The 115,343-nt window shown below is 45.3% G+C and carries 89 protein-coding genes, 1 tRNA gene, 1 pseudogene and 1 riboswitch (2 of these 92 cut by a window edge); of the genes and pseudogenes, 32 read left to right on the top strand and 59 right to left on the bottom strand.

All coding sequences use genetic code 11. The features are described from left to right. From srmB to SVI_RS03430, 4 genes are all read left to right on the top strand, one after another. Positions 1 to 647 carry the 3' portion of an ATP-dependent RNA helicase SrmB gene (gene srmB, locus SVI_RS03445; RefSeq protein WP_013050010.1) on the top strand. It extends 580 nt beyond the left edge of the window, so 647 of the gene's 1,227 nt are visible here — the last part of the coding sequence; the start codon falls outside the window, past its left edge; the stop codon is at positions 645 to 647. 352 nt (positions 648 to 999) lie between these two features. Further along, entirely contained in the window at positions 1,000 to 2,217 is a 1,218-nt protein-coding gene (locus SVI_RS03440) for an efflux RND transporter periplasmic adaptor subunit (RefSeq protein WP_013050009.1), read from the top strand. Beyond that, positions 2,217 to 5,381 carry an efflux RND transporter permease subunit gene (locus tag SVI_RS03435; protein ID WP_013050008.1) on the top strand — a complete coding sequence of 1,055 codons (3,165 nt, stop codon included), beginning with the start codon at positions 2,217 to 2,219 and terminating at the stop codon, positions 5,379 to 5,381. Before SVI_RS03440 ends, SVI_RS03435 begins: the two co-directional genes overlap by 1 nt. Positions 5,382 to 5,652: 271 nt before the next feature. Then, on the top strand, positions 5,653 to 7,863 hold the full coding sequence (locus tag SVI_RS03430) for a PAS domain-containing protein (protein ID WP_013050006.1): 2,211 nt from the start codon (positions 5,653 to 5,655) through the stop codon (positions 7,861 to 7,863). A 42-nt stretch (positions 7,864 to 7,905) separates the two neighbouring features. On the opposite strand, the gene SVI_RS03425 is transcribed toward SVI_RS03430, so the two are convergent. The 8 genes from SVI_RS03425 to tkt form a co-directional block, all read right to left on the bottom strand. After that, entirely contained in the window at positions 7,906 to 9,291 is a 1,386-nt protein-coding gene (locus SVI_RS03425) for a hypothetical protein (RefSeq protein WP_013050005.1), read from the bottom strand. Between the two features lie 253 nt (positions 9,292 to 9,544). Further along, positions 9,545 to 10,072, bottom strand: a complete 528-nt coding sequence (locus tag SVI_RS03420; RefSeq protein WP_013050004.1) for a hypothetical protein — start codon at positions 10,070 to 10,072, stop codon at positions 9,545 to 9,547. After that, positions 10,059 to 10,802, bottom strand: coding sequence for a helix-turn-helix domain-containing protein (locus tag SVI_RS03415; protein ID WP_013050003.1), 744 nt, complete (start codon positions 10,800 to 10,802; stop codon positions 10,059 to 10,061). Before SVI_RS03415 ends, SVI_RS03420 begins: the two co-directional genes overlap by 14 nt. Positions 10,803 to 11,044: 242 nt before the next feature. Continuing rightward, positions 11,045 to 11,785, bottom strand: a complete 741-nt coding sequence (locus SVI_RS03410) for a DUF481 domain-containing protein (protein ID WP_041419636.1) — start codon at positions 11,783 to 11,785, stop codon at positions 11,045 to 11,047. Positions 11,786 to 11,994: 209 nt separating this feature from the next. After that, positions 11,995 to 13,059, bottom strand: a complete 1,065-nt coding sequence (fba, locus tag SVI_RS03405; protein WP_013050001.1) for a class II fructose-bisphosphate aldolase — start codon at positions 13,057 to 13,059, stop codon at positions 11,995 to 11,997. A 230-nt stretch (positions 13,060 to 13,289) separates the two neighbouring features. Continuing rightward, on the bottom strand, positions 13,290 to 14,465 hold the full coding sequence (locus SVI_RS03400) for a phosphoglycerate kinase (protein WP_013050000.1): 1,176 nt from the start codon (positions 14,463 to 14,465) through the stop codon (positions 13,290 to 13,292). Between the two features lie 154 nt (positions 14,466 to 14,619). Then, a complete protein-coding gene (epd, locus tag SVI_RS03395; RefSeq protein WP_041419635.1) occupies positions 14,620 to 15,645 on the bottom strand; it encodes an erythrose-4-phosphate dehydrogenase in 1,026 nt (341 codons plus the stop codon). A gap of 327 nt (positions 15,646 to 15,972) precedes the next feature. Continuing rightward, positions 15,973 to 17,967 (bottom strand): transketolase, encoded by a 1,995-nt coding sequence (tkt, locus tag SVI_RS03390; RefSeq protein ID WP_013049998.1) that lies wholly within the window; start codon positions 17,965 to 17,967, stop codon positions 15,973 to 15,975. Positions 17,968 to 18,407: 440 nt separating this feature from the next. On the opposite strand from tkt, the gene metK reads away from it, so the two are divergent. Further along, entirely contained in the window at positions 18,408 to 19,559 is a 1,152-nt protein-coding gene (gene metK, locus SVI_RS03385) for a methionine adenosyltransferase (protein ID WP_013049997.1), read from the top strand. Positions 19,560 to 19,677: 118 nt separating this feature from the next. Here metK and SVI_RS03380 read toward each other — a convergent pair whose 3' ends face one another. After that, positions 19,678 to 20,181: a hypothetical protein gene (locus SVI_RS03380; RefSeq protein ID WP_041420198.1), complete on the bottom strand. Its 504-nt coding sequence runs from the start codon at positions 20,179 to 20,181 to the stop codon at positions 19,678 to 19,680. A gap of 52 nt (positions 20,182 to 20,233) precedes the next feature. Further along, positions 20,234 to 20,800, bottom strand: coding sequence for a GNAT family N-acetyltransferase (locus SVI_RS03375; protein WP_013049995.1), 567 nt, complete (start codon positions 20,798 to 20,800; stop codon positions 20,234 to 20,236). Between the two features lie 175 nt (positions 20,801 to 20,975). Between SVI_RS03375 and SVI_RS03370 the strand changes: the two genes are divergently transcribed. The 3 genes from SVI_RS03370 to SVI_RS03360 all read left to right on the top strand — a co-directional run bounded on the left by SVI_RS03370 (position 20,976) and on the right by SVI_RS03360 (position 23,897). Next, positions 20,976 to 21,947: a nucleotidyl cyclase domain-containing protein gene (locus tag SVI_RS03370; RefSeq protein ID WP_013049994.1), complete on the top strand. Its 972-nt coding sequence runs from the start codon at positions 20,976 to 20,978 to the stop codon at positions 21,945 to 21,947. Between the two features lie 284 nt (positions 21,948 to 22,231). After that, the gene (locus SVI_RS03365; RefSeq protein WP_013049993.1) at positions 22,232 to 23,176 is read left to right on the top strand and encodes a GGDEF domain-containing protein; all 945 of its coding nucleotides are present in this window, start codon (positions 22,232 to 22,234) and stop codon (positions 23,174 to 23,176) included. Positions 23,177 to 23,483: 307 nt separating this feature from the next. Continuing rightward, positions 23,484 to 23,897, top strand: coding sequence for an META domain-containing protein (locus tag SVI_RS03360; protein WP_013049991.1), 414 nt, complete (start codon positions 23,484 to 23,486; stop codon positions 23,895 to 23,897). A 156-nt stretch (positions 23,898 to 24,053) separates the two neighbouring features. On the opposite strand, the gene SVI_RS21355 is transcribed toward SVI_RS03360, so the two are convergent. Continuing rightward, positions 24,054 to 24,362, bottom strand: coding sequence for a hypothetical protein (locus SVI_RS21355; protein ID WP_408005170.1), 309 nt, complete (start codon positions 24,360 to 24,362; stop codon positions 24,054 to 24,056). Between the two features lie 556 nt (positions 24,363 to 24,918). Between SVI_RS21355 and SVI_RS03350 the strand changes: the two genes are divergently transcribed. Next, positions 24,919 to 25,302: a GNAT family N-acetyltransferase gene (locus SVI_RS03350; protein WP_408005169.1), complete on the top strand. Its 384-nt coding sequence runs from the start codon at positions 24,919 to 24,921 to the stop codon at positions 25,300 to 25,302. A 177-nt stretch (positions 25,303 to 25,479) separates the two neighbouring features. Here the strand turns inward: SVI_RS03350 and SVI_RS21350 are convergent, their stop codons facing one another. The 3 genes from SVI_RS21350 to SVI_RS03340 all read right to left on the bottom strand — a co-directional run bounded on the left by SVI_RS21350 (position 25,480) and on the right by SVI_RS03340 (position 28,473). Beyond that, positions 25,480 to 25,635 carry a hypothetical protein gene (locus SVI_RS21350; RefSeq protein ID WP_157608649.1) on the bottom strand — a complete coding sequence of 52 codons (156 nt, stop codon included), beginning with the start codon at positions 25,633 to 25,635 and terminating at the stop codon, positions 25,480 to 25,482. Between the two features lie 57 nt (positions 25,636 to 25,692). Then, complete coding sequence (locus SVI_RS03345; protein ID WP_013049987.1) at positions 25,693 to 27,060, bottom strand: L-serine ammonia-lyase; 1,368 nt, start codon at positions 27,058 to 27,060, stop codon at positions 25,693 to 25,695. Between the two features lie 105 nt (positions 27,061 to 27,165). Next, on the bottom strand, positions 27,166 to 28,473 hold the full coding sequence (locus SVI_RS03340) for a serine/threonine transporter (protein WP_013049986.1): 1,308 nt from the start codon (positions 28,471 to 28,473) through the stop codon (positions 27,166 to 27,168). 610 nt (positions 28,474 to 29,083) lie between these two features. On the opposite strand from SVI_RS03340, the gene yjjX reads away from it, so the two are divergent. The 3 genes from yjjX (at position 29,084) to SVI_RS03325 (ending at position 32,117) form a co-directional block, all read left to right on the top strand. Continuing rightward, positions 29,084 to 29,671, top strand: a complete 588-nt coding sequence (gene yjjX / locus SVI_RS03335) for an inosine/xanthosine triphosphatase (protein WP_013049985.1) — start codon at positions 29,084 to 29,086, stop codon at positions 29,669 to 29,671. A 266-nt stretch (positions 29,672 to 29,937) separates the two neighbouring features. Beyond that, positions 29,938 to 30,918 (top strand): bifunctional helix-turn-helix transcriptional regulator/GNAT family N-acetyltransferase, encoded by a 981-nt coding sequence (locus tag SVI_RS20870; RefSeq protein ID WP_013049984.1) that lies wholly within the window; start codon positions 29,938 to 29,940, stop codon positions 30,916 to 30,918. Between the two features lie 155 nt (positions 30,919 to 31,073). Further along, positions 31,074 to 32,117 carry an NADP(H)-dependent aldo-keto reductase gene (locus SVI_RS03325; RefSeq protein WP_013049983.1) on the top strand — a complete coding sequence of 348 codons (1,044 nt, stop codon included), beginning with the start codon at positions 31,074 to 31,076 and terminating at the stop codon, positions 32,115 to 32,117. A 21-nt stretch (positions 32,118 to 32,138) separates the two neighbouring features. Here SVI_RS03325 and SVI_RS03320 read toward each other — a convergent pair whose 3' ends face one another. Next, positions 32,139 to 32,756, bottom strand: a complete 618-nt coding sequence (locus SVI_RS03320; RefSeq protein ID WP_013049982.1) for a class I SAM-dependent methyltransferase — start codon at positions 32,754 to 32,756, stop codon at positions 32,139 to 32,141. A gap of 192 nt (positions 32,757 to 32,948) precedes the next feature. Between SVI_RS03320 and SVI_RS03315 the strand changes: the two genes are divergently transcribed. The 3 genes and pseudogenes from SVI_RS03315 to SVI_RS03305 all read left to right on the top strand — a co-directional run. After that, positions 32,949 to 34,163 carry a cysteine desulfurase gene (locus tag SVI_RS03315; protein WP_013049980.1) on the top strand — a complete coding sequence of 405 codons (1,215 nt, stop codon included), beginning with the start codon at positions 32,949 to 32,951 and terminating at the stop codon, positions 34,161 to 34,163. A 123-nt stretch (positions 34,164 to 34,286) separates the two neighbouring features. After that, entirely contained in the window at positions 34,287 to 34,724 is a 438-nt protein-coding gene (locus SVI_RS03310; RefSeq protein ID WP_013049979.1) for a SufE family protein, read from the top strand. A gap of 530 nt (positions 34,725 to 35,254) precedes the next feature. After that, positions 35,255 to 35,458: pseudogene (locus tag SVI_RS03305) on the top strand (SufE family protein); the annotation flags it as partial. Positions 35,459 to 35,589: 131 nt separating this feature from the next. Here SVI_RS03305 and SVI_RS21675 read toward each other — a convergent pair. Continuing rightward, positions 35,590 to 35,730, bottom strand: a complete 141-nt coding sequence (locus SVI_RS21675; protein WP_013049977.1) for a hypothetical protein — start codon at positions 35,728 to 35,730, stop codon at positions 35,590 to 35,592. Between the two features lie 264 nt (positions 35,731 to 35,994). Between SVI_RS21675 and SVI_RS03300 the strand changes: the two genes are divergently transcribed. Then, positions 35,995 to 37,149: a methionine aminotransferase gene (locus SVI_RS03300; RefSeq protein WP_013049976.1), complete on the top strand. Its 1,155-nt coding sequence runs from the start codon at positions 35,995 to 35,997 to the stop codon at positions 37,147 to 37,149. A gap of 438 nt (positions 37,150 to 37,587) precedes the next feature. On the opposite strand, the gene SVI_RS03295 is transcribed toward SVI_RS03300, so the two are convergent. The 3 genes from SVI_RS03295 to SVI_RS03285 form a co-directional block, all read right to left on the bottom strand. Then, entirely contained in the window at positions 37,588 to 38,106 is a 519-nt protein-coding gene (locus SVI_RS03295; protein ID WP_172634428.1) for an AAA family ATPase, read from the bottom strand. Between the two features lie 146 nt (positions 38,107 to 38,252). After that, on the bottom strand, positions 38,253 to 40,229 hold the full coding sequence (locus SVI_RS03290) for a TRAP transporter permease (RefSeq protein ID WP_013049973.1): 1,977 nt from the start codon (positions 40,227 to 40,229) through the stop codon (positions 38,253 to 38,255). Between the two features lie 163 nt (positions 40,230 to 40,392). Then, on the bottom strand, positions 40,393 to 41,319 hold the full coding sequence (locus tag SVI_RS03285) for a TAXI family TRAP transporter solute-binding subunit (protein ID WP_041419634.1): 927 nt from the start codon (positions 41,317 to 41,319) through the stop codon (positions 40,393 to 40,395). A 468-nt stretch (positions 41,320 to 41,787) separates the two neighbouring features. Between SVI_RS03285 and SVI_RS03280 the strand changes: the two genes are divergently transcribed. Next, the gene (locus tag SVI_RS03280; RefSeq protein ID WP_013049971.1) at positions 41,788 to 42,579 is read left to right on the top strand and encodes a metallophosphoesterase family protein; all 792 of its coding nucleotides are present in this window, start codon (positions 41,788 to 41,790) and stop codon (positions 42,577 to 42,579) included. Between the two features lie 158 nt (positions 42,580 to 42,737). On the opposite strand, the gene SVI_RS03275 is transcribed toward SVI_RS03280, so the two are convergent. The 3 genes from SVI_RS03275 to norR all read right to left on the bottom strand — a co-directional run bounded on the left by SVI_RS03275 (position 42,738) and on the right by norR (position 45,600). Further along, a complete protein-coding gene (locus tag SVI_RS03275) occupies positions 42,738 to 43,112 on the bottom strand; it encodes a PH domain-containing protein (protein WP_013049970.1) in 375 nt (124 codons plus the stop codon). Between the two features lie 525 nt (positions 43,113 to 43,637). Further along, positions 43,638 to 43,898 (bottom strand): cupin domain-containing protein, encoded by a 261-nt coding sequence (locus SVI_RS21800; RefSeq protein ID WP_231847770.1) that lies wholly within the window; start codon positions 43,896 to 43,898, stop codon positions 43,638 to 43,640. 64 nt (positions 43,899 to 43,962) lie between these two features. Further along, positions 43,963 to 45,600, bottom strand: coding sequence for a nitric oxide reductase transcriptional regulator NorR (gene norR / locus SVI_RS03260; protein WP_013049967.1), 1,638 nt, complete (start codon positions 45,598 to 45,600; stop codon positions 43,963 to 43,965). 282 nt (positions 45,601 to 45,882) lie between these two features. On the opposite strand from norR, the gene SVI_RS03255 reads away from it, so the two are divergent. Both SVI_RS03255 and hmpA read left to right on the top strand, forming a co-directional pair. Further along, a complete protein-coding gene (locus tag SVI_RS03255) occupies positions 45,883 to 46,182 on the top strand; it encodes a hypothetical protein (protein WP_013049966.1) in 300 nt (99 codons plus the stop codon). Positions 46,183 to 46,356: 174 nt separating this feature from the next. After that, positions 46,357 to 47,604 (top strand): NO-inducible flavohemoprotein, encoded by a 1,248-nt coding sequence (hmpA, locus tag SVI_RS03250; protein ID WP_013049965.1) that lies wholly within the window; start codon positions 46,357 to 46,359, stop codon positions 47,602 to 47,604. 185 nt (positions 47,605 to 47,789) lie between these two features. On the opposite strand, the gene SVI_RS03245 is transcribed toward hmpA, so the two are convergent. Further along, complete coding sequence (locus tag SVI_RS03245; RefSeq protein ID WP_013049964.1) at positions 47,790 to 48,080, bottom strand: winged helix-turn-helix domain-containing protein; 291 nt, start codon at positions 48,078 to 48,080, stop codon at positions 47,790 to 47,792. 328 nt (positions 48,081 to 48,408) lie between these two features. Between SVI_RS03245 and SVI_RS03240 the strand changes: the two genes are divergently transcribed. From SVI_RS03240 to SVI_RS03230, 3 genes are all read left to right on the top strand, one after another. After that, entirely contained in the window at positions 48,409 to 49,341 is a 933-nt protein-coding gene (locus tag SVI_RS03240; protein ID WP_157608646.1) for a PH domain-containing protein, read from the top strand. A 1-nt stretch (position 49,342) separates the two neighbouring features. Further along, entirely contained in the window at positions 49,343 to 50,908 is a 1,566-nt protein-coding gene (locus SVI_RS03235; RefSeq protein ID WP_013049962.1) for a PH domain-containing protein, read from the top strand. 105 nt (positions 50,909 to 51,013) lie between these two features. After that, positions 51,014 to 51,553 carry a DUF924 family protein gene (locus SVI_RS03230; RefSeq protein ID WP_041419632.1) on the top strand — a complete coding sequence of 180 codons (540 nt, stop codon included), beginning with the start codon at positions 51,014 to 51,016 and terminating at the stop codon, positions 51,551 to 51,553. Positions 51,554 to 52,205: 652 nt separating this feature from the next. On the opposite strand, the gene SVI_RS03225 is transcribed toward SVI_RS03230, so the two are convergent. The 14 genes from SVI_RS03225 to SVI_RS03150 form a co-directional block, all read right to left on the bottom strand. Beyond that, positions 52,206 to 52,565 (bottom strand): VOC family protein, encoded by a 360-nt coding sequence (locus tag SVI_RS03225; RefSeq protein ID WP_013049960.1) that lies wholly within the window; start codon positions 52,563 to 52,565, stop codon positions 52,206 to 52,208. 576 nt (positions 52,566 to 53,141) lie between these two features. Beyond that, positions 53,142 to 53,774 carry a LysE family translocator gene (locus SVI_RS03215; RefSeq protein ID WP_041419630.1) on the bottom strand — a complete coding sequence of 211 codons (633 nt, stop codon included), beginning with the start codon at positions 53,772 to 53,774 and terminating at the stop codon, positions 53,142 to 53,144. A 71-nt stretch (positions 53,775 to 53,845) separates the two neighbouring features. Further along, positions 53,846 to 54,652 carry an AraC family transcriptional regulator gene (locus SVI_RS03210; protein WP_013049957.1) on the bottom strand — a complete coding sequence of 269 codons (807 nt, stop codon included), beginning with the start codon at positions 54,650 to 54,652 and terminating at the stop codon, positions 53,846 to 53,848. Positions 54,653 to 55,831: 1,179 nt separating this feature from the next. Then, the gene (locus SVI_RS03200) at positions 55,832 to 57,205 is read right to left on the bottom strand and encodes a sensor histidine kinase (RefSeq protein WP_231847769.1); all 1,374 of its coding nucleotides are present in this window, start codon (positions 57,203 to 57,205) and stop codon (positions 55,832 to 55,834) included. Positions 57,206 to 57,294: 89 nt separating this feature from the next. Next, positions 57,295 to 58,851, bottom strand: a complete 1,557-nt coding sequence (locus SVI_RS03195; protein ID WP_013049954.1) for a sigma-54-dependent transcriptional regulator — start codon at positions 58,849 to 58,851, stop codon at positions 57,295 to 57,297. Positions 58,852 to 59,126: 275 nt separating this feature from the next. After that, on the bottom strand, positions 59,127 to 60,338 hold the full coding sequence (locus tag SVI_RS03190; protein ID WP_013049953.1) for an FtsX-like permease family protein: 1,212 nt from the start codon (positions 60,336 to 60,338) through the stop codon (positions 59,127 to 59,129). 32 nt (positions 60,339 to 60,370) lie between these two features. After that, positions 60,371 to 61,672, bottom strand: coding sequence for an ABC transporter permease (locus tag SVI_RS03185; RefSeq protein ID WP_041419629.1), 1,302 nt, complete (start codon positions 61,670 to 61,672; stop codon positions 60,371 to 60,373). An 11-nt stretch (positions 61,673 to 61,683) separates the two neighbouring features. Beyond that, complete coding sequence (locus SVI_RS03180; protein WP_013049951.1) at positions 61,684 to 62,466, bottom strand: ABC transporter ATP-binding protein; 783 nt, start codon at positions 62,464 to 62,466, stop codon at positions 61,684 to 61,686. Positions 62,467 to 62,543: 77 nt separating this feature from the next. Continuing rightward, positions 62,544 to 63,041: a hypothetical protein gene (locus SVI_RS03175; RefSeq protein ID WP_013049950.1), complete on the bottom strand. Its 498-nt coding sequence runs from the start codon at positions 63,039 to 63,041 to the stop codon at positions 62,544 to 62,546. A 10-nt stretch (positions 63,042 to 63,051) separates the two neighbouring features. Then, positions 63,052 to 64,311 carry an efflux RND transporter periplasmic adaptor subunit gene (locus tag SVI_RS03170; protein ID WP_041419628.1) on the bottom strand — a complete coding sequence of 420 codons (1,260 nt, stop codon included), beginning with the start codon at positions 64,309 to 64,311 and terminating at the stop codon, positions 63,052 to 63,054. Between the two features lie 333 nt (positions 64,312 to 64,644). Next, positions 64,645 to 65,112 carry a DUF6691 family protein gene (locus SVI_RS03165; RefSeq protein ID WP_013049948.1) on the bottom strand — a complete coding sequence of 156 codons (468 nt, stop codon included), beginning with the start codon at positions 65,110 to 65,112 and terminating at the stop codon, positions 64,645 to 64,647. Positions 65,113 to 65,180: 68 nt separating this feature from the next. Next, the gene (locus SVI_RS03160; protein WP_013049947.1) at positions 65,181 to 65,615 is read right to left on the bottom strand and encodes a YeeE/YedE family protein; all 435 of its coding nucleotides are present in this window, start codon (positions 65,613 to 65,615) and stop codon (positions 65,181 to 65,183) included. Positions 65,616 to 66,149: 534 nt separating this feature from the next. Beyond that, the gene (locus SVI_RS03155; protein WP_013049946.1) at positions 66,150 to 66,533 is read right to left on the bottom strand and encodes an MAPEG family protein; all 384 of its coding nucleotides are present in this window, start codon (positions 66,531 to 66,533) and stop codon (positions 66,150 to 66,152) included. A gap of 199 nt (positions 66,534 to 66,732) precedes the next feature. Then, the gene (locus tag SVI_RS03150) at positions 66,733 to 67,557 is read right to left on the bottom strand and encodes a cobalamin-binding protein (protein ID WP_013049945.1); all 825 of its coding nucleotides are present in this window, start codon (positions 67,555 to 67,557) and stop codon (positions 66,733 to 66,735) included. A gap of 242 nt (positions 67,558 to 67,799) precedes the next feature. Here SVI_RS03150 and SVI_RS03145 point away from each other — a divergent pair. After that, positions 67,800 to 67,886, top strand: a tRNA-Leu gene (locus tag SVI_RS03145). A gap of 305 nt (positions 67,887 to 68,191) precedes the next feature. Here SVI_RS03145 and cobO read toward each other — a convergent pair. From cobO to SVI_RS03100, 9 genes are all read right to left on the bottom strand, one after another. After that, positions 68,192 to 68,845, bottom strand: coding sequence for a cob(I)yrinic acid a,c-diamide adenosyltransferase (cobO, locus tag SVI_RS03140; RefSeq protein WP_013049944.1), 654 nt, complete (start codon positions 68,843 to 68,845; stop codon positions 68,192 to 68,194). Positions 68,846 to 68,996: 151 nt separating this feature from the next. Then, positions 68,997 to 70,622, bottom strand: a complete 1,626-nt coding sequence (locus SVI_RS03135; RefSeq protein ID WP_041419627.1) for a cobyric acid synthase — start codon at positions 70,620 to 70,622, stop codon at positions 68,997 to 68,999. 99 nt (positions 70,623 to 70,721) lie between these two features. After that, on the bottom strand, positions 70,722 to 71,276 hold the full coding sequence (cobU, locus tag SVI_RS03130) for a bifunctional adenosylcobinamide kinase/adenosylcobinamide-phosphate guanylyltransferase (RefSeq protein WP_013049942.1): 555 nt from the start codon (positions 71,274 to 71,276) through the stop codon (positions 70,722 to 70,724). Between the two features lie 85 nt (positions 71,277 to 71,361). After that, positions 71,362 to 72,162, bottom strand: a complete 801-nt coding sequence (locus SVI_RS03125) for an adenosylcobinamide-GDP ribazoletransferase (protein ID WP_013049941.1) — start codon at positions 72,160 to 72,162, stop codon at positions 71,362 to 71,364. Positions 72,163 to 72,325: 163 nt separating this feature from the next. Then, on the bottom strand, positions 72,326 to 73,354 hold the full coding sequence (gene cobT, locus SVI_RS03120; RefSeq protein ID WP_013049940.1) for a nicotinate-nucleotide--dimethylbenzimidazole phosphoribosyltransferase: 1,029 nt from the start codon (positions 73,352 to 73,354) through the stop codon (positions 72,326 to 72,328). A gap of 55 nt (positions 73,355 to 73,409) precedes the next feature. Further along, the gene (locus tag SVI_RS03115; RefSeq protein WP_049791152.1) at positions 73,410 to 74,492 is read right to left on the bottom strand and encodes a FecCD family ABC transporter permease; all 1,083 of its coding nucleotides are present in this window, start codon (positions 74,490 to 74,492) and stop codon (positions 73,410 to 73,412) included. A gap of 67 nt (positions 74,493 to 74,559) precedes the next feature. Further along, on the bottom strand, positions 74,560 to 75,486 hold the full coding sequence (locus SVI_RS03110) for an ABC transporter ATP-binding protein (protein ID WP_013049938.1): 927 nt from the start codon (positions 75,484 to 75,486) through the stop codon (positions 74,560 to 74,562). A 38-nt stretch (positions 75,487 to 75,524) separates the two neighbouring features. Next, positions 75,525 to 75,760, bottom strand: a riboswitch (cobalamin riboswitch). Positions 75,761 to 75,969: 209 nt separating this feature from the next. Continuing rightward, positions 75,970 to 76,638, bottom strand: a complete 669-nt coding sequence (locus tag SVI_RS03105; RefSeq protein ID WP_049791024.1) for a histidine phosphatase family protein — start codon at positions 76,636 to 76,638, stop codon at positions 75,970 to 75,972. 91 nt (positions 76,639 to 76,729) lie between these two features. Next, positions 76,730 to 79,552, bottom strand: coding sequence for a sensor histidine kinase (locus SVI_RS03100; protein WP_013049936.1), 2,823 nt, complete (start codon positions 79,550 to 79,552; stop codon positions 76,730 to 76,732). A 1,037-nt stretch (positions 79,553 to 80,589) separates the two neighbouring features. Here SVI_RS03100 and metH point away from each other — a divergent pair. The 5 genes from metH to SVI_RS03075 all read left to right on the top strand — a co-directional run bounded on the left by metH (position 80,590) and on the right by SVI_RS03075 (position 92,979). Then, positions 80,590 to 84,360, top strand: a complete 3,771-nt coding sequence (gene metH / locus SVI_RS03095) for a methionine synthase (protein ID WP_013049934.1) — start codon at positions 80,590 to 80,592, stop codon at positions 84,358 to 84,360. Between the two features lie 636 nt (positions 84,361 to 84,996). Continuing rightward, positions 84,997 to 85,260: a YdcH family protein gene (locus SVI_RS03090; protein ID WP_013049933.1), complete on the top strand. Its 264-nt coding sequence runs from the start codon at positions 84,997 to 84,999 to the stop codon at positions 85,258 to 85,260. A 652-nt stretch (positions 85,261 to 85,912) separates the two neighbouring features. Further along, entirely contained in the window at positions 85,913 to 88,015 is a 2,103-nt protein-coding gene (locus tag SVI_RS03085) for a TonB-dependent receptor (RefSeq protein ID WP_013049932.1), read from the top strand. A 592-nt stretch (positions 88,016 to 88,607) separates the two neighbouring features. Next, a complete protein-coding gene (locus tag SVI_RS03080; protein WP_041419626.1) occupies positions 88,608 to 90,587 on the top strand; it encodes a methyl-accepting chemotaxis protein in 1,980 nt (659 codons plus the stop codon). Positions 90,588 to 91,353: 766 nt separating this feature from the next. Continuing rightward, entirely contained in the window at positions 91,354 to 92,979 is a 1,626-nt protein-coding gene (locus SVI_RS03075) for a methyl-accepting chemotaxis protein (RefSeq protein ID WP_041419625.1), read from the top strand. A gap of 114 nt (positions 92,980 to 93,093) precedes the next feature. Here the strand turns inward: SVI_RS03075 and glnD are convergent, their stop codons facing one another. The 4 genes from glnD to SVI_RS03055 all read right to left on the bottom strand — a co-directional run bounded on the left by glnD (position 93,094) and on the right by SVI_RS03055 (position 100,128). Next, the gene (gene glnD / locus SVI_RS03070; protein WP_013049929.1) at positions 93,094 to 95,700 is read right to left on the bottom strand and encodes a [protein-PII] uridylyltransferase; all 2,607 of its coding nucleotides are present in this window, start codon (positions 95,698 to 95,700) and stop codon (positions 93,094 to 93,096) included. 629 nt (positions 95,701 to 96,329) lie between these two features. Then, positions 96,330 to 97,511, bottom strand: a complete 1,182-nt coding sequence (locus tag SVI_RS03065; protein ID WP_013049927.1) for an NAD/NADP octopine/nopaline dehydrogenase family protein — start codon at positions 97,509 to 97,511, stop codon at positions 96,330 to 96,332. Positions 97,512 to 99,077: 1,566 nt separating this feature from the next. Next, positions 99,078 to 99,407: a DUF3332 family protein gene (locus tag SVI_RS03060; RefSeq protein WP_049791023.1), complete on the bottom strand. Its 330-nt coding sequence runs from the start codon at positions 99,405 to 99,407 to the stop codon at positions 99,078 to 99,080. A 514-nt stretch (positions 99,408 to 99,921) separates the two neighbouring features. Then, positions 99,922 to 100,128 (bottom strand): AbrB/MazE/SpoVT family DNA-binding domain-containing protein, encoded by a 207-nt coding sequence (locus SVI_RS03055; protein ID WP_041419624.1) that lies wholly within the window; start codon positions 100,126 to 100,128, stop codon positions 99,922 to 99,924. Between the two features lie 395 nt (positions 100,129 to 100,523). Between SVI_RS03055 and SVI_RS03050 the strand changes: the two genes are divergently transcribed. The 4 genes from SVI_RS03050 (at position 100,524) to SVI_RS03035 (ending at position 105,370) form a co-directional block, all read left to right on the top strand. Next, the gene (locus tag SVI_RS03050) at positions 100,524 to 102,434 is read left to right on the top strand and encodes a M4 family metallopeptidase (RefSeq protein WP_013049924.1); all 1,911 of its coding nucleotides are present in this window, start codon (positions 100,524 to 100,526) and stop codon (positions 102,432 to 102,434) included. A gap of 310 nt (positions 102,435 to 102,744) precedes the next feature. Further along, a complete protein-coding gene (locus SVI_RS03045; RefSeq protein ID WP_013049923.1) occupies positions 102,745 to 103,239 on the top strand; it encodes a hypothetical protein in 495 nt (164 codons plus the stop codon). A gap of 71 nt (positions 103,240 to 103,310) precedes the next feature. Continuing rightward, on the top strand, positions 103,311 to 104,246 hold the full coding sequence (locus SVI_RS03040; RefSeq protein WP_013049922.1) for a histone deacetylase family protein: 936 nt from the start codon (positions 103,311 to 103,313) through the stop codon (positions 104,244 to 104,246). A 260-nt stretch (positions 104,247 to 104,506) separates the two neighbouring features. Then, on the top strand, positions 104,507 to 105,370 hold the full coding sequence (locus SVI_RS03035; protein ID WP_013049921.1) for a delta-class carbonic anhydrase: 864 nt from the start codon (positions 104,507 to 104,509) through the stop codon (positions 105,368 to 105,370). A gap of 86 nt (positions 105,371 to 105,456) precedes the next feature. Here the strand turns inward: SVI_RS03035 and SVI_RS03030 are convergent, their stop codons facing one another. The 9 genes from SVI_RS03030 to SVI_RS02990 form a co-directional block, all read right to left on the bottom strand. Further along, positions 105,457 to 106,464, bottom strand: coding sequence for a LacI family DNA-binding transcriptional regulator (locus tag SVI_RS03030; protein ID WP_013049920.1), 1,008 nt, complete (start codon positions 106,462 to 106,464; stop codon positions 105,457 to 105,459). Between the two features lie 181 nt (positions 106,465 to 106,645). After that, a complete protein-coding gene (gene rbsK, locus SVI_RS03025) occupies positions 106,646 to 107,560 on the bottom strand; it encodes a ribokinase (RefSeq protein WP_013049919.1) in 915 nt (304 codons plus the stop codon). A gap of 192 nt (positions 107,561 to 107,752) precedes the next feature. Beyond that, the gene (gene rbsB / locus SVI_RS03020; RefSeq protein ID WP_013049918.1) at positions 107,753 to 108,631 is read right to left on the bottom strand and encodes a ribose ABC transporter substrate-binding protein RbsB; all 879 of its coding nucleotides are present in this window, start codon (positions 108,629 to 108,631) and stop codon (positions 107,753 to 107,755) included. A gap of 31 nt (positions 108,632 to 108,662) precedes the next feature. Continuing rightward, complete coding sequence (rbsC, locus tag SVI_RS03015; protein ID WP_013049917.1) at positions 108,663 to 109,634, bottom strand: ribose ABC transporter permease; 972 nt, start codon at positions 109,632 to 109,634, stop codon at positions 108,663 to 108,665. Positions 109,635 to 109,650: 16 nt separating this feature from the next. Then, the gene (gene rbsA, locus SVI_RS03010) at positions 109,651 to 111,135 is read right to left on the bottom strand and encodes a ribose ABC transporter ATP-binding protein RbsA (RefSeq protein ID WP_013049916.1); all 1,485 of its coding nucleotides are present in this window, start codon (positions 111,133 to 111,135) and stop codon (positions 109,651 to 109,653) included. Next, on the bottom strand, positions 111,132 to 111,554 hold the full coding sequence (gene rbsD / locus SVI_RS03005; RefSeq protein ID WP_013049915.1) for a D-ribose pyranase: 423 nt from the start codon (positions 111,552 to 111,554) through the stop codon (positions 111,132 to 111,134). The genes rbsA and rbsD overlap by 4 nt, the downstream gene beginning before the upstream one ends. Before the next feature lie 464 nt (positions 111,555 to 112,018). Then, complete coding sequence (locus tag SVI_RS03000) at positions 112,019 to 112,444, bottom strand: acyloxyacyl hydrolase (protein ID WP_041419622.1); 426 nt, start codon at positions 112,442 to 112,444, stop codon at positions 112,019 to 112,021. 301 nt (positions 112,445 to 112,745) lie between these two features. Then, entirely contained in the window at positions 112,746 to 113,948 is a 1,203-nt protein-coding gene (locus tag SVI_RS02995; RefSeq protein WP_013049912.1) for a capsule biosynthesis protein, read from the bottom strand. A 60-nt stretch (positions 113,949 to 114,008) separates the two neighbouring features. Continuing rightward, on the bottom strand, positions 114,009 to 115,343 hold the 3' portion of the coding sequence (locus SVI_RS02990) for a capsular polysaccharide biosynthesis protein (protein WP_013049911.1). The gene runs 927 nt beyond the window's last position; the window shows 1,335 of its 2,262 coding nt (coding positions 928-2,262); the start codon falls outside the window, past its right edge; the stop codon is at positions 114,009 to 114,011.

Raw genomic sequence — 115,343 nt, 5'->3', positions numbered from 1 at the left:
GACGTTTCTCACACCAGCTACTGACAAATCCAGTTAAGGTAGAGGCCGAAGCCCCGCGCAGCGAGAAAGCCAAAATCCATCAATGGATCCATATCGCCGACAATAAAGAACATAAGTTTGCCATGCTGTGCAACATCCTCAGACAGGAAGATGTGACGCGTACCATAGTATTTGTTAAGACCCGAGAAGGTGTCGCTAGCCTAGAAGGTTTGCTACAGAGAGAAGGGATAATATGTAGCTTTATGCGTGGCGACATGGAACAAAAACAGCGTTTCCAAGCATTAGGTCGCTTCACTAAAGGCGAAGTCAATGTCCTGTTGGCCACCGATGTCGCCGCTCGCGGCATCGACGTAGATGACATCAGTCATGTGATCAACTTCGATATGCCAAGATCTGCAGATACTTATGTACACCGCATCGGACGTACCGCCCGCGCAGGCGCTAAGGGCACGGCTATCTCTCTGGTCGAGGCTCACGATATTCGCGTTGTCGGCAAGATTGAACGTTACATAGACCAGGTCCTTAAACGCAGATTCATCAAGGATCTTCGCCCTAAGAACAAGGAAGCTAAGCCTCCAGGAAAGAACAAGGTTAAGCCAGGGCCTAAGACATTCAGCAAAAAAAGTAAGAAGAAAAAGAAGAAGTAGATCTTTCATCTACACACTTTATTCTTATTCATTAATAAAAGAAGAGTCGCTAACCGCGGCTCTTTTTTTTGCTCGTTGTTTGTAGGAGCTGCTTTAGCCCCTAGGTTAATAGGCTAATGGTTTCATTCTCTCCCGGCTAAAGCCGAGTTATCTAACCTAGGAACTAGGCCACTAGAAACGGCTTCTCTAGGAACTGCGCTTCTAATCCCCCCTTATCGCTCCTGAGCAAACTCAATATATCGGCTAAAAGTCAAACGACTAGATATGGATATTTTATAAAAAACATGTATCCCCCCGCCCGACTCTGGTAATTTATAACCAAGAAACATTTCAGCATGGATACGCGATAAAAATGATAAAAATAATATTAAGAAGATCCTCCCCTTTTCTCATACTTGCTTTCTTTATCGCAGGAGCGGCAATCCTTATCGGTACCAAGGAGTCTCCGGAGCAGAAAGAAAATGAAATCCCGGTTCCTATTATCGACGTGCTCAGCGTAGAGCAAAAAACGGTTTCCCTTAACCTGCCCTCATATGGTGTCGTGACCCCCAAGAATAAGACCCAACTGGTCACCGAAGTGCAGGGCCGAATGCAGTCTATTGCGCCTAACTTTGTCGCCGGAGGTGTAGTCAAGAAAGGTGATAAACTCGCTGTCATCGAGCCCTCCGACTATGAAGCCGACCTGATGCAAGCCCAAGCTTCATTGGCTCAGGCAGAAGCAGCCCTGGAAGAGGAAGTGGCCCGTGGTGAAGTGGCTAAAAATGACTGGAAAGGTTTCGACGGCGGCGTCCCGCCCAAACTGGGTCTGCGTCTACCGCAACTGAAGAAAGAACAAGCCAATGTAAAGTTTCAACAGGCGGCCCTTGCACGCGCACAGCGCAACTTAGAGAGGACCATAATCCGTGCTCCCTTCGACGGTATCATCAAGGCTAGAAATGTCGACTTAGGTCAATATGTCACCTTAGGCACCAATCTAGGTGAACTCTATGACACCCGCATCGCCGAGATACGCCTGCCATTGACCAATCAAGATCTCGCCTATCTGGAATCTGTAGACAAACCCGATACCCAGGTCACCCTTAGCGCCTCTCTCGCGGGTAAAACTGTCACTTGGATAGGTCAAATAGTACGTAGCGAAGGTGTTATCGATGCCGAGAATCGCATGGTATATCTGGTCGCCGAAATCAAGGACCCCTACCTCAGAGATGGCCGAAAAGAGGGACAGATGCCACTGAAATATGGCAGCTTCGTTACCGCAGTTATCAAGGGACGCACCGTAGAGGGAATCGTGAAACTGCCTCGCCATCTGGTGCGTAATGGTAGTGTGGCTGTGGTGTCTAAAGACAATGTCATCGAGATCCGTGAAGTCAATGTGGTCAGAACCGACCTGGATAGTGTCTATATCAAGGATAGTCTGGCCGATGGTGAGCGTATTTCCCTGACTAAGCTCAATCACATGTCTGCCGGTCAAGTGGTGAAGATCTTAGGCCAGGCTGATGACACAGATACTGGCGTCGACAATCCGCAATCTAGTAAAGAGCAGCGACTCGCTAACGCGGGTGACCAATAATGGAGTCACAGAAAGGATTAATTGCCTGGTTTGCTCGCAACAGTGTCGCGGCAAACCTGCTCATGTTTGTCTTGATCGTCGGCGGTCTATTCAGTGCCGTACTTATCAACAAGGAGATATTTCCCTCTTTTGAGCTTAACTATATACAGATCTCGGTAGCCTATCCGGGCGCCGCGCCTCAGGAGATTGAGGAGGGGATTAACATCAAGATTGAGGAGTCTCTCCAAGATATCAATGGCATCAAGAAGGTCACTTCGGTCGCCAGTGAGGGCATGGGTATGGTCACCATAGAGGTCGAGGACAGCCATGACCCTCAAGATATTCTCGACGAAGCCAAACTTAGGCTAGATGCCATCTCCACCTTCCCCGAGAATATCGAGAAACCCAATATTTTTCGTATCAAGCCAGAAAATAACGTCATCTGGGTCTCAGTGTATGGCGATATGAACCTCCATGAGATGAAGGAATTAGCTAAATCAATTCGCGAAGATATCACCAGCCTCCCCTCGGTGACTCGCGCCAAAGTTACCGGTGTCCGTGATTACGAGATCAGCATAGAAGTGTCGGAAAATAAGCTCAGAGAATATAACCTGAGTTTTTCCCAAGTTGCTCAGGCAGTACAGAAGTCATCTATAGATCTTCCCGGCGGCTCTATTCGCGCCCAAGATGGCGATATTCTACTGAGAACCAAGGGCCAGGCTTATACTGGCGAAGACTTTGCTAAAATCGTCATCAGTACTCGTCCCGATGGCAGTCGCATCATGCTGCCACAGGTTGCCACCATTAAGGATGACTTCGAGGAACGCCTCGAGTACACCCGCTTCAACGGCAAGCCTGCGGCCATCATAGAGGTCACCAGTGTCGATGATCAGAATGCTCTGGAGATCTCCGAGCAAGTAAAAAACTATATAGAAGATAGACGACTGACGCTGCCTGCCGGTGCTCAGCTAGATACTTGGGGCGACTTGACTTACTACCTCAAGGGCCGTTTGAACATGATGCTTTCCAACATGATCTACGGTGCCCTACTGGTATTTATCATACTCGCCATCTTCCTAGATCTAAAACTCGCTTTCTGGGTGATGATGGGACTGCCCGTGTGTTTCCTCGGTGCCATGCTAGTGATGCCAATAGAGCCCTTCTCCTTGTCTATCAACATGTTGACGCTATTCGCCTTCATTCTGGTGCTAGGGATAGTGGTGGATGATGCCATTGTCATCGGCGAGAGCGCCTATACCGAGATAGAGAAACACGGTCATTCTTTGGAAAATGTCGTCAGGGGGGCCAATAAAGTGGCCATGCCGGCGACATTTGGCGTACTCACCACCATAGCCGCATTTATGCCCATGTTGATGGTTTCCGGTCCCCAGGGGATTATCTGGAAATCCATCGGCATGGTGGTGGTCCTGTGCCTGATATTCTCATTGATCGAGTCTAAGCTTATTCTCCCGGCTCACCTGGCTCATATGAAACCGAGAAAGCCAAAATCTCAGCTCGGGCCATTGGGACGCCTCAAGCTTAAGCTCAATGAAAAGGTGCAATACTTCATCCACCATAAGTACCGCCATTTTCTCGAATCTTGCATCAAGCAGAGATATAACGTGGTGGCTATCTTCATAGGCGTGCTGATCCTATCCATAGCTCTGGTAGTCAGCGGCAAGGTACGTTGGGTATTTTTCCCCGATATCCCTTCTGATTTTATTCAGGTTCAGCTAGACATGGATCAGGGTAGCTCAGAGACCAACACTCTCAAGGTGGTCAAACAGATAGAAGATGCACTCTATGCCATGAATGACCAGATGGAGACTGATTATGGTTACCCTGTGGTCAAGCATAGCTTTATCGACATGAGCTCGCGCACTTCGGCATTTGTGTTCGCCGAATTGACCAAGGGTGAAGACCGTGAGGCCGATGGTGTCGCCATCGCGGCTGCCTGGCGTGCTCAGTTACCCGAGTTGATCGCGGTGAAGAAGATCAGCATCAATGCCAGCACCAATGAATCCGGTGGTGATATCGCCTTCAGACTGACCTCCAGCAACCTGGAGCAGTTATCTAAGGCATCGACTGAACTCAAGCAGAAGCTCAAGAGTTATGAAGGTGTCTATGATATCGCCGACACTTTCTCATCGGGTAGCCATGAGATCCGTTTAAAGATCAAACCCGAAGCCGAGGCTCAGGGGCTTACCCTGTCGGATCTGGCCAGCCAGGTGCGATATGCCTTCTATGGCTATGAGGCTCAGCGCATACTGCGTAACAAGGAGGAGGTGAAGGTAATGGTGCGCTATCCCTTGGATGAGAGACGCACTGTGGGCGATCTTGAAAACATGATGATCCGCACTCCCAAAGGGATCTCGGTTCCCTTCTCTACGGTTGCCGATATCGAGATGGGTGATTCTTATTCATCGATCACCCGGGTCGACGGACGCCGCGCCATCAGCATCACAGCCAATGCCGATAAGAACCTGGTCGAACCTTCTAAGGTAGTGGCTGAGTTTCAGGAGGACTTCCTCCCCTATCTGGAGGCCAAATACCCAAGCATATCCACGGCTCTGGACGGCGAGAGTGCCGATGAGCAGAGTACAATAGTCAGTCTGCTGCAAGGTTTCTTCTTCGCGCTCTTTACCATCTATGCCTTGATGGCGATTCCGCTTAAATCTTACAGTCAGCCACTGATCATCATGTCGGTTATTCCCTTCGGCATGATTGGTGCCCTATTTGGACACTATATGCTCGGGCTCTCCATGAGCATCCTCAGCCTCTGTGGTATCGTCGCCTTAGCTGGGGTCGTTGTGAATGACTCGTTGATCTTGGTGGATTTTGTCAATAAGGCCAGGGCTCAGGGTCAGTCCATCACTCAGGCCGCCATCGACTCTGGATGTTATCGATTCAGGGCGATAATCTTGACCTCGATGACCACCTTCGTCGGCCTAGTGCCCATCATAATGGAGAAGAGCCTACAAGCTAAGATAGTCATCCCCATGGCCACCTCGCTGGCCTTCGGTATCTTGTTCTCCACCTTAGTAACACTCATTCTGGTGCCACTTTTGTATATCATACTCGATGATGTCAGGCGCACTAGCCGCCGCTTCTACAACTGGTGGTGGCAGCCTAAAGCGCTATCCCCTATTGACCATGAAGTTGAGGATATGAATAGAAAGCTATAGGTATCTATTGCTTAAATTGGTTTTAAATTAGCTTTTCACTGTCCATAAATAAAATGTCACTGGGATTATCATCACTCCAGTGACATTTTTGTTTAATACACATAAGTAATAGCTAGCTTGCCTGACAAGTGGCTGGAGTTGAACCTGCGCCCTAGCCCCTATGGGTATTAAGGTAAACAAGACTGTGGCCCTATCCATATCACCGACAGTGCTCGAAAAAATGATTTATGCTAGTATGGAATCCCATAAAATTAATAATAAAATATCTTAGATGTTGACGCCAAAACTATCACCCCTTATCCCTGCCCAAGGTATTCATTGGTCAAATCAAAGACTATTATCGGTGGCAACACAGATCTTCATACTGATAATCAGCATGATATTTATCAGTAACGTCATCATCACCTTAGGCGAACGTAGACTACAGGAAGACTGGGCGACTCAGAGATACAGTGAGCTCCAGGCTGTAGGCACCTTGATCGCAGATAAGGTCTCATTTCAACAATTTCGTACCCAGATGTTTGCCAAGTCGGAATTGCTCAAAAATTACCTGGATGTGCCCAGCACCAAAAGGCAAGATAAGCTAGAGAGAAACTGGGCTGTGATAACCAGAAATATTCCCGAGCTATTAGATATCGCCTTGTTCGATCCTCAAGGTAATTTCAAGTTTGCTACCAGTGATGATTTTGGCCATGAACCTCTGCCCCCTTCCTTGCTCGGCGCCTCGAGAAACATGGGCGGCAATGAAATCTACATCTCTCCACTGGAATTTAGCCCGGTCAATGGCAAGCTAGAACCTTACCACTATCAACTTGCCTGGCTGGAAAATCCCGATCAGAGTATTCGAGGCTATTTAGTAACATATAACTCTATGTCTAAGATGCTAAAGACTATCAAGCCCGCCTATTCCAGCTCTCAATCACCACTATTGATGTTGGATACTCAGGGATTACTCTATGCAGGTGCAGATTCACGACCATCATTAAAACGTGTTCCCGATACCATGGGTGGCAGCCTGAAACAGAGCTATCCTGCGCTATGGCGTAAGATGGCTATGAGTAATTTCGGTCAGTTTCATGGTGATAACGCCACATTTGTCTATCTAAAAGTTGAGCTAACGACTCAGTACGAGACCCGCAGGGAATACTTCCTGGTCTCCTATGTACGTAATGCCGATATAGCAGCCAATTTCTCTCAGTGGCGCACTATTCTTATAGGCTGTGCCTTAATGCTGACTCTGTTGGCCTCAATTCTCATTTTTCTTAGTCATTTTTATCGCCTGGAGCAAAGGTCCAGACAGTTCAGCATAGAGCTATCGAGTCGCCTCTTCGATCGAGAGGTGGGCTGCATCATAGTCAATCACAATAATAGGGTGATCTCGGCCAATGAGTTGGCGGCGACTCAGCTATCTTTACCTCAAGATCAACTACTGGATCGTAACCTACAGAGGATTCTGCAACTTGATAACGATGACTATGACTATGCAGGCATCATTACTCAGATCCAGCAAGAGCAAGAATGGAAAGGTGAGCTGGATATGGGAACCGAAACACAGACCAAGTTAATCGCCCATATTAAAACCCAGGCTTCTAAAGATAAACAAAAGGGCTATCTGGTCATCACCTTCGAAGATGTCAGCCAGCTTAAGCAAGCCCGTCAAGATGCCTACCTAGGTACAGCCTTGAATGATAATGGGGTGCCTACGGCCCTGATTCAAACCGATGGCACCATTATTCGTGCTAACCCTGCATTTGAACAAGAGATGCGATTAGGCACTGACTGTGCCAATATCATCGACATTTTACCCAATGAGTTAGGCAATAATTGGCCGCAGATCTCTCAACTTATCTTACTTCAGGGAAGTTGGAAGGGTCAGGTATTATGTGGTGCTTCGAGCACTAATACCTGCTTGCAAGCCACACTCAAGAGCCATATAGATGCATCTGGTGAGCTAGATTATGTGGTCTGTACCTTCGAAAAGGCGATCTCCAAGAATAATCATGATGAGTCAGGTGTACTGGTGCCCCATCGCTCGACTATCTTGGTCAACTATAGAGATCTTGAAAGCTACTTCAACTCCTTAGAGCAGAGTAGTAAGGATCGATCCAGCCTACTCCTGTTAGACATAACATCTGAGAGTATGTTGAGTCATATGAGTGATGTAGGCCTACTGGAAAGCAGACAGAAAGAAGTTGAGATTTTTCTTCTCAGAGAACTGCCATCGAATTACCAAATGTCTCACTGGCAACTGGGTAAAATCATCTTCATCTTGCCGGATACAGATGCAGATCAGGCGCATCATTACGCCATAAAATCATTAGCTAGCCTTAATGATATGGGGCTAGGGAAAGGTATCTGTATGGGTATTGCTTCTTTTCATCCTGAGCTAAATCTAGAACAATACTTGAGTAATGCCGAGGTCGCACTGCAACGGGCTAAGCAGATTGGTGAGCATAATATCTGCCAGGCGTTTACGCGTTAAAGCTGACAAAATACTAGGTTCTAGCTTCTAGAACCTAGTCTCTTATACTATTGCTTCTATGCCTTCGGGAAGCTCACTCTGACTGATATCTATGATCATAGAGCGATTCATGGTGATCTTATAACGCGCGTACTGCACTTCATCCTTGCCATCTTTCACGGCTAAAATCAGATTGATCTGATAACGGCGCTCCACCGAGTCATTACTAATCTTGCCATCTTGTTCCTTATAAATCTTCGCCTTGCCTCGCTCCAAATGGCGGGCGAATGGCGCTAAGCTAAAGTTTACCTGTTCCTGTATCGACGTATAGCCAGCCAGAAACTCTTTTTGGGTCACTCGGGTATGAATACCATAATGCAGCACTTCGGCATCTAGCTTATTTTGTCTATGGCGCCGTTTAAGGATCTCAGCGACTTTATCCGGTAGCTCGGTAGTTTTCATAAAGTCTAACCAGACTAACTGTTTGGCAATGGGAGCCTGGCTATTGGTATCTCTGAGTATTCTGCTCCACTTGGGCCTGCCTTTCTGTATCAGGCGCCAGAGTGCATTTCGAATGTCTTCCTTAAAGATCTCACGAAAACCATAGATAACAGCCAGAGTTAACACTAGGGCTATGGTTAAGCCGCTAAATACCCCCTGAGCCTTGATAATAAGCGCCGACACTACCAACATCACCATAGCCGTGGCAAAACCGGTAGTCATCTTCTTAAGGCCTATGCCTAAGGTTTTCATCTCCTCTTTTAAAACAACACCTTGCTGTATTAAGCGTCGCAGCAGCAACATTTTATTGGAGATGCGGTTAGGATCGTCCTTAGTCTGTTGTGAGTTATACCGCTTAGTTTTTCTATGTTCGCTCTCAGCCCTACACAGGGCAATAGAGGCATCTAATACCTCACTGTACTCGCTACCTCTCGGCGCTCTGGATAAGAGTTTTAATAGGCGTTGTTCACAGAACCAGGAAAGATAATTATCGGCATTCTCAAAATAAGACTTCAATTTAGGATCGCTAGGCTCATTACGACGAAACTTCTTCAGCAATTGACTCACCAAGTCACACAGACCTTGCAGGGAATTGAAGAAGTTTTCTGGCTCCTCAATTTGTTCCAGCTCCTTGCTATCCGTCTCGATGGCAACTGAAAATTGATAGGCAAATAGGTTCAAATAGAGGCGAAACTCCTCTACCGTACGTTTCTTCTGGCTGGCAAAACGACTCTGAACCAAGGGAAGATGAAGTCCGCTGGAGTAATATGAACGACGCCCAGTAATCGCCGAATGATAATATTGCTCTTCATTCATGCTCTGAGGGCCGATTCCCATCTCTTTAGGCAAGAAAAAATACAGATCCAGACGTCGGTTATCCCCCACCTTCATCTGATGTATAAATTTGATAGAGAGCGACTCTTCCTGCTTGACTTTAATCTTAGACACTTAGCTCCTACAACTAACCAAAAACGAATGGGAGAACTTAAGGACATGATGTGAAATGAACGAAAGACTTAATAAAAATAGAGTTAAATATTAGTGGCTTCTAGATAAAGCTATTGAGCTAAGTCTAGCTCAATAATATCTGAATGAATCACCAGCTTAACAGAAAAATATCCTCAGCTTCACTTAGAATGTAAATTAAATCCGAATGTAAACTCTGAGGAATAAAGGTAAATAGCATTCAGTCTTATGCCATTTACTCGAGCTCACAAATCCAAATGCTATTTCCAGGGATAAATTGAATCGCGGTATAATTATTCGAAGTATCCATATCTAACACATGGATATCGAGTTTAACAGAATGGGAATTTGCCAGCGCATTAGAGGCCGAGTCGATAAATGATTCCATATAACTAGGCAATACTTTATGACCGAAATTGAGTCGAAAATCTCCCTCATCAATATTCAGCTTGTAGGTCATGCTAGCCACCTCTAGCTTATCTAACCTTCCTCTAAATTCCATACCACCAAGGTTTAGCCCCTTACTGATGAAGCTATAATTTAGGGTTACTTTTTTATCTTTACTCTTAACCTTAAGCTCCAGAGATAAATCATCAGCTGGGTTAGCAGCAAAAGCGTTACCACGGCAGGTAAGATTAATACCTGCGCTATTTAAGGCATAAGCATGCAGAAATAAAATCACCAATAATATGCCGAATAGCACTAGGGATATGTGCCAGATTCGAAACCTAGCTACTGGATAATGCTTGCTAAAATAATTCACAAATTCCTGCCCTATTCAACCAAGCTTTATCCATAAAACTGAAATTTGAGTCTTCAGAGAAGGCCTTCACATTCTTACTTTCTAATTCAGATGATTTGTTATTTTTAAGGATGATATTAACGATTTTTTTATCCTTAGAAACAGAATAAAACATCTCATCCCAAGGCCGTTTTTTACACTGACTTAAAAGCTCAGAAAAAGATTGTACTTGTCCCTCTATCTCTTGTTTCTGCTCTGGCGAACCATAGATAGGGTGATATATAATCAGGCCATCTGTGGTCATGATCTCTAGCTTATGACTAGGCTTGATTGTTACAGAGGGGTCAATCATCCAATAAATTAGCGGTAGTAATAAAAGAAGTTGAGCCATGAGGATGCCGTAATGCTTAGCCGACATGCTAAGGGAAGGGCCGGTCAGACTCTTCTTCAACGATGCCTTCATGCGGGTATGCAGTATGAAGCCCTCGCCATCTATGGCCTCAAGAAGCCGATCCGATGGTTCACCCATGAAGAATCTCACTCTCTCGACGGCTTGCTGTAACTTTACTTGTGTTCTTTGTTCTTCGGGAAGTTGTTGCAACAACTGCTCATTAGATAGCACCTGATCCCTGAAACGCACTAAGAGTTCGAGTACGGAAAACTCCACCAGGGGCATTTTCCAGCTGGTATCATTTGCCTGATTTGATAGCCTGGTTTGCTTTATATCAAACCAGCAGCAACCAATTTGCATAGTTAGCGGCTCAATTTATCTTAGGGTCGAGCATTGTATCGATTCCTATCACAGGAGTCAGCGCTCACAATAACCTATCTATAACCAATGAAAAGAAGCGTGACACAGTGCACACAAGCAATTAATAAGAGTAAACAAACATCAGATACAAGTTAACACACCTGTAAATACAGGGTTAATACAAATGCGTAAATAAATATATTAACAAGCGCCATGGTGACGCTTGTTAATATACAATATGATTAGAATGCGTAAAGCAAGGTCATATTGGTTTCAGTATCTGTACTTTCTTTATCATCTAAAGGAGAATCGTTGTAACGCACAACAATGGCAAATTTCATTGCTAAAGCACCAATAATATTGGCTGTGATTGAAGTTTCAGAACGACCTTCAAATGTCTCACCATAATCGGCAACAAACATCTGCTTAAACTTAGAACTCTCGGTTATTTCAGTTTCGTAGTTCATCACCCCGTGAGCAACCCAGCTATCTGAAGTTTCGTAACCCGCAAGTGCAGCACTCTCAGTGTCTAAGCGCTTATACTTATAACCTGGACCTGCTTCAACATTAAACAGAGTCTTGCCATCATCAATAAACTTATGACCATAACCGGAAGAAACCGTTGAGGTAGAGTCAAAACCAGTGAAAGGATCGATCTCATGGTTTGCGTTGACAAATATATAGCTAGTGCCGTCTAACTGATAGTTACCTTGGATCAGACCATAATAACGCTTACCAGTTACTTCACCTGTGTCCTCTGTATACAAGGCCTCTAACAGATACTGATTTTCCCAGTTACCCAGCTCGTGCTTCAGATCTAAACGACCTTTTAGGGAAGTTGTTTCCGTATTACCTGTGGTCAAGGTCGCACCCATCTCAGCCTCACCAGCCAATGTTTTATCACCCTCAACAAAATCAGCACCAGCTTGTGCAGCGAAAGGTGCTGCCATCAAAATAGCAGACGCTATCAGCAATTTTTTCATTTTTATTCTACTCCGAAAGATCATATGCCTTAAAATCCGCGCAATATTAACATCCGATAAACAGAATTGAAAATAATGATACATATTAATGAATTTAAACAAACATAATAAAGAGCAATCAAGCCCCTATATTTCTTACTGTCGGCAAAGCCCAGATACAAAAATGCCCGCTAGATGCGGGCATTTTTACATTATAACTTAACTAACTGTTACTTAATCTGTGGATCTAACTCACCAGACTGGTACGCCTTATACATGGCTTGCAGTGACTTAGGCTTAATTTTAGAGCCCATGCCAGCTGCGCCAAATGCTTCATAACGCGTGGTACAGATATCGGCCATGGCTTCCATAGAAGCTTTAAGAAATTTACGAGGATCGAATTCACTTGGATTCTCGGCCAAGAACTTACGTACCGCACCGGTAGATGCTAAACGAAGATCGGTATCGATATTGACCTTACGCACACCGTGCTTAATGCCTTCGACGATCTCTTCTAATGGCACACCATAGGTCTCAGGGATCTCTCCGCCATACTCGTTAATCACCTTAAGCCACTCTTGAGGCACAGATGAAGAACCGTGCATCACTAAGTGAGTGTTAGGGATACGGGCATGAATCTCCTTGATGCGATCGATACGCAGCACTTCGCCGGTAGGCTTACGGCTAAACTTATAAGCACCATGGCTAGTACCAATAGCGATAGCTAATGCATCGACATGGGTATCAGAGACGAAACGCGCAGCCTCTTCAGGCGTGGTTAGCATCTGATCCATGGTCAAGATGCCCGCAGCTCCAATACCATCTTCTTCACCGGCTTCACCTGTCTCCAGGCTACCAAGACAACCAATTTCACCTTCTACAGACACACCACAAGCATGTGCGAAAGCAACAGTCCTGCGAGTCACACCTACGTTGTAGTCATAAGAAGCTGGTGTCTTACCATCGGCCATCAAGGAACCATCCATCATCACTGATGACATGCCAAGTTGAATAGAACGCTGACAGATATCCGGATCTGTACCATGATCTTGATGAATACACACTGGGATATCAGGATACTGCTCAAGAGCTGCAGCCATCAGATACTTAAGGAACTGAGGACGTGCATATTTACGCGCACCAGCAGAAGCCTGAACAATCACTGGGCTATCTGTCGCTTCAGCAGCTTGCATAATTGCACGCATCTGCTCAAGGTTGTTTACGTTAAAAGCTGGTACACCATAGTCATGTTCAGCAGCATGATCTAACATTTGTCGTAGGGAAATTAAAGCCATTTTTTACTCCAATAATAGGGTAAGACTAGCACTTAAGTTTTATTACTTAAGTATTTGAATCACCGAGGTCACTATCGCTTGGATTGATTTTTATGTGCCTAGGTCAAAAACAATATTCAGACCTAAGTCTTAGCATCGAGCTTAACCAAAGCACGGTTTCTTTTACCGCTGATTTAAAGGTTATTTATAATTATAAGAGCGTTATTTCACTCTAAATCAGCTTATGTTTGTTATTTTCCGCGAGATTCTAACATAGCTACGGCCGGAAGTTCTTTTCCTTCGAGAAACTCAAGGAAAGCACCACCACCGGTAGAGATATATGAGATCTTGTCGGCAATGTTATATTTATCCACTGCCGCTAACGTATCACCGCCACCTGCGATAGAAAACGCCTTAGATTCGGCAATAGCCAAAGCGATATGCTTAGTGCCTTCACCGAATTGATCGAACTCGAACACGCCTACAGGACCGTTCCAGACTATGGTACCGGCACCTTGAATAATTTTGGCTAAGGCTCGCGCGCTATCGGGACCGATATCGAAAATCATATCGTCCTTGGTCACTTCGCTCACATCTTTGAGCGTCGCGCTGGCAGTGGGACTAAATTTGCTGGCAACAACCACATCGGTCGGTACTGGAATATCACCACCACGACTCTGGGCATTCGCTACCAGGCGCTTAGCCTCATCAATAAGATCAGCCTCATACAGAGACTTACCCACTTCATGTCCTGCTGCGGCAATGAAGGTGTTGGCGATACCACCACCGACCACGAGCTGGTCGACTATGCCCGACAGACTCTCTAATACCGTAAGCTTGGTCGATACTTTAGACCCACCTACGATAGCCACGAAGGGACGAGCTGGATTGTCTAACGCCTTACCTAAAGCGGCAAGTTCATTGGCAAGAAGAGGGCCGGCGCAAGCAATTGGTGCATGCATACCCACACCGTGAGTCGAAGCCTGAGCTCTGTGCGCGGTGCCAAAAGCATCCATCACATAGATATCACAAAGAGCCGCAAGCTTCTTCGCTAGGGCTTGATCATTTTTCTTTTCGCCAACATTGAAACGAACGTTTTCGAATACGACCACTTCGCCAACATTTGCTTCCACACCATCGAGATAATCATTAGCCAAACGCACAGGACAATCCAATGCCTTAGTCAGATAGTCGACTACAGGCTTGAGAGAAAATTCACTGTTGAATTCGCCTTCCGTTGGACGACCCAGATGAGACATCACCATCACGGCAGCGCCTTTCTCCAGCGCCAGCTTAATCGTCGGCAATGCAGCCCTAAGACGTGCATCACTGGTGACAACGCCTTCACTCACAGGTACGTTCAGATCTTCACGAATAAGCACACGCTTACCTTGTAGATCCAACGCTGACATATTAATAATCGCCATTTACGTTTCCTTAAAAGTTAAAAATTAAAAGATAAAATTAAAAAAGGGTAAATCAATTCGTCTCACTCTGACCGCCGGGACAAAACACCTGGCCATCAGATAAAATTGGATCAGTGCCTAGGTACTGAATCTATGAACTAGGAACTAAAAGCTTCTAAGCGCTTCTTCTCGCCTTAATCATCTCTAAACTGGTATCTAGCATTCGATTGGCAAAGCCCCACTCGTTATCGCACCAAAGCAGCAACTTAACCAGATGACCGGCACTCACTCGAGTCTGAGTACCGTCGACTATGCTAGATCTGGGGTCATGGTTGAAATCACAGGACACCAGAGGCTCATCAGTATAGCCCAATATCCCCTTATACAGGCCTTTGGCCGAATCACTAAGCACCTGATTTACACGTTCAATATCGACTTTAGAGGCTAAAGTTACCGATACATCAATGGCGGTGACATTTATCGTGGGAACCCGCACCGAGATAGCTTCAAACTTGTCTTTCATTTGCGGGAGTATTCGCTCTATGCCTCGAGCCAGCTTAGTGTCCACGGGAATGATCGATTGACCCGCGGCTCGTGTACGACGCAGATCGTCATGATAAGCATCGATCACCTGCTGATCGTTCATCGCCGAGTGTATGGTGGTGATTGCGCCACTTTTCACACTAAAGTGTTTATCTAACACTTCGATGACAGGCACAATACAGTTTGTGGTACAGGATGCATTAGATACGACAGTATGCTCAGCCCGTAGCAGTTCATGATTCACCCCATAAACAATAGTCGCATCCACATCACTGGATGAAGGATGGCTGATGAGTACTTGCTTGGCCCCCGCATGAATGTGAGCCTCACAGCTGGTTCTATCGGATAACACGCCAGTAGCTTCATAGACGATATCGATATCCAGCTCCGCCCAGGGCAGTTTGTTGGCATCCTTTTGATGGAGTAACTTGATGACATCATCACCTAGATGCAGGTAGTTTTCATCCGCACTCAATTCAACTTGAGACTGAAAACGTCCATGGGTAGTGTCATATTTGGTGAGATGAAGAATGGCTTCGGGTTTAGCCAGTTCATTGATGGCGACGATCTGGATCTGGTCACGCTTACCTGACTCATAAACGGCACGGAGAATTGAGCGACCGATACGGCCATAACCATTAATTGCGACTCTGATCATTAAGCGCTTATACCCTATAGGAAATATTGGAATCGACATCTCTAACTCAAGGGAAACCCCAGAAGACTAAGATAAAACTCAAGCCGAAATGTCAAATTGCTTATTTCAACATCCATGTGAAAAGACTATTTTAAAAACTGGTATTTATCAGAAATCACTAGCTGTATCTCAATGACCTTTGATAAATATCCTATCCCCTTAACAGACGAGACGTACTCTATCAGATGTAACAACGGCCTACCCCATTATTTGTCGCTTAAAGTAAGCCACATGAGATAAGCCGTTACCTAGCTAACAAGCTAGGGGATGCAATGCTACATGAACCGGTTAACCTAGCTCGTTCGCAGTCGCTACAACATTTTCAACAGTGAAACCAAAGTGCTTCAACAAGTCTGCGCCAGGAGCCGACTCACCGAAGGTACTCATGCCAACAACTGCGCCGCCGAATCCGACATACTTGTGCCAGAAATCAACATGGGCCGCTTCGATAGCAACACGCTTAGTGACAGACTTTGGCAATACTGACTCTTTATAAGCCACATCTTGCTTATCGAACTCGTTAGTAGAAGGCATAGAAACCACGCGCACCTTCTTACCTTGCTCTGTTAGTGCAGCAGCTGAATCGACAGCTAGTTGAACTTCAGAACCAGTAGCAATAAGGATAAGCTCAGGTGTACCAGCACAATCGATTAAGGTGTAACCGCCTTTAGCAACGTTAGCCAACTGCTCAGCAGTACGTGCTTGAGCCTTAAGACCCTGACGACTGAAGATTAGTGATGTTGGAGCATCGCGACGCTCAATAGCTGACTTCCACGAAACCGCAGTTTCAGCCGCATCACATGGACGCCAAACAGTCATGTTTGGAGTCATACGTAGGTTAGCGAGCTGCTCTACCGGCTGGTGAGTCGGACCATCTTCACCTTGACCGATTGAATCATGAGTATAAACCCAGACATTTTGGATACCCATAAGCGCAGACATACGTACCGCGTTACGTGCATATTCCATAAACATCATGAAGGTTGCGCCATAGTTGATGAAACCACCGTGAAGTGATGCACCATTCATGATACCGCTCATACCGAATTCACGTACACCATAGTAGATGTAGTTACCGGCTGGATCGTCTTGAATACCTTTAGAACCAGACCAAAGAGTCAGGTTAGAGCCTGCAAGGTCGGCAGAGCCACCCAACATTTCAGGTAACATAGCAGCGAATGTACCGATAGCATTTTGTGATGCTTTACGGCTGGCAATGCTTTCTGCTTTATCTTGACACTCTTGAACGAAAGCTTGTGCCTTCTCTTCAAAATCTGCAGGTAGGTCGCCAGTGATCACGCGGCGCTTATATTCGGCCGCTAGTTCAGGAAATGCAGCTTCATAGGCAGAAAACTTGTCATTCCAGCTTGCTTCGTTAGTCGCGCCAGCTTCTTTAGCATCCCAACCTGCGTAAACATTTTCAGGGATTTCAAAAGCACCGTGCTTCCAGCCTAGGAATTCACGAGTCGCCGCAATCTCAGCATCACCCAGTGGTGCGCCGTGACAGTTGTGAGTGCCTGACTTGTTAGGAGAACCAAAACCAATAACAGTCTTACAACAGATCATAGTCGGCTTGTCGGTAACCGATTTAGCTTCTGCGATAGCGGCACGAATAGCATCACTATCATGACCGTCTACGCCAGCAACCACATGCCAACCATAAGCCTCGAAGCGCTTTGGTGTGTCATCGGTGAACCAACCTTCGACGTGACCATCGATAGAGATACCGTTGTCATCCCAGAACATGATGAGCTTGCCTAGGCCTAAGGTTCCCGCTAGAGAACAGGCTTCGTGTGAGATGCCTTCCATCAAACAACCGTCACCCAAGAAACAATAGGTGAAGTGATCGACTATGTCGTGACCAGGTTGGTTGAACTGAGCCGCTAATGTCTTCTCAGCAATTGCCATACCTACGGCGTTACTGATACCAGCGCCTAGTGGACCTGTGGTAGTTTCAACACCTGGTGTGTAACCATATTCAGGGTGACCTGGTGTCTTAGAATGCAACTGACGGAACTGCTTAAGCTCTTCGATAGGCAGTGCATAACCTGACAGGTGTAGCAAAGAGTATATAAGCATAGAACCATGGCCGTTAGATAAGATAAAACGGTCACGATCAACCCACTCTGGGTTATTAGGGTTGTGCTTAAGGAAGTCATTCCAAAGCACTTCAGCGATATCCGCCATACCCATAGGTGCTCCAGGGTGACCGGAATTAGCTTTTTGAACGGCATCCATACTTAATGCGCGGATAGCGTTTGCGAGTTCTTTACGAGATGACATGCTCTCTCCTGCTTGTTTTTATGAGGTCTAAAAAACACCGAATACCATAGGCTCGGCACTTGTCCGTATCGATGTTTTGCTGCAAATTTTGGAGCCATATTTTCGCCCACATAGGAGATGGACGCAAACGTTAATTCACCAAACGGGCATATTTCCTCATAAATGGAATGACTAGTTTAGGATTTGATGAATAATCTATTTTTCCCCTTCATTTGTAAATGAAAAATATTCATCATGGCGGCAAACTTTACTTTCAGCCCTATCAAGCTGATAACTAAAGCTTAATAAACATAATCAAGTGTGAAATGCCACAGACTAGGCCATAAACTCAAGAATATTTCCTCATCAGGGGTGATAAGGAAACGAAATTGAATTAAAATAGCCATCTAGATGTAGATACTTCTACACATTCAAATTGTTTTAAAATGAGATTTATCACCATGGCACAGCACCTGTTTACCTCCGAGTCAGTCTCTGAGGGGCATCCCGATAAAATCGCCGATCAGATTTCTGATGCGGTATTGGACGCAATTCTGGAGCAAGATCCTAAGGCTAGAGTTGCCTGCGAAACTTATGTAAAGACCGGTATGGTTATGGTCGGTGGTGAAGTCACGACTTCAGCCTGGGTAGATATCGAAGAGATCACCCGTAAGACCGTACGTGAAATTGGTTATATCAATTCAGATATGGGCTTCGATGCCGACTCTTGCGCTGTATTGAATGTCATAGGTAAACAGTCTCCTGACATTAACCAAGGTGTTGACCGTGCCGATCCTAAAGAGCAAGGCGCCGGTGACCAAGGACTCATGTTTGGTTATGCCAGCAACGAGACTGACGTGCTTATGCCTGCACCAATTACCTATGCTCACGCTCTGGTAAAACGTCAATCTGAAATGCGTAAGAGTAAGACTCTGCCTTGGTTACGTCCCGATGCAAAGAGCCAAGTGACCTTCGCCTACGAAAACAACAAGATTGTCGGTATCGACGCAGTTGTTCTTTCTACTCAGCATTGCGACAGCGTCAATCAAGCAGATCTGATTGAAGGTGTGATGGAAACTATCATCAAGCCAGTACTACCGGCTAAATGGTTATCTAAAGACACTAAATACTTCATCAATCCTACAGGCCGTTTCGTTATCGGTGGTCCAGTAGGTGATTGTGGTCTTACGGGTCGTAAGATCATTGTTGATACCTACGGCGGAATGGCACGTCATGGTGGCGGGGCTTTCTCGGGTAAAGATCCTTCTAAGGTCGATCGCAGTGCGGCATACGCGGCACGTTATGTGGCTAAAAACATAGTTGCTGCGGGTCTTGCGGATCGTTGTGAACTACAAGTTTCCTACGCTATCGGTGTTGCAGAGCCTACTTCTATCAGTATTGAGACGTTCGGCACTAGCAAGGTATCTGAAGAGCTACTTATAGCCTTGGTACGTGAGCACTTCGACCTACGTCCATATGGACTGACTGAGATGCTAGACTTGGCTCGCCCAATCTATCAATCTACAGCGGCATACGGTCACTTCGGTCGTAATGAGTTCCCATGGGAACGTACCGATAAAGCCGAAGCACTGAAATCAGCTGCTAAGATATAAATTTGTTTAGCCAGTCTAGCGACTGTTAAACCCTAAAAACCGCCAAATGGCGGTTTTTTTATGTCCTGAATAAAGCTGTTGTCATTCTAGATTTCTTTGCCGAGCATCAGGAGGTCATCTAGCAATGGTCAAAATGTGCATACTCCATACACATAAATTCAATTTGTTGCAGGGATATCACAGCTAGATTCACTTCCCTCAAGCAAGATGCTTCTATATCGATAATACCCAGTGTACCTTCACCAATAGCATGCTCATTATTATCAGATAGGCCTGACTGTTTAATGGGCCGCAACTTGCCATCATGACTTAACAGCTGAATCGACGCGCTGTAATCATTAGTAAGGCCACAATGTATCCACAGACCTTGCCATTGCACACAGTAAAATGCTTGTTTGCTTTGATCCCCATCAGTTTCAGAATCATCCTCCCTATGCGGAGTTACTTCATAGGCAATGCTAGCTTGATGATTTACTGAATCGTCTGACCCACTCTTGCCATCTGCGGCTATAACGGCAACAACTAACTTCATATTGTCGAAAGCCGACAGAGACTCCCCGCCGTAGGGCGCGACTAATTTTTGCACTCGCTGTAATACTTGTTTGTCTGTTGTCGAATTCATAATGGCAAGCCCAATGGAGGTCAATTCAGCTGCTTGAGTTTTGCTCATAAGCTCAAGTAGACAAGGCCAACAGATAATAATCTCTGTCATCGAAGGTAAAAAAATCTAACACCTGCATCGATGCTTTATTGGTGTGTGCTGAGAATGAAGCCATATTATCTTCGGCGATAAAGGTAAGCATAAAGGGGAATTTAGCTTGAACATGAGTTCTAATCTCAGTGACCAGAGCCTCAAAAATTCCTTGGCCACGACACTCCTGCTTAATCCAGATAGGACCATATTGACATGAATTACTCTTAGTTAGCTTAATCCCGCCAAGACTAAATTCTTTTAATCTTTTGAGGATATGTCGATACACAGGCCATGATTCAAAAAATGACCAAGCACCGGCAATAACATAACCCACTATCTCGCCCTGGTGTCCATCGAGAGCGTCTGCCTCGCGCTCAGCAACACAGATCCAATGAGAGTCAATCAATTGCCTTAGCTCAGCCTCTCCAAAAGCTTGTCCATCTAACGCATGAGCTTGCGAGCCGTCACTAAGCTCATCATTGAGATGTAGTCGTTCAAGCTTTACCAACTGCTTGAGATCACCCATATGGGCTAGTCTGATTTTCATGATGCCTGTATCTTTCAATGATAAATAAACAAATTAGCCCGATTATATACTAATACCCCACTGTCCTAGGCTAATTATCCGCTGTCTGAAAATGCCCAAACACGTCATCCATTTGCATAATGACGTTCTGACTACCACAATTAACCCAATAACGAGATGACTTATCTAGGTTCCCATGCTCCCTGAAACTATCGATACCAGTATTAGCTTACTAGAAAGTGATAATACCCAGCTAAACTTAGTTCGCTGGATGCACCAGTGCGAATTAATGAAACGTTATTATGAAGCTAATGTGGTATTTATCATCCAAGAAACTGGCACCAGTTTTGAAGTTATCGTTAGCTCGATTAGCCAGTCCAGACAGTTTACTACCGGTACTAGCTTCGATAGAGGTCATAAAATTTTTCAACGCTTGATACGCTCACTGCCCGATGGTTTAAATATCGATTTAACCAATCATGATCACGTAGATCTACATGAAGAGTTCAATCAAGCCGAAAACTTATTGACCCGTCCTATTCTCTGGCCAGATGGCACACATTTCGGATGTATCTGCGTATTGAATGCCGAAAAATCCACAGCTGCATCGAATTCATTTATGTTGGAACCTTTTCAAGTATTACTTCAACAAGAGCTGACTCTATACTGCCAAACACAAAGAATAGAATCCTTATCTATGCGTGACAGAGAAACTGGCATGTTGAATCAATATGGCTTTATTATGATGGCGCCCAGACAACTTAGCTTAGGCCGACGTTTCGGTGCCCATGCAGGTATCATTTTTTTCGAACTCTACTCTGCCCACACCATAGAGCACATAGAAGAAAAGCATCATAGGTTATTGGGAAGCATCATTCAGGATACAATAAGAACAGCCGATATTGCGGCCCACTACGATGACAATCTGTTTGTGGTACTGGTATTTGTCGATTCAGAGAGAGATCTTCTCCACATAAGTAAGCGTGTCGACAAGTTAATTTTTCAACAAAACGATCAACTTAAAGTTGACTCAAGCTGCAACTATTTCACGCCTGACTCGACACTTAAACTCGCCCCAATGCTTGAAGCATCAAAACAAGGACTGAAATCTGAAAAAATTAAGTTGGCAGCCCAAGCAGCCAAACTTGAAGCCCCCGCTGAAACCTGAAAATGACACTCCCCATATAAGCGTAACAACTTACTTCTCAAACCGGATTGCCGACCTAAACACATAAGCATCTAGTTCTTGTCATAGTTATAGCGGAACACTCTGTTCTGAAAATAACACGCCCAGTTACATTCTATTAACCTTTGAAATTAAGTATGCTAACTAGCGTAAGAACAAACCAAACTCTGAGTAGTACTAATTTAATCACTCTCGTCACAGATAAGCATTATTTTAGATCAGATAAGAATCCCTTAACTCAGATAAAATTCTAAGAGAGAAGTCTCATGCTAGCCCAAAGCAATCATCACCGACTCTGGCTAAGAGAACAAGATCATCCAGCTATCAGCTTGCCAAGATGGCAGCAACAAATGGATCTATTAACCAGTTTCTATCGTTCACAAACGAGCCTGATATTGCAATTAGCCGAAAATAGCTTTCAAGTCGTTTGCACTCAGCAGAGCCAAGATTACGACCTTAGTGCAGGAACTACATTTTTCGATGCCCCATTATTAAAGCTGATTCAATCTCAGAGCGGTTATGGCCAATTTCATGTGGAAGGAAATGAATTTACTTCTAGCCTGTCACAGTTTCAACATCTGATATGTCAATTAATTTACTGGCCGGATGGTGAACTCTTTGGTTGTATATTGATCTGCGATCCTCATCAGAATAAATTTCAAGAACGTCTCGCCCCTCTAGTCGAAACAACAAAATCTTTAATTCAAGCGGAACTTAAGCATCTATTCTTGATGATGAAAGTGCAGATACTATCGGTGCAAGACGAACAGACCAGCATGCTTAATCAATATGGTTTCAGCCTGATGGCACCAAGACAATTGAGTCTGAGTCGACGTTTTGGCTCTCATGCGGGCATAATCTTAGTCGAAACTCTTTGCGATGAGGCGGGAGAAGTAGAAACAGAATCCAATGAGCAGATGCTACGCATAGTCGCCAGAATAATTAATAACTGTTTAAGAGATGCAGATGTATCGGCAAGGATAAGTCATAACCAATTTATTATTCTTTGTTTTATCGATAATGAGTCAAACCTCGACTCTCTGGTACTTAGACTGAAGAAACAGTTTGCCAAAGAAGGTGAGAAATTAAACTTGGTCACAGGACAGAGTTACTTCACCCCAGATACTCAAATCGACCTGCGACCTATGCAAGAACAAGCTAACAAGAGTCTAAACCTGAATCGACTCGGACTAGATAAAAAAACCAGATAGCCCTAGTCTGATTATTATATCCATAGGACTAATCTTGCTTTTGTTCCTGCTCTCTTGCCCATTGTATAAAGATTACAATGGGCAATGACATCATGACTAAACCCAGTCCAATCAAGCTAGACGCTAATCACCTGTGTCGAATCTGTAAACAAATAGGCTGCAGTACCACTAAGAAACATGAGTAAGCCTAGCCAATGTAATCGTTTTATAGCTTTCATTACACTTTGTGCCCTTATATCAAGTTTTCGCTTTTTATCTTGTTCCAAACTTGCCACAATATAAGCATAAAATTATTTGGATCTCTGTAATGTCTTTAAAATCTTTTTTAATCACCGCTACATTCTTCGCATTATCCGCCTGTCAAAGTACAGCAGAGCCTGAGCCTATGGAAAAAGAACTAGCTGGAACTTGGCACATAGAAGCCGTCGCTGGTCAGCCTGTGATGGATTACAGTCCGGCTCAACTCATCTTCAGTCATGATGGCAAACTCAGCGGTAATAATAGTTGTAATAGCTTCTTTGGCGAATACTCCCTCCAAGGCTCATCAATCACACTTTCACCTACTGGTAGCACGATGAAAGCCTGTGTCGATGCCTTGATGGATCAGGAGCAAAGAGTCATGAAATCCATGCTCGAGGTAACCTCAGGTCAAATCGCCAAGAGTAAGCTGGTATTGAAAGATGCCAATGGTAAAACTCAATTTGTATTGAGTAAGATCTGAAGCCATTTTATCAGCTGACAGACTGCCAGAATGAATAACAGGTAAAGTGATGCTGGTAAAAAACCGCCAAAGGGCGGTTTTTTTATCTGTCAAACTAGACCTATACCTATACCTATACCTATACCTAGCTTAAGCCAGTTAGAACAAGCATCAAACTCAAGCATCGAAGTATCCAGTCTTAGCCTCTTGATCGATTTTAATTTTATGCAGTGATGCAGGAGGCTGCTCCCGCTCGATAAGGTAACTCCAATAAGCATCGTCAAACCCACGAAATAGCTGGTCCGCTTTGCCTTCAGACTTTAAGATTAACCACCACCAAACAAGGCCCCAAGCACCGAAAGTAATAAGGGTAAGTACAAAGTGAATCAGCTTCTTTTTCTCAAGGTTACTAGCCTCAAGATTACTAGACTCAAGCTTGGCGCATTTAACATGCTTACTATGGATACCTATTCGCTCTTGCACAATGAGTCTATCTTGATTAGCCGCCGTTCTCCTGAATAATGCCTGTAAGTCCTCACCTTTTCTTCTATAACTCACATAACAATAGGCAGAAGACTTGCTCCCTAGCCGATGAACACGATATTTATGTCTGACCGATGCCATAGACGCCTCTTTCTCTTAAGTCGACTTCTCTTGAGCCAACTTCTCCTGAGCCAATAGTAAAAGTCTAGCAGAGTTAGGGGGATTGACCTTTCAGGCTTGTTTTGGCTGCAAATTTTGACCTTTACCTCTTTATATTAAGTGAATAAGGTGGAGCTTGTGTTATCTAGTTACTCTCAATAAACAAACAATAATGCCGTAAAGATGCTCAACAAATCCAGGGGGCTTTAGCCCAATAAAAATTCATACATTATTCGTCAAATAAAGCGCGATGACATGCTAAAGTATCTGCAAAAAATGGAGCCTGACCAAGATGCATTCAAGTGTAAAATCAAATGAAAAATCAAATATTCAATCAAGTGTGCAATTAAGAAAAGGTCAGCAATCGGATCTGGCAGCACTGGTTCGATTCAACCAAGCCATGGCATTGGAAACCGAAAACCTGTCACTGGATGAAATCCTACTGACAAAAGGGGTAAATGCTCTACTTTCTGAGCCAGAAAAAGGCTTCTATCTAGTCGCCGAAGTCGAAGGCGAGATAGTGGGTTCTCTGATGGTTACCTTCGAATGGAGCGATTGGCGCGCGCTAAATTACTACTGGATCCAGAGTGTTTATATTCGTCCGGAGAATCGCCGCCAGGGTATCTATGGAAAACTGTACCAGCAAGTGAAAACCATAGCAGCACAGAATGGTGGCGCGGCAAGTTTCAGACTCTACGTGGAGCAGGAAAATACCAAGGCGCAACAAACCTATCAAGCCTTGGGCATGGAGCAGAGTTACTATTTAATGTACGAAGAGAAGTAACGAGAGCGAACGCTTCGCTGCGAGAAAACGAGAATAAGCAAAGCAACAAGCAAGAGCTTGTCGCTTTTGACTCATCTTTTCCCTAAGGCCGTATAGCCCTCGCAGTGACGAAGTCACGCTCTCGAAGGCGCTTTCCAGCCGCTCTCGAAGACCTAAGGTCGCCCTCGAAACTATCTTTTAAGCACAAATACTCATTACTTTAATAGCTAAACCACCTTGGCTGGTTTCACGGTATTTAACCTTCATGCCCTTGCCAGTTTCATAACATAGACGCTTGCTATCACCTTCTCCTTCTCTAGCACTCATCATAAAATTTAGTAGCTGATGCATCATCAATATCCTAGGCAAAAAAAAGACCATCTCATGATGGCCTTTCCTCGAATATTTTATCTAAGCACAAATACTCATTACCTTGATGGCTAAACCACCTTGGCTGGTTTCACGGTATTTTACGTTCATGTCCTTGCCAGTTTCATACATGGTTGCTATCACCTTATCTAAGCTGACTCTGGGCTCGCTAGTACGGCGCATCGCCATACGCGACGAGTTAATCGCCTTTACAGCGGCAATAGCGTTACGTTCGATACAAGGTACCTGCACTTGGCCCCCTACTGGATCGCAGGTTAATCCTAAGTTGTGCTCCATGCCAATCTCGGCAGCAATGCACACCTGAGAGGGACTAGCCCCCATGATCTCAGCCAAACCAGCGGCAGCCATAGAGCAAGCTACACCGACTTCCCCCTGACAGCCTACTTCGGCACCTGAAATCGATGCGTTACGTTTATAGAGTGAGCCTATCGCAGCAGCTGCTAGATAAAAGCGGGTGTATTCTTGCTCACCCATAGGTTGAATAAACTTATCGTAATAAGCCATCACAGCGGGAATAATACCTGCTGCTCCATTCGTCGGAGAGGTCACCACACGTCCACCGGCCGCATTCTCTTCACTGACAGCCAGAGCGAACACATTCACCCAGTCGATAACGACCATAGGATCGACGGCAAGCCTATCATTAGCCAGCAATTGACGGTGTAGATCTGGAGCCCTTCTTGGAACTCGTAGTGGCCCTTCGAGGACACCTTCGGTCTGGCAGCCTCTCTTTATGCCGGATTGCATCACATCCCATATGGCACCGAAGCCTTCATAGATGGCCTTTTCACTATTAAACACCTTCTCATTTTCCATCATCAAGTCACTGATACTCATACCCGCCTGGGTACACTGCTCGAGTAACTCAGATGCGTAGGCGTAAGGATAAGGCACAGAGACGTCATTATCCGCCGTTAGGCCAAAATGCTCTTCATCGACAATAAAACCGCCACCAGTTGAATAATAGGTCTTACTAAACAAGCACTCATCACCAAGCCAGGCATGAATCGACATGCCATTCTCATGGAGTTCCAATGCATGCTTATGAAAAGTCACTGCATCTTGTGGAAAATCTACCCTGTGTGCCTCCTTACCTAACAAGAGACTCGAGCTCTGCTCAATCTCACTGATAGTGGCAGGAATGGAGTCAATATCGACATTAGCAGGGCTGTTGCCCCCCAAACCCATCAAGATGGCAATATCAGTATGATGGCCTTTTCCGGTTAACGAGAGTGAGCCATAAATATCGACACTAATACGAGTGACAGACTCTAGCTCATCACGTTGACGTAACTCATCGACAAATTCTTTGGCGGCCTTCATCGGCCCGACAGTATGGGAGCTCGATGGACCCACGCCTATCTTAAATATTTCAAATGCGCTAAACATAATTTACCTCTTATTCCTGAGGGGAAGGCTAAATGAAGAAGGGTCAGTCCCAAAGATGAAACTGACCCAAAACTTGATCTTATATAGAGGAGAACCTAAGGGAGATTAAGACAACATACCGAACAAAATTGCCGTCATAGCTAATAGACCCGCAACGACAACGAAGATATTGCTGATACGGCCTCGGTATGCCTTAAGTGCTGGTACCTTGTAGATAGCGTACATAGGCATCAGATAAAGAATCGCGGCGATTACTGGACCACCCAGCGCCTCAATCATGCCTAAGATACTAGGGTTGATGATGGACACACCCCAGATGGTGATAAACATGAATACAAGAATAAACCTGTCTATTTTCTTTTCTGAAACTTGCTTATTACTGCTACGCAGTTGCTTATTGATGATGCCTTTTATGCCTTCAGTCGCGCCCATGTAGTGGCCGAAGAAAGAGGAAACAATGGCAATCACAGCAATGATAGGACCGAAGTAGCTGACAAAATCGCTTGAGTGAACGTTAGCTAGGTAAGAAAGGATCGGTAAGTTTTGCGCCTTAGACTCGGCAAGTTGCTCCGGACTCAGAGAGAGCACACAAGAGAACACAAACAACATAACGAAACTGACTAACATCATACTGGTATTACGCAGTATCACATCGGCTTTCTTTGATGCATCTTTACCATGTTCACGCTTGAGCGCCACAGAGAACTGAGAAATTGCAGGAGAATGGTTAAATGCAAACACCAATACTGGAATGGTTAACCAGACAGTCCCCAGAAAGTCACCCGTAGAAGGGACTTGCATCAAGGCATCCATTTTCCAACTTGGAATAAGATACAAGGACATGAAGACTAAAATACCCACCAGAGGATAAACCAGGAACTGAGTCACCTTCAGCATCAACTTCTCACCAGAAACCATCACGGACATCATAGCTGTGATGAGCAAGCCCGATAGTAACCAACGAGGAGGTGATGCCATACCGAGTTGGTTAACGATAAAACTGTCTACTGTATTGGTAATACCAACACCATAGATCAATACAATGGGGAAAATGGCGCAGAAATAGAGCAAGGTAATCGCCTTACCGGCACTCACACCAAAGTATTCTTCCACTACATCGGTAATATCACTGCCTGGCTTCTGCGAGGAGCAGATAAAACGTGACAAGCCGCGATGGGCTAGATAAGTCATTGGACCTATGATCACAGCCATCATAACCAGCGGCCAGAAACCGCCCATACCGGCGTTAATAGGTAGAAAAAGAATACCGGCACCAACAGCTGTACCAAACAGACTCAACATCCAAGTGGTATCTTTACGTGTCCACCCCAGGCTAACGGCTGGATTTACTTGGGTCTCGGCTCCATTGAGCTGAGTATCATTGGCTTGAGAGACGGTCGTTTCTTTCTGCATAAACATTACCTTTGAGGTGTTCTACACCTTGGTTTTCTAAATACCACTTCACCTAAAAACATTTTAAAAGGCAAGTAGCAGCAAATTTCAAGGCCAGAGTATAGATCTCAACCCCTGAAAAATTGATCTGGAATGGAATTTCGTAATCAAATCCAAAAACAAGTTAATAATGTGATCCAGATCTAAGTTACCGAAAAGAGAATCTTTATTTACACTTAGCTAACTCAACCTAAATAACCGATAAATTAACATAAGTTACACATGTATCACCTTTTAGTGATATTAGAAAAATTACCCAAGACGACGCCGCAGTGACAACCATCACAAACAAGCTCCACTCTGATAGGTGCACCAGCATAAGCCTAGGAAAACATGAATCAGGTCACAGGCTTTTTAGTTGACTCGACCAAGGGAGTAAAGGTGATCCACTCGATATTTAACAACAACCAGAAAGTGAGCTAGATCTACCATCAATTTTTCTAAGCCTAGTTTGAGTCTGAGTCTGATAAGACGCCGTACACATATTCACCAGCTAACTTAAGACGCCCCCGTAATAAAGTAGGCATAATTTAGGTATAATCATCTCAGGTTGATTGGAATGAATAATAAAATGCAACAGATAACGAAATTAAAGAAGATCAGAGTATTAGTCGGGTCGAAAAACCCGGTAAAAGTAAACGCTGCCAGAGTCGCCATCTGCCAACTGTTTCCAGATATCGATATAGAATGTAATGGCATGCACGCCCCGTCAGGCGTACCAGACCAACCCATGACAGATGTTGAAACCCGTGAAGGCGCCATAAACCGAGTTAAATATTGCCGAGAATTTTCCGCTAAAGCAGCGCAGCAAGCTGATGGAGAGCCTATCGCCGAACTCTTTATCGCAATGGAAGGCGGTGTCGATAATTTCGAATACGGGCCAGCCACCTTTGCCTACACAGTTATTGCTACCCAGAGCCAACTTTCAGTTGGACGTAGTGCCCAACTGCCCATATCTCAATCTATCTATAAATCATTGCTTGCCGGTGAGGAGTTGGGAGATGTGATGGATAGATTATTCAACACTAACAACATTAAACAACAAGGCGGTGCCATAGGCCTACTGACCCAAGGACACGCCACCAGAGAGAGTACCTATACTCAGGCATTAATCTTAGCCATGGCCCCCATGCTAAATCCTGAACTTTATCTCGATTAAAGGCCCAGTTACTATCTCTTTTTATAAGGCAAGCAATCGACGTCCCTTATCAATTGCTTGCCTGCTCATCAATAAACAGCAAAACTTGTTTTGGCACTCAAAGCCATTAACCTCTACTTGCATTTTTCTCAATCGCCCCCTAAGTTAGATGTAAGTTGCAACCATATTTTCTTAGTGACACAAGTCGGCTCGACATGAGCTGCTAGGCTATTTCTGACCCAGATAACCTATGTCACCTCAAACAAGATAAATGGCAGGAACAGGGCATGACAAAAGATAATAAACTAGGCAATCAAACAGGTTCAGAACTTAGAACCATATCCCGCCATATTGTGCGACAACTCGGCATGCTTAATTCAGCCTGTGGCGACCTTCCTCTATCTCCGGTTCAGGCTCATGCACTTATCGAAGTCAGCCGGGGCGCAATATCGATAAAAAAATTGGCGCAAATCCTCAATATAGATAAGTCCAACGCCAGTCGCGCCCTCAGTCATTTGGTTGAAAAGGGATTTGCTCATACCAAGAGTAATCCCAGAGACAGCCGTAGCCTACTGGCTCACCTAACTCCCCAGGGACGTAAATTACTGCAAAAGTTAGATCACCAGCAAAACATCATCTTCGATGAGATCTTATGCCAGTTATCTCCCTTTGAAACCCAGCAGATTGAGACAGCTATGACCCTATATCACAAAGCTATTCATCATTCTCGGCTGCAGCAGGAATATGAGCTTAGGGAGATGACCTCAGAAGATAATGCCCCTATGGCCGAAGTCATTCGAACGGTCTCGGCAGAATATGGCCTCACCTCGGATAAAAATGACAGCGTAGGGAATCCCAACTTAGACACCCTCAGTGAACAATACCAAGGGAGTGATGCCTGTTATTGGGTCATAGAGAAAGAGGGGGAGATTTTCGGTGGCGCAGGAATAGCGCCTCTAGTGATTACAGGGGAAACAAACCCAGAAAGCCAGGAAAGGGTATGTGAACTACAGCAGATGTATTTTAGCCAAGCACTTAGAGGCAAAGGATTTACTAAACGCCTAGCTTATCTGGCCCTGGATTTTGCCCGCGAGCAAGGGTTTAACTCCTGTTACCTGGAAACCACAGCCAAGCTGAGTGAAGCGGTGAAACTGTATGAGTCTATGGGATTTAAGCATCTGGACGTTCATCTAGGCACGCATCTAGACACACATCAGGGAGATAGCGGACACCATGGCAGTGAGATGCCCATGTTGTTAAAGCTATAAAGATTCTAGTTCCTAAAGCCAAGAGTCTGAAATCTAAAAATAGGAACTAAGATCTTTATTTCCCTAGTCTTTCCTCTGAAAGCTTGTTAGCTTCGAATGATAGTAAACCCGGCATTGAGCCAATAATAATCAGCTAAAATAACAGTGGAGATTATATGGAATATCGTCGTATCCCACATTCCAACCTTGAAGTCAGTGAACTCTGTTTAGGCACCATGACTTGGGGTGAGCAGAACACCCAAGCCGAGGCTTTCTCTCAGCTAGATTATGCCATAGGGGAAGGCATCAACTTTATCGACACCGCCGAGATGTATCCGGTTCCTCCTAAGGCTGAAACTCAAGGCGAGAGTGAGAGAATTATTGGTCACTACCTTAAGAAAACGGGTAACAGAGATAAGTTAGTCATAGCCACTAAAGTATCCGCACCAGGCCCTAAGAGTGACTACATACGTCCTAATATGGCTCTAGACTGGCGCAATATTCATCAAGCCGTCGACGCCAGCCTGGAGCGACTGCAGATCGACACCATAGATCTGTATCAGATCCACTGGCCAGACAGAAATACTAACTTCTTCGGCGAGCTATCTTACCAACAGCAGGATGACAACGAGCAGCAGACTCCTATCATAGAGACCCTGGAAGCCTTGGCCTCTTTAGTTACGGCAGGAAAAATCCGTTATATCGGCGTCTCCAATGAAACCCCTTGGGGCTTGATGAAATACCTAGAGATCGCCGAGAAGCATGATTTGCCTAAGGTGATCAGCGTGCAAAACCCCTATAGTTTGCTCAACCGCAGTTTTGAGGTGGGCATGGCAGAGATTAGCCACCGCGAAGATGTCCCCTTGCTGGCATACTCTCCCTTGGCATTTGGCGCACTAACAGGAAAATACCTAGACAATAAATGGCCTGAAAACGCCAGACTCACCCTGTTTAAGCGCTTCTCACGTTATACCGGGACACAAATCGCACTCGATGCCACCAAGGCCTATGTAGAACTTGCTCATGAATTCAAGCTAAGCCCTGCGCAGATGTCATTAGCCTTCGTCACTTCACGTAAATTTGTCGCCTCAAACATCATAGGAGCCACCAGCCTTAAACAGCTAAAAGAGAATATCGACAGCATCAACACCTGTATTTCTCCAGAGCTAATGGTAAGGCTAGATGAACTGGCACAAACCTATCGACTGCCCTGCCCTTAAGATAAAGAGTCCCATAAATCCCTAGACTAACTTTCTACAGAAGCAGTAAACGAAATGCTGTTCGCTGCCATTGGGGGTTTGGTGGGACTCCTTCTCATGGCCGAGCAAAGAGAAAGGTTCGCCAAACTCTTCATGGAGTTCATCGGCGCTATAACGCTTTACGGGAAGGCCACTGCACATGGTAGGGCCATTCTCGGCAAAAGTGGCCACGATAACTAAACCGCCGGGCTTGACTGCATGCAGCACGGCTTTCACATATGCCTGACGTTCTTCAAGAGTATTAAGAAAGTGAAATACAGCCCGATCATGCCAGACATCATAGCCATGGTGAGGGTATTGGGCTTCAATCACATTTGCCTCAAGCCAAGTCACATTCGACGCTTGCTCGCCCAGTCGATTCTGAGCTTTGGCGAGCGCCGCTGCAGAAAGATCCAATACAGTGAGATTGCGATAGCCATTACCTAAGAGATCGTCGACCAGTGTAGAGGCTCCCCCGCCAACATCTATGATTGAGGCATTTTTGTTTACAGCGGAATTCTGGATCAATTTCAATGAGAGTTTGGCATGTTCTTGAAACCAGCTGACCTCAGCTTCATCTTTGCTTGAGTAAACCTTTTCCCAATGCGCTTTCGATTGCATTTTCACTTCCTAGGTATCATTCGTCTATGGCAAACTCTAGCAAAAGATGGCCTGAAAAGATTGCTAAAAAATGCCACCAAGATGCGCAAGTAAGCCATGCAGATAATCCACCTAAAAAGCCACTTGCATTAGCCGCCTAAATCTCCGAAGATCTAATAGCCTTTTTACCCGATGAACTACCGGACCCGAACAATGGACTTTCCCCAGCTGCGTGCTCAATTTCCTACACTCGAGCAGACCTTAGAGGGATACCCTCTGTGTTATCTGGACACGGCAGCAACCAGCCAGAAACCCAAATGTGTCATAGATGCAATGACTCAGTATTATCATAAAGATAACGCTAATGTTCACCGGGCCGCCCACCAACTATCGTCCAGAGCCACCTCTCAATATGAGGCGGTGCGCGATCAGTTAACAGGCTTTATCAAGGCCAGTCGCCGTGAAGAGATTATCTTCACCCACGGCACCACAGAATCGATTAATATGGTCGCCCATGGCCTGATGAATCAGACTCAAGCTGGCGATATCATCTTAATAGACACCGCCGCCCATCATGCCAATATCGTCCCTTGGCAAGAACTCGCTAAGCGCAGCGGCGCCATCATCAAGCCCATCCCGCTCACAGAGGATTGTCGACTCGATGAATTGGCTTATGAAGCACTGCTCAAGGAAAAGCCTGCCATAGTCGCTCTATGCCATGTCTCCAACGCACTTGGCACTCTTAACCCAGTGAATCAATTGGTCGCTAAGGCCAAGGCCGCAGGTGCTATTACCTTAGTCGACGGAGCTCAAGCTATCGCCCATCTGGAGATAGATGTACAGGCCATAGATTGTGATTTTTATGTGTTCTCCGGCCACAAGATGTATGGCCCTACCGGGATAGGTGTGCTCTATGGCCGTTTCGATATTCTCGATAAGCTCGAGCCTATGATGACTGGCGGCGAGATGATCAAGACTGTCAGTTTCGATGCTACCGAGTTTAATATCTTACCCAACAGACTCGAGGCTGGAACGCCGCCCATAGCCGAGGTTATAGGGCTTGGTGCAGCCATCAAGTTTATACAAAATCTGCCTAAAGCTGAGACTGCTCAACGGGAGCAGGAGCTGTTGGCTTACCTGCAAACTCAATTAGCTAATCTAGGCGACATTAAGCTCTACGGTGCCAGTGAAAACAATATCGGCGCCGTCGCCTTTAACTTGGCCGATGAACATCATCAGGATGTAGGGATCTTACTGGATCAGCAAGGGATCGCAGTCCGCTGTGGCCACCACTGTGCCATGCCTCTGATGCAGAGTTTAGCTATCAAGGGCTGCTGCCGAGCATCCATAGGTGTCTATACCAGTAAAGAAGATATCAATCGCTTTATAGAGGCGCTAAAATCGGTAAAAGAGATCTTGTTAGACTAACGAAATAAGCTATAAGTTCTAAGTTCTAAGTTCTAAGTTCTAAGTTCTAAGTTCTAAGTTCTAAGTTCTAAGTTCTAGCATGTTATTTAAACATCATTCAAGGTAACTAATTCAGGGCCATTTATGAGTTCAGCAGCAAAACCCGCCACAGAGGTATTTTTAGCCCTTAAACTCGATGCCAGTGAGATACTGCCTAAATTCGAAAATGCCAATAACTGGCAGGAGCGCTATCGTCAGATAATGCTCTTAGGCAAGACCTTATCTAAGCTCGAAGATGAGTTTCGTGTGGAGCAAGCCCAAGTTAGGGGTTGTGAGAGTAATGCCTGGCTCTATCATAGTGAAATAGACGGCAAGCACTACTATCTCGCCGACAGTGATGCCCGCATAGTCAAAGGTCTGGTCGCGCTACTGCTGACCGCCTGTAACGGTAAAAGCGCCGACGAGATAGTGGCGTTCGATATTGATGCCTACTTCGACCGATTAGGCTTAACCGGACAACTCAGCCCATCACGCACCAATGGCTTGTTTGCCTTAGCTAAGGCAATTAAAACCTCAGTCTGACTGACTTGTTAGATAACAAATAGGCTTAACCTGTCTGATAATAAGTAGTAAATATCTTTTTTGATTGGGTTCATTGGGTTGGTTAGTTATTTGATTAGTTTGCTAAGTACCATAGCATCACTGTTATCTAACGCCTGCCCGGCGAGGTATGTGTAAACTCTTCTGTGACACGCTGTGAACCCATCCATGGGCGCTCTGCCGTGACATCCTTGTCACGGAAGGTCACAGCCGCGTTCACACTTGCTATGTAGTCGAGAAAGTCATCTCTTCGATTTAAGATTCTTGGTTAGTAACTCATTTTGGGACATAGATAAGCTAGAGCACTCGCTCTCATTCAAAAGATATTTAAAAAACTAAACCAAATCAATTCACCACGAAAGACACCAAGGGCCACGGAGAAAGACAACAGCTCAATCCTTTGGCCATCTTCATCTCTACCTCTGTGTTCTCCGTGGAAACCTAGCGCACTTCTATTTTGAATCAGAGTGATATTACGCTTAGATAAAGTTATGCCTGTCCCGTCCTTTTCCTACTATCTCGCCGACAGCGATGCTCGCATAGTCAAAGGTCTGGTCGCGCTATTGCTCACCGCCTGTAACGGTAAAAGCGCCGACGAGATAGTGGCGTTCGATATTGATGCCTACTTCGACCGATTAGGCTTAACCGGACAACTCAGCCCATCACGCACCAATGGCTTGTTTTCCTTGGCTAAGGCAATTAAAACCTCAGTCTGACTGACTTGTTAGATAACAAATAGGCTTAACCTGTCTGATAACAAGTAGTAAATATCTTTTTTGATTGGGTTCATTGGGTTCATTGGGTTTAACGGGTACTTGCTAGCGTACTAAGTACCATAACTTCATGTTTATCTATCACCTGCCGTGGGCTTAAGTGCAAACACTTCTGCGACACGGCGCGAGTATATCCCTATAGCCTCTGCGACATCATCCCTGATGTCGAAGGTCACAGCCGCGTTCACACCTGCTATGGCTTCGAAAAGGTGCATCTTCGATTTTAGTTTTACTGGCTAGTCACTCATTTTTAGACAAAAGCGTGTTCACTTGTTGAATCACAAGTTACAAATATTATCTTCGATTGGTTTCATTGGGCTTGCAGGGCTTGCAGGGATTACAGGACACTTGCGAGCAAAGTTGCCGTGTTTGACTGGCTTACTTTACTAATATCAAATATAGGTAATTTAGAATAAGATTAGATTACAAAGCAGAGAATACTGACTAACCAGAGTGGTTTACCTACGGAGAAACTCCCATTGAGCACCTTAGATCACAGCAGTAAATTACCGAACCTTGGCACTAGCATATTTACTTATATGACAGGGCTGGCAAACCAATACCAGGCCATTAACCTCTCTCAAGGCTTCCCCGAGTTCGATGCCCCTAAGCTATTGAAGCAAGGCTTGGCCAAATACTGCGATCTAGGTTTTAATCAATACGCTCCCTCCCCTGGACTTGCACCACTACAGGCTCAAATTGCCTGCCTCATAGGCCGTCAATACGGCATAGATGTAAACCCAAATGATACGGTAACGGTAACTTCGGGAGCGACCGAAGCCTTGTTTGTCACAATACAGGCCATCACCCATCCAGGAGATGAAATAATAATCTTCGATCCGGCCTATGATTCCTATAAACCCGCCATTGAACTGGCCGGAGGCCGTGCGGTGCATATCCCAATGCTGGCACCGGATTATGCTATAGACTGGCAGCTGGTAGCGGCAGCTATCACAGACAAAACCCGCGGAATTATCATCAACACGCCTCATAACCCCAGCGCAAAAACGTTAAAACAAGCTGATTTTGATGAATTAAAAGCACTGGTGATCGAACATGATTTGCTGATAATAAGTGATGAGGTATATGAACATATCATCTTTGGCAACACGCCCCACATCAGTATATTGACCGATGCTGAACTTTTTTCACGCGCTTTTGTGATCTCCAGTTTTGGCAAGACATTCCATTGCACTGGCTGGAAGATGGGTTACTGCGTAGCTCCTAAGATGCTGACGCAAGAGTTTAGGAAGATTCACCAATATGTCACCTTTTCAAGCTTCACCCCAGCGCAACTGGCGTTAACAGATATGCTGGCCCAAGAGCCTGAACATATCACAGCTCTGGCAGCTTTTTATCAACACAAGAGAGACGTGCTAGTTAATGCGCTGCAAAATAGCCGCTTTACGATTTTACCCAGCGAAGGCACCTACTTTTTACTGCTAGATTATTCCGAGATCTCAGGGCTAGACGACATGTCATTTTGTGAATATCTAGTCAAAGAAATTGGCGTAGCTGCAATCCCACTGAGCGTATTTTACCAAACTGCCCCAGGTGATAAAGTCATTCGCTTATGCTTTGCCAAAGAGGATAAAACATTGCTGCAAGCAGCAGAAAAATTATCTGCTTTGTAGTGAGTAGAGTTCACTATTTATATTGGCTCACTTGTCGGATAACAAGTTTCAAATATCTTTTTAAGTTGGGTTCATTGTACTGGTTTGGTATTTGATTATTGCCTGGTAAGCATAGCTTCATGTTTATCTATCACCTGCCGTGGGCTTAAGTGCAAACACTTCTGCGACTCGCCGCAAGCACAATCCCTGTGGGCTCTGCCGTGACATCCTTGTCACGGAAGGTCACAGCCGCGTTCACACCGGCTATGCAGTCGAGAAAGTCATATCTTCGATTTAGCTTTTTAGATGTAAAAAACAAGCTTTGGGATATAGATGAGCTAGTAGTTAATAGGATAAAGTGGTCAGAGGGGTCTGAGCGAATAAAATAAAAACTGTCTCAAGCTTCATTTGAAGCTAGCAAAAGGCATTGTGTTTTATCACATGATTAACGATGCCTGCCTATATGTCTCGGCTGTTTCTCGTAGAGCTGAGATTACTGAGATAACGGGTTTTCTTTCCCTGAAATGCAGAGTAAAAGTCTTCATGAGCCCGCCTCGAAAATGTGTCATCTCTTAAGTCGTATTGGGCTATCCATTCGATGAGCATGGATAAATTAGCATCTTGGGCCTGTTTTGAAGGGTACTTGTGTGGTTCCCAGGGACGTTGCTTAGCATTCTCGATACAGAGGTCGACAGGCAAGTTCATGAAGATTAACTCAGTGACATTGCCAACTAGCAGCTGTAAAAGGTCCGTGTAACATCCCTCTACAACCCAGTTTTGATTGCCTTGGGTAAAAGTTTTAAGCTTGTAAGCCGACTCATTAAGCGGCATACGCTCTGGCGGTTTAGGCGGCTCATAGGGCTGCCAGGCCAGACTATCAAGATCTAAATGGGCTAGGCCATCAGAACTGGCTAAACGCTTTGCAAGCGTCGACTTTCCTGAACCTGAATTACCAAAGATGAGCACTCTTCGAGCCATATTATCTCCCATTAACGAATCCCTTTAGATTTAAATGATTGTCGCCTAGGTTAAGTGAAGCTAATACTATCGGATATAAGACTAGTCAAGGCTGTCGAAGCTATACCGAAAACACCTTATCTTTGGGCACCTCATTATCTCGCCAGTTATGTCCCCTCTGCCAGCTCCCGACTTTTCCACTGCATAAGTATCAGACCGCATATCACCAATATTCCCACAAAGCCGACGCCGAAAAAGTTAAACAAGATCAAGGGGGCCATCATGAACGCGATAATACGTTCCATTTTAGACAGAGGTCGCAATAGATATCCTTCGATGGATATTGCTAGTGCCAGTATGATTGCCGCTGTTTGAGCGATAGCAAAACCAAACTCCAATACACTCGCCTCTGGGTTTATCAAATCCGTATAAGCCATCATGATAGGAATGATAAACAGGCCACCAGCGAGCTTAAAAGCCTCCACCGAAGATTTCATCGGGTTCGCCTTGGCTACACCGGCTGCGGCAAAGGCTGCTAGTGCAATCGGCGGGGTCACATTTGAGGTCTGAGACAACCAGAAGATGATGAGGTGCGCCGTCAGTAAGGGCAAACCAAAGTCCCCCAACATGGGCACAGCCATCACGGCGAGTACGATATAAGCCGCGGTCACAGGTAATCCCATGCCTAATATCAAGGCGACGATACTGATAAGCCCGAGAGCCACCAGCATGTAACCACCGGAAAACTCCATCACGAACTGAGTGAACTGTAAGCCAATGCCAGTTTGGCCCACTACGCCGACTATAATCCCCGCCGCGCCGCAGGCCACCGAGATAGGCAGCGCCATCAAGGCACCGTTTTTCATCCCCTGAATAAATTGACTCAAGCCAATACGACTGTGCTTACGCAGCGCTGCCGTCACTAAGATTGCCCCACAACCGGCAACACCTACTAACAATGGCGAATAGGCCATCATCAGCAGTGCGGTGATCAAACCCAGTGGAATCAAATAATGGGCGCCGTGTTTCATCACAGAAATCACCGCTTCGGTGCGGCTCACAGCCTTGAGGTTTAACTTACAAGCCATCAAGTGCACGTAGAGTAAGGTACAGAAGAAGTAGAGAATAGCCGGTGCGATAGAAGCTAGCATGATCTCGCTGTAGGGAACCCCGGTAAACTGCGCCATCACAAAGGCGCCCGCCCCCATGATAGGTGGCATGATCTGCCCGCCAGTGGATGCGGCAGCCTCGATTCCCGCCGCCTGCTCAGGTTTATAGCCCAGCTGCTTCATCATGGGTATGGTCACCGAGCCTGTGGTCACAGTATTGGCTATCGCCGACCCCGAGATTGAGCCAAGACCAGCGGATGCCAATACAGCGGCCTTTGCAGGACCGCCGCGATACTTACCTGCGATAGAGAAGGATAAATCGATGAAAAATTTTCCCGCACCTGTCACTTCTAAGAAGGCGCCAAAGAGTACGAAGATAAATACCGTGGTGGCCGCTATCCCTAGGGCCGAGCCAAATACCCCATTTGCAGAATAAATCTGAAACTGGATAAGCTCTTGCAGCGAATAGCCCTTAGTCGCTATCGCGCTGGGCAGTATGTCACCAAAGGCACTGTAGGATAAAAATAGCGCAGATATCAGCACCATCACCCAGCCTACAGTACGGCGACAGCCCTCCATCAAGAGCAGCAGCAGGGCGCTGCCCGCCAGCAAATCTGGCATTTTAAGACCATAGAGCAAGTGATCGATATCGTTGTAATCAAAGATACTCATTCGGTAGGCGGCAAACAATGCCAAGCCACAGAGCGCCAGATCCAACACCCGACCAGGCAAATAGCCCTTATTATATCGGTCACTAATCAAGGGATAATTCAGAAAGATCAGCACCAGCACCCAGCTCAGATGCACGGGTCTAAAATAAGTCGCCGAAATGGTGGAGGTGATCCCCTGCCAGATTTGAAACGCCGACAGAGACACGGCCAAGGTCAAAATAAGATAACCCAGTAACTTGAATACCCCTTCATTCGGCAAAGGATCAGCTTTAATCAGGCTAGCCGAACTGCACACATCTATTGAAGGAATGTCTTCGAGTACAGGTTCATCATGACCTAATGTTATATTATTAGTTTGGGTCATATCATGTCCTCATGGGTCAATGCCAAGGTGATCACTTGCTTAGACAAGGAAGCGGCTACATCAGGCATCAACAAAAATTAAAAGGATATATCAGAAAAAATAAAGGTAGCTCATTAAGCTACCCTTGCATTCATGCCATTGAATTTATTAAATTGAAATATGCTTACTGAGCCAATGAATCCAGATACTTCTGAGCGCCTATATGCAGCGGAACACCGGCTAATCGATGGGCATTTTCGGGCGTAGTCGCTTCTGCAACCTTAACTACTTTACGCACTTCGCCCATGTTCTCAAATGCTGACTTAGTCAAGTTGTAAGCCATCTCATCACTCATCTTGGCGCTAACGACAACCACGTTCCACACACTCAAGGTAGACACTTCACCCACCTTGTTGTACACATCGGCTGGTATGGTGTACTTACTATAAGCTGGGTTTTTCTCGATAAAGGCTGTGCTCTGGGCATCGGAGATAGGAATGATATTGACCTTATGAGTCAATGAAATTTGAGTCACTGCGCCAACACCTTGGCCGCCGACGATAAAGCCTGCATCAATCTGACCATTAGCTAGCGCATTGGTAGTCTCGCTGTAGTTTAAGTAAACCGCATCGATATCTTTCTTCACATCGATACCAACAGAGGCCAGCAAGGCTGCGGCCGTTACCGCTGTACCACTTGCCGGGGCGCCTAAGGAGATACGCTTGCCCTTAAGATCGCCTAAAGATTTAATCCCAGACTTTTCCAATGCCAAGGTATGTACCAGATTTGGATAGAGGGCAAACAAGGTCTTAACTGGCATCTTACTGCGGAACTTGCCTTCACCTTTATAGGCATCGAGTACTACATTACCCATGGCAATACCGGCGATCATGTCACCACGAACAACCTTGATGGTGTTCTCAACTGATGCTGCGGTCACTTCCGCTTTTACATTAACCCCAGGGATCTTGTCAGACCAAATTTTGGCTAACGCCCCACCAAATGGATAATAAATACCGCTTTGACCACCGGTACCGATAGAATAATTTTCAGCGTGAACTGCTGCAGGTAAAATGAGCAGTAAAGCGAGTGTGATCGCGCGATAAGACATAGATTGCCCCTTGATATATTTACTGTAGAGACAGGCATTAACCTTGGTTAACAACCTGTTAATTATTAGTGTGCTTTATTTCAATTTGTATCGATATTCACTTAAGGCTCCGCTAATGTCAAGGTATCGAATAGTCTAATGAGATAGGTTAAAATGGACCTGAAAGGATAATAAAATACCTATGTACCATGGGGATACCCCCTCGAAACTAAATAGGTATAAAGCGACAGCGAAAAAGACCATAAGTCATCAATGCTGCCAACCACTATCCGCCCCTTGCCAAGATAACCGCCTAAGTTAAATAACCATAGTGTCGTAGAAGTAAACAGCATCTAGATTGGTAGGGATGGCTAAAGCGTGCAAAAATAAGGCTTAGGTTGAACTTAGTTATATTCTCATCGTTCAGAAAATTATCTCTTCGATTTAACTGGCCTAGACATACAAGACTAAAAAAACCTTAAGGGTAAAATGAAAATATATCAGGTCAGTGATTGTCACTTATATCTGGATGAAGCGCAGCCAAGGGATAATTTAATTCGTGCTTTAGCCTTAATTGAACTGCAGGGTGATGGCGATATACTCCTACTAACTGGCGACTTGGTTTGCGATCCTAACATTGAGATATATACGCAATTTAAAGCAATCGTTCAGGCGCACTCTTCAATCGACAGAATCTTTGCCATTGCGGGTAATCATGATGACCTGACTATGATGAAGTCAGTATTTAAAGGCAGTAGAGTCCAAGTGAAAAGCCATGTCCATCTTGGCGATGATTTGAGTCTATGTTTTGTCGATTCTAGCCCAAAACCCCTAGCTCACATGTCTCTCGGCGCCGGTCGCGTAGCAAGAAAAGCCCTTAGTTCTTTAAAGCAGTTCACCAGGAAATATAGGTCCATAGTGGTAATTCATCACCCTGTGGTTAATTTGGGTGCCAAGTGGTTCACCCAGATAGGCATTGAAAATAATCTTGATGTTGTTGCAGCCATACACCCGCAAACCTTGGCTATTTTAAGCGGCCATGCCCATGCATTTTTCAAAGATAATTTAACCAGCCCACAAGGAAAAATCATCCCCCTCATCGTCAGCCCAGCCACCTCCTATGGCTTCGAGCACAGCAATCCCGACTATGAGAAAAACACCAATATTGGCATCATGGCCTATGACATTAGGCTCGATATAGGCTCTCAATCTCCGACCAAGTCTTGTAAAAGTAAACCTAACTACCTTATACATGAATCAGTGATCAATCTTAGCCACTAAGTTGGCAATATTGAAACATGCGCCCTAAAGATCTACCGCTTATTAAAATATCTGGCCAGTAGCGGGTAAATCACCCCAGCTAAGCTCGGAACTATAAACTCGGAGCTTAATCCTGTTTATAACGACTTATTTATAACGACTTATGTATAACGAGAAGGTTATAACATGAAGTTGGCTATGGTCTTCTGAATGCCGACCACATCTGTGCCCTTCTTCAGCTCTTTGACTAGTGGCTTATCTTGACCCGAGATCCACAACTTCAACTCTGAGTCCATATCGAAGCGTCCTGCGGTTTCCACCTCGAAATGCGTAATAGCCTTGTAGGGAATGGAATGATAGCTAACCTTCTTGCCGGTCAACCCTTGCTTGTCGATAAGAATGAGACGTTTATTGGTAAACACAAACATGTCGCGGATTAGCTTATAAGCTAAGTGCAGCTCTTCGTTGTCGGCCAAGATTGGACCTAACTCGTCGGCAAGTTCTTCAAGGTTAACTTCCGAAGCGTTGCCCAGCAATGAATCTAATAATCCCATGTCTTCTTCCTTAAAAAGTGTGCAATACAATTTTTCTGATATTTTCTTGTTCATCAAGATAACATAATACCAACAAGTATAAGAAAGTGATCGACTCACAGTGCTTTTGCTAGCCTGATTCAAAGCCGTTCGAGTCGATATATGTTATCGGGGAAATTTTTCTTGGAACGAAAAGCAAAAGTCACAATAAGTAATGCACCGCCAGCCACAGGGTTTCAGTCTCAGTGCTGGTCCAGGTGACTCTATGCTTACAGTGGGCGGCAATATCGACATAATCACCCACCTTCAGATGTACCAGCTCCCCTTGCTCAAATTGCAGTTTGGCCTCACCTTTAATACCAACCCTATTAAATATGTGTTCTTTCAGCGGGAGTTCAAAGCGCTGTAGGCAAGGCGGATGTTGGAAGCTAATAGTTATGCTATATCAAGAACATGTAACGCAGCATAAAGTGCTTTGCCCTTTGCTTTAAACATCGGCCGCACTACGTGAGCCACTCAGACGTTCCACTTCAGTGTTGCACTGACTTAAAAGGGAATGACCATTTCTACATCAATGCGCCTTGAATTGAAAAGCCTGAGTGGCTCTGAACTGAGCAGATATTTAATGAGGTTGGTATATACCATCACCCATTCACTACGGTCTTGATCGTACCACTGGCCTTCGGGAGTCACGTGAGCCTTAGAGACAATCCTCTCTATGAGAATTTTGTCATTACCACCAATCTGCTCGAAGGCCTCATCGGTCAGATCCTCTGGTATCTTGTCGAAAAAATTACTCTTGTTCATAGACTCTCTCCTCAGGTAATTATTAAGCATTTATCATTAACAACGCCTCTCTCACCACTAGAGGCTAATCAGTGCTTAAGGTGACAGCTTTTGTCACACTGATGCCTAACCTCTTGGCTAACCTACTCAGGTTGGCTCTGTCTGTTTGCAGGCGTTTCGCCGCAGCCGACCAGTTGCCTGATTCCTGACTCAAGACTCGGGTAATAAGCTTGCACTGAAACGCTTCCGTCTCCAGCTTTAAACTTACACTTGTCCCTTTATCCACCACAAGCCCAGCCGTTAATACAGTCGTTAACACATCGGTATTTAACCCATTGGAGGATGAAGATAACAAGAGACCCTCTGAACGTTCCACCGAGTCCACCAGTTGCTCAATATGTCTGGTGTCTATTCTTACGATAGCCTGATCACCACGCCCCTTGGCTCTGAGTGCGGCGCGACCTATCACATGTTCCAACTCGCGAACATTACCCGGCCAATCATAGCGATTGAGTATGCTGATGGCCGAGGCATCGATTGCCAGCTGACGGATCCCCAATTTTCGCCTAATTTGTTCGATAAAATACCCAGCGAGCAGGGTCACATCCCCTTCCCGCTCCCTAAGAGGAGGCACAGATATGGGATAGACACTCAGCCTATGATAGAGATCGGCCCTAAACCTTGCCTCACTCACCTCCAGCTTAAGCTTCCTGTTGGTCGCCGCTAAGATGCGAACATTGACCTGCTCGGTGGCATCTTTACCCACGGGCTGGATCTCCTGACTCTGCAGCACCCGCAGTAACTTGCTCTGTACGCCAAGTGGCAACTCACCAATCTCATCGAGAAAGATAGTGCCGCCATCGGCTAGGCTAAATTTACCGGTTCGATTCCTATCGGCCCCGGTGAATGCCCCCTTAACGTGGCCGAACAGTTCACTCTCGATCAAGTTTTCCGGCAGTGCGGCGCAGTTAACATAGACCAAGGGCCCATCGGAACGCGCCGATTGCCTATGTAAGGTTCTGGCCACCAACTCTTTGCCTACGCCTGTTTCGCCTTCTATGAGGATCGAAAAACCTGAAACTGCCACCATATCGATCTCTCGCTTTAGCTTTAACATCACAGGACTATCGCCAATCAGCTCGCCACCGTCCTTAACTAAAGCCTCGTTTGTCAGCTCGGCAACCAGCTCCTGACTGTGCAGGGAGTGACTCTCCAGCTCTTGGAGTAAAATAGCCGTTTTTAGGGTTGCCGCCGACATGGACGAGATAACGTCTAAAGTGCGCTTAGGTAGCTCATCGAATACTTGCGGGGTCATGCTATCTAAGGTCAGCACTCCAATGAGCAGGCCATCGGCCAGCAGTGGCAGGCCCATGCAGGCATGAACCGGAAGGTCGCCTTCATGGCCTAATAGCATGCCGTCATAGGGATCGGGAAGCATGCAGTCGGCGGCGAAGCGCACCGGAGTTTGAGATCCACAGATAATCTCGAATCTGGGATGAGCCTGGATATCGAAGCGTCGCCCCAGACTGTCTTTACTCAATCCCTGCTGGGCTAAAGGTTTTAACCTCTCACCTTGAACGTGCAACAAGACAACGGCATCACAATTCACAGTCCGACGCACTGTGCTCAGTAAGCGGTCGAAGCGATCTTTGGTGGTCAAACTGTTAGCCAAATCTAGGGCCAATTCTATCAAGGCCGTGGAAGAGATATCTATCATGGTCATAAAAGTTGCCGCACTCTTGTCAGCTCAAACGAGCCAGGTCATATGAAGTATAAACTGACCATAACATGCAAATTCAAAAAACACATCACAAGAGTCAAATCGACTCCAAAATCCAGAGTCTATTTGACTCATTCAACATTCAAAAATAAATTAACCTGTTGTAAATAATCACTTTATTAACTTGGCACGAGATTAGCAGTGTTAACAAGATATAGGTTCTGTATCAGTTACTTGAACTAACAATCTGGCTCAGACATAGGCTCAGGTTTAAGGAGTTCCACCATGCATGCCACTCAAGCTAATGATTTCAGCTTCACTCATGACACTGAGTTCAGCAAAGATTCGCTCAAGCCTAGTCCTAGGGGATTTAAGCTGGCATTGCACACTGGCAATGCAGTCATGTTAATTGCGGTACTGGGTATCTTGCTGTCTATTTTTGTGGCTTACGCCCATGCAGAGCAGTTTTCATTGTGGGCCCAAGTCGCTAGCCATATCACGCTTATCTTGTGCGCCACAGCCATCAAGATTGGCTACGTTATACGCTGTATCGGCCTACATGGATTAGGAGCGATTCAGCTATGAGCCAGACATTGAATCAGATCAGCGAACCCCAAGCCAATCAAGATAAGCCGCGAGAAAGTGACGCACCAATTATGACGTTCATGAATTAATACACTCAAGTTAGAAAAGTATAAATAAGACAATCACCCTAAGGGATGACAGCTATAGTCACCCATAAAAATGAAGGATATAAATATGTTATCTGCAAAGCATATCGAACTGGTAAAAAGCACTATTCCTCTATTAGAATCTGCAGGTACAGGCATTACCGAATACTTCTATCAGCGCATGTTTAAGCATAACCCTGAGCTTAAACACATCTTTAATATGACCAATCAACGCACCGGTGGCCAGCCAGCGGCGCTGTTTGGCGCCATAGCAGCCTATGCTAAGAATATCGACAACCTAGGGGCACTTTCTGGGGCTGTGGAACGTATCGCACATAAGCATACCAGCTTAAATATTCAACCTGAGCACTACCCGATTGTGGGGCACCACCTGCTAGCCACATTACGAGAGCTGGCTCCAGAGGCTTTTACCGCCGAAGTCGAAGAGGCTTGGGCCGCAGCCTACGGCCTGTTGGCCGGAATATTTATCAACCGAGAAGATGAACTCTACCAAAAAAATGCCAATCAAGTCGGTGGCTGGCTGGGCGCAAGACAGTTTAAGCTGGTTGAGAAGCAGCAAGAATCGGCTCTGGTCACCAGCTTTGTTCTAGCCCCAGTCGATGGCGAGCCAGTAGTCGATTACCAAGCTGGTCAGTATCTGGGCATCAAGGTTGAACCTGCCAATCATGAGTACCGAGAGATGCGTCAATACTCGCTATCGGACAAGCCCAATGGCAAGACCTACCGTATATCGGTAAAACGAGAAGACGCCAAAAACCCTAAGGATGAGCCGGGAACCGTTTCCAACTACCTACATGACCAATTGAATATAGGCGACGTGATGGATATATTCCCACCGGCTGGGGATTTTCATTATGTGGAGCGTAACGAGCCTGTGGTACTCATCTCGGCAGGTGTAGGTGTTACCCCTATGCAGTCTATGTTGGAGATGCTTGCCTCGAAAGCGTTCGACAAGCCGGTATTCTACCTACATGCCTGTGAAAACTTGGCCCAACACTCATTCAATGAGCGAGTGCAGGCGCTGACAAATACTCTCACCCTGACTCAACATACCTGGTACAGAGAGCTCGATGGCAATGAGCAGGAAAGCTTGAATTGCCAAAGCTTGAACCAGAGTAATAGTGGCAGCGTCAACAGCCATATGGGCTTTATGAACCTAGTCCCGATAAAAGCCGAACTACCTTTAGCTAGAGGTGACTTCTATCTATGCGGCCCAGTCGCCTTTATGAGCTTTGTTAAACAGCAGCTCATCGAGATAGGCGTCGAAGATAGCCGTATTCATTACGAAGTCTTCGGTCCACATGCCGATTTATAAGCAGAGTGATGACCTGAGTGATAAGAAATGAAGCTGACTCTGAGTGGAGTGTTAGTGGAGTAGAGTGTGCGTGTGAGACATCTCAGCTAAAAATGAAGATAGACAGCTTATCTTAAGGATTAGCTGATTAACCCCGTGATACAGCTAAGTATCACGGGGTTAATTTTATTCAATAAACAAGAGATCTAAGCAAGCAGCTTAGTTATCTCATCCAGATGTGTATCTACCCAAGCTGAGCTTATGGGTCCCCAGCTACTAATCTTGTAATGTCCCGAATTATTACGCTCCCCATCCTGGATGAACTGACACTCGACACCGATATCGCTCAGGGCGGCTATCGAATCTTGCAGGGTTCTTCTAGGCATGCCGGTTAATTTATTCAAAGAGAGCAAGTTATGCTGATCGCTGTCGATGGTATGAGCCAGATAGAGTTTACGTAAAAATGCTTTTTTCTGTTTAGAGACTTCTATATCCACAAAAATACCTATTTATCAGATAGTGGTTAATCAATTACCTATTGATAAAATAGCACATTATTAACGGATACTTGAGTGTGAATTGATTCTGGCTCATTTATGCTGATGCTAATGCGAGCCGCTAAATTCTTATTAAATATGTCTGGCCTAGAGTATCTTGATGGGCTTCTGATTTTCTGATTATTGATGCGCTAATGCGAGCCGCTAAATTCTTGTTAAATATATCTGGCCTAGAGTTTCTTGATGGGCTTCTGACACATTGATTTTCTGATTATTGATGAGATCCTGATATAGTGATTTTCTGATAATAGGAAAAAACAGAGAAGAGATGGATAACCCCAAGGATTTGGTTAAGGCTACAAACAAGGCTGCAGAAAATGCTTCAGGTAATGCTTCAGGTAATGCCGCGGCTAACCTACAAGCCCATGAGCGAGTTGCAGAAAAAACCAGCGACACAGAGCATAAGTTGCCCAGACAGAATCAAGCCCAGTCAGACTGGCTTGGTTTCGATCAAGTCCCTTTGACTCCAGTGGATCCACGCCACTACACCCAAGTCTTATGTGAGAGCATCATAGGGGCTTTAGTTCTTTTCAGCCTAGTATCAGTGTTTATCATCTTAGTCGCACAATTACCGATTAAAATAGCCCTGGCTGCATTGTCTGTTCTAGGCCTGATTCTTGGTATCATCACCTGGTTATCTTATGCCCATGCTAAGTCAATTGCCTTCGCCGTGTGTGACCACGAGCTCTTGATGCAAAAAGGCATAATCTGGTTTAAACGTATCTCCCTACCTTATAGCCGACTGCAACATATCAGCTTGTCTCAAGGACCCTTAGAGAGAAAATTTGGCCTACACACACTTAAGTGCTTCAGTGCCGGTAGCGGCAGCGCCGAGATAGAGCTACCTGGTTTAGAAAGCAGAACCGCCGAAAAACTCAGGCAGCATCTGCTGGCTAAGGCAGGCATAGCCAACCAAGGTGCTAAGCCTAGTATCGAGCCAGAGCCAAGCATAAATCCAGACTTAAGCATAAATCCAAACTCGAGCATAAATCCAAACTCAAGCATAAATCCAAACTCAAGCATAAATCCAAACTCGAGCATAAATCCAAACTCGAGCATCAATCCAGAGCCAAGCATCAATCTAGACTCGAGCATCAATCTAGAGCCAAGCATAAATCGCTCCACTGATACCTCCCAAGATACGAGTCTTGAGGGACTAGAATCGAAAACCGCCAGCCTCACCACAGAAAGTGAGCGCTAACATGCATAAGAGATTCTCACTATGGTCAGGACTCTCGCCCTGGTCGATAATCAGCTATACCTTGAATACGATTCGTTTAGTGATCAGCAACGGCTATGCCATGGTGCCTGTGGTCTATACCGGATGGCAACAAGGCTTTAACTCCCCCTGGGTCATAGTGGCTGCAGTCGGTGTTGCCCTAGCTGTACTCGTCTACGCCATCGTTCAATGGGCCATGTTTCGTTATCGCTTATATGAAGATAAACTTGGGGTTCGTCAGGGACTCATTTTTAAGAAAACCCACGAAATCCCCTTGAGTAAGATACAAAATGTGCGTCTGGAACAGCCCTTTTATTTCAGGCCTATGGGACTCTACAGCTTAGTCGTGGAGACTGCCGGTTCCAAAGAAGATGAAGCGGTACTCGCCGCGGTCAACTATCGACAAGCCATCCAATTAAAACACAAGTTGGTTAACCCTCTTCTTCCCACACCAAGAGAAGGTGTTGAAGCTAACAGAGAAGATGGCACTCAAGCAGGCGTTACATCAGAAGGTGCAGGCAAACATGCCACTCAGGGCAACAACAGCCCTAATACCAAGAGCGAAAGCTTAGTTCGTAAGGGTTTTAAGCCATTATTGTTGTTTGGCTTATATCAAAACAACCTGTTTTGGTTTGTCATTATTTCCGGTCCAATCCTTGGACAACTTGACTGGTCACAACTGGCTGATACTCATCTAGCTCAATCGGCATGGCTCTGGTATGAGCAAGCTGTCGGCACCAATCTGCTTTACCAAGTCCTATTTGCTAGTCTGTTATTTATTAGCTTCTGCTTGCTGCTGTCATTAGTCTCGATGGCCGCCTCAGTCCTCAAATATTATCCCTATCACTTGAGCCGAAACAGCAGCACCTTACACAGGAGTGGCGGTATTATCGCTAAACAGAGTGATGCGCTGGCCCTACAGCGAATTCAGGTCATTCGATTCTCACAACCTATCATAGCTAGGCTGCTCAAGCTGTGGACAGTCTATTTCAAACAAGTAAAAGGCACAGAAGTCGAGCAAAAGTCCCAGAGTCATATGTTAGTGCCAAGCATGACTCGCCGCACAGTGTCTGCACTACTGAAAAATATGCAGGGCATAGAAGCCAGGACTACAGAGCTTCCCAAACACTATCACCCCATACACTTTGGCTGGTACTGGCGTCGAGCCTTGGCCCCTATTATGGTGCCAGCAGCCAGCACCATCGCCATGGGATTCACCCCACTAACCGAATTGCTCTGGCTAATAGGTGTAGGCCTTAGCTTAGGTCTCTATTTGCGATATCGACAATGGGGATACTTTTTAGACGGCAGTGACTGCTGGATCCACACAGGCACGCTTGGCCATAGCTGGCACTTAATTGCCTTAAATAAAATACAACACGTAGCGATTATTCAGACTAAAGGCCAGCGAAAAAAAGGCCTGGCAAGCCTTGAACTCGGCCTAGCTAGCGGTACCCTGACTATTCCCTACTTGCCTCTGAGTGACGCCAGAGAAATTGCCGAACGAGCATTAGCCATGACAGGCCGCTCTCATCAGAATTGGATTTAAATTGACCAGTTCCTAGGTGCTAGTAACTGAATGCTTAAACACAGGAGAATACTCTTGAACACTAGTGAACAAGCACTTTCCCAAAGAGAGCCACAGACAAGACATATGACGCCCGAAACCATTATCAATTTTTGGTTTGACGAGATAGAGCCTAAGGCTTGGTGGGTGAAAGATACTGAATTTGATGCACTGATAAAACACAGATTCGGTTTACTGGTCGAGCAAGCTAAGGTTGGGGAGCTCTATCATTGGCGCGCCACGCCCCAGGGACGCCTGGCCGAGATTATCTTGCTAGATCAATTTTGCCGCAACATACACAGAGATACTCCACAGGCCTTCACTTCCGATCCCTTGGCGTTGGCCCTAGCCCAAGAAGCCGTGGCCCGAGGCGCAGATACTGAACTTAAAGCCAAGCAGGTGCCTTTCCTGTTTATGCCTTATATGCACAGTGAGTCCAGAAAGGTCCATGAAATTGCCATGGTACTGTTTAACAGAGAAGCCGCAGCCGGCAACTTAGAATTTGAACGCAGGCATAAAGCAATTATCGACCAGTTTGGCCGCTATCCTCACAGAAACAAGATCCTCGGACGCGAGTCGACACCAGAAGAAGTAGAGTTTCTGTCCCAGCCAGGATCAAGCTTCTAGACTTGTGTAATAACAAGTTGGCAAGTATTTTTAGCTTGGGTTCATTTGACGGGTTTGGTGTTTGGTTCACTTGGTATTGAGTAGAGAGGCTGGTAAGCATGGCTTCATTGTTGTTTATTGCTTGCAGCAGGTGCTGTATAGGGATATACGAATGTCGTGAAGGTATGAATACCTAAGAGCGACCTTAAGTGCAAACACTTCTGTAACACGGTGAATATGGCGTAGCCATGTGCCTATGAACGAGAAGCATGGAAGCTGAACTGGCCTTTAGATAGGATATCATTCAAGCACAATCCCTGTGGGCTCTGCCGTGACAAACAACCTCCATGTTTAAAAGCCAGTTCGATATCCCTATCTCTCGCTCGGATAGTTTCACGCTGTGAAACCTCGCCCTGCTGTCGAAGGTCACAGCCGCGTTCACACCCGCTATAATTTCAAGATAGCTTCTTCGATTTAAGTTTTACTGGCTAGTAACTCACTTTTGGACAGAAGTGAGTTAGCGTATGAATTCTAACTTATGGGGTTTTGATAAGGGAAAATATGGCAATCAGATTAGCGGTAACGCCGCGATAAGCGGGAAAATTATAGTTGGCTAGAATATGTAGCGAAGCGGAACCGAGCCAACTGTGGCGTGTCCTTGTTTATTTTCTTGTTAGGTGCAGAATTCCATTAGCTCATGAATAATACCTGATGGATCTTTAAAAGCGGCATAACGTCCCCACCTATTTTCATTTGGAGATTCGTGAACAAAAACAACACCGTTTTCTTTTAGCTCTTTTATTTTTTCATCCAAATCACTCACAGTAAAAACCAACGCTGAATTAGCATTAAAACCGTGCTCATAATCTGTTGCCTCCATTGTTCCTTGAAACATGAATACGCTATGTGAACCGATTTGAAATTTTAAACTGTCTTCGTATTCCTCAAGTATATTTAGGCCAAGTATGTTGACGTAAAACTCTCTTGAAATAGAGAGATCCCTAACGACCAATAAAGTGGATGGACTATCCATAGATGATTAATCTCCCTTGCGTCTAACGCCCTAAAATTGTTTGCTAAAATGTTGAACAACGAAAACACAAAACTGTTTTAGTCCTTATTTATTAGCTTGTTAGGAAGTTTATACCACGAGTCTGGGTATTTATATAGAAATAGATAACCAAGTGCCTGCTTTAGATTGAACCAACCCAAAAGCACAGCAACAAATGAAAATATAGATGCGACGATGAATGCACCAGTATATATAGCAAAAGTAAAGCTAACAACCGTCAAACATAAGCCAGTAAACACGACACTAAAAGTCATTTGGCGAAGCGGTGCATTAGTATCGAAGTTAAGGGCAGTGAACAAACTTTCAAATTGCCAAGAAAATAAGGCGAGGCCAAGTGCGCAACCAATAGCACCAATATACGATGTGAGTTTGTAATATTTAGGCTGAAGATTTCTTTGATTTTGAATCGCCTGAACTAAAAGTTTAATGACCAACTCCAGAAATGCATAACGTCAGCTTAAGCGGACAAAAATGGTTGACTATAATGTGGACCATAGTAAACGTAGTCAACTATTTTTGTTCCGTTTATAGGTCTTATTATGTACTAATACCTAAATAAGTTATCACCATTGGGTTTTCAATAATTAACCAAATACTGACAGCTATTAAGCAGCATGCATAAAAGAAACTTAACCATTTTTCATATAATGGACTGCTTGAAACTCTCGATAAAAATTCACCAATTGAAACCCATACAAAATGCATCGAAATATTTAAAAAAGCTAGCCAGATAATTAAAACAGCGACACCTTTATCTCCAAAAATGTCCTGAGATGGCTCAGTAAACAGAGAGAACATTAGGAAAACCATCAACCAACCTTTGCTATTTAACAATTGAATAAGCAAACCATCAAAAAATCCAAGTTCTGTTGAAATATTTTCGGATTTAGATGAATTTGGTCGCATAAATTTAACGGCCACATAGACTAAATAAATTGCACCAACTAGTTGCAGGCTATTCATTATTTCTGGGTGACTTTTGACAACTTCCCCTAACCCATAACCTATAATGATAGATTTAATGATAAAAATACTATCAATACCAGCAACTAACGGTATAGAACGTTTAATTCCAACTCTAGCCCCTGATGCTGCAAAAACGATATTTGCTGGACCAGGGCTAAATACCAATGGGAACATAACTCCTAGCCAAATGATAAACAGACTCATACTTACTTCCTTAACTAAAAGAGGCAATATTAGCCAACACAAATAAGTAGGTCTTGTACAAAATTGACTGCTTAACCTTTATCATTTAAGTAGTTGGATGGGGAAATTCCAAATGCTTTTTTGAAATTACGAATGAAATGGCTTTGATCACAAAAGCCACAAGCGAGAGATGTATCAACACAACTCAATCCCTTAGAAAGTAATTTTTTAGCATTTTTAACTTTTATCAGAAGTAAATATTGATGAGGTGTAATACCAAAAATTATTTTAAAACTTCTAATTAACTGGAATTTTGAACAATTTGAAATTTTTTCTAACTCTGACAGGGAAGGATTAAATTCAAAATTGTCCTGTATAAAATCTCTAGCGAGATAACTACTTGTGGTGCAGATACTATTAAACCTCTCCCTTTTAGCTGAGCCATACTGCCTAAATAATTTCTCAATAGCTAAGGAAAACAACGACTCTTTAGTCAACTCAAACGAAGGTTTTTCGAGTGATACATGTAATTGAAATAAAATATTAAAAAGATATTCATCATAAATTATAGGGCTATTAATTATTGGATCAATTGGCATATCTCGATTAGAAAACTCACTATCAAGTTCTTTTAAATTGAAATAGAACATCCTGTAACGCCAGCCATTTGGTGCGCCAGAGAAACCAGTGTGAACCTCCGATGGATTAATCGCTACTATATGACGTTTGGGAATTATAAGATTATCACCACGATAGAATAAACCCTCTGCTCCATCCTCTATGACCCCAATGGCTAACTCATCATGCCAATGTTTGGTAAACTTAAACTTTGTATAACTCGCAGAAAGAAGCTCAACACCTTTAAAAGTTTTATTTATCCATATTTTCGACTTTTCCAAAGCATTTCCTTCTACGCTTACAATAATAAAACGGGGTATTCATTTGGCACAAAAAATTGAGCCTCCCATTGTTAATCAATAACATACCTAGCCTATTGGAAATTATCAATGATCTACTATCCCATAAGAACAACCAATAAAATAATTAGCAGATTTGAAGTCAGTAGAATGGTACACGGAGTATTTAAAGGGGAAATCTATGACATTTAGGCAGAACTAGCGGACTCAATGTATGTTGAGCCTGTATTAATAGAAGAAATGATTGAGATTATCAGCTAGCTTGAAAATATTGACAACTTTGAGAGAAATGCCGACGTCGTTTATCTAAATGGTCACAATAACTCGTCAGAACAAAGGGGGCAGAGCGAATAAGGTCAATTGTCTTGTAGATCAACTAGTGTATATGCGGCTAAGAGCTTCGATTTCAAGGTGAGGTATCGCGAAGTGATACTCTCCGAACGAGAGGCTGGGATGCCGAACTGGCCGTTAAACATGGACATTGTTTGAAATCGCAGAGCGGCCAGGGACATATTCACAACGGTATCCTTACCTAAAAGCCAGTTCAGCATCCTGCTTCTCGCTCATAATCACATGGCTACGCCAAATTCACCGTCTCGCAGAACCTTCTCAAAATAAAGAGTGCACAATCCTCGCCGGACAGGCGGTAGGTTACAATGAAGCAGCGACCTTAGATGACATATGCAACAGCAAAGGACACTGGATTCCGGCTCAAAAGATCTGCCGGAATGACGAAAAGAAACAAGCAAAACTAAATGAATCAAGGTAAAAATGTTATCAGCCTTCATTCCAAGGCTAGGTTACTTTGGGGAAAAGTGAGTTATAGAACATTAGCAATAAAGCCTAATCGAAGAGAAAAAATCAGCCGGTGTAGATGCGGCTGCGAGCTTCGGTAGCATGGACGCTGCCGCAGAGACTACAGGGACTGTACTTGAATGATGTCCTATCTAAAGGCCAGTTCGGCATCCATGCCTCTCGTTCATAGCACATGGCTACGCCATATTCACCGTCTCGCAGAACCTTCTCAAAATAAAGAGTGCACATTCCCCGCCGGCCAGGCGTTAGATTACAATTAAACCCAAATACTCAAACACACTCCCCAATACCCACTCAGCCAGAAGCTAAATCAGAAAATGTATTAAGCCTTCATTCGAAGGCTAGCTAACTTTGGGGTAACCAAAGCTTCACACACAGCCCCGTCTCTTCCCGATTATGCAGGCTGATGCGGCCATCGTGTGCCTCTAATATCTCCCGGCACAGGGGCAAGCCCAATCCGGTGCCCGATTGTTTGGTTGAGTAAAAAGGCAATAATGCCTGCTTGAGCACCTCGGATGACATACCGCTGCCGGCATCACAGATGCTGATTAAGATCCCCTTATTTCCACTAGCACTATCGACTCCATGACTGGGATTGGCCTGGGTGATGCTCATGGTGATCTCATCGACTTTAGATCCCGACTCGTGAGCATTCTTCAACAGGTTAAGTAGCACCTGCTCCATCTGAATGAGGTCGAAGTAGCCATCGCCCTCGGGTAAGCTGCCATCTAAAGTGAACTTATAATGATGACTCAGGTGCTCGGTCATCTTCAGCCAATTAACCATAGACTTATTAGGCAGTGGCAACTTAGCGAATCTGGCATAGTTGAAGATAAACTGACTCAGGTGTTGGGTGCGATCATCTATGGTGTCGAAGATCATCTTCAGCTTGGGATCATTAAGATCTTTGGTGATCATACGGCCCGAGTTAACCATGGAAGCTATTGGGGCCACCGAGTTATTGAGCTCATGACTTATGATGCGGATCACCTTCTTCCACACTGCCACCTCTTGTCGATTGAGCTCATGGGTCATCTGTTTCAGCAAGAGTAGATGATGCAGCTGGCCATTGAGCTTGAAGCGTCCCCTGGACAGATGCCAGGTCTCATCCTCATTCATGGTCTCATCGCTGGTTTCACCTTGGATATCTGTGCCTAACGACTCCTTGGCCCCTAAGGTAAACAGGCCATCTTTGGGATTATTTAACGCTGTGATAAGTTCCGGAGAGCAGGCTTCGATCAGCTCATGCAGATGCAAGCCTTCTATGGGTACGCCTTGATTAAACAGGTGCCGGGCGGCGTCATTGGCGTAGATAACTCTCTGTTCATCATCGAGCAGGATCATCACATTGGGGGAGCTTTGGATCACCTTATCCAGTAACAACTCACGCTGGTAGATGAATTGCCGCTCCCGCCTCAGGGTATGTGCCGACTCATTGAATAGCCGAGCCAAGGTCCGTAACTGCTCATCTCCTTTAACCGGGATACTGATACTAAAATCATTATCCTTGAAGTTGAGTAGACCCACCTCCAAGGCTGCCAAGCAGTCGGCCAGATTGCGGGTCATGTAATGGCTCACCGCCCACACTAAGCCCAATGACAACAGGGCGATCAATACCAGATAGTCCTGACCCAGCCAGTTAAACAGTAAACCTGCCGAAACTAAGCCCAAGAAACAGGCTAAAACACTAGCTAGAATCAACTTAGATCTCAGTGTCATTGCACAATCATCCATCATAACTACACATAGTTAAATCCTTTGTTAATCAAGCCAAGCATCATCTTGACTAGCAAGCTATTCGACACCAGCTACTTATTGATACCAAACTTTTCCATACGGCGATACAGGGCCTGCCTGCTAAGCCCCAGCGATTTGGCCACACGGGCTATAACGCCGTGATGCCTGTGTAATTCGGCTTGTATACTCGTCTTGTCTATGACGCTTATGCTAGAGCGGGTGCTAGAACTGGCACTAGAATGAGCATTATCACTAGCAGAGTCTGGCACCCTTGGCGTATCGGCTTTCTGATCTATTGCAGACTCTGGCTTCAACTCTCGTTTTAGTACTGGCTTTAACTCAGGTTTAGAGTCAGACGCTAACTCTTGTTTTAACTCAGATTTAAGTACTGGTTTTAACTCTAGCGTTAACTCTTGTTTTAACTCTGGGCCAGACACAGGATTATCCTGTACCGGCTCAGCGCTCAGACCGAAATCCAATGGGGTGAGCAGCTTAGATGGTGCCAGTATCACAGCACGCTTACAGGCATTTTCCAGCTCCCTGACATTACCGGGCCAAGCATGGGCCTCTAGGGCTCTTTGAGTCTGTTTATTGAGGGAGAAATTCGGGCCTATAAAGTGACTAACCAAAGGCAAAATATCATCTTGGCGTTGATTGAGGGGAGACAGTTCGAGCTCGATAACATTGAGACGATAGAAGAGATCTTCACGAAAACGTCCCTCGCGAATGTCGAGTGCGAGTTCGGCATTAGTGGCGCTAAGCACGCGTACCTTAACCTTACGGGTCTGATGACTACCCAGACGTTCAAATTCACCAGTTTGCAGCACCCGCAGCAGTTTAATCTGACCCGACAAAGACAGATTGCCTATCTCGTCCAGAAACAGTGTACCGCCATCGGCCGCCTCGAAACGACCTATGCGGGTCTTGTTGGCGCCGGTAAAAGCACCAGCCTCAGCGCCGAACAGCTCAGCCTCCAGCAGATCCATGGGTAAGGCGCCGATATTCACCTTGATAAAAGGCTTATTCTTCAAGGGAGAGTTAGCATGAATGATGTCCGCAAGCTTATCTTTACCCGCGCCATTGGGGCCGGTTATCAGCACAGACACATCTGAACGCGCTATCTGCAGAGCAAGATCGACACTGCGCTGCATCGACCCACTAGCGAACACTATGCCACACAGATCAGCATCTTTAATGGCCACCATGCGTTGACTCTCGGCACGCTGATATTGGGTATTTTCCCGGGACAGAGTATGCAGGGAAATAAGGTTACTCACACTGTTGAGTAGCTTGGCATCGTCCCAAGGCTTACCCATATAATCCACCGCGCCCTCTTTGACCAATTCGACGGCGATATCCAGCTGAGTCCAGGCGGTGATCAACACTATGGGCAGTAAAGGCTGCAAGGAACGCAGCTCATAGAAGAGTGATTTCCCCTCCTCACCCGAGGTGGTGTCCTGAGTGAAGTTCATATCCTGGATCACTAGGGCTATATCATGGATTTTAACCAATTCCAGCGCCACTTCCGGGGATAAACAGCTATGGGTCTTATACCCATGGAGTTCCAACATCAGTGCCAATGCATCACACACGGCCTGGTTATCATCGACAATGAGAATCGTATCCATACTGCTTTATCGTTCTTCTTTTAGTAGTTTTAAATGACGTTTAAAGTCGTTTGCGACAAGCGCTTAAGCTCAGCAAGTTAACTTCAAATTAACTTAAAGCGAAACAGAATTAAAGGCAAATCCTCTCCCGCTTATTTCAGCACCCCCCCCCAACAGAGGAGCCAATATTTATGATCCAGCTAAATACACATTATAAAGTGACTGCTATACACTCCGCATCGCTCTAGCTGGGGAATTCGATAACAGCCCCCTTTTCTCGCCGGCAAGATAACTAGTTATACGCTCCGGGTCGCCGTAGCTGGCGAGATACTCGCCGCTTTTCTCGCCGGTAAGATGACAGCTATGGTAGTGAGTACCATCATGCCAGCCACCGTCACTATCGGATAAATAAGCTCGAGTTTAGGCAAGCTATAGAAGGTCATCAACTGCTGACCCAGTTGTACCGCCACCAGCCCACCTATGATGCCACCCACGATACAGATGATGTAGTTCTCCACTAAAAACAAGCTAATTATATCCCTGCGTTTCGCCCCAAGTGCACGTCTGGTGCCGATTTGCTTGGTGCGTCGCTCGATATTAAACATCACCATGCCGGCCAAGCCTAAGGAGGTGATAAGTAGCAGTAGAATCACCATCATAGACAGTACAGTCGCCATCAATTCATGATTACGATACACCCTTTTTCTATGCTCGCTGATTAAGGTAAAATCTTCGATAACACGATTAGGTTCATCTTTATGCAGCATTGCCGGAATAACCTGTTTGAGCTGGGCTAAGGTGCCGACTTCGACGCGGACTAACACCTTACTGAACATGTTCACCAGCCTGACATTCAATATCACACTGTTATCCAGATATGAGCTGTTGACCCAGGCACCCTGGAGTTTATCCACCACGCCTATGATCTGTATCGGCTTATCGCCCCAGCCTCCCGCATACATGATTTGACCAATTGCAGACTCATCACCCCAAGTCTTCTTGGCAAACGCCTTAGACACTATGCCATGGGTCGCCAGATCCGGACTGCCGGTAAGAACCTCCGTCTCATAGAAGTTACGTCCCTCAATCAGATCCACACCTAAGGTATTGACCATATGATCATCGCCATAATAGATGGCGGTATTCTCGGTATCCTTAGCGGTTTCCTCACTATCACCTATGGTATAACCGGAAGACCAACCTCCACCGCTCAGGGGCACCATGCTGGTAGTGGTAGCATCTATCACCCCTGGCAGCTCACGAATGGCGCGTATGTCACGCGGAATCTGAGACTCTATGTCGATACCAGAATCGAAGGCATAGAGGAGAAAATTGAACACCTGCTCTTCCTCCGTTCCCGATTCGCGATCCATCAAGGCAAGACGCTCACCTATGATAAAGCTGGCATTAGCCACGATCGCCACAGAAAGAATGATCTGTATCAGCAATAAAATCGGGCCACTCTTACTGCGCATCAAGGTATTGATGATAGGTTTAATGTGTAACATGTAGAATTCCTTTTGCTAATTTCACGGCCCGCTTACTGACTCTTAAGATGAACGCTTGGATTGGTAGAGCAGATGCGCCAGGCCGGATAAATACCGGCAACTAAGGCGGCGCAGATGGCAATAGCCGGTGCGATTATCCACATACTCGGATCCAGGTGAGTCAGTGACTCTTCCAAGTTGAAGCGTGCCGACAGCATAGACAATGACCCCCATGCCCAGATTAAGCCCAGTACACCACCACAGAAGCCAATTAAGCCCACTTCGACCATATGCTGAGCAAATATCTGATTACGGCTCGCGCCTATGGCACGGCGAACGCCGACTTCCGGGGCTCGTTTGAGAAATTTAGCCAGTAACAAGCCCAACATGTTCACCAGGCAGACCAGTAAAAACAGCCCACTGAGGCCGACCAAGATTTTGTTGTCTTCGGGAACGACTTCATTGAGATCCAACCACTGAGCAACATTCGACAGCTGAGCCCCAGCCTCAGGGCTTTCGAATCGACCCAAGAGCTGCTGTTGCTCCACATAAGCCGTCAGCCACTGGGCATACTCATCACGCTGTTTATCGTCAGTCACTTCGACCCAAAACTGTATCCAATGCATCTCTGAATTAAGGCGACCATTATAGGTATCCATAGATTCTCGCTTCCAGCTTTGATTATTGCCCCAACTCTGAAACTCTTCCATAGGCGTCAGAGAGAAAGGAATAAACAGCTGGGCGCTATCTTTGAATGCCCCTGTGGTCAAATCGTAATACTGGGGACTTGGACTCCAGGTCTTAATCACTCCAACAACCTGATAAGGTTTACTGTCTAAGAACAGGGTCTTACCAACACTGTTTTCCCCCGCGAATAACTGCTTATTGAGGTCTTCGTTGATCACCACCTGATAAGCGGCTTGGGTATCGACACTCTTATCCCAGGCCCCACCATAGAGAAAAGGCACAGAAAACATCCCGAAGAAATCGCTATCAGTTACCCGCACAGTCTCTAGCAGAGGGGAAAAATCAGCGTCTTCTGTCTGCACCGCTAAACCGGTAACGAACATAGGGGTTTGACGTACAGGCAACTCACTCTTACGTAAGTTAAATGCATCCTGGTAAGTCACTTGAGCATTAAATTCTTTCCAGGCATCCTTGCCCTGACTCCAAAGCTGGACTGCAAGTAGCTTATCTGAACGCTCTCCCGCAGGATTGACAGACATAAGCTGATAAACATTCAGAGTCGTTATGGTAGTGCTGATGCCAACAGAGATGGCGAACACCATCAACAATGACAACAGAGGCGTCTTCTTAATGCTGCGCCAGGCTAGATCGAGATAATAAAAAAACATGGTCACTCTCCTTAGCTAGCGACTCGTTGAGTCTGCTTTGCAGCGGAAGCTGCACCCGTTACTAAGTGTGGCTTTTCGGCTCCTTCGCCTTGACCCACCCCGCCTTGATACCCCCCGCCTTGATACATAGTAAAATCACAGACTTGGCCATCGACAATCTGAATATTACGTTGAGCACGGCGTGCAAGCTCAGGATCATGAGTCACCATTATGATAGTCGTGCCAGCCTTATTAATATCTTCCAACAACTCCATCACCTGACGCGCCATCATGCTGTCTAAGTTACCTGTCGGCTCATCCGCAAGCAGGAATCTTGGCTCACCAGCAAGGGCACGGGCAATCGCCACACGCTGCTGCTGACCACCGGACAGTTGTGATGGCAGATGCTTCATACGTGCCGCCAGACCCACTTGCTCTAGTGCATGTTGTACACGACGCTTGCGCTCCTTGGCGTTGAAACCACGATAGCGAAGAGGCACCTCGATATTTTCAGCCAGGTTAAGGTCGGGGATTAAGTTAAACCCCTGAAAGATAAAGCCAATTTTCTCGTTACGAATCCCAGCGCTCTTGTTATCACTCAAGTTGGAGATATTGACGCCATCGAGGAAGTAGTCTCCATGGGTGAAGCCTTCCAGCAGACCGGCGATATTGAGGAAGGTAGTCTTACCTGATCCCGAGGGGCCTGTGACCGCGACAAATTCACCTTCTTTTACTTCGAGATTAAAATCTCGCAGTGCATGTGTCTCTACTAAGTCCGTTTTAAATACTTTGCTGATGCTTTTCATCGATAACATTTCATTATTCCCTGTTTTATCGTTTAATTCGTTTCTAAGTTCTAAGTTCTAAGTTCTAGGTTCTAATATTCTCGTCTCTACCGGCTAAAGCCGGACTTAGGAAGTGAATCCAAGGCACACTCGATAATTGCTATGACAAATTTCTGCGTGAAAACGCCTATATCGCTGAAGATGTTCACTATCTCCGAGTTAATAGTTAGGCCAGTGCCTAAACCAGTACTTAAACCAGTACTTAAACCAGTGCTTAAACCAGAGCCTAGGTCTGTATCTAAGCCAGTAGCGACATTTGATACTTCAGTGAATGCTGGCGTAGTAGGCATAAGAGGCGTTGTCATCTCTAATACGTTAAGGCCAAATACATACCAATCACCTATGCTCTGAGTCGATACCTGAACGGCGACTAATAGGAGCAGCAATGCCGACACTGTGATGACTCTCTGCATGTTTAAGCCTGCTAATAAGTCGAGAGCTTTCTGTGGCCTGATGGCTTTTTGTATGCTGAGGGCTCTATTCCCGCTAAAGGCTCTTTGTATGCTGAAGGCTCTAAAGCCACTTTTTTGATTTGATTTATTCATCTTGCTCTCCTTAGCGTACTAGCACTTGCTCTGCTTTGTTGAATGCCTGGATACTGGAAATTACCCAGACATCCCCCGCCTTGCCGCCTTGCAGTACTTCGATATGACTCATGCTACGGGCACCGAGTTTAATCTCTGTTTGCTCGGCAATATCACCATTCATGGCATAGACTTCTCTGCCGCCACCGGTGGAAACAAATGCACCACGCTTCACCATCAAGACATTAGGTCTATTTTCCAGTAATACTCGAGCCGACAGACGCTGATTCTGACGTAGATGCAGGCGCTCGTCTTGCTCAAACCTGACACGAGCCGTGACTTCACGATTTCTGACTTCCGGGGAGATAGATGACAGTTCGCCAATCAGAGTCAGTTCACCAAAACTTAGTTCCACCGCCATGCCTAGCCCTAACTCGTCGGCATAGGACTCAGGCACAGCAAGCTCGGCCTCGAAGGCACTTAAATCTACTACCGTGAGTACGGGTTGGCTCTGACCGATACGGGCTTTTTGCTCCGTGAGCCAGTTACCTATGATGCCGCCTACTGGCGCCTTGATATTTAGCGCACCCACCTGACGTTCAAGCTCGCTGACCACTAGCTTCTGACGATTCACTTGGGACGCCTTGTTCTTTATCTCGAAGGCCAAGGTGTCTCGCATCAATTCAGTGTCCTGCTTAGCATGAGCTGACAATAACTTGGCCTTATGCAGGTCATCCTTGCCTTTTTCGTAATCAATTTTCGATATAAGTTTATTTTGGATAAGCTCATCACCGCGGCGGCTCTCTCTGTCTGCCGCTTCCAGATCGACCTTGGCCATATCTAAAGTTTGCTGTGCTTTAAGTTGTTCACGGCGAGCATCGAGACGGGCTCTTTCCAGCGCGCTCAGCATGCCTTCGAGCAAGGCTTCTTGCTGCTTAAGGCTATTGGTCAACTTGTGACTCTCGATAGTGGCCACCACATCACCCAATTCGACTCTGTCACCTGGCTTTGCCAGTAAGGTCACAGTGCCTTGATCTGTGCTGTAGAGGATGGGCGCGTTAGCCGCCACTATCTTGCCTGTGGTGGTGATGTCCCGAGTGAGTGTGCCGCGCTCTAAGGTGGCAAGTCTAAGCTCACTGCCTTTAATCGACTCACTCACTTGGCCGCCGACACTGGCCCAAACCAGACCCGAAACCAAAAGCACAGCCGCTCCGGCCACTAAAGGCCACTTCAATTTCTTGCCGAGATTTGGCTCTAGGGCTGTGTCCTGTCCGCTGGTATCCTGAATCATCATCTAACCCCTGTCCCTGTCCGCTTGGTGAGCTTTATTACTAATCTTGCAATCTTATATACAAAAGGTGTGCCAAAATAAATACTCACTAACATTCATGCACTTAAGGTTTATCGCTGTCAGGCGGACACTCAAAGTGTCCGCGGACACATAAGGAATGTGTCCGATCATTGAGCCATATTGGAGAGAAAGTGTCCGATATTTAGCCAAAGAGGGATTAAAAGTGTCCGATGCTTAAGAGAGTAAGCAGGGACATCTGCGACTAAGATGAACTGAAGAAAAGATGAAGAGACAGAAATAAAGATAGAGACTTACATAAGACTCAAGCTAGCTTCAGCCACGACTTAAAATAGCAGCCAGGCTCATTTTCCCCAGGTATGACCCAGTGACCATAGAGATAACAAATAAACCCAAACTTATGTCTAAGCTGCCAATATTAACCAGTGCAGGCCCAGGACATATGCCAGCGATGCCCCATCCTAAACCAAATATAGCCGAGCCAAGCACTAGCTTACCATCTGGCTTCTTGGCAGCGGGCAAGTGATATTCATTATCAAACATAGGTTTAGGCTTAAGTTTGATTGTCGATTCAGCCCTTGGCTTAACGTAAAAGTGAAAAACTGGTATGTATACTAAGAGCGCCCCTAGCATAACCAGCATAAGCGAAGGGTCCCAAGAACCATCAAGCAATCTGGTTATATCGAGAAAACCTATTACTTTATTGGGATCCGCCATACCAGAAATTAATAAACCGGCACCGAACAAGATACCCGAAATCAATGCAGCCACATTTTTATTCATACCCGACTCTCCTTTAACTTTTATCTTTATGAGAAACCACAAAATATACCATCTTGGTACAGGCTAATTTAGTGCAGCAACACAGCCGAAATCACGCCAGTTAGCATGAACACACATGTGGCGATAATTGAACGCAGAGAAAATCGGCCTATGCCACAGATCCCGTGACCACTAGTGCAGCCACTGCCAAGCTGGTTACCTAGGCCTACTAACAAGCCGGCAAAACACAATAACGGCGTCGACACTTGATTAAATTCAAATTGCGGCGCTCCCATCGAGATACTAAACTGGGCGTAAATAACCCCAGAAAAAATAATACCGAAGAGAAAATACCATTGCCATGCGGCTGCCTTCCCTGAACCAGATTCGGCATCAGTGCGAAACAAGGCTCTGGATAAGATGCCACTGATCCCGGCGATTCTGCCATTAAAAATCATCAAGGCGATGGCCGATAACCCTATCAGCATGCCACCGAGTAATGCTGCGACTAAAGACGTGTCCATTTGTTGATACTCCACAAGATTAAAATAAGCCTAGCATTTGGCTCCCGCCCTACGCAGCCCAGCTGGGTTTCGCACATATCCCATAAGCTGACAGCTATTCAGCACACTAGTCACAACCACAGCCACAATCATCACTAACGCCTGCATACATAAGCTCAAGCTTAGTAGGATATATGTACAGTCTATTACATCCCCAAGTCCATTAGAATTCTTTTTATTATAAAAATCTAATGAACCGCCATTTACAGCTTAAATAATGATATTTATCAAGGACACTTGTGAGCACGCGTTAAGACTAGATGTTAGGGCTGGAAGTTAGGAATGGAAGTTAGCGCTAGATGTTAGAACTGGATACTAGGAATGGAAGGTAGCACTAGGTGTTAGAACTAGAAGTTAGAGCTGGATGTTAGAGCTGGATGTTAGGACTAGATGCTAGCGAGTTAATGAGTACGTCGCTCTTAAAAAATAAAAGCGATCTATGCAGATCGCTTATTCATATCCCGCCGCCAGAGGCTGATTTAAACCTATGCTCTATTAAAATGCTTGGAATAAGATGCCAAAAGAGCAGAACACAGCCACAAACCAAGCCAGAGAACGTAAGGTCCCTTTATCAATCAGATAGAGTAACTGATAAGTAATACGTGCAATTACATGCACTATGGCCAAGGTGACCACAGTATCGTTGACCTTCTCTGTGGCAATAACTGTCACCACAGCTAAGCCGAAGATAAGCAAGGATTCAAAGGCATTTTGATGTCCCGCCACCGCGCGAGCACCGAAGCCAGTTAGCCTAGCCTGTTGCGCTCTGGGGTGTGAGTTATCATAGCCACCCGCTTTAGCCATGGCCCAGGCTACTGGGCCCTTAGTCAGATAAGGCAGTAGCATGGCAATACATAAACAAATAAGTAAGCTAGTCATAGGGAACAAAGTCCTTTCAAGTTTCAAGTTTTAAGTTTTAAGTTTTAAGTTTTAAGTTTTAAGTTTTAAGTTCAAGATTAAAGCAAAGAAAGTTGTAAGCTATAAGTACAAAGCTGCTCACCGTATGAATTCAAGACTAAGCTAAAAGCAGACACACAGATGCACTTACTTACGGCTTAACACTTATAACTTTCAGTTACTATCTCGCTTTATCTAACGCATCACACAAGGCTTGAACCCCTTGAAGTGCGCGCGGGGTAGCGCGATGTAAGAGATCGGCATTAAGCTGATAAATATGCTTATTCTTCACCGCTGGGATCTCCTGCCATTCACTCCAGTCGATGCCTAATACATTGCCTTCATCCTGACTCTGCAGGATAACCTCGGGCATGTTCAAGAGTACACTCTCCAGGCTTACCTGAGGATAGTCACTGGCCGCATCGAGATAGACATTGTTCCCATGGCAAACACTGATGATCTGCTGGATCCAGCTATTTTTAGCCACTGTCATCAAGGGAGTAGACCAGAGCTGATAGAAGACTTTCACCTCAGACTTAGGCTGATTCTCTTTTCGCAGAGCCTCAAGCCCAGCGAGATAATCATCGGCGAGCTTATTTGCCTCCACTTGATGACCGGTTAACTCTCCCAGCTCCTTTAGCTCGTCAGCAACGGCTTCCAGTGTTTTGGGATCGCTGTTATACACATTGAATCCCAGTTCCTTTAATCGCTGTAGATCTTCGGCCTTATTGCCACTTCCCCAGACCACCACTAAGTCGGGTTGCAGCTCAAGCACACGCTCTATCTGTATACCGTGATAGCCACCAATTCGTGGAATATCCAGAGCTGATTTCGGAAAGTCAGCATGGTCAGTGGTCGCGACTATGGAGTCTCCGGCGCCTATGGCATACAGCATCTCCACCGAGTGTGGCGATAGCGCTATGATTCGTTTAGCGGGCGATGCCATGGCCGAAAATATCGGCAGACAAACAGCCAATAACAAGACGATCCTATTGATAGTTTTCATTACCTTCTCTTATAAAAATACGCATAACAATTTCATTCAATGACAGACCAGACTCTATTATTCTGAGGATAGTTTTCATTAGCTTCTCTTATAAAAATACGCATAACAATTTCATTCAATGACAGACCAGACTCTATTACTCTGAGATTGGTTGACAGTAATAAAATAGAGCAGTAATATCTAGCTTGCAAGCAGTTGAAAAATAGATGTATTAATGAACTATTTTATTGACTCTAAGCAATGCAGATGTGGTGGAATTGGTAGACACGCTAGCTTCAGGTGCTAGTGCCCGTAAGGGCGTGAGAGTTCAAGTCTCTCCATCTGTACCAAACTTATCTTAATATCCAAGTACTTATCCGGCTTCATTCTCCACCCTCAAAAAAAGAATCCCCCTAAAACTTCCTAAGCAGTCCCCAAGATCTTCTCTAAGAATCCAAAGCTATTCTCGTAAGACATTCCCAGAAAAACTCTGCCTGAGCAAACGCTCTCTACCAAAAAGCCGCTGACGGCTCTTTTATTAGATAAGCTGAAGGCTTCTTACCAAAAGACGCTGAAGGCTCTATGTAATTGGGTGAACTCTTTATAACTGCAAGCCGGGCAGACAATAACGCCACAGAAGCTAGCAGGCAGAAATTTAGTAATCGAAGCCAGGCTGGGCTTTAATACCGTGATCAAACGCATGCTTGACTGATTGCACCTCGCTCACAGTATCTGCCAGCTCGATTATCGCCCTATGGCACGCCCTCCCCGTAATGATCACATGCTGCATAGGCGGACGATTCTTCAGTGCCTCTATGACTCTGTCGACTTCGAGATAGTGATAGCTCACCATATAGGTGAGTTCATCCAGCATAAGGCAATCTATCGACTCATCTTTGAGTAGTGTCTCAGCAGCTGCCCAGGCACTCTCGGCGGCTTGAGTATCCTTCTCTTTATCTTGAGTTTCCCAGGTAAAGCCGGTGCCCATCACATGAAATTCGACTCCGGCCCCTTCGAGTAAAGTACGCTCACCGCATTCCCAGTTGCCCTTGATAAACTGCACTACCGCAGATTTTTTACCATGGCCGACACTGCGTGCAATGGTGCCAAATCCCGAGGTAGACTTACCTTTACCATTGCCGGTAAGCACTAAGAGAATACCCTTCTCCTCTTGGGCCGCCGCAATCTTGGCATCGACAGCTTCCTTGACCTTCTGCTGTCTCTCCTTATGACGCTGGGCTTTTCTCTCTTCCTGGGACTTCTGCTTCTCTGCATCAATTGAGTTCGAGTTTTCGTTATTCTCTGTCATGATATTTCCGTATTTTTAATAAGTTATAAGCTCAGGATAAAGCTAAGAAAGTTGTAAGCTATAAGTTCAAGTCGGAGCTAAAAATATCTAAGTTTTAAGCCCTTAACTTACCGCTAAAAACTTACAACTTATGACTCGTAACACACAGTTCCTAAGTTCTAGCCCCTAAGATCTGCTCTAATTTATCCATATCTAAATCTTTCTCTAACTGATCGGCAAATCGATTTAACTGCTGATCACGAATAGCATCTATATCTATGGGCTTAGCATCCGCCATTCCGGCCCACTTTAGTAATAGTGCGCAGGCATCCGCTGAGTCGAACAAGCCGTGCAGGTAAGTGCCTAACACTTGGCCATCTTCTGCGAGCATACCGTCATGAAACGCCCCTTCTGTGGTGCTAGCCCCATCAAGTACTGAATTCTGCGGAGTTAAGCTCAGGGGCTGAATTAGGCCTTTTACTTGGGTCTGCTGCCGAGATTCGCCGCAATGGATCTCATAACCTTTCACCTCGGCCTGCTCACCGAGTAACGAAAGCTCACCTGTCACCTGACGTAGCACTTTCTTGGATTGCAGCTCAGTGAACAGAGGCAATAGACCCAGTCCAGCACTCACTCCTGGCCTACCTTCGACTCCGCTGGGATCATCGATAAGCTGACCTAACATCTGATAGCCGCCACAGATCCCCAGCACCTTGCCGCCGTATCTCAAGTGTTTCTTGATGCCTATATCCCAGGCTTGTTGACGTAGAAACTCCAGATCGCCGCGGACATTTTTGCTGCCGGGCAATATGATGAGATCCGCGGGTGGTAGTACACCAAGCTCAGATTGACTCTCGGCTTGGGTCTGCATTGATACATAATTAAATTCAATATGGGGATTGAGCCGCAGAGGATCGAAATCAGTGTGATTGCTGATCCGCGGGAAAACGAGTACCAAGACCTTGAGTCTAGTCTGAGTCGATTTATCTGGTGCTGGCGTCAGCGCATCCTCGGCGTCCAGATGTAGATCGTGCAAATAGGGCAGCACCCCAAGAACAGGTTTATTGGTGTATTCTTCGAGCCAGTCTAAGCCCGATTGCAACAGGGCAATATCGCCGCGAAAACGATTGATAACGAAACCTTTGACTCTGGCCTGCTCGGAATCCGACAATAATGCTAAGGTGCCCACCAGATGAGCGAACACGCCACCTTTATCGATATCGGCAATGATGATCACAGGGCAATCTACCGCTTCGGCAAAGCCCATGTTGGCAATATCACCTTCGCGCAGGTTGATTTCTGCCGGACTGCCGGCGCCTTCGACCATCACCATTTCATAGCCATGGGTTAAACGCGAAAATGAATCCAACACGGCAGACATGGCCTTAACCCGATAACCTGGCTGGCACTCATCTCCACTAACATCAGCCTGATATTTAGACAGGCCGAAGAAGGTCTTAGCCTCCATCTGATCCAGTGCCTGGCCCTGAACGATCACCTGAGCACCGGTATCTGAGCTAGGTTTAAGTAAGATGGGATTAAAATCTGTGTGCAGAGGTAAACCACAGGCCACAGCTTGCAGTGCCTGGGCACGGCCAATCTCACCACCATCGGCCGTTACCGCACTGTTGAGTGCCATATTCTGTGGTTTAAAGGGGGCGACTCGCCTGCCTTGACGGGCAAACAAGCGACACAAACCAGCGACTAAGGTGCTCTTACCCGCATCGGATGTGGTTCCCTGCACCATAAGCACACGGGCTGCGCCCATCTTGGGATCGATCGTGTTATTAGAGTTCATTCTGTTCTTTTATTTAGTATGAAGCCAGAGGCTGTAAGCTTGTTAGAAGCCATAAATGCTGGAGGCATTAAGGATACATGCCTTGCTAACTTCAAGCTTCTATCCCTTCAATCTCATGGGTAATCCAGCTGTCACTTGAGTCACGGTATCCGCAATAGCTGCGATATCTTGATGCAGCCAACCCGCTTCATCGACAAAGCGGCGGTTAATCTCCCCCAGGGGCACGATACCGCAACCGACTTCATTGCTGACCAGGTAAATCTCACCGGGTAATTCGGTTAATACCGAAAGTAAGGCCTGCTTTTCGTCGTTCCACTTGCAATCGCAATCGGTAAATACCGTCGGAGAGTCTTCGAGCATCAAGTGATTGGTTAACCAAAGTGTCAGACAATCGACTAAGAGCAGCCTATCTTCTCTGGCATATTCCCTTAGGGTTTCCACCAGATTTAACGGGGTCTCGACTGTTATCCAGTCTAGACTGTCGGCCTCTCGGTCACTTCGATGACGACTGATTCTGTCATTCATCTCATCATCTAAGGCTTGGGCCGTCGCTATATAGACGCACTGATAACCTTTTTCACTATATGTCTTAGCCGCGGTAGTGGCAAAACCAGTCTTACCACTGCGGGCCCCACCTAGCACTAGATGTATCAAGCTATACCTCCTGAGATGCTGTTATAAACACTTGTTATAACCGCTCTTAAACAGCGAACCAAACCATCACTGAGATCTTGCTCTATCATGCCAAACTGGCTAACAAGAGCATATAAAATACCAGTTCAGATACTTGTTGAGCGGCGCCTAAAGTGTCGCCGGTATAACCACCAATTTGTCTTCGAAAAAGTGCCACTAATATCCAGCGAAGTACAAATAAACCTGCCGCGATCAAAATAGCTGCACCTAGGCCACTCAGCCATAGGGCCAGTGCACCTGTGACCAGTAAAATGGCGAGTTCATTAGCAGTTTGGCTTTCAGCCAATGGTTTACTCTTACTGCTCTTTTCTTCGCTGACACCTTCACTAGCATAAGCATCGCTAACATAGGTTTCGGTAAAGATAATACTCGCGGCTAATACCCGACTGAGACAGTGTCCCAGGATCAGCGCAGCGATAACATTTTCCGGATCATATAGCGCCAGCTCTAACAGCAGCATGTACTTTAATATCATGGACAACAACAGGGTTACCGTGCCATAGGTACCGATGCGAGAGTCTTTCATTATTTTCAGTTTATCGGCAACTGTCCAACCACCACCAAATCCATCGGCAGTATCGGCCAAGCCATCTTCATGAAAGCTCCCAGTCACTGCCACGCCGGCGATCAAAGCCAAGATTATGCTGATGGAGGTTGGCAGAGCATACATGCTAACCTCATAGACCAGCGCCGAAATAGCACCGACGAGTACTCCAACTAAACCGAAGTATCTGCTAGCCTTATTAAGATTATCAGCATCGACTTTGACCCAAGTCGGCATAGGAATTCGGGTAAAGAAGCCCATAGCAATAAAAAACAGCGTCAGTTCTCTACGTAACACGTCCATAAAATTATCCATTAAAAAGTTCAATAGCTTTAAGCTAGAAGGCCAAGAAAAATCTAAGAAAGCTGTAAGGCTGAGAAGGTTAAAAGCCTTCACCCTTACAGCATTATTTACCACTTAAAACTTACCACTCAGGCTTTGATCCCAAGGAACTAAAGCCTGTTGATTAAATGTCTATACCTACATCGTTTAAGCTGGCCATCTCATTGTAGAAACCCGCAGCAGCCTGGATCATGGGCAAAGCTAGTGCTGCACCAGTTCCTTCGCCCAACCTCATACCTAACTTGAGTAGAGGCCTAGCCTGGAGGTGCTCTATCATCAAGCAATGCCCCCGCTCATCGGACTGATGACCGAAGATCATATAATCACGTACATTAGGGTTAATTTGAACCGCTACCATAGCTGCCGCGGTTGCGATGAAACCATCGATAACCAAGATCATATTTCTCTCTGCTGCGGCTAACATGGCACCTGTCATCTGTACTATCTCAAAGCCACCTAAACAGGCCAGAATATTCATAGGTGTGGTCAATTCAGCCTCATGAAGATGCAAGGCTTGCTCAATCAGCTGCTGCTTTCGCTCTAGAGTGCTGGCATCGATACCTGTGCCGCGGCCGACGCATTCGGCCCCCTCCATATTCATGATGCAAGCCATAATTGCCGCCGCCGATGAGGTATTGCCTATGCCCATCTCACCAAAGGCGATTAAATTAGTCCCTTGTTGATGATGATATTCGATTCGGTTAGCCGCCATCTCGAACCCTTGCTTTACCGCAGCTAAAGTCATAGCAGGCTGTTTGTGAATAGGCTTTGTGCCCGCCCCTAATCTTTGATCGATAATACCCTCAACACCTTGAACTGGCTGTAAGATCCCACAATCGATCACCTCTAACTCAAAGCCGACCTGACGACAAAAAACATTAATTGCGGCGCCGCCTTGGATAAAATTAATCACCATTTGAGTGGTCACCTCACTTGGGGCTATCGACACCCCGAATGCAGCTATGCCATGGTCAGCGGCAAAAACAAGCAGCTTAGGCTTGATGATTTCTGGCTTATCTTTATCTAAAATTCGCGCCAGTTGAATGGCGATATTTTCCAGTTCACCTAGAGCGCCAAGTGGTTTGGTTTTATGGTCGATCTTGTTTTGAATCTCTTCATCGAACTCATGGCTCACTGGACTAATATCAAACATTATCTACACCCTGTATATTTTCGTTATTCATTATTTTATAAAACTAAGAGAGTTTTTACTTCCTACTGCCCAATATGAACAGGAAGAAGATGCTGCCTATCACAGCTGTGATTATGCCTACGGGTAATTCCTGATGACTCAAGATGGTCCGCGCTATGACATCTATCCACACCATAAACACCCCACCAACTAAGGCTGTGGTGATGAGTGGAAACTGTCCGGGAAATAACATTCTCACGGTATGAGGCACCATTAAACCGATAAAACCTATACCACCGCAATTGGCAACGAGTATCGCTGTGATGATGGAGCAGAGCAACAACATCTGTAGCCGCAATCGACTCACGTTGATCCCTAATGTATGGGCTGTTTCATCACCGGCGCGCATGGCCATTATCTGCCGTTTAAACAATAAGATAATACCAGTACAGCCAGTGACTATAACCAAAGGCGCAATCAATCCGCTCCAACTGGCTTTCGAGAAACTACCCAGACTCCAAAACAGCACAGAAGCGGCCGCCTGAGGGTCGGAAAAATAGAGTAACAAGCTAGTTAGCGCACCGAACATAAATGATATCGCCACGCCAGAGAGCAGCATTCGCTCTATCTGACTACTCATATGTCGACCACACAGAGCCAGCACCATAGCCACCGACAAACCTGCCCCCATAAAAGCACCTAAGGGCAACGTCATCCAACTAAACCTTTCAAAAAGACCAGAGCCGGCGAGCAGCCCTGAGCTAGCAAAAAGTCCTGAACCGGTAAAGAGCGTCAGTACGATGACCGCCCCAAATGAAGCCCCGGAAGAGATACCAAACAGATAAGGGTCTGCCAATGGATTACGAGTGACTGTTTGCAGCACGCTACCTGCGATAGAGAGGCCTGCTCCAGCAATAAATGCCAATATGACTCGAGGGAATCTCAGTTCCATTACTATGCGTTGGGTGATACTTGGAACGTCACCTATGCCAAATGCCTGATGCAAGACCACATCTAATGTGTCCATAGACGAGATGTTTGCGGCACCAAAACTCGCGGCGAACATCAAACTCAACAGAGATAATAAGCCCAAGGCGAGTAAAACCCACTTATGAGCAAACAGCTCATGCTTTATCAAGTCGACTTCACCTGTCTTCATCTCTCTGGTTTTCATTGCAACTGAATCAGTTTCAGCCATTTCTATTTCATCGGTGAGCTTAATACTTCTAGCCATGACCTGAATCCTCGAGAGATGCCGAGCCATTTTTATTAAGCTGACTCTGTTGACGATCCTTCTCATGGCTATTCTCATGGCCTGGCTCGTAACCCTTGTCGTAACCCTTTTCATAGCCATAGTAATAACAGATCTGTGGATTACCATGTTGAGGGTGAGGCGTAACATGGGAACAGACACCAAATACCTCGCCTATTGCCTGCTCTGTCAGCACCTCGCTTGGAGAACCGTAGCTAATACACTTGCCCTCTTCCAGCAGAAGTAAGCTGTCACACATGGCGCTAGCAAGGTTGAGATCGTGAATAGAGGTGATTACTGTGATCCCAATTGAATGCAACAACTCCATGATCTGGATCTGATAATGTATATCTAAATGATTGGTCGGCTCATCGAGGATCAGCAGTTTAGGCTGTTGCACTATGGCACGAGCAATCAAGGCCCTTTGCTTTTCACCACCAGAGAGATGCTCATAACTCTGCTTAGCCTTATGAGTTAATCCTACTTTTTCCAGAGCATCGGATATCAAGATCCTGTCGGCAGCGTTAGTGAGTTCGAACGGCCCCTTATGAGGCGTCAAGCCGATAGCCACCAGCTGGGCAGTGGTCAACTCAAAATGATGGGGCGTGTCTTGTAGCACTACCGCCACCTCACGCGCGAAGGCTTTAGAGGATAGATGGGTTATCTCTTGGCCAAAAAGTTGGATCTTGCCGCTGTCTGGCTTGATATATCGATAGATACAGCGAAGTAAGGTCGACTTTCCCGCACCATTAGGCCCTATGATGCCGAGCATCTGACCGCGTTTGATGGAGAAGCTTATTTGGGACAGAATCGAGCGTGAGTCGACCTGCCAGCAGAGGTCCTGTACATCCAAGGCAAGCTCAGATGTGCTCTGTGACGTTAAGCCTGAAACTAATGACATCTATGGCTCCCCCGAGTTACCCGCTCGAGTATGATCGCGACAAAATGAGGTAGGTATCCTGACTGGTGTTGTTAAAGAAGCTTCTAGGCTGTAGCTGAAAATGTCTAGGAACGTCTTTAAAAATCACTCACAGTTGCGGGCACAGTTTGGGCTTTTAAAAGCTAATGACTCAGTCTGATAACGCCATAAATATAAGCGATAAACTAATACCACAAGCTATTGTCCCAATTCCCTTTTAAGTTTGAGTTAGCAGTAAAACAGGCTCACGATTATTTAAGCGGCCAGATTAATGCCCAACACCTCATTTTGCGAACTTGAAACCTTCCACTTAAAATAATAAAAGGAATAGATAACAAGTTCTAATGGGCGTTATTATGCCGATTTTACCCGTCTTGGCAATGGTACCAGCGAAGTTAAATCTTCGACTCTAGATCCCATATGCAGGACTCACTCGCGCATTAGCTTGGAGCAAGCTTCAAAGGCCTAGTCATTGCCCCAGTGCAGCTTAGTGAAGTGGCCTTGGGGCGAGGTAAATACAGATATTTTAACCACAGCAGCATAAGCCAATGACAGTTGAGTATAAAACCCTGCGACGCCACTCACGCCAAGGGCATTGGCCATCAAGTGTCTCATTACCCCGGCGTGGGTGATCAAGAGTAAGGTCTGTCCACTATATTGCTGCAGAATAGATTGCCACACTGCATCGACTCTGGATTCAAACCCAAGCATGCTCTCGCCATTCGGCGGCGTCACGGCCCAGGGATTTTTCCAGTAGCTCTCTATCATCTCAGATGAGTGCTGATACAGGCTCTCTAGGGTCTCACCATCCCAATCACCAAAGTTAACCTCCTTTAAATCTTCCTCCAGTTTTAATGGCACCCCATTTTTCAGGTAAAGATTAAGCGCAAACTCACTACAGCGACGCAGGGGGGATGAGAATATTTGATCAAACTCCACCTCGTGACGCTCCACGAGGCGATCTATGGCTGCGGTCATAGATGCTCGTCCCGTCTGACTCACGGCGACATCGGTATGTCCTCTGAGTATATTTCCGCCTTCACATTCGCCATGACGGAGAAGATAGAAGACAGTGGTGCACTCGGCCATATTCTCAGCGCAGTTTTTGTTGTCATCTTGATACTCGTCAGACATATTTGCTCCTTTGCTGGTTTCCCGTTTCTATTTCTAGTACTACTTCCTAGAATCTGGATTCTAACGCCTATTCTTTTAATCCAAAAAAAGTCTAGTCCTCCACATTTTGCGGGAAGCGTATATGGTAACAGAGTCCCTTGCCTGGTGAGGTTTCCACGTCGACTTCGCCCTTGAGTTTCTGGGTAACTAAGTTATACACCAGATGTGTGCCCAGTCCACTGCCTCCCTGATTACGCTTAGTGGTATAGAAGGGATCGAATAGATTCTTCTCACCATCTTCATCTAGGCCGACGCCATCATCCCTATAATCCATTAATATTGTGCCCTCTTTGACAGATATTTCTATGGTGACTACCCCTACTTGCTCAGGCTTGAAAGCATGCAGCATGCTATTCATTATCAAGTTAGTCACCACCTGAGACAGGATCCCGGGATAGGTATTACAGATGAGTTTATCCGAACATATGATCTTCACCTCATGGGGCACTTTTTTCAATGTGGGACGCAGAGACATTAAGATCTCCTCGAGATATTCTTTAAGGCTAAACTCTCTAATCTGTTCACTGGACTGATCCACTGCGACCCGCTTAAAACTCTGGATCAAGCTAGATGCCCGAGCATTATTCTTGAGAATAATATCCATCGCCTCGGTACAAGTCTGCATAAAGCCTTGAAACTCCTCTTCACTCAAGTCTCCGGCGGCAAACATCTTCTTCAAAGCGACCACCTCATCGTGTAGATGGGATGCGGCTGTCACGCACACACCAATAGGGGTATTGATCTCATGGGCTATCCCAGCCACCATTTTGCCCAACGATGCCTGCTTCTCGGTTTCAACCAGATGAGCCTGAGCACTCTTGAGTTTATCTAAGGTCGATTGAAGCTCACGGGTTCTGTCATCGACTATGCCCTGCATCTGCTCTGAGTACCGCTTGGCCAACAACTCTTTCTCTTTCGAATAGTTAAGTTGTTGCCTCAATTGAGCCGGACTGATTTTTAACTGAGCCAGTAACTGGCCATAATATCGCTCTAAGGTTTGAGTCTCCTGCTTAGAATAAATATTCGACTGAGTCACCACCATATGAGCCACTGCAGCCCCAGTAATACCACTCAATAGCCGCTCGGTAGCGCGCTCTAGATTGGCCAATTCCTGCACATTGATAAGCTCGGCCTGACTCAAGCCCGCCTCACCTAAGCAGGCTGACAACTTAATATCGGCAAATTCAGGTGACAGGTACTGACTAAAAATAGCCTTTAGCAGCTCAAGTTTGGGCTTAAGCTCGATATCTCTGGGCAAGGTATCCATGATGGCTTCATCTTCTGCCACACGCTCTGCCATAACATCCATAAATTCGGCATTGTAACGCTTCTCCTCTCCGGACATCTTAGAGTACAAACTTCCCAATACCAGCGCCGAGATGTTTGCCGCCATTGACCAGAAGGTCCCATGACTGATCTTATGCATCTCAGTGCCAAATAAATGCTCTGGGTGCAGCCAGCCTACGCCGAAGGGGCCGGTTAACAAGATATCGGCGTTGATCCAGCCACTCTTCATTATTGCAGGCAACAAGAGGCAATATGCCCAGATGCCAAAGCCGGCGCACAGACCCGAAAATGCGCCTTTCGATGTCACTTGGGGCCAGTAAAGGCCGGCTATAACCAAGGGCAAAAACTGCAACACGGCGCCAAATGAGATCATACCCATGTTCACCAGCATGTAAGATTCACCTAAATAAAGGTAAAACACCTGTCCGGCACCGAGCACGACAAATACCGCCAACCAACGTGATTGCAGCAGATACTTTTTCAAGCGACTTTCGGGCCGAAACCACTGAATAAGCGGTAACACCAGATGGTTACTAAACATGGTAGATAGGGTCATTCCCGACACCATTAGCATGGCCATAGAGGCCGAGAAACCGCCAATAAACACGAATATGGTCAATAGCTCTTGGCCGGCTAACATGGGAATAGACAACATGTAGCTATCGGCTGTGTCCGGCCCTAATAACAGCAAGCCTGCCGCCGCGATAGGAGTGACAAACAGAGTCATCAGAATAAGATAGACAGGTAGCCACCACTGGACTTTTTTAACGTGATTAGGATCTGGGTTTTCCACCACCATCACATGGAACTGGCGCGGCAGTAACATAAAGGCAGAACCTGCTAACACTAGATAACTAAACCAGGTGACAAATGCGGGCTTAGAAGACATTTTAGCCGCCGCTTCTGGCATCTTCTGCTCCAATTGAGCAAAGATATCCAGGGGAGAGTCGAACATCACGAAACAGACAAACACCCCCACAGATAACATGGCTGCCAGCTTAACCAAGCCTTCCACGGCTAAGGCTAACATCATACCCGGGTGGCGCTCGGTGGGATCCAGATGGCGAATACCGAACACTATGGTAAACAGGGCGACGCCCAGCCAAACCAGCCAAGCTATGGTGAGCTTAACCTCGGTTTGCACCCCTAGAAGTAAATCGATAGACGTATTTATCGCCTTAAGTTGCAGGGCTAAATAAGGCACTATGCCTATCATGGCCACTAGAGCCGCGAGACCTGCCAAGGACACACTGCGGTTAAACCGTGCCGAGAGAAAATCAGCGATACTGGTCACCCTATAGATCTGCTTAATCAGCAATATTCTTTGCATCAAGGGCCAGATAACTATCATCAACAGAGTCGGCCCCAAGTAGATAGAGAGCATTAAGATACTGGATCGAGTCGCGATACCCACACTGCCGAAGAAGGTCCAACTGGTACAATATATGGCTAATGACAGGGCATAAACCACGGCACTAGTGGTGATTCTTTCGGCGGCTTTACTACCGGATTCTGCCCAAGCAGCAATGACATACAAGAGGCCTACATAAGCGAATATGATTAATAACAGGCTTGTAGCACTAATCATGCTGTCACCTCGCCTTTAAGGTGAGAGCCGAACAGCAAGCCGACATAAGCGAATATGATTAACAACAGACTCCTAGCACTAATCATGCTGTCACCTCAGCAATAAGGTGAGAGCCGAACAGCAAGCCGACATAAGCGAATATGATTAACAACAGACTCCTAGCACTAATCATGCTGTCACCTCAGCAATAAGGTGACAGCCGAACAGCAAGCCGACATAAGCCAATATGATTAACAACAGACTCCTAGCACTAATCATGCTGTCACCTCAGCAATAAGGTGACAGCCGAACAGCAAGCCGACATAAGCCAATATGATTAACAACAGACTCCTAGCACTAATCATGCTGTCACCTCAGCAATAAGGTGAGTGCCGAACAGCAAGCCGACATAAGCGAATATGATTAACAACAGACTCGTAGCACTAATCATGCAGTCACCTCAGCAATAAGGTGAGTGTAACTAGTGATCTTTAAACTAGCGGCGCAATGTTGAGTAATTGCACTGTCACAGCAAAAGGAGTCATAAACAATTGGGATGTATGAAGTGAAAAGCACAGGTTTTAGCGTCTCAACGAGAGACTGGAGAGGTACGTTTGACTCAAATTCATATCTAGACATCATCGACCAAGCTACTTAGTCAAAGCATATAAAAATAGAATTAAAGACAGCCAAATCAGTGTAATGCTTAGTAACATGCTAGATAGGCTAAATGCTATGTTGCTGGCAACTGGCCATGAGACGATAAAAAACCAAGTGACTAGGGCCAACAGCCTGAAGGCTGCTTGATTATTATTTTTCCTCCACACCACATTTCTCCTGTAAAGAGCCTGTTTAAAGCATAGTTCAGACCTTAAAAAGAGTGGCGAAATCATTAAGAAATAAGTCAATATACAAGGCGATAGAACACACAATATGGCGACTCGACACAGAAACGTGTCTGGTTTAGTATAGACGTCTATACGTATAAACATCCAAACGAAACCAGCATATGGTTTCAATAGAGATGCAGCGCAGATCTATTAAGGTAGGTAGAACTTATGGCCAATGACACCCTCAGTACCCCAATAATAACCAAAGAGAAAGGTCAAGAGCTCACCTTAAAATTGACCCGACAACTCGAGCAAGAGATCCTAATTCTCGATGGTGCCATGGGCACCATGATCCAAGATCTTAAGTTGGAAGAGGAAGATTTTCGCGGCGAACAGTTCAAAGACTGGCATAAAGATGTAAAGGGCAACAACGACATGTTGGTGCTCACTCAGCCTGCTGCCATCAAGGGCATTCATAAACAATACCTACTGGCCGGCGCCGATATTATCGAGACCAACACCTTCAACTCGACGCGCATCGCCATGGCCGACTACGACATGCAGGAGTTCTCGGCCCAGATAAACCTTGAGGGAGCCCGCCTAGCCCGCGCCGCTGCCGATGAAGTCGAGCAAGAGACTGGCCGCAGCTGTTATGTTGCCGGTGTACTGGGCCCGACTAACCGCACCTGTTCTATTAGCCCAGATGTGAACGACCCCGGATACCGTAATGTCAGCTTCGATGAGCTGGTGGAGGCTTATGTCGAGTCCATCAATGCCCTGATTGAAGGCGGCGCGGATATCATAATGGTAGAAACCATTTTCGATACCTTAAACGCCAAGGCTGCCCTATTTGCCGTCGAGACCGTCTATGACGATCTAGGTGCACGCTTACCCATAATGATCTCCGGCACCATTACCGATGCATCAGGCCGCACCTTGACCGGACAAACCACCGAAGCTTTCTACAACTCACTACGCCATGTTAAGCCGCTATCGATTGGCCTTAACTGCGCCTTGGGGCCTAAAGAGCTGCGCCCTTATGTGGAAGAGCTATCTAAGATTTCCGAGTGTTTCGTCTCGGCTCACCCAAATGCTGGCCTACCCAATGAGTTCGGTGGCTATGATGAAACCCCCAAGCAGATGGCCGATATTATTGGTGAGTGGGCCGAGGAAGGCTTCCTTAATATCATCGGTGGCTGTTGTGGTACCACGCCAGATCATATTCGCGTTATTCGCGAAGCCGTGATCAAGCACCCTGCCCGTCAGCTGCCGGATATCCCGGTGGCCTGTCGTCTGTCTGGCCTTGAGCCACTGACTATAGATGAAAACTCGCTGTTTCTTAACGTGGGTGAACGTACCAATGTCACCGGCTCGGCCAAGTTTCTACGTCTTATCAAGACAGGAGAGTTCGAAGAGGCGTTATCTGTTGCCCGCGATCAAGTAGAGAATGGCGCGCAGATCATAGATATCAACATGGATGAGGGCATGCTCGACGGCGTGGAGATCATGCACAAGTTCCTCAACCTTATCGCCTCCGAGCCGGACATCTCACGTGTGCCGATTATGATCGACTCCTCCAAGTGGGAAGTGATCGAGGCCGGCCTCAAGTGTATTCAAGGTAAAGGTATCGTTAACTCTATCTCGCTTAAAGAGGGAGAAGAGAAGTTTATCCAGCAGGCCACCTTAGTTAAACGCTACGGCGCCGCAGCTATCATCATGGCCTTCGACGAACAGGGTCAGGCCGATACAAAGGCGCGCAAGATAGAGATTTGTACCCGCGCCTATCGAGTATTGGTGGATAAGGTGGGCTTCCCGCCGGAAGATATCATCTTCGATCCCAATATTTTCGCCATTGCCACAGGTATCGAAGAGCACGACAACTATGCCGTCGACTTTATCGAAGCCACCGCCGAGATAAAACGCACCTTGCCCCACGCCATGATCTCCGGCGGTGTATCTAACGTCTCCTTCTCCTTCCGTGGTAACAACCCGGTACGAGAGGCTATTCATGCCGTGTTCCTCTACCACGCCATTCAAGCTGGCATGGACATGGGCATCGTCAACGCAGGTCAATTATCCATCTATGACGACATCGACCCTGAACTTAAGGAAAGGGTTGAGGCCATAGTCGGCAACTTGCCTTGCACCGCAGTGGATAAGAATGGTGATGCCACTAATAACACAGAACTCTTATTAGAAGTTGCGGAGAAGTTCCGCGGCGACGGCAGTCAAACAGCCAAGAAAGAAGATCTCGAATGGCGCAGCTGGGAGGTCAATAAACGCCTGTCTCACGCCCTGGTTAAAGGCATCACAGATTATATCGTCCAAGACACAGAAGAGGCGCGAGCGGCGTCGAGCCGTCCGCTGGATGTGATCGAAGGTGCCTTGATGGACGGCATGAATGTGGTCGGTGACCTGTTCGGCTCGGGCAAGATGTTCCTGCCCCAGGTCGTTAAATCGGCCCGGGTGATGAAAAAAGCCGTGGCTTACCTCAACCCTTATATCGAAGAAGAGAAGACCCCAGGTCAATCGAACGGCAAGATCTTAATGGTCACAGTTAAGGGCGACGTGCACGATATCGGCAAGAATATCGTCGGCGTGGTACTGGCCTGTAACGGCTATGATGTTATTGATTTAGGAGTCATGGTGCCGGTGGAGAAGATCATCGATGTGGCCATTACCGAGAACGTCGACATCATAGGCATGTCAGGGCTTATCACCCCAAGTCTGGATGAGATGGTGCATAACGTTAAGAGCTTCCATAAGGCGGGCTTAACCATTCCAACGATTATCGGCGGCGCAACTTGCTCGAAAATTCACACAGCTGTGAAAATTGCCCCTCACTCACCGACGGGCGCCATCTATATCGCCGACGCCTCCCGCGCCGTGCCTATGGTGTCAAAGCTGATTAATAACGAGACTCGTCAGGCCACCATAGACGCCGCCTATGAGGAATATGATGTGATGCGCGAGAAGCGCCTGTCACAGACCAAACGTAAGATCATCACCACTATCGAAGCGGCCCGTGATAATCGCTGCAAGTATGACTGGGACAACTACACCCCATTTATCCCCAATCAGCTAGGGCGTCAGGTATTCGATGACTATCCATTAGAAGACCTAGTAGATCGTATCGATTGGACGCCATTTTTCCGCAGCTGGGAGCTACATGGACACTTCCCTAAAATCTTAACCGATAAGGTCGTAGGCGAGGAAGCCACTAAGCTGTTTGCCGATGGCAAGGCCATGTTGAAGCGAATCATCGACGAGAAATGGCTTACCGCCAAGGGCGTTATTGGCCTGTTTCCGGCTAATACCGTCAATCATGACGATATTGAGCTGTACTCTTGTGATGGAACGGATGAGTCTCGCGACAAACCAATAATAACCCTACATCACCTGCGCATGCAGATAGAGCGTGTGGGCAACGACAACTTCTGTCTGGCCGACTTTGTCGCGCCGAAAGACTCAGGGGTTGCCGACTACATGGGCGGCTTCGCAGTTACCGCAGGTCATGGTATCGACGAGCATATTGCACGCTTCGAAGCAGACCACGATGACTACAGCGCCATCATGCTCAAGTGTCTGGCCGACCGTTTGGCCGAAGCCTTCGCCGAGCGCATGCATGAACGCGTGCGTAAGGAGTTCTGGGGTTATGCATCTGATGAAGTGTTAGATAACGAAGCGCTTATTCGTGAGAAGTATAAAGGCATACGACCGGCGCCTGGTTACCCAGCTTGCCCCGACCACACAGAGAAGGGCCTGCTTTGGGATCTATTAAAGCCTGATGAGACCATAGGTCTTAATATCACCGAGAGCTACGCCATGTACCCCACAGCTGCAGTTTCTGGCTGGTACTTCGCCCATCCTAAGTCACGTTACTTTGGCGTGACCAATATCGGCAAAGATCAGGTAGAGGATTATGCGCAGCGTAAGGGTATGAGTATAGAAGAAACCGAGAGATGGCTCTCTCCGGTGTTGGACTATGATCCAGAATAGGGAGTGATTCCGAATAATCGGGATCTTGGATTACCCTGGTCGCGGACTGATTAGTTTTTATTAAGGCCACAGCCTTGAGCGGGAGAGCAAACTTGTTTGCTCGGTGGCCAACGGCCTAAAACAAAGAGTATAGCCCTGAACCGGAAGGCGGACTTGTCCGTCTGGTGACCAGAGGTCTAAAACAAAGAATGCAGCCCTGAGCGGGAGTAAGGAGTGTTTACTCTTTTTGATTGTCATCCCGGTGCTCTTTTAGGCCGGGATCTAGTTTTCACTTTCCAAACTCCGTTTGGATGTAGATCCCAAGGTCCACCCCTTCTCGTAATCAAGACTAGGGCAAGGAGGACTGCTCGTATGATGTGAATGGTCTTGCATATTCCTGACATACATAAGACATTTCCCATAACCCTATGGAACAGATGCACGAGAAAGACCCTGTGGGTCTTACGTGCCTTGGGGATAAATGCCTGCTGCTGCATTTAGATCAAATGAGGTAAGTATGATCTAGCCCCACTTCTTATTAAACTTCATAGTGCTATAGTGGCTACAGTAGCAAAACAAGTTTCAAACATAATTACCGACATAAGTTCCTAAATACGTTCCGAATAATAGTTTCAGTTCACCATTCAGGGGTTACCTATGCTAAATGAGAATCATGCGCTTATTTTCGACTTTCCAGAATATAAACAAGACATTGTTTATTTGAATTATAAAGACGAAACATTCACAACATTATCCAAGCAGTATCACCTACTCGATTATGATATTCGTCAGCTAGAAATTGACGGTAGTCCAACCGATGACGAGCATATGCATCAGCTAAAATTACAACGCGCGAACTTGAAAGACCTCTTGTTCCAGCAGTTGAAAGCTCATCACGACAGTCCGATTACAACCAGCTAGTTCCAAAGCTTGAGCCTGAGCATGCAATAAATAACAGGGCAGCCCAGAGTTTCCCTGGTCATTCCGGCAAGGGTTTAGCCGGAATCCATTGTGCCGCCCACAGTCATTCCGGTGATATTTAGACCGAAATCTATTGTGTCGCCCCCGTCATTCAGCAGTTTTTAGGCCTAAACGAAATAGCCTGTCATCCCGGTGTTCTTTTAGGCCGGGATCTGTCTCTTTATGTTATCTAAAGCACCTATAACGCCCAGTCAAAGCCGCCCTATTGAGACAAGCAAACCCATTTATTTAGCCAGTTCGCCAATTATGTCCATACAAAAAGGCCAGTTCAGCTTCCATGCTTCTCGTTCATCAGCTTATGGCTAGGCAATATCCCCCTAGCTCCCACCCATGGGCTTATGGAAAAAGACAAGATAGGCACATATAACTGATTGTATCTTGAGGTCATGTCTTCAGCTTAAATTATTGGGGGGTTTCCCCCTTACATTTAAGTCTGCAAATTCGCCACTCTCACCACGCTATACATACCAGACACACTAGATATGCCATGGCTGACACGAGAATCACACATGTGCGACACTTTGTCGCACAAGTAAAAAACCAAAACACTTACAATGGCAACAATTAAGCTAATCAAAAAATATTTGTTTCTATGACTAAAAAAGTAAAATATTGTCTGTTTTCTCTTCTTGTTATTCAATATTGCAACCCAGCTTTAGCTGACACTTTATCCCCCTTGTATGACCAGGGTAACATTGAACGTATTAGCGTAACGGCAACACGTCAGGAGTCGTTAGATACTGATCTGGCAATGTCGCTACAAGGGATCAGCAAAGAAGAACTAGCTATTGATAATGGTCAGCATGCAGCTGAATCACTTAACAGTATTTCAGGTGTGTTAATTGACCAGTTATCTGGCGGGCAAGGTCACAAAGCGGCAATTAGAATGCCAATGAATACCAGTGGTTACTATTTGTATTTGCAGGATAATATTCCGCTGCAATCCCCTGCGTTTTTTAACCATAACGCACTTTGGTGGTCCAGTTTTAATTCGAATATTGCCAGAATGGAAGTGTTGAAAGGCGCCGGTACTGCCTTATATGGCTCTGGTGCTGTCGCGGCAACCGTTAATATTTTATCAAAAGAGGTGGCTGAGTCACCTGAAACAGATATCAATTTGATGCTCGGGGAAGATGAGTATTCTAAGGTGCAATTCAGTCACAGCAATATACTGTCTGATACCCAAGGTTTCAGAGTGTCGGCTTCATATCTAAACAATGAAGGCTGGCGTGACCATACAGGATCGAAGCGCGCTGAGTTAACACTTCGCCATGAACTAGACCTAGGTGATAATGAACGTTTAGTGACTTCTTTGGTGATTTCAGATCTTGAACAAGAAATGGCTGGAAATTTAACTGAAGATTTGTATAACAATGACAAGACTAACTCTGGGTTATCTGATGATGTTTTAGCCAGTGATCCATTACGTAAAACTCAATATATGAGACTCTCTAGCCAGTGGGACAAAACTGCCGGCGATAATTATTATTCATTGATTCCTTATTATCGTTACCGTACCAATGATTACACGGCAACTTGGAATCAAAATATGCCCAAAATAGAGTCTAAAGTACAAACCTTAGGCTTATTAGCATTAGCAAACTTTGAACACTCTAATGATAGCGATACAAGTATTGGTTTGGATATAGAGCTTACCCAAGGGGATCTATTTTCTTACCAGATTCTTGATTATTCAACCACAGGTTGGAAAGCAGATACCTTTATTAAAGGGGAGAAGTTTTTTGATGACACCACTCAATACATCAGTCTTTCTCCATATATTCAACATAAGCGAAATATAGCAAAAAATCTGGATTTAACCTTAGGTGCACGCTACGACTATGCGCATTACGACTTTAAAAACCATTTAAGTCTTTATGGTGATATTGGCCACGGCAAACAAAGTCTTGAAGATAGAACGGATAATTTTAACCATTTTAGCCCTAAGGCAAGTTTAAATTATCATTTAACACCAGATAGCAGTGTTTATTTACGTTATGCCAATAGTTTTCGCTTACCAACCGCTGGAAGCTTATATCACTTAACGATTAAAGATGATGGCGATGCCAAAGCTGTCGACCCAGAAATCTCCGATACTTATGAACTTGGCTACAAATCTAATTGGAAATCAATTTCTTTCGATACTGCAGTTTATTATATGGATGTTGATGATGGAATTGTTTATGCCTATAACGATTCAGGGCAAAGGTATTTAACCAATGCGACTCGTGTTATCCATAAAGGCATAGAAATATCTGTGGCATGGAAAATTAATGAACAAGTTAATATCAGTACAGCATATAGCAAGTCTAAGCATGAATTTGATCAGCATGATGATTATTCTGGTAATGAAATGGCGGCTTCACCCGACTACATAGCCAATGTAAGGTTACGCTACACACCTGAATTTATTGAAGACTTAACTGTTATGCTAGAGGTGCAATCTATTGGTAAATATTGGTTAGATGACGCTAACAGCCAAGATGATGATGGTATTGACCGTATCCAAGATGGATACACTATCGCCAATGTAAAAGCGCTTTATCAGGTGTCTGAACAGCTTTCATTCAATGCCAGAGTATTAAATATTACTGATAATGAATATGTACAGCAAGCCTCATATCGATATGGGAAAACACTATATTCTCCAGGAACTCCAATTACAGCTTATGTTGGCTTAAACTACAAATGGTAAAACCAACAGTATTTAAATGTAATAACCTTATATAGCTAAACACCAGCTAATTATTTAAAAACAAAAACTCACTAAAGACATGGATATATTTTGTTAGAGCTAAGATTAATTAGCTCTAACCCTTCCGCCTATCTTTTCACTGTGAAGCCACACAAAAATCAAGCCTGAAATTATAATCGTTCATATATCAATCCGATGGAAAAGTATCAATGACCTAGATGTCTATAAATCCAATCGAGAAGCTAAATAGCTGCTTTAAAATCGATAACAAGAAGTATTAAAGCAATGGATGAGCTAATTTATCCTTGCTGAGCTTAGTGCTCAGTCCACAAACGTATAATTAAATTTATGAGGTTGCCTCAGATTAACAACGCCTCGATTGTAAATATTCATGAGATTAGCAGCTGCTAATGTTAAATCGCTTTACTTGCGTACAACAAAAGACTTACTATTTGCGCGCGTTTTACCCTGAACACTTGCACGTCATATTATTTATTGACTTATTTTCAGCTGGCTAATAAATACAATTATTTATCTTGGCAGTGTGAATGGTGACAGTTAACGAATAAACATGAGATTTAAAGGAACATTCATGAAATTAAAGAATAAGCTGCTAATCACGTTTTTATTAATCGCTTTAGTGCCAATATTAGCGCTTGGATTTATTGCCAGTTACACCGCAAGTTCTTCTATCGAAGCCGAGGTATCCTCTAAGCTAGTTGCGGTTAGAGACACAAAGAAAACACAAATAAAAAATTACTTTTCAGAGCGACAAGGCGACATAACAATACTGGCCAGTACGATCAATAAAACCCTTGATTTTAGCTCTGCTGATTCTTTAACTCGTACCGCCCATGACAACCAAGCTTATTTTGAAGAGTTTCTTAAGGTATATGGATATTATGATTTTTTCTTGATCCAAGATAAGGGTGAAATTTTTTATACCGTTGCTAAAGAGGCAGATTATCAAACCAACTTAGTAACGGGTAGCTACAGCAACTCAGGTTTAGGCACCTTGTTCAAACAGGTTAAAAACAGAGACACTTTCGGTATGTCTGATTTTATTCGTTATGCACCGAGTAATAATGAGCCTGCGGCATTCATTGCTTTACCATTGAACAATCGTGAGGGAAGCCCAGTCATTATCGCGCTGCAGTTATCCATAGACAAAGTTAATGAACTCATGCAGCAAAGAGAAGGGATGGGAGATACTGGTGAGAGTTATTTGGTAGGTGGTGATTACTTAATGCGTTCAGACTCATTTTTGAGTCCACAGGACCACTCTGTCTTAGCATCATTCGCCGGCAATGTTAAAGATAATGGCGTCGATACTGAGGCCGCCAAACTGGCTATCAATGGCAAGGATGGCTATAAAGTGATTATCGATTATAACGGTAACTCAGTATTATCAGCATTTACCCCCATAGATATTCATGGCATACGTTGGGCTGTAATATCTGAAATTGATGCCGCAGAAGCCTTTGCGCCGATACACACTCTCTATTGGAACCTAGCTATCGTTATTTTCCTCGCTATCTTGGGTATTATTACGGTTGCATTTGTCATCTCATCATCAATTTTAAAACCTTTAGGTGGTGAACCAAGTGAAATGCAATTTATTTCAGAAACCATTGCGGCTGGTGACTTAACCTTTGCTTTTGAACGGGGTCGTGAAGCTGCGAGCGTGTATGGGGCAATGCAAAAAATGGCCCAACAGCTGCGTACTGTTATGGGCGAAATTATTCAAGATAGCATTAGCCTGGCAAGCGTGGCCGAAGAGACAAGCGCATCAAGTTTACAGTCGGTAACCAGCTTGCAAGAGCAACAAGCGAGCATAGAGCAAATTTCGACGGCAGTAGAAGAGATGTCAACCAGCATTAGTGACGTCGCAAAAAATGCTACCGATGTTGCCAGCTCTTCACTGTCCGCACAGTCTTCATCAGCTGAAGCGAACAAAAAATTAAACCAAACCATTGATGATTTAGGCCTGTTAGATCAAGAAATCAGCCAGGCCAGTGACGTTATTCAAGAACTGGAAAGAGACTCCTATGAGATTGGTTCTGTATTGGAAGTTATCAGGGGAATTGCGGACCAAACCAATCTATTAGCACTCAATGCTGCAATTGAAGCGGCCCGAGCCGGAGAGCAGGGACGGGGATTTGCGGTTGTCGCCGATGAAGTCCGTACACTGGCATCAAAAACTCAAGATTCGACCAAGAATATTGAGGGCATGATAGTCAAACTGCAAAATGCGTCAGATAAGGCAGTTAAGGGAATGGCAGCGAGTCGTAATGTTTGTGAGCAAACAATTTCAAATGCACACAATATGGCTCAAATGATTGAAACTATGCATAGCGACATAGATAGCATTACCCAAATGACCGAGGTGATTGCTACTGCCGTTGAGCAACAATCTTGTGCATCCATTGAAATAAGCCAAAGCCTTACGGTAATTAGTGACGTTGCTCATCAAAATTCAACCAGTGCAGAACAGGTTTCAACTGCTAGCAGCGACATCAGTCATATTGCCAGTACGCTAAACGAACTCACCTCTAAATTTAAAGTCTCTTAGCCTTTAGGGGATATAAGGTATCTTAGTATTTAGAAGATAGGTGTCCCAATTAATCTTAATTGGGGCACCTAAATCAAGCCACATATGGACAGGTTTATCTAGGATAAATCAAACTGGGGCCTGTTCTTTAATGATATCGACAAAGAAGGATTTTAGCGCTTGTTTACTCTCGTCACCTAATGCTTGACCATTTTTGTCAGAGACAAGGAATTCATTATCGACTTACTCAGCAAGCGTGGTTATTTGCACAGAGTAAATATTGAGTTCAAACTGCCTGAAACCGTTACAGAAGTGACTCATAAATTGTGGATTATCCAGTGCGGTACACTGATAAGCCTTCTATCCTTTTTACCAAAGTGCAAGAACTCGACTTTAGTCTTGCTTGAAAATGAGCCAGCATTGCTATTCAGGCGCTGTTTAGCGCACCTTTCTATTTTCAAACCATACCTGTTTCAGCCTTTTCTTGATTCTGTCACGTCGCCGAGCGGTTCTTATTGGATGATGGTCATAATCCAGTATTTTTAAAGCTTCCACCAGATAACCATCTTTAGACTTGGAGATATTAGCTAAAAAATCGTGCCATATATGGCAGCGTTAATTACCCTTCCACTCTGAAATTAGCGTTAACGCTTGCTGAGTAATTGATAATAACCGCAGAATTTATCCAGTCATTTTTATTGTTTGTTATGCTTAATTCAAGGCTCGAAAAAAGGAATGTCAGAGCCGTGACAAAGGAGATGATCAAACTGACTTGATAGGTACCTTAATGGTTAACTTACAAATCAAGCAAAAAATGACCCTTGGGTTGTTAGTCCCGCTAATACTACTGATTAGCATCTGTTTTTTAGCTATTAACATGATGGGGAAAATCGAAGCGGGTGTCACCAGCATATATAACGACAGAGTGGTTCCTCTGAAAGACCTTAAAATCATTGGAGATGACTATGCGGTTTCGGTTATCGATGCGGTCAACAAAGCCAATGCCGGAATGTTCAGCGCCGCTGAAGCGAGTCGGGCAATGACTGAATCCAGCCGAAATATCAGCGAGAAATGGAATGCTTACATGGCAACGACCTTAACCGATGAAGAGTCGAGGTTAACCAAAGAAGCCAATCGGTTATTCATGCCAGCAAATCAACAAATCTCGCAACTTGTGAATAAGCTTAATAGCATGCAAGGGTCGCCTAGCGGACAGTTGAATGATGATATCGCTCCTCTCTATGACGTAATAGATCCTATTAGCGGAAAAATTTCTGAACTGATTAGCCTTCAGTTACGAGTCGCCGGTGAAGAAAAAAATAAAGTCGATGAAATTTACTCATCTTCTATGACCATTTTTATCCTGTTGACGCTGATAGCCATAGTAACAAGCGTAATAATTGGGCTTTGGGTGACTCGGGCTGTAATGCGTCCCATAGATAATATTGTCAGCACGCTAAACACGGTTCGGGTCGACTCTGACTTAACCGTGACATTTAAGACCTTTAACGACGATGAACTCGGGCAGATATCAACCAATCTAACACTAGTGATTGAACATCTACGTGGCATTCTAAATTCTATCGCGCTGGCAGCTAACACAGTCGGTGATTCGACCGTAAAATTGAGCGAGTTTACTCAGCAAACTAATGACAGGATGCATCAACAGCAAGCGGAGACAGAGCAGACTGCTACGGCAATGAATCAGATGACAGCAACGGTGGCCGAAGTTGCTCAGAGTGCCACTAACGCCGCTGATTCGGCAAAAGATGCTGAAGCTAATGCAACTAAGGGAAATGATATCGTTCAACAATCAGTTGCCAGCATGACTCTGCTCTCTAAACAGATAGATCAAACCTCACAGGTGATCACTCATTTGGCTAGTGAAAGTAACAACATCGGCAGCGTTCTGGATGTGATTAAAGGGATCGCCGAGCAGACCAATTTACTAGCGTTAAATGCAGCCATTGAGGCGGCTAGAGCAGGTGAGCAAGGCCGCGGATTTGCCGTTGTGGCCGACGAAGTAAGAACTCTGGCACAACGTACCCAAGAATCGACTCAAGAGATAGAATCTATGATCGATGGGTTGCAAAAAGGGGTTCAAGAAGCTGTTGGCGCCATGAAGATCGGGACTGAACAGGTTTATGATGCAAATGAAAAAGCGCACATGGCAGGAGGTGCCCTTAATGAGATAGTGCTTTCGGTTGATAATATCAGCAACATGAATACTCAGATAGCCACCGCTGCCGAAGAGCAAAGCAGTGTGGCCGAAGACATAAATCGAAGCATTATTGCTATAAGCGATATCGCACAGGCATCCACCATGGCGGCCCAAGAACTGACAACATCAGTGACCGAACTAAGCAGCCTGTCGGAAAGCATGCGTGAACAGGTGGGTCAGTTTAAACTCTAAGTTCTCTCCAGCTGGCGATCAAACAAAGAGAGAACTTTATAGTTCTCTCTTCTATTTCAACAGTCATGTGCTTCACAGCATTAATTCCATCAGTCCCAGTCACATAATGAACAATCAGATAGGAACCTGTTCTTTAATGATATCGACAAAGAAGGATTTTAGCGCTTGTTTACTCTCGTCATCTAGTGATTGACCATTTTTGTCAGAGACAAGGAATACATTATCGACTTGCTCACCAACTGTGGTTATTTTTGCAGAGTGAATATTGAGTTCGAACTGCCTAAAACCGTTACAGAAGTGACTCATAAATTGTGGATTATCCAGTGCGGTAACACTGATAAGCGTTCTATCCTTTTTGCGAGAGTGTAAGAACTCAACTTTGGGTTCGCTGACGAATGAGCCTATGTTGCTATTCAAGCGCTGTTTAGGCACCTTTCTATTTTCAAATAATACTTGTTTGAGCCTTTTCTTAATACGGTCACGTCGCCCTGCGGTTCTTATTGGGTGATGGTCATAATCCAGTATTTTTAAAGACTCCACGACATAACCGTCTTTGGTCTTGGAGATATTAGCTTGTTGAACTGAGATCTGTAGTGAAGCTAAGGTATTAAATAGTGTCACAAACAGACCAGGCTTATCCTTCATATAAACGAATAGATCGCTGCTACCTTTAGTACTACTTTCATCTAGCAAAATAAGTGCGTGCTCAACTGGATGTTGCGTCATGGCTCTAGAGTAACGGACGATATCACGGGGTTGAGCGTTGCTGAAAAATGATAGCGGTAAGCGCTTCCAAAGCTGCTTAATCACATCAGGCGTTTCACTCACCCCCATCAGCTCTAGTGCTTCATTTTTATGTTCACGGACGATAGTTCGCTGTTCTAGCACATTTTCTAAGCCATTGCGCAGTGCATAACTAATCGACAAATACAGATCTCTGAGTAAGCTTGCCTTCCAATTAGTCCACAATTCATCATTGGTAGCCTTAATGTCGGCAACAGTTAAGCAGTAGAGAGCATCCAGCCTGGCTTTGGTGCCTATGGATTTAGCAAGATTCTTAACTTCCGAAGGGTCATATATATCTAACCTTTGACAGGATAAGGATAGCAATAGATGGTTTTTCACCAACCAGACGATCACCTTAGCTTGCGAAGGTTTTAGTTCATGAAATTTAGCGAATTGCAGCGCGTCCACAGCCCCTAATTCACTGTGATCACCGCCGCGTCCTTTACCTAAATCGTGGAACAAGGCGGCTAACAACAATGCCTCTTTATTCTCTATCGCTTTGTAGACAGTGCTAGGCTGCGCCAGAGAAGGAGATTCAGGTTTTCCATTCAGTGAATATAAGTTTTTTAGTAACTTATGAGTATGCTCGTCAACGGGGTAAACATGATAGAGGTCGAATTGCATCTGACCTGCAATTTCACGCCACTGGGGAAGATAGGAGGCTAATATCCCATGTTTGTGCATTAATGATAGCGCGAGTCCCATGCCTTGAGGATGACGAAATAGCGCGATAAACTCTTTGCGGCAGCTATGAAAGTCTTGTAGATCACCCAATAATCGTCGCCTAACCTGACGTATTAATCGAATCGTCAGTGGGGTAATACCGTCAATATCATTCGAATTTTCTGCTATATGGTTAAACAGAGCGATTAGCTGCTTGCGATCAACAAACACGTCATCATGGCGAGCATTGATCAGTCGACCATTAATTTCGAAATGTTGATTTAACGGGGTCGATTTCTTGTCTGCTTGTACCAGAATTTCATCTTTGAAATACTGTAATAGCATTTGATTAAGTTCACTAATCCGCCTCATAGCCCGGTATAACTGACGCATCATTTTTTCGATAGCTAAGTGACTGTTGTCGCCAAAGCCCATCAGCCTAGCCACATCACTTTGCAAAGAAATAAGTAATCGATTTTGAGAGCGCTCAGCTGCGGCGTGGAGTGCCCAACGTGCACGCCAGATAAAATGTTGTGACTCTAATAGTTCTGTATATTCGTCGGCAGTAAAGAAACCGAACCGCCTTAAAGCCGCCATGTCCTCAGCTGCAAAATACTTACGGGTTACCCAAATCAGAGTTTGGATATCACGCATACCACCTGGGCTATTTTTTAGGTTTGGTTCTAGGCTAAAAGCACTGCCTTGGGCCTTTAGATGGCGTTCATCTTGCTCGCTGACTTTAGCCTTAAAGAAGGCTTCACTACTCCAGAGATCATCGCCATAAAGCCTATCTAAGACCTGATTAGCGTGAGACTTAGGTCCTGCAAGATGGCGAATTTCAAATAATGAGGTTGCAATGGTTATATCTTCTTTACAGGCATTATCAATTTCGTTCAGAGCCCGCACACTATGGCCTAGCTCCAGGCCCAAATCCCATAATTGAGTAAAAAACAGCCCAATCTGGGTGGTTTGATGAGAACTAAGCTCTTCGGGGAATAACACACAAATATCAATATCTGAGTGTAGATGTAAGGTTTGACGGCCATAGCCACCTACGGCATTGAGAGATAAATTGTCGCTAGAGAGCTCGGCACATTGCCAAAGATGGATAAGCAAGGCATCAAAAAAATCAGCGCGCAACTTTACTATCTCGTCGATAGCAACGTGGGTAAAGTTTTCATTAAGGTAGTTGTCGGCATCTTGGATTACTTTTTTATAATCAGTAATGCTCATTTTTGAACTGAATTGAGGTGATATATCAGATCCTGACATGCTTCTCCTGTGCCTGTTTGCAATGAGTATAATTAAGATTTATTGACTTTATTTATACTAATTAAACCGTTATGCAATGGCCTTAAAATGAGAAAATAGAGTAGATGATTTAAGCGGGAATTACAAATCGGCAACCGAGTGCCTAACAGCTGATAACCAGAATAACACTAGACGAAAACCATAGTTCCCATAATTTTTTCTACGCCTTCGACTATAGAAATACAAGAGTTGCGGCCAAGGTACCGCCAGAGTTTGATGCTAGCACAACAGGATATTCAATCTTTCTATGATCTTGTGAGCGGCGCTCCGAGTATTCTGAACCACTGGCACTAAGCTCACAGCAAAGCATTAAGCTTCACAGTTAACCTAACGGCTAAATTAACAACTGAGGTATATACGCTGATGAGGAAATTATTGCCTATGATTTAGAAATGCTATTTATGGATACAAGGACATGATGTAAACGTCCATTAAAGCAGAGTTTTCTATAAGGTAAACCATCCTCTAGTTATTGCCATATAGCCCGACTCTAAGATGTTCAGAGTCAGGCTGTCATTGCTACGCCCAAAATTTTCTAGACTCTTCTAGTCTCTTATACGGACTTTTTGAGTCTTATGGAATTATTATCCCTAAGCTTGGGCAGATGCTCTAACTTCGTCGGGGCAATCCCTACTTTCCACAAAATTCAATAACTCTTCCCTAGTTAGATCACCTAAACCTAACGTAGCTAAAGTTCTGCCTTCTGCATAAAAATCTCTTGATAAAATACCGCCACACATCTCGATTAAACGATGACACTCGGGCATATCAATACCTAACTTCTCGCCTAATGAGGATAATAAAACCAACCCCATAGGAACATCCTCAGTCACATATCGATTATCGAAACTATAAGGCCCTGGAGGTGATGAGATTTTATAGCTTTCAAAAACCTCTCTAGGGTCTTGATTAAGGTCTTCTTCGTTTCTAAATAAACAGGCTTCAAGATAGGGAATGGGTTCACATCCTAGGGCACTCAACACCGCCATTTTTTCCGCGTCCAACTTTTCAATCATTAGCCATGCCATTTCAGTTGAAAGAGCATCTCTGTACATATATGGAACTTCATCAGGATGATGCTTGGCACAATACTCAAGCATTGGATACATGACATACAGACCCACAGTGTGGACTATGATATTGGGGTTATGTAGCGCCGAGTCGAATATGTTTTTTCTCACCTGACTCATTTCAATGTCGTAGGCAGGAAACAAGCGGGATGCTATGGCCATTCCTTCTGCCGTTCTTATCGCTGGAAAGAACGACAGTGAGTTTCTGGCATTTTTAAATAAGACTTTTACCGTACCAGGCTCAACCACTCTTGCGTCATTAGGGGTTGACTCACCTTCAGCAAATATTGGATTATTATCACAATATTTATCATAGAAAATACTACCTGCGTACCCAGGTATTAGAATAACCAATTGATTACTTTTAAAATACTTTGCAATTCTTTCTGCTAAAGCCGGATGATATGTAGTTTGAATAAAAATCATGATTACATCCGCCCCCTCTATTGCAGCTTCAGGGTCTCGAGTAATCAATTCCAATGGTTGAAAGGTTTTTTCGGCATCGTCGGCACTGTCTGTAAAGTGCCCTTTTTGGGTGTTATCGATGCAATATATTCCCTTATTTCTGACCATAGCTTCAAAATGGTCATCATGGGTAATACGGTTCGAAGTCTTCAATAAACTGACTTTATGTCCTGCCTCAGCAGCCATAAACGCACAAGCAGAACCAGCATTACCGGCTCCAATTATGGTGATATTCATTTTTTCTCCATTTTATTATTTTGGTTGTTATTCAGGGCGTTATAGCAAGCCTGAACGTATAAAACTGTTAAATGTAGAAATATAGAACTGTAAAAATGTAGAGATGTAGAGATGTAGAGCCCAGACACCCATAGTTATTGTTAAACTACATATGTTGCGGAGCCAGGATCGATATCAGGAGATTTATTGCTTTGCATCAAGTAGTTGCCAACCATTAAAACAGTAGCGGCTTGATACGGGTAACGGAACTCTTTAGTTCTTCCTCTCTATTTTTCAGGTTGAAAACTAGAGTGAGATGGAGAATAAAAAGTGGGTATATCATCCTGATATAGGTTCCGCCTAAGCTGCTTTGCGTCTAATGCTGTAACTATTACTAGTAACGATTGCTAACAACTAAGTTAGCTACTGACGCGCTTTGGGGATCATCCTTGTTTCTTTTATATATGTTTATATTTTCGACAGTTAAGATAACCTCCTGTATACAGGCTGTCCACCTATATCACTTAGATACCCCAGTAAATACCATTTCAAACAGAAGTTTAAACTGCCGACTGTGCCTTAAAGCAGATATTTCGCTATTTAATTAATACTAGCTCCATTCCCCTTAATCGCAGCACACGCAAGGGTAACATAAGTACAAAAAATAAATAACAAAATTTGGTTTTTTAATTTAGATCATATAAATAATGGTAATAAAATGGATATTTCAGGCAATGCCTAGGAAGTTAATAAAATAGCGACAGGCACACTTATACGAGGCGTAAGTTACAGCCTGAAGTGGTAGTTAAGCATTAACAATAATGACAATACATCTCAATATTTGATTCAATAAAACAGTAATCTTGGATACTAAAATAATAAACACCTTTGACCTTACGCCTCTATATTAAAATATGCACATACAGTTATGAGGCGCCCAAGCTACTGTAATTAAAGAAGATTAAACGGATATGCATTTTAATTTAAAACCACTCACCCTGAGAATTAAGCACACCTAAATTAAACTTATTACCACACATACTCAGATAGCAGCATAAACCTAGAAATAACTATTTTTATCGATGTCACACCTAATTATTTAGCCATACCTCATTTGCTGATTAGAGCCAAAACATAGCTTGTGGCTGTAAAGATATAACATTTAAGTCAAGCTAACTACAGAGTGATGCCTAGACAATAGCTTGTAGGTAATACTCTCTATTATTGGTTAATTTAAGGTGGGATTCAGCTAAGATTACAGACCTTCATTTTAACGAAGAATAGAGGTCTGATTAATCAAAATGACGAAATAAACTCACTAAATTATGTGCAGGGTTATCGAGTGCATAAGTCACTAGATTATTTATATGGAAGGTTTGTAAAAAGAAGCCGTTTAACTGGCTCGTCTAATGGGCTGTATGATATTCTGGATAGACATCATAACTTAAAAATTGAATTGATTAGGCTCGCATTTGATATTAAAAATACTAAACCTGAGGGTATATAATAGAATGTAGATTTTATTATATTACCACTCAGACTTATTAAGTGGATATTTAGAAGGTACCCACTTTAAACTTTATAAAATCAATCTAATTTAATTGGAGCAGTTTTTAATGCTTCATCTAAACTATCATTTATTTCTATATAGTTTTTACCTTTCATATCATAGATTGATTTCTTATCTGTAAGAACGTTTTCACCAGTCCAAAACTCGATAGGGTTAAATAGACCATAGTCAGCAATAGTAGTAACTGCATATACTGGAGCCATAAGTATTGTTAGACCGCCTCTTGCGTAACGATTATCTACAACATCCATATTAAATTTCATAGTTGCATTGCTTACAGCCATTTGACCAGCACAACCCGATAACAACACTGACAGCATAACTGCAGATAATACTTTAACTTTCATCAATAACATCCAAACTTAAAAAATAAAGTACTAGAGCTTAGGGAGTCACCTCTCATTATCAACACTTATACTTTTATTGTTTGAATTGAATCACAATAAATCTGATTTACATGAAGTCCCTCAAGACGAATCAAACCAATAAAAGATACATTTGAAATAAACTTGATTACCCTTGTTAACTAATAACGAGTAAGGTAAGTATAAAGTTACCCTTGTTCTGTTAATTTATAAAGAGAACTTTAGCGTTAAGCCTAATTTCGAGGTGGAATATATTATTAAACTAGGTATTTAAATAGCTAGAGTGATGATATAGGGAATGCCGACGAAGTTTATCTATAGGTTTACAGTCATTCGTCAGTACATAAAATTTCCCACGAGCATGCATAAGCTTGCCGAAAAAACAGATGAGAGTTGAGGCATATTCGTCAATGGATAAAGCTTGGTCCATATAGGCGAAAAGGATACTAGGCTGCCCATATCAGTTTGATTCAGGCCTAGTATTTAAAAAATGGGATCAGGCATCTTCTTCATGCATATAGCCTTCGATAAGTGCCATCTGCTCCTCTAACTCATCATTCTTTGACACGAGTCGATAGTTACCATGTGCCATTTTCTCGAGACAGATACTGTCTCCGGCACCTAGGTGCAGTCGCTCAACTAGATCTTGTGGTAACTCTAACCCCAAGCCTTTACCCACATTTCTAATCTTGAGTTCAGTCATTAGTATCACCTAGATTCGCCGCTTCATCGTTAGATAGAGCAGTGTAAGAAAGAAGCTATTAATCCAAATTATAGTTTATCTAATCTGCATTGAATAAAACTAGCTTACATTTTAGTCCACAAAGATTAAGCCAGCTATATTTTCGATTGTTTACCTTAGTCTTTTTTCAATATAACCAAGGAATTAAAGCTAACTAAAATCTTGGTTATCTTAGCCTATCAAACCTAGATAAATAGGCATTTTCACGCTTATTTTGACTATACTTAGTGTTAAGGATCTAGCTATGGGTAGTCCTGTTAGCGACATAGGCTAGGCTCCAGTTCATCTACGGCTGATTCCTGTTTACATCTGTCATATATGCAACCACTTCTGTCGCTCAGGAAGGAGAAAGGTTCATGTCCATTCGACTCAACTCGTCTGCCCTACTGCTATTGTTTGCAGCAGTGCTCACCTCACCTGCAATAGCTCAAGACAAAGCTAGCAACCAAGGTGAAGCCAACAGACCCACATTTGTCACCGGAGACTTAGGCAGTATTAATGCATCCTCCCAGGCAAGCTTACATGCTTCAGCTAAGAGTGCACTGCAACTTGTCTTAAATGAACAATACGAGGCCGATGGACGTGAAGAGATGATTGTCACTAAAGTCATCGAAGATAAAATTGGCGGGCATCATATACGCTTCGAACAGAAGCTCAATGGCCTACCTGTTGCGGGTACAGGCATGGTTATTCACGCCGATATCCATGGTTCAGTTTTTGCTGTCAATGGGGATTTCGTCCCCAGCGGTGACCTCCCCCTAAAGCCTGACTTAAGTGCAATCGAAGCCTTTGGCCTCAACGACATAAAGGGCACTAAAAACGGCAAACCTGAGCTCAGCTATGTACTCGGTAGCGACGGTATTGGCCATCTAGCCTGGAAAGCGACTTTCGAGTACATCAATGAAGAGGGGCCTCAGCGTGACATTGTCTTTGTCGACGCGAGTACAGGTAAGATTGCCGCAAGACACCCGCAAATATTGTATGCCCGTAAGCTGAATACTCAAGACTGTCAGCAAAGAACCAGACGTTGTAAAACGGTTTCAAGAAGCTCAAATGTAATCAATACTAGCGACCTTGCTATCAATTCCGCCCATAACTACGCTATCGCCACCTACAATTACTACTTAAATAACCATGGTCGAGACTCCATCGATGACAAGGGTATGACCCTCAAGTCCCGTGTACATTTCGGTCTCAACTACAATAATGCCTTCTGGGACGGTAGCCAGATGACCTATGGTGACGGCGATGGCGTGAACTTCATCCCACTGTCGCAAGATGCAGATGTGGTCGCCCATGAGCTCACCCACGGCGTTACCGAGAGATCTTCAGGCCTTATCTACCAAAACGAGTCAGGGGCTCTGAGTGAGGCTTGGTCAGATATATTCGGCGCCATGGTCGACCGGCAGGAAGGTGCTACAGGTGCCGATATCTGGTTTATAGGTGAAGATATTTATACTCCAATGATACCTGGAGATGCCCTACGTAACATGGCTGATCCAGCCGCCTTTGGTGATTACGATTATTACCCCACACGTTATATGGGCGGTGCAGATAACGGCGGGGTGCACTGGAACTCAGGAATCGCCAATCTGGCGTTTAAACTTCTGGTAACTGGTGGCACACACCCTAGGGGAGAAACGTCTGTTAATGTTACCCCTATAGGCTTTGATGCCGCTGCGGATATATTTTATGCCGCCAATATCGGTTGCTTAACCCCTAGCTCAAACTTCGCCACTGCCAGATACTGTACGGCGATCTTCGCTGGCAGCAATGAAGCCGCCGTAAATCTAGCTTGGGATGCAGTTGGAGTACCTAACCATCCTCCCATTCAATTGCAGAATGATGTAGCTACCGCCCCTAAGGACGGGGAAATCGGTGACATCCAATATTACCTATTATCTGGGGTCAACAGCGGAGAAACGGTCACCTGTACCACATCTTGTGACAATGGTGATGCCGATCTCTATTTACGCTTCAATGGGCTAGCAGAAACAAATCCCAATAGCGGTCTCAATGAGTGCGGAAGCTATTCCACTAATTCGAATGAGTCCTGTACCACAGGCGCGGCATCCAGTGATGGCAGCACCCTCAACGCAGCTGTTCATGGCTTTAGCGCATACACTAACTTATCTCTCACCTGCACTATCAGCAGTAACAACGGTGGAAGCTGCCCCTTACTTGACCTTGGCAGCAGTTGTACTTCAAATTCACAGTGTTGCTCAGATAAATGTAAGGGAAAACCGGGCTCAAAAACATGTAAATGACCAAGGAGCAGTGACGAGTCGATAACGAATAAGCCTAGGGTGAACTTGGGCTTGTTTTCTTATTCTTGCCAGCGAACAAGATAAGCACTAAGGGCCAGAATTAATATCATTAATAATAAACGTTATCACATAATCTGCTTTACCGAGAGCATCGACTAAGGTGGATTCCCCTGAAAAAAATTAGTGATTTTTGTGTTCTCAAGGGCGAAAGAAGGAGCTTATGCCGATTGGTATTAAACAGAAGCTATCAGCTGAAATTGAAAACTTAAAATAACATTACCTAAGCTCGCGGTTGGAATTGGAGACCAAGATGACAATAAACCAGCTTTTATTCGCACTTTTTTTAACCGCGGCCATCATCAGTATCTTAGTGTATCTGCGCTTTCCGCCGCGCTTTTACAATAAGATGAGACATCATCCCCACTTTAAGCCTACTAGTCATATCTATGAAGTCCTGCCTGATGTGCATCAGGATTCACATACTAATAGGCAGACAATACATCCCTATCACAATGTCACCATTGAACTAACCCCACATTCTTGTAATGCGGTTAAAAAGCTACAAGGCATACATTTTTTATCTAAAGATGCCCCATCTATCCCTATAGCTCATTGCGATGCGATGAAATGTCAGTGTCACTACAAACACTACCAAGACAGAAGAAGCGAAAACCTGGAACGCCGCGTCGGCTTTGGTATAACACGCGAGCTATTTGGTGCCTTCGGTGAGAAAAACTTAAGGGTAAAAAAGCCTGATAGAAGAGACGTAACAGCTAAAAGAAGTGAAGGTAACCTGATTAAGTAAAGACCATAGCCCTTTATTATGAGATGACCAAGCTGCTACTATCCGCTCACTGCTCACTATCTAACTTTGCCATGCTGCCACTGATCTATCATCCCATCTATTCTCAGCTGCCTCTACCTGAGGGACATAGATATCCCATCATGAAGTATCAATTCTTGTATGACGCGATCATGGAGAAAACACAAAATGACACCAATTGGCAGCAAGAAATCACCTTCTTCTCTCCCCAAGCCTTAACCTTGCAAGATATCAAACAGGTCCATGATGCTGATTATGTGGATATGTTGGCCTGTGGTCAGTTGCCGGCCAATAAGATGCGCCGTATCGGTTTTCCCTGGAGTGAAGCCCTGATGCAGCGCACCCTGACTTCGGCCGCGGGCACTGTGTTAACAGCCCATAAAGCCATAGAGTCAGGAGTCGCTATTCACCTAAGTGGTGGTTATCACCATGCCCATAATGATTTTGGCAGCGGCTTTTGTTTATTTAACGATCTGGTATTAGCGGCTCACTTTTCCTTGCAAAAAGATGATATCCATAAGGTATTGATCATCGACAGTGATGTTCACCATGGCGATGGCACGGCGACCCTATGCCAGGGAAGGGATGACATCATTACCCTCTCTTTCCACTGTGATAAAAACTTCCCAGCGCGTAAACCTGACTCAGATCTTGATGTGCCTCTCACACGAGGCACAGGTGACGAGACTTTTTTAGCCTGTTTTCAACAAGTGGTACAAATGGCCATTAATTTACACCGCCCAGATCTGGTTATTTACGATGCCGGAGTGGATCTTCATCGAGACGATGAGCTGGGTTATCTCGATATAAGCACCCAAGCCATCTATCTAAGGGATCTATTTCTACTGCAGACCATGCAAGATAATCATATTCCTGTTGCTGCCGTCGTCGGTGGAGGTTACCGAGCCAAGCACAAGGATCTCGTGCCAGTGCATTTTCAATTATTCCAAGCAGCCCTAGATTTAAGTTTGAATTCAGACTCGGAATAGGACTTGCGATTAACAAAAATACAACGTTAAAACAAAAGCTTGTACTTAAACTATAATCAATGGTACTTGTAACTTAGATGACAGGCTAGCCATCTCAATAATTCTTTAGCGAAATAGCATATAGCTTCAATCTAAGCTAGCTTGTAACCCTATTGAAATAGCCAATGGCTTAATACCGATTGATTCTGGTTCGACTCTAATACCTATAGGTATAGGACCTAAGATGCCGATTCTACATACTAATAAAAAGGACAAATGACATGATAAATAAGACACGAGTATTATGTGCCACTGCGGTACTTTTCCCACTTTTAGTTAATGCCGCGACAGCAGCCGATACTGGTCATAGCGTCTCAGATAAAGTGATAGAAAAGCAAAGAGCAGCATTGGCCACCAATACTCAAGGTAAAGGTTATGGTCCTCAGTCACCAAGAGATATCGACACTATCCAAGGTAGTAACCAACGTATTTTTGGCGAGGCGCCTGACTACACGGAAATGAATTTATGTAATATACATTTCCATATTAATGCCGAGCACAAAGGCGGCGAATTCACTAAGTATGCAGGCAATGGTGATGGTCACGGCTATAACAGCGGGTATCAATATACTGGCAAGTTATCTAAAAAAGAGTTAACTCCCCTTAAAAATAAGATAGGAGTCAGTAAGCACGGTAGCCTACATCCTGGCGATACAATTGAAGTTCACTATGTCCACTCAACTGCTCAAGTTGGCCCAGGCGCAACGCTAGGATCTTGCCTCAGTGAAGCAAATAGCAACCCTCAGTTACGTGTAGAAACTCAGGTATTCGTGCTGGTGAATGACACTAAAGCCATGAGCTTTATGGAGCTGACTAAGTTAGGCATGAAAAATGGACTCAATCAGGCCCTAAACATTCCAAGCAATACTGGTAAGCCGGTGCAATATGAAGGTTCAACCACAGGTCCAGGATATAACGAAATAGCATCGCCTCTACAGGTGAGCTGGAGCGTGCGCCCTCAGGTAATGAAGGTAGATATTCACACTGTAGGCAAGTGGTTAGAGGGTAACGCCTTCGATGAAGATCATGCCCACGGCGTCAGAAATCTAGTGGTTAATCCAGCTCTACTGTCAGACAGTGAATAACTAGAACTCGTTTAAATCAAGCCTGAATAAGGGGTCGATTAATTCGACCCCTTTATTTTGTCTGTTATACCGAAAAGATGGCTGAACTAGTTCTCAGCTGATTTGCGCACAGCAACAGAATCGCGGATGATTAAGCTAGGTGGTAACAAGGTACGCTGGCCTTCCCGTTTAGGAGTCTCTATCCGTGCCAGTAACATAGCGATCGCCTGCTCAGCTAGCTGTTCCAATGGCTGGCTCATAGTTGTCAGTGGTGGATTGAAATACTTAGCCCCAGGAATATCGTCATAACCGATAATCGACAGATCCTCAGGGATAGTCAGCCCCTGTTTGCCTGCCACCCGTATAGCACCCATGGCCATAAGATCATTCGAAGCAAATATCGCTGTCACTGGGCTGGACTGGTTAAGTAATCTGCTCATGGCCTCTGCGCCACCTTCATAGGTGAATTCACCGGATTGGATCCAGCATTCATCCACCTCAAGTTTAGCTTCAGCCATTGCTCTGCGGTATCCCGCAATACGGTTCTGACTATTGGACTTATCCAGTGGCCCGGCTAATAAGCCAATACTCTTATGGCCCGACTCTAACAGATGCTTGGTCGCCATATAGCCGCCCTGCTCAGAATCATCCAGAATGCGATCATAACCCGCCTGCTCTGGACCTGAGTCCATCATCACCATGGGCATACTGCCATAGGAAGACACAGGTAATTGACGGGCATCTGAACTCATCATTAGCATGCCATCGACCTGCCTCTGGCTGAGCATGACCAAGTAATCCTTGGCCCTCTGTATATTGCCCTGGGTATTACACAAGATCAGGTTGTAACCATATCGATATGCTACCTGATCCACCCACTGAATAAGATCGGCGTAGAATGGATTATTCGCATCTGTGATCAACATGCCTAGGACTCGACTGCTGCCACCTTTGAGACTACGTGCTATGGTATTTGGCACATAGTTAAGCTCGATAACAGCCGCCTCAACCTTGGCCTTGCCCTCGACTGAGACAAACCGAGTCTTGTTGAGCACATGAGAAACGGTAGTAGTTGATACACCAGCCAGCTTAGCAACGTCACGTATGGTGGTCATAATAAAGATCCCCTGGGCTTGGCCAAAATGCTTCGTATGCTGGTCATATAATTCGACTCTTTATGAAAAACGATTACTAAAAACTATTACTCAAAATCGTACTAAAAATTAATACTAAAAATTAATACTAAAACTAAAATCCAGAACTAAAGCTAATGCTAAAAACCTGTAAAATTAGCCGTTAAGCTAGCAAGGCCAAGGTTTCTACCCGAGTCGGAATTGAACTTTGTGCCCCCATGCGAGTCACGGACAATGCCGCGGCCGCCTGACCAAAACGCACCGAATCCAGCATAGATTGACCTTCCAGTAATCCGGTAACGAAACCGCCGTTAAAGGTGTCCCCGGCAGCCGTTGTATCTATGGCCTGCATCACGAAACCGGCGATGTGCTTACCCTCGCCCTTATGTGACAACCATACACCACGTTCGCCTAAGGTGATCAGCACAGTTTCGATACCAAATTTAGTGTGCAGCTTATTAGCCGCCATATCAGCATCTGATAACTCACTGATGGCCACGCCGGTCAGCTGCTCGGCTTCGGTCTCATTGGGCGTAATGATATCAACATTAGATAATAAAGCCTCCGGTAACGCCTTAGCAGGGGCGGGATTTAACACCACTCGAGTACCGGCAGCTTTGGCTATTTTAGCCGCCGCGACTAAAGTCTCAACAGGCGTTTCCAGCTGGAGCAAGAGCAAGTCTGAGTCTTGAATACTGGCCTTATGCTCAGACATCACAGTCTCAGTCAGGGAAGCGTTAGCACCGGGCCAGATACCGATACGGTTTTCACCCGAGTCCTCGACGTAAATCATCGCCACGCCGGTATTTTCACCGGTAATTGTAGTGATGCCCTTGGTATCTATACCTATATCGGCGAGACCTTGTTTCATCTGCTCGCCAATGGCGTCAGTGCCGATACAGGCTATCATAGCCACGTCAGCTCCCAGCTTGGCCGCGGCCACAGCCTGATTTGCACCCTTGCCACCCGCTACTATTTGGTACTGTTTGGCTTGAATAGTCTGCCCGCCTCTTGGCGCGGCGCCGACTTGCATCAGGTGATCTACGTTGATGCTGCCCAATACGGATAATTTGGCCATCTGAGTCTCTCTTTGCTTAATTGGATAACAGGCCGCCTACACCGCGGCCCAGCAAGTACCGAATAATCGGCAGTTTCATAATAACTTAGCGCTGAATGAGCAAACTAATATAAGTAACCTAATATAAATAACCTAGTATTAGTAACTTAAGTCGGCGGCCTATGGCTTATTTTACCATGGGCCGCTAACGGATTATTGAGTAATAATCTGCAGAGGCACAGGTTGAAACTCGGGAACGGTTTCGCCTTTAAGCACCTTAACTGCAGTCTCCACACCCAGCTCGCCAATCAATTTTGGCTGCTGCGCTACAGTTGCGCTCAATAGGCCACGTTTAACGGCTTCAATACCTTCGTCTGTACCATCGAAACCTACAATCAACACCTCTTTACCGGCACCACGAACTGCCCGCAGAGCCCCCAAAGCCATCTCATCGTTCTGGGCAAATATGGCCTGCACATCGGGCTTAGAAGCCAACAAGTTCTCGGTAACGTTCAAGCCTTTAGTACGATCGAAATCTGCGGGTTGCGACGCTTGCATCTCAAAGCCGTGAGCCGCAACGGCGAGGGCAAAGCCTTCACCACGATCACGGGAAGCCGAGGTACCCGCCACCCCCTCGAGTTGGATAACCTTAACGCCTTTACCTAGCTTGCCTGCGATGAAGTCACCAGCAAGCTTACCACCAGCCACATTATCAGAAGCTATGTGGGACACTACCTTGCCTCGGGTTACGCCGCGATCAAGTGTCAGTAATGGGATGCCAGCTCGGTTCACCATGCGAGCCGCATTCGAGGCTGCATCGGAATCAGTTGGGTTCAGCAAGATAGCCTTTACCTGACGAATCGTCAGGTCTTCAATATTGCTCAGCTCCTTAGACGGATCGTTCTGAGAGTCGAGTACTATCAACTTATAGCCCAGCTCTTCGGCCTTCTGCTGTGCACCCTCTTTCATCGACACGAAAAACGGATTGTTCAGGGTCGATACCACCAGGGCTATGGTGTCTTGTGCCATGGCCGGAGCGGTTAGGCCCAGCGCTAAAGCTAGGGCTGCGGCTGATTTAAGTAGCTTATTCATATTAGTTACCTTGTTTCCGGATTAGTTATCTTTATGTGTTGGATTTTCGGTCGGCGAGTACCGCCAGTAAAATTACTCCTGCCTTGGCGATCATCTGATAATAAGAGGACACATCCAGCAGATTCAAAGCGTTGTTAAGAAAACCTATGATCAGCGCGCCAACCAGAGTTCCCCAGATAAAGCCACGACCACCAGCCAGAGAAGCACCGCCAACAACCACGGCCGCTATGGCATCTAGCTCATAGGAGGTCCCTGCCGTCGGCTGAGCCGAAGACAAGCGTGAGGTCACTATCAGACCCGCCAGCGCCGCCATCATGCCCGAGAGCCCGTAGACCGCGACTTTAACCCTATCGACATTGATGCCTGATAAGCGCGCAGCGGATTCATTACCGCCTATGGCGTAGATGTAGCGACCCAGCCGAGTGTGAGTCAACATGACCCAAACCAGCACGAAAGTGATCAACATCATCCAGACAGGTACGGGTACTCCAGCCAACCAGCCGGTGCCGATAAAGGCAAAGTTGTCGGCGGTATCGGTGAAGCCGGTAGAGATAGGACGCCCCTCGGTATAGACCATAGTCAGGCCACGAATAGCCGTCATGGTCACCAAGGTGGCGATAAACGCCTGCACCTTACCTTTAGATATCAGCAAACCGTTCATGGCACCGAGCGCTCCCCCTAGCAACAAGGTCAGAGGTAATGCCAGTGTTAGGGGTAACTCGGCCCCCACCATGGACGCACCAAGTGCCCCAGTCAGGGCCAGAATCGCACCGACAGACAAGTCTATACCTGCGGTCAAGATCACTAAGGTCATACCCACGGCGATGATGGCGTTAACCGAAGTCTGACGCAGTATGTTCATCAGGTTGCCCATGGTGAAGAACTGGTCATTTAATATCGAGACCACGGCAATCAAGACGAACAAGGCGATGAGTGCTTTTTGCTGCTTCAGCCATGCAAAGGTTTTTGTGCCTGTAGCGTTATAAGTTGCAGTTTGATTCATTGTAATGATTCTCTAATCAGTGGTTGCCGATGGCCGCAGCCAAGAGTTGTTCCTGAGTCACTTGGGTGGCGTCGAATTCGCCGCTGATACGACCTCCGCTCATCACCATTATCCGGTCGCTCATCCCCATCACCTCCGGCATATCGGAAGAGACAAGAATGATGCTCATGCCCTTTTTCTTGTACTGGTTAATCAGTTGGTAAATCTCTTTCTTCGCACCCACATCGACTCCCCGGGTGGGCTCATCTAAGATCAATACTTTTGGATTGGCCATCAAACCCTTGGCTATCGCCGCCTTCTGCTGATTGCCACCGGATAACTTGCCTATGGGCTGGTCCAATGATGGTGTCTTTATATTGAAAGCCTGTTTGAAATGGCTCGCCAATTCGTGCTCGGCATCGGCCTTGATTGCTCCCATGTAAGACAATGCAGTCATAGAACTTAGGCTCATATTCTGTTTCACCGACATTCCCAGCACTAGGCCGTCACCCTTACGGTCTTCGGAAATGTAAGCAATACCGGCTTTTATGCCTTCGCTTGGATGAGTCGGGTGCACAGGTTTGCCGTACAGTTCCACCTCACCGCTGGTGCGCTTAGCATCGCCAAACAAGATACGCATCAACTCGGTCCGTCCCGCGCCCATCAAGCCGTTGAAGCCTAAGATCTCCCCCTCATGTAGGTCGAAACTAATATCACTTATTCCCTCACCAGACAGGTTACGCACTTTCATCGACACCTTACCCGTATTGTGTTCGATACGTGGATACAGGTCTTGAAGCTTACGACCGACCATCAACTCGATCAGGCTCTCTTCGGTGAGGTCAGACACATCTGATTCAGCAATAAACTGACCATCTCGCATCACAGTGACGCGATCGCAGATGGTAAATATCTCTTGCAGGCGATGGGATATATACACTATGCCCACCCCTTGTTCCCTTAGCTCGCGGATAACCTTGAACAGGCTAGCTGTCTCACGCTCGGTGAGGGAATCTGTGGGCTCGTCCATCACTATGATGTTGGACTTAAACGACAGGGCCTTGGCTATCTCTATCATCTGTTGTTCACCCAGAGGCAAGGTGCCCATTTTCTCGCGGCTGCTGCGCTGCACATTCAAACGCGCCAAGAGGGCATCGGCTTCACTGAACATCTTGCGCCAGTCTATGAGGCCGATAATATTTTTCGGCTCACGGCCAAGAAAGATGTTTTCGGCAATGGACAGATGATCAATCAGATTCAGTTCCTGATGTATGATGCTGATCCCCGCCGCCTGGGACTGACGAGGACCATAGAAACGCACAGGCTCGCCGTTTAAGATAATCTCACCGGCATCGGCTTGATAAATACCCGTCATCACTTTCATCATGGTGGACTTACCCGCACCATTCTCCCCCATCAGAGCCATCACCTGACCGGGATACACGTTAACTTGAGCACCGTCTAAGGCTTTCACCCCAGGGAAAGATTTATCTATACCACTTAGGCTCAGGAGTGCTGTCATTTGAAGACCACTCCCGCTTGCAGAATGATATTAGCGTAAGGGGTACATTCACCGGTACGAACCACAGCGCGGCTGTTGGCGGTTTGGCTCTTAAAGGCTTGATGACTGACTGTGCTAAGGCTAATAGGCTGAGACTGCGTTTGCCCTATCTCATCTAATAGTTGCAGCAGCTGAGTGTGCATGCCTGGATTATGAACCAACATCTCTTCGGCAATCACCACAGATTCAATTTGTAGCTCGGTGGCCACAATCCTTAGGGTATCAATAAACGCGGGCACCCCATGGGTCAGCGCCAGATCTATGCGTTCACAGCACTCAGGCACAGGTAGACCAGCGTCGGCTATGGTGATCTCATCGGTATGACCCGACAGGGCAATAACCCGCGCCAGATCACTGTTAAGCAGTGCACCTTTTCTCATGTCACAAACCTTACTTACAAACGGTGAAATAACTGCGCAAACGTATGCGCAAACGTTTGCGTGAATACTAATGCACCTCATCTAGGATATCCAGCCCATAAGCGTGACTGAGATCACACAAGTATAATTGTTAGCAAGTTTCAACAATGACCTATTTAGATCATCCAATTGGGCATGCCTGCGTATAGAGCTTAACCAAGGGATGAGTTCAGTAAGAAAACTGGGAGGTATGGTGGTGATGAGGAAGAATTGAAGAATTGGATAATTGAAAAATTGAGGAGGAGTTGAGGAGGAATTGGGGATGAAAGTTTAGCTATTGGACTAGCAAGCGGAAATTTAAATTTTTGCAGGGATCAGGAGCACTGAAAGTGGGCAGCTAAAACCACTTGTGCCTCAAGGAGAGGCTAGCCAAGTGATACTGAGTTATCCCGCTTTCATGGTATCTCAGGCTATGTCTGAGACAGTTAAAACTTAAAACTTAAAAACACACTATGACCATCGAAAGCTGGGTTTACTTCATATCTAAGCCCATTTGAGATATGCATATAGGCGTAACCTAAACGCCAACGAGTTGAAAATTTGTAGCTAGAACCCAACTTCAAAAAGTATTGCCAAGGCCCACCATAATTTTTATACGCCTTACCCCGCTCGCCATATTGATAATCACTGAACCAGTCCACACCGCCCTCGGAAAAAATCAGGATATTATCGTTAATATGCCAGCCAAGGCCCAATCCTCCCCCCAAATAAAAGCCATCATCACTGTTGGTAACCAAGAGTCCCAAAGTACCCACCGGATACCAGTACCAGGAATCATTGATATCTCCTGAATCTAACAGCATTAAATAACTACATTCCACCAAATTTATATCGACGTTTTGTTTAATCATGGGAGTCGACGCCAGACACCTAAAAGGCATACTGTTAGCAACACATTGAGGAGTAACAATAGTAAAAAATAAGATCGCACTTAAATGACAAGTTGAATTCATCTTCTCCCCCATTTTTATTAAGCCAAACACTGGCCGCCCGAGTAAAAATGCTGTTTTACTTGGACTGAGACAAACATCGTCTCATTTAAAAATAGATGGAAAACGTACAAAATCAATCAAGATAAATTGTGAATTTGGCATTGATTTATGCCAAATCTCTGCTAAATAAGTCAGCATTATAGGAGTGGTTTACGGTATTTTATTGTTTACCTTGTGCAGTGATCTTCTGGTAGGCACTCGCAACTAAGGGGGCAGAATTCTTGTAAAAATCACCGGGTACTTGGGTCTGCAGGCAAAGATAGGTTCTAAAGCGGGCAAACAGATCTTGATCTACACTGTAATTATCCCGCCAAAAACGGTCTAAACCATGCTCATAAGTGAGGCCATGGATATCATAGATAGATTTTCCAAGCACCACAGTAGGCAGATGATGCAATAAGGCCGAGAGCCCCACTGTGCTATTAACGGTCACCACGCCCTTAACATGGCGGTATACATCTGGAAGATTAAAATCATGGCCATAAAGCACACGCCCCTCTAAGCCTAACTCGGATACTAACTTGTCTATCAAGTCGCCATAATGAACGAAGCCTCGATTCTGCGGATGGTGTTTAATCAACAAGGCTTGATCGCTACTGGCATGAGCCGAAAATGAGCCTAGAACCTCGATGATGACTTGCTCTACGGACTCGAAGCGGGAATGGTCCCTCAGCTGAAAATCAACCTCCACCTGTAGAGGCAGTAAGAAAAACTGCCCATCGTAGCGACGAATAAAACGCCTGTAACGCGGAGGGTCCATAAGTTTTGACCACCACTTCTGAGCCAAACTTTTTATCCAGAAAACAGCTTCCTCTATGGTGGTCCAAGGTCTGTGATGAGCATATGAGGCAAATTGGTTTGCCGATAAACTCATCGCAAAATAGTAACGACCGGCGAACCAGGCTCGTAGACCAAAGGTGCTACCCACGCTTTTAACGCCTTGAATATTTTTGGTATCTTGGCAATCAATCTGGGGTAAGGCCTCTATGTTGTTGAACAATAAAGAGTTGGCGTTACAGCCTCCAAGCTCTAAGGTCACGAAACCTGATCTCAGATAACCTTCTTCGAAGGCCCAAAAATTAAGCCCAAGTTCGAGTGATACCTGATGAGCGGCCTTATGATATAAACGGCAATCGCCATAGACGGCTATGGAGTCTATCTTGTACCTCTCGATGTAGTCCCTGAGAAACTCAGGCCAATCTGCACAAGTTCCTGAGTAATCGACAATATGATCGGCGCCGCTATAGAGTTTATCGCCACCATTAAAATTTATCTTATGACAATCATGACCCATCGAAGAGAAATGAGCCGCTAACAAGTTAAAGAATGGCCCTAAAGGCCCCTGTAAAAACAAAATATTCATAAATATAAATTACTCAAAATGGCACGAAAATCCCCTAGGCGGAGAGCGATAACACAGGTCCTACATGCCATAGGCCTGATAAAAATATTTCACTTTTCTGCCTAGACGCGACCACCAAGAGCTACCTAGCTGCTGACCACGCTCGCCGAGCTGCTCATAACGTGCACGCTCTTCACTCAGTTGCTCAATTACACGTTCAGGCGTTGTTAGCAAGCCAGTAGACCAATCCACATACCTTGGGTAACTCACTAAAGTGGCATACACCAACTGAGACAAACTCAAGAGATTGGTTCGATCGCTAAACGTTAACGCATCCTCAGTGAGTCCCCATCCGGCATAAAAAGGTGATCCATAAGTGGTCACATTTTTATGTCGCAGTAGAGCCTCAAATCCGGTCAGAGAGGTAATTGTGCACACTCGATCGCACAGGGCTAACACGGACACGATATCCACATCGCTGAGGTAACGGTCGGCATATTGCAAGGCTGCCTGCTCGCCCAGAGCGCCTGGGCGAACTCCAGAATAGAGATCCGGGTGCTCCTTATACAAGATATAGGCCTGGGGATAATCGGACCTCACCTGGTGTAACAGTTGCAAATTAGTCTTAATCTGACCACGACTGGCTGCAATAGATTGATCTTGTTCAAACTGACCCGGTACTAAGATAATTTCCCGCTTGCCCGCGGTTGACTTGCTATCGCTACCTAAGTTAGCAAGCTCAGCTATCTCATCCAGTAGCGTACTCGCCGCCGATGTCTGGCCAACGTTATACTTACTCATGGCCCGCTCAACCAAGGATTGAGCTAGATGTTCGGCGCGGCGTGTATGGCTCTCATTCAGGCTGATGTTATTGAGCAGGTCTACAATATCAGACGGTCCATCTGGCGCGTAATACATGCCTTGCCTATCGATAACCAAACAAGAAGGGCGACGCAGATCGGCGCCCAGGCCCACCGAGCGAATAAAACCATCTTCCATAAACCAGACCGGGCAGCCTTGTTTCAACTCCTCAAGCCATGATCTTTGACGCTTACCCCAAAGCAATACCGAGCTTGTGCAGTTAGCCCTAGCGTCGGCTTTTATCAAGCTATCGAGTTTGTTCTTGTTACCGATAAACACCACTCGTCCGGCCATACGGCCTATGAAAGGCTTAATAAATGCCCTTTTCCACAAGGAGAAGCCGAAGGCATAACAGGTATCAACCCCATACTGGCCATCATTCAACTGCACAATAAGCCAATCGAGCAGGTCTTCGACTTCACAGGGAGCTTGAGTTTCCGGATTTAGATAATGAGGGTATTCAATCAATGCTGCAGCGATTAATTTAGCCAGAGACAAGGGCTTATTCACCGAATTAGCCCTACGCCTATGGCATACCTGCTTGTCTATGGTCAG

Source organism: Shewanella violacea DSS12, assembly GCF_000091325.1.
Lineage (GTDB): Bacteria > Pseudomonadota > Gammaproteobacteria > Enterobacterales > Shewanellaceae > Shewanella > Shewanella violacea.
This window is presented reverse-complemented; position numbering and strand designations above follow the sequence as displayed.

Coding starts and splice junctions, on each gene's coding strand:
- SVI_RS03340 (WP_013049986.1), bottom strand. CDS start 28,473: ATGCAGAAAGAAACGACCGTCTCTCAAGCCAATGATACTCAGCTCAAT.
- SVI_RS03280 (WP_013049971.1), top strand. CDS start 41,788: ATGAAAATATATCAGGTCAGTGATTGTCACTTATATCTGGATGAAGCG.
- SVI_RS03380 (WP_041420198.1), bottom strand. CDS start 20,181: ATGAATTCGACAACAGACAAACAAGTATTACAGCGAGTGCAAAAATTA.
- SVI_RS03150 (WP_013049945.1), bottom strand. CDS start 67,557: ATGAAAACTATCAATAGGATCGTCTTGTTATTGGCTGTTTGTCTGCCG.
- SVI_RS03235 (WP_013049962.1), top strand. CDS start 49,343: ATGCATAAGAGATTCTCACTATGGTCAGGACTCTCGCCCTGGTCGATA.
- SVI_RS03365 (WP_013049993.1), top strand. CDS start 22,232: ATGCTAGCCCAAAGCAATCATCACCGACTCTGGCTAAGAGAACAAGAT.
- rbsC (WP_013049917.1), bottom strand. CDS start 109,634: ATGAATCAAACTGCAACTTATAACGCTACAGGCACAAAAACCTTTGCA.
- SVI_RS21350 (WP_157608649.1), bottom strand. CDS start 25,635: ATGATGCATCAGCTACTAAATTTTATGATGAGTGCTAGAGAAGGAGAA.
- SVI_RS03435 (WP_013050008.1), top strand. CDS start 2,217: ATGGAGTCACAGAAAGGATTAATTGCCTGGTTTGCTCGCAACAGTGTC.
- SVI_RS03100 (WP_013049936.1), bottom strand. CDS start 79,552: ATGATTAGTGCTACAAGCCTGTTATTAATCATATTCGCTTATGTAGGC.
- SVI_RS03045 (WP_013049923.1), top strand. CDS start 102,745: ATGACAATAAACCAGCTTTTATTCGCACTTTTTTTAACCGCGGCCATC.
- metK (WP_013049997.1), top strand. CDS start 18,408: ATGGCACAGCACCTGTTTACCTCCGAGTCAGTCTCTGAGGGGCATCCC.
- SVI_RS03375 (WP_013049995.1), bottom strand. CDS start 20,800: ATGAAAATCAGACTAGCCCATATGGGTGATCTCAAGCAGTTGGTAAAG.
- rbsA (WP_013049916.1), bottom strand. CDS start 111,135: ATGACAGCACTCCTGAGCCTAAGTGGTATAGATAAATCTTTCCCTGGG.
- SVI_RS03030 (WP_013049920.1), bottom strand. CDS start 106,464: ATGACCACCATACGTGACGTTGCTAAGCTGGCTGGTGTATCAACTACT.
- SVI_RS03040 (WP_013049922.1), top strand. CDS start 103,311: ATGCTGCCACTGATCTATCATCCCATCTATTCTCAGCTGCCTCTACCT.
- rbsB (WP_013049918.1), bottom strand. CDS start 108,631: ATGAATAAGCTACTTAAATCAGCCGCAGCCCTAGCTTTAGCGCTGGGC.
- SVI_RS03165 (WP_013049948.1), bottom strand. CDS start 65,112: ATGAATAAAAATGTGGCTGCATTGATTTCGGGTATCTTGTTCGGTGCC.
- SVI_RS21800 (WP_231847770.1), bottom strand. CDS start 43,898: ATGAACAAGAGTAATTTTTTCGACAAGATACCAGAGGATCTGACCGAT.
- SVI_RS03195 (WP_013049954.1), bottom strand. CDS start 58,851: ATGGATACGATTCTCATTGTCGATGATAACCAGGCCGTGTGTGATGCA.
- SVI_RS03320 (WP_013049982.1), bottom strand. CDS start 32,756: ATGCAATCGAAAGCGCATTGGGAAAAGGTTTACTCAAGCAAAGATGAA.
- SVI_RS03400 (WP_013050000.1), bottom strand. CDS start 14,465: ATGGCGATTATTAATATGTCAGCGTTGGATCTACAAGGTAAGCGTGTG.
- SVI_RS21675 (WP_013049977.1), bottom strand. CDS start 35,730: ATGCACCTTTTCGAAGCCATAGCAGGTGTGAACGCGGCTGTGACCTTC.
- SVI_RS03155 (WP_013049946.1), bottom strand. CDS start 66,533: ATGACTAGCTTACTTATTTGTTTATGTATTGCCATGCTACTGCCTTAT.
- SVI_RS03415 (WP_013050003.1), bottom strand. CDS start 10,802: ATGCAAATTGGTTGCTGCTGGTTTGATATAAAGCAAACCAGGCTATCA.
- SVI_RS03190 (WP_013049953.1), bottom strand. CDS start 60,338: ATGTTACACATTAAACCTATCATCAATACCTTGATGCGCAGTAAGAGT.
- SVI_RS03170 (WP_041419628.1), bottom strand. CDS start 64,311: ATGATTCAGGATACCAGCGGACAGGACACAGCCCTAGAGCCAAATCTC.
- SVI_RS03135 (WP_041419627.1), bottom strand. CDS start 70,622: ATGAACTCTAATAACACGATCGATCCCAAGATGGGCGCAGCCCGTGTG.
- SVI_RS03060 (WP_049791023.1), bottom strand. CDS start 99,407: ATGAAAGTTAAAGTATTATCTGCAGTTATGCTGTCAGTGTTGTTATCG.
- metH (WP_013049934.1), top strand. CDS start 80,590: ATGGCCAATGACACCCTCAGTACCCCAATAATAACCAAAGAGAAAGGT.
- SVI_RS03315 (WP_013049980.1), top strand. CDS start 32,949: ATGGACTTTCCCCAGCTGCGTGCTCAATTTCCTACACTCGAGCAGACC.
- SVI_RS03345 (WP_013049987.1), bottom strand. CDS start 27,060: ATGTTTAGCGCATTTGAAATATTTAAGATAGGCGTGGGTCCATCGAGC.
- SVI_RS03230 (WP_041419632.1), top strand. CDS start 51,014: ATGACGCCCGAAACCATTATCAATTTTTGGTTTGACGAGATAGAGCCT.
- SVI_RS03255 (WP_013049966.1), top strand. CDS start 45,883: ATGCATGCCACTCAAGCTAATGATTTCAGCTTCACTCATGACACTGAG.
- SVI_RS03240 (WP_157608646.1), top strand. CDS start 48,409: ATGGATAACCCCAAGGATTTGGTTAAGGCTACAAACAAGGCTGCAGAA.
- SVI_RS03065 (WP_013049927.1), bottom strand. CDS start 97,511: ATGAATATCACCATAATTGGAGCCGGTAATGCTGGTTCTGCTTGTGCG.
- SVI_RS03035 (WP_013049921.1), top strand. CDS start 104,507: ATGATAAATAAGACACGAGTATTATGTGCCACTGCGGTACTTTTCCCA.
- SVI_RS20870 (WP_013049984.1), top strand. CDS start 29,938: ATGACAAAAGATAATAAACTAGGCAATCAAACAGGTTCAGAACTTAGA.
- SVI_RS03105 (WP_049791024.1), bottom strand. CDS start 76,638: ATGTCTGACGAGTATCAAGATGACAACAAAAACTGCGCTGAGAATATG.
- SVI_RS03295 (WP_172634428.1), bottom strand. CDS start 38,106: ATGGCTCGAAGAGTGCTCATCTTTGGTAATTCAGGTTCAGGAAAGTCG.
- SVI_RS03075 (WP_041419625.1), top strand. CDS start 91,354: ATGGTTAACTTACAAATCAAGCAAAAAATGACCCTTGGGTTGTTAGTC.
- SVI_RS03000 (WP_041419622.1), bottom strand. CDS start 112,444: ATGATTAAACAAAACGTCGATATAAATTTGGTGGAATGTAGTTATTTA.
- cobT (WP_013049940.1), bottom strand. CDS start 73,354: ATGTTTGATATTAGTCCAGTGAGCCATGAGTTCGATGAAGAGATTCAA.
- SVI_RS03325 (WP_013049983.1), top strand. CDS start 31,074: ATGGAATATCGTCGTATCCCACATTCCAACCTTGAAGTCAGTGAACTC.
- SVI_RS03115 (WP_049791152.1), bottom strand. CDS start 74,492: ATGAAGACAGGTGAAGTCGACTTGATAAAGCATGAGCTGTTTGCTCAT.
- SVI_RS03085 (WP_013049932.1), top strand. CDS start 85,913: ATGACTAAAAAAGTAAAATATTGTCTGTTTTCTCTTCTTGTTATTCAA.
- SVI_RS03080 (WP_041419626.1), top strand. CDS start 88,608: ATGAAATTAAAGAATAAGCTGCTAATCACGTTTTTATTAATCGCTTTA.
- SVI_RS03180 (WP_013049951.1), bottom strand. CDS start 62,466: ATGTTATCGATGAAAAGCATCAGCAAAGTATTTAAAACGGACTTAGTA.
- SVI_RS03285 (WP_041419634.1), bottom strand. CDS start 41,319: ATGTCTTATCGCGCGATCACACTCGCTTTACTGCTCATTTTACCTGCA.
- norR (WP_013049967.1), bottom strand. CDS start 45,600: ATGACCATGATAGATATCTCTTCCACGGCCTTGATAGAATTGGCCCTA.
- SVI_RS03360 (WP_013049991.1), top strand. CDS start 23,484: ATGTCTTTAAAATCTTTTTTAATCACCGCTACATTCTTCGCATTATCC.
- SVI_RS03290 (WP_013049973.1), bottom strand. CDS start 40,229: ATGACCCAAACTAATAATATAACATTAGGTCATGATGAACCTGTACTC.
- SVI_RS03110 (WP_013049938.1), bottom strand. CDS start 75,486: ATGTCATTAGTTTCAGGCTTAACGTCACAGAGCACATCTGAGCTTGCC.
- SVI_RS03215 (WP_041419630.1), bottom strand. CDS start 53,774: ATGAGTCTGTTTATCATTTGGCTAGGAGTTATGTTCCCATTGGTATTT.
- SVI_RS03055 (WP_041419624.1), bottom strand. CDS start 100,128: ATGACTGAACTCAAGATTAGAAATGTGGGTAAAGGCTTGGGGTTAGAG.
- epd (WP_041419635.1), bottom strand. CDS start 15,645: ATGATCAGAGTCGCAATTAATGGTTATGGCCGTATCGGTCGCTCAATT.
- SVI_RS03185 (WP_041419629.1), bottom strand. CDS start 61,672: ATGTTTTTTTATTATCTCGATCTAGCCTGGCGCAGCATTAAGAAGACG.
- rbsD (WP_013049915.1), bottom strand. CDS start 111,554: ATGAGAAAAGGTGCACTGCTTAACAGTGATCTGGCGCGGGTTATTGCC.
- SVI_RS03370 (WP_013049994.1), top strand. CDS start 20,976: ATGCTCCCTGAAACTATCGATACCAGTATTAGCTTACTAGAAAGTGAT.
- SVI_RS03125 (WP_013049941.1), bottom strand. CDS start 72,162: ATGGACGTGTTACGTAGAGAACTGACGCTGTTTTTTATTGCTATGGGC.
- SVI_RS03200 (WP_231847769.1), bottom strand. CDS start 57,205: ATGACACTGAGATCTAAGTTGATTCTAGCTAGTGTTTTAGCCTGTTTC.
- SVI_RS03160 (WP_013049947.1), bottom strand. CDS start 65,615: ATGGACACGTCTTTAGTCGCAGCATTACTCGGTGGCATGCTGATAGGG.
- SVI_RS03310 (WP_013049979.1), top strand. CDS start 34,287: ATGAGTTCAGCAGCAAAACCCGCCACAGAGGTATTTTTAGCCCTTAAA.
- SVI_RS03050 (WP_013049924.1), top strand. CDS start 100,524: ATGTCCATTCGACTCAACTCGTCTGCCCTACTGCTATTGTTTGCAGCA.
- SVI_RS03440 (WP_013050009.1), top strand. CDS start 1,000: ATGATAAAAATAATATTAAGAAGATCCTCCCCTTTTCTCATACTTGCT.
- SVI_RS03175 (WP_013049950.1), bottom strand. CDS start 63,041: ATGAATAAATCAAATCAAAAAAGTGGCTTTAGAGCCTTCAGCATACAA.
- SVI_RS02995 (WP_013049912.1), bottom strand. CDS start 113,948: ATGAATATTTTGTTTTTACAGGGGCCTTTAGGGCCATTCTTTAACTTG.
- SVI_RS03225 (WP_013049960.1), bottom strand. CDS start 52,565: ATGGATAGTCCATCCACTTTATTGGTCGTTAGGGATCTCTCTATTTCA.
- fba (WP_013050001.1), bottom strand. CDS start 13,059: ATGGCTTTAATTTCCCTACGACAAATGTTAGATCATGCTGCTGAACAT.
- hmpA (WP_013049965.1), top strand. CDS start 46,357: ATGTTATCTGCAAAGCATATCGAACTGGTAAAAAGCACTATTCCTCTA.
- rbsK (WP_013049919.1), bottom strand. CDS start 107,560: ATGGCCAAATTATCCGTATTGGGCAGCATCAACGTAGATCACCTGATG.
- yjjX (WP_013049985.1), top strand. CDS start 29,084: ATGCAACAGATAACGAAATTAAAGAAGATCAGAGTATTAGTCGGGTCG.
- SVI_RS03410 (WP_041419636.1), bottom strand. CDS start 11,785: ATGAAAAAATTGCTGATAGCGTCTGCTATTTTGATGGCAGCACCTTTC.
- glnD (WP_013049929.1), bottom strand. CDS start 95,700: ATGTCAGGATCTGATATATCACCTCAATTCAGTTCAAAAATGAGCATT.
- tkt (WP_013049998.1), bottom strand. CDS start 17,967: ATGTCATCTCGTAAAGAACTCGCAAACGCTATCCGCGCATTAAGTATG.
- cobO (WP_013049944.1), bottom strand. CDS start 68,845: ATGACAGAGAATAACGAAAACTCGAACTCAATTGATGCAGAGAAGCAG.
- SVI_RS03090 (WP_013049933.1), top strand. CDS start 84,997: ATGCTAAATGAGAATCATGCGCTTATTTTCGACTTTCCAGAATATAAA.
- SVI_RS03430 (WP_013050006.1), top strand. CDS start 5,653: ATGTTGACGCCAAAACTATCACCCCTTATCCCTGCCCAAGGTATTCAT.
- SVI_RS03275 (WP_013049970.1), bottom strand. CDS start 43,112: ATGGGATTATTAGATTCATTGCTGGGCAACGCTTCGGAAGTTAACCTT.
- SVI_RS03350 (WP_408005169.1), top strand. CDS start 24,919: ATGGCATTGGAAACCGAAAACCTGTCACTGGATGAAATCCTACTGACA.